Source organism: Gemmatirosa kalamazoonensis (assembly GCF_000522985.1).
Lineage (GTDB): Bacteria > Gemmatimonadota > Gemmatimonadetes > Gemmatimonadales > Gemmatimonadaceae > Gemmatirosa > Gemmatirosa kalamazoonensis.
On the sequence record NZ_CP007129.1, the window covers coordinates 963,207 to 1,078,549 of the forward strand.

The following is a 115,343-nucleotide window of genomic DNA, read 5'->3' on the forward strand; positions in this document are numbered from 1 at the left end:
CGCCGTAATGCTTCAGGATCGTCGCCAGATCGCCGTCGGTCGCGTCGAGCGCCTTCGTGAGGAAGTGCTCGATCTCGACGTCGTAGTGCGTGCGCGACAGGCACAGCCCGGCCGCGGACTCGACGCACCCGCGCGTCGCGGGGTTCAGCTTCCCGATGAGGGATCGCAGGTTCACCGACATGACGGCTCCGACGTGACGGGGGGAGAAGGGAATGGTGTTAGGCGGTCGGCATCACGAATTCCGCATCTCGTATCGCGTGGCTGTGCACCCGTCCAGCTTCGCAATACGCAATACGGACTGGTTTCTGCTCTTCAGCACAATCGGAGGACGGTGTCGTCCGGATCGCGCGGGAGGGTCCGGGTGGCGAGCCAGCTCCCGCGGCCGAGCGGGCCGGGCGCGGGGCCGGTGGCAGGCACGCCGAGCACGCTGGGCGGCACCGCGTCGCGCGACAGCACGAGCTGCGCGTCCACCCCAACCTGCTCGTCGGCGTAGAGGCGCGCCAGCGCGCACAGCGCCCCGTGCTCCTCGCCCCCCGGCAGCAGCGCGTCGAACTGCGCGCGCGTCAGGGGGCCGAGGCGAAGTCGCACGCGCGCCTGTGGGTCCCACGCTTCGTCGCCGAGCACGCCGAGCCCGAGCCGCCCCGCCTCGCCGTCGGCGCCCACGGTGCACTGGCCGGTCGCGTCCACGCGCCGCCACTCGCCCACGAACTGGTCGACCGACGCCGGCACGTCGAAGTAGTCGCCGACGAGCCGCGCCAGCCCGTCGGCCGGCCGCGAGCGCACGGCGAGGATCCCGGCGTAGTAGGCGAGCGCCTCGTCGCGCACCGGCAGCCGCTCGCGGTGCCCCGGCGTGCCGACGCCCACGAGGTCCAGCAGGTGCGCGAGCAGCCGGTCCTCGCGCGCGCCCCCCGACTCGGCGGCGATCGTGAAGCGGCTCCGCTCCCACGCGCGGTAGAACAGCGACAGCACGCGGTGGTGGAACAGATCCAGGAAGTCGCGCAGCGCCGTGTCCTTCGTGCGCGCGCGCGCCGCCGCGTACTCCGTGTACACGTGCGGCAGCACCCCCTGCGGCCCCGTGAGGCCGAGGAAGTTCACCGTCATGCGCGCCGGCACGTGGCGCTCGGTGCGATCGGCGGGCGGCTTCGCGCCGTCCTCGTCGCCGAACGTCAGCGCGTGGATCTCGCTCGGCGGGAACGCGAGCGACGGATGCACCACGAATCGCACGACCTCGTCGGCCGGATCCGCCCACTCGCCGACCGGCGCGCGCCCGGGCCGCAGCCGGCCTAACAGCCGCACCGCCTGGAAGAACGCGAACGACGTCGGCTCGTCGCGCAGCACGCGCTCGAGCGCCGCGGCCGCCGAGCGGGAGTCGGAACTCGAGACTCGGGACTCGGGACTCGTGGGCTGATAGCTCCCGAGTCCCGCGTCCCGCGTCTCGAGTCCCGACTCGCGCGCTTCCACGCTCATACGAGCGCCCGCACCCCCGCCCGCGGCGCCCACTGCCGCACCACGCGCTTGCGCTGCCGCGACCGCACGACCACCTGCGTGAAGCTGTTCATCGTCGCCTGCAGCGCGAGGAACCGCTCCAGCACGCTCGCGAACAGGAACATGCCGCCGCCCGGAAACTGCTCCTCGTCGAAGTGCAGCTCGACGCGCCGCCCGCGCGCGAACGCGAGTCCCTGATCGCTCACCACGCGCGCGAACGCGGGCTCGCTGCGCACCCCCACGAGCCCGAGGATCTGCTGCCGGGCGGCCTCCGAGTCGCCCACGTTGTGCAGGCGCAGCAGCTCGCGCAGCGCTTCCAGGCCACTGCCGTTCTCGTTGTCGACGAGCGAGAGGTGGTTCAGCGACAGCGTGGAGACGAGACGCCACAGCAGCGGCTTGCCGAGCGCGGGCTGGCGCACCGGCGTCGGCTTCACGAGGCACAGCACCCGGCGCACCGGCCCGCCCTGCGTCAGCTCGAAGTCGCCGCGCTCGTCGACGCCGAACGGCAGGCGGCTCGGCAGGTCGCCGTTGAAGCACGTGAGCCGCGGCGACGCCACCTGCGCGTCGGGGGCGCGCAGCGCGCCGCTGAGGTCCGCGAACGACAGGAACACGTCCGTGCCGCGGTCGGTGCGCCACCCGCTCGGCCGCCGCACCGACTGCCACACGACGCGCCCGGCCGACGTCGAGCGGCCGCTGCGGAACGCGTACATCGGCTCGATCGGCACCGGCTCCTTCTCGCCCGGTCGGATCCCCACGATGCTGTCCACCGACCAGGTCTCGATCTCCAGCCGGCGGCGCGCGTCGGGCACGACGAGGTATTCGGGCTGCCGCTCGGTGAGCAGGATCGGCTCCCCCGACTGCGAGAACAGGTTCACCACGGGCGTGCAGCCGAGGCGGAGCGCGCGCGCCGAGAGGCCGAGCGACAGCAGCTCGCGCCGCTCCGCCCGCTCGAACGGGGAGACGACGAAGAACAGCTCCGCGCGCGGCCCGGCGCCTAACGACTGGAGCGCCGCCGCGACGCCGACCACGTCGACGAACTGGAACTTCTGCGGGAAGACGAACAGCTCCTGGAGCAGCGTGTACGCGCGCAGCGCGCGGCGCGGGTACGGCAGCATCGTCTCGTGCTCGTCGAACCCCACCGGTCGCACGGCGTCGCCGCTCCCGCCCAGCACCACCGGCGCGCGCGTCGGCTGATCGGGATCGCGCACGACCACCGACGTGCAGTTGTTGAGCAGCAGCTCGTAGAGCGCATCGGCCACGCTCGGGTCGCTCGCGAGGTGCAGCCGCAGCGGGCCGAGGCCTTCGACGGCGGGGCCGCCCTCCGTCTCCGGCGGCGCGACCGTGAGCTCTCCGAGGCGCATCCCCTCGAACGCGCGGAGCTCCACGCGCACCGCGCCCACCGCATCGCCGACGCGCGCGCCGCGCCCCACGCGGTCGGCCGTCGTCCACTCCGCCGCGGCGATCGTCGCCGGCCACAGCGTGGTGTCGTAGCACGTGCGGAAGCGGCACGGCATCCCCTGCACGGGGCGCGACCGCAGCTCGCTGCCGCGCGCCACGCGCAGCCCCTGCGGCAGCTGGCCGAGCATCGGGTCGAGCTCCAGCTCCGCGATCGCCATCGACGGCACCGGACGCACGTGCTGCGGGTGGAGCACGTCGAGCAGCGTCTCCGACACCTCGGGGAGATCCTCGTCGAGGCGGAGCTGCACGCGCGCGGCGAGGAACGCGAACCCCTCGAGCAGGCGCTCGACGTGGGGGTCCTCGCACTTCGTGGGCTCCAATTGCAGCCGCGACGCGACCTTCGGGTAGTGGGCGGCGAACTCCGCGCCGAGGCGGCGGAGGTAGGTCAGCTCCTGATTGTAGAACCTCAGCAGATCGTCCTGCACGGTGCTCCTTTCGCGTGGTCTCCGTTGTCCCGCTGCGTCACGCGCCCGGCGTGGTGCCGGCGTCGCCCTCCACCGCGTACTGACCCCGCGCCACCTCGAGCACCGTATCGAACACCACGTGCTCCGGACCCGGGTCCATGCGCAGGATCGCCTCGACCTGGAAGCGCACCATCGGCGTCGACAGCACGTCGACGTCGCCGATGCGCACGACGGGCGACTCCAGCCGCGGCTCGAACCGCTCCAGCGCGTTCTGGATCAGGTCGCGCAGCATCGTGCGCCCCTGGGGCGTGTTCACCGCGATGCCCGTCACGTCCGGCAGCCCGAACTCGTGCACGGACTCGAGCAGCTCGCGATACGACTCGGGCACCACCACGGTCGAGCGGCGCGTGTTCAGCAGCCACTCGATGTCGGCCTGCACCGCGTCGCGGAACGCCTGCGCGGAGTCCTTCGGCGTCGTCGTCGGGTCGCGCGGCGACTTCGGCTCCGCGTCCGTGAGGCGATCGATGAGCGACGGCTGCACCATGCGCTCGATCTCCGTGCGGCCGGCGCGCGGCCGCACGAACTCGCCCGTGGCGCCGCCCGGGCCCATGCGGCCGCCGACCGGAAAGCCGGTCGTGACGCCGCCGGTCCGGCGACGCGGATGCTCGGAGGGGCGCTCGAGCATCGTTAGGCGCCCGCCTGGAGCCCGAGCGCCTGCATCGGATCCAGGCGGCAGATCCGCAGGTACAGATCGCTGCGCGGCTTCCCGGACTCGCCCGCGCGATCCATCACGCGGCAGAGGAGCGCCATCGGCTGTGCGACGAGCGAGCCCGACTCCCACTCGTCGAGCTTCCGCTCGTTGATGTCCTCGATGAGCTTGTCGAGGATCGGCCGCGCGACCGCGTCGAGCCCCGCCTCCACCATGATGTAGGCGATCTGCGTCTGCCGGACGAATCGGCCGCGCGGCGAGCGCGTGCGCGCGAGCTCCGCGGCGAGCACCTCGATCGCCTGGCTCGGGCGGTTCTGCGCCAGCTCGGCGCGCGCGAGCGAGAACGCGTCCGGGGTGCCTAACGCGCGGCCGTCGGCGCGGCGGCGCCCGTTCGGCGTCGCGCGGGCGCGCGCGAGCCCACCGGTGGCCGACGTCGCGTCGTCCTGCGCGAGCGCCTCGGCGAGCGTGGCGGCGCGCGGGTCCTCCGGCTCCTCGGCGGCGTCGCTGGTCGTCTCGGTGTCGTCCGCGACCAGCCCCTCGGCCGCGAGCCACTCGCGGGTCTCCGGATTCGCCGTCGGCGTGTCGTCCATGAGCGTCATCTCCGGCAGCCGCGGCAAGGCGGCGAGGAGCGCGCGCAGCTCGCTCCGCACGGCCGCCGCGACGGCGTCGTACGAGCTCCCGAGCCGGGCGCACGCGGTGAGCGTGTAGCGTTGCAGGTCGAGCCACCCGCGCCCCTGCGGCGACGCCATGAGCGCCTCGCCCTGCTCGAGGAGCTCCGGCCAGTTGCCGTCGAGCAGCAGCCCCTTGAGCTTCGCGCGGGCCGCCGTCGCCGGGGCCTCGAGCAGCTTCGGGTCGAGCTGGCCACCCCCCTCGGGGGCCGCGCGCAGCTCGCCCCAGCGCAGCCCGCGCAGCATGAGGAACGGCGCGGGGCTCGTCGGCATCTGCTTCCGGAGATAGCGCGCCGAGACGGCGATGCGCGTCGTCGCGTCGACGACGCTGATCGGCTCCGGCGGCAGCGACCCGTCCCCGGCCCAACCGGCCGGCGGCGCGTACGCCCCCACGTCGCCGGGGGCGACCTCCGGGATCTCCTCGATCGGATCCGGGTCGGCGGCGAGCTTCTCGGCGAGGATCGGCGTCGTGAGGCGCTGCACGTCCTCGAGCGCCTTGCGCAGCGCGTTGAAGCCGGGCGCGTCACGCCCGAACCGCGCGTCGGCGGCCTTGTCCAGCCCGTCGAGCGCCGCGAGCGCCGCGTTGATGTCGGCGACGAGCGGCTTGTAGAACGCCTTCGTCGCGCCGTCGATCGCCTTGCGCACGACCTCGGGCGGCTTCTTGCCCTGATCGAGCGCCTCGGCGCGCTTGGCCCGCTTCTCCTTGTCCTTCTCGGTCTCCCGCTCCAGCGGGATGTCCTGCGACGCCTGCTCGTCGAGGAACGAGACGTCGTCCGGCGCGATCGGCGTCTGGCGCACCAGGATGCCGAAGTCCGGTCCACCGACCACCGCGAGCGGGCCGGCGCGCACGCCGAGGTCGTCCGGCTCGTCGGGGTCGAGCGCCGGGTAGAGCCCGTCCCAGTACTGCTCCAGCAGCCCCTTCAGCAGCGACAGTCCCGTGGAGAGTCCGCCGAACCCCTCGCGCTTCAGCAGCGCCTCGGTGAGCCACGCCGCGAGCTGGAGGTCCTTCGTCTCCTTGGCGAGGAGCTGCGACGAGAGCGAGATGACCTGCGGCCAGTCGGCGATCTTGCGCTCGGTGGCGAGACCGCCGTCGCTCGGGAGGAACGGGTCCTCCTTCCGGGCCTTCTCGATCTTGTCGTAGCGCTCGTCCGAGTAGCGAAGGTCCTTCCCGGTCGGGCTGTCGCCCGGGATCGGGGCGAGCAGCGTGGCGAGAAGCTCGGCGTTGGGGGGCATCGGATGCGGCAGAGGGGAAACGCAGAGAGACACGAACGGCGCGGGCGGGGCGGGACCTGCTCGCCCCGGAGCCCGCGCCGTAGCGGGTCGAGCGTCGGCGCGACGCGCCCGCCGGTCAGGCCACCGGCTCGGGCGTGGGCGTGAGGGTGATGTCGCGAATCTGGAGGAGCGGCACGTGCTCGCCGTCGATCCGCCAGACCTTCTGGCCGACCGGAGCGAAGCCGCCGTCGTCCGGCAGCTCGTCCCAGTCGGTCGCCCGGCCGAGGCGGATCTCGGGGTCGGTGTGGCGCCACGCGCCGGCGGTCAGCGCCGGCAGCAGCACCTCGCCGAGCTCCAGGTCACGCACCGACGCGTTCGTCGCGATGCGCGCCGGAAGCCAGCGCACGTCGCGCAGCCGCGTCGGGGCCTCGATCCGCACCGAGGCGACGTGGGCGAACGGGATCCAGAGATACCGTCCGCCCGCGATCACCTCGAGGCGGGCGCCGATGCGCGGGTCGGCGTCCTCGATCTCGAGGAACGGCTGGCCGTCCCGCGTGCCCGCCACCGGCCCGGGCGCCGGCGTGCTCGGGTAGTCGCCGGTGGCGAACATGTGCTCGCGCACCCGCTCCGCCTCGATGGCGGAGCGATACAGCAGCGTCCCCATCTCGGCCTTCGCGCCGGCGCGGGCGAGGACATCGAGCTGCTTCTCGGCGCGGTCGTACTGCCCGGCGAGGGCGAGCAGCTCGAACAGGAAGACGCGCCGCTGGGCGTCGGTCGGGTTGTCCCGAAGCTCGGCGCCCAGCGTCTCGATGGCCGCGTCCAACCGCCCAGCAGCGTACAGCTCACGTGCGGAGGGCATCGGCTCGTCTCCGAAGGAAGATCAGGATCAGGTGGTGACCTTCGTGAGGTCCCAGCTGGCCTGGCCGGCCTTCTTCATCGCGCCCTTGTCGTCCTGCGCGTAGTACGTGATCTCGACCTTGCCGAAGGCGAAGGAGACCGACTCGGTCGGCGAGTCGTCGCCGCCGCTGGAGCCCGACCACTGGATCGACTCGACCATGACGTCGGTGAAGACGTAGGTCAGGAAGATCTGCTGGCCCGCGGTGCCGCCGGCCTTGCGCATCGTGACCGTGGCCGTGTCGTAGTGCTGACCGCTCGCGCAGGCGTTGAACAGCGGCGCCGACGACGTCTCGGTCTTCTTCATGATGTTGAACGACGAGATCGAGACCTTGCCGCCGGAGAGGCCCGTCGCGCCCGAGCCGACCGTCACCGGGTTCGAGGCGCCCCACGAGAACGAGTAGACCTCGATCTGACCCTCGTAGCCCGTCGCCGTCGACTCGCCCTTGAGGTCGGGACCTTCGATCTTGAGGAAGGTATCGAATGCCATGGTAGTACGCCTCTCGCGGTGTGGAGGTGTGGAGGGGGGAGTGGATCCGGGTTCGCCCCGGCTTTCCGTTAGGCGGTGCCGCTCGGTCGTTGAGTGCCGGTCGGTCCGTCCTGTCGTGCCTTACGCGTCGGGCGGCGAAACCCGATCACGGCCGTCACAGCGCCGTCATCCAGGCGTCACCGCCCCCCCGCGTCGTCGTTAGGCAGCCGGCGGCGGCAGCTCGGCGACGAGCCGCATCGACACGGCCAGCTCGTCGAGCTGGAAGTGCGGCTTGAGGAACGCGACCGCGCGATACACGCCCGGCTTGCCGGGCACCTCGACCACGTCCACACGCGCCTCGCTCAGCGGGTACTTCGCCTTGATGCCCGCCGGCGCGTCGGGGAGCGCGATGTAGTTCTGGATCCAGCGGTTCAGGAAGTCCTGGATGAGCACCCGGGACGTGAAGCCGCCGATCTTGTCGCGCATCATGACCTTCAGGTAGTGCGCGAAGCGCGACGTCGCGAAGATGTACGGCAGCTGGGCCGAGAGCCGCGCGCTCGCCGTCGCATTGGGCTTGTCGTAGACCTTCGGCTTCTGGCACGACTGCACGCTGAAGAAGGCCGCGTTCGGCGTCCCCTTCTGGTGCACGAGCGGCGCGAAGCCGAGGTCCGCGAGCTCCTTCTCGCGGCGGTCGGTGATCTGCACCTCCGTCGGGCACTTCATCACGATCTCGCCCGCTTCGGTGCGGAAGTTGTGCACCGGCAGCCCCTCCACGAGACCGCCACTCTCCACGCCGCGGATGGAGGCGCACCACCCGTACATCGCGAACGCCTTGTTGATGTTCGCGGCCATCGCGTAGGCGGCGTTCCCCCACAGGTACTTGTCGTGCTCCGTGCCGTCGACGCGCTCCTCGTAGTTGAACGCCTCGATCGGCACCGTCGCGCTCCCGTACGGCTCACGCACCAGGATGCGCGGGCCGGTCAGCGCCACGTAGCGCGAGTCCTCCGTCTCCCGGAACGCCTTCCACTTCGCGTACTCGGTGCTGTCGAAGATCTTCGCGAGATCGCGCGGCTGGTCGAGCTGCGAGTAGCTCTCCAGGTTGAACATGGTCGACGAGGCCGCGCTGATGAACGGCGCGTGCGCCGCCGCGGCGACGTTGGAGATCTTCTCCAGGAGCGCCATGTCCTGGCCGGTCTTGTCGAAGAAGTAGTCGCCGACGAGCGCGCCGAACGGCGTGCCGCCGAAGACGCCGTACTCCTCCTCGTAGACCTTCTTGAACAGCGCGCTCTGGTCGAACTCCGATGCCCGCTCGAGATCCTTCAGCAGATCCTTCTTCGAGACGTTGAGGATCTTGATCTTCAGCATCGTGCCCGTCTCGCTCTGCCCGAGCAGATACTTCAGGCCCCGCCACGACGCCTCGAGCTTCTGGAACTCGGGATGGTGCAGGACCTCGTTCAGCTGCAGCGACAGCAGGTGATCGATCTGCGCGATGCGGGCGTTGATCATCGCCTCGGTGTCGCGCGCGATGGTCATCTGCCCCTCGAGGACCTCGGCGACGAAGCGCTTCACGAGGTCCTTGCCGCGCTCCTTCGTCTGCGCGTCGCGGCCGAGCTTCCCCTGCTCGACGATCTGGTCGAGGAGACCGAGCGACTCGGTGTCCGCGGTGTAGCTCGCCGCCTGGGCGTTCGCCTGGGTCTCAGCCATTGGTGTTGCCCTCCAGCCCGAGCTCCGTGCGGAGCTTGGCCATCTTGTCCGCGTCGCCCAGCGTGGCCTGCAGCACCTCGTCGAGCTTCTCGTTCGTCTGCAGGTTCGCCCGCAGGTTCGCGAGCTCGCCGCGCAGCTCGAGGAGCTTGTTCAGCGCCGGCACCTGCTTCGCGACGGCGTCCGGCGAGAAGTCGTCGAGGCTGCGGAAGTTGAGGTCCACCTTGAGGTTCGGCGCGTCCGACTCCTCGCTCAGCTTGTTCTCCACCGAGAACGCGAGGTGCGGCTTCATGCTCGCCAGCACGTCGTCGAAGTTGTCCGGCGTCACCTCGACGAACTTCCGCTCCTTCAGCTTCGGCAGCGGCTCCGTGGCGTGTCCGGTGAAGTCGCCGAGGACACCCATGAGGAACGGGAGCTCCTTCATCTCGATGGCGCCGCCGGTCTCCACCTCGTACGAGATCTGGATGCGCGGCGGGCGGACGCGTTCGAGCTTCTTCTGGGTGCTTTCAGGCATGTCGATCCCCTGCAGCGTGGAGCGGTGGAGTAAGGAGAGGTGCGCGCCGGTGGCGGCGTGGCTCTGGGGGGCGTAGGGGCCCGGGCGAGGTCCACCCGTTCGATCGTCGGCGACGTCATGCGCCGCCAAATGATTATTTTGGAGGCCATATCGTGCACCTCGCATTCGAGGATGTCAAGCAGATGTGTCTTCCCCGTGACACATCCGAACGCCCGTGCCGCTCGCACGCCCGGCGCGGCGCGGAACTGGCACTCGACGCCGGCCGGGGACCTTCCTGGATCCGCGCCGCGTCCCGATGCGCCATTCCACACTTCCGCTCGCTCGGCTCGCCGCGACACGGTGGATGTCCACCGCCGCGGACCTGCGCGCGGTCGCCGCGTTCGCCGGCGCGCCCCATCGGGTCCTCGCGCCGATCACCACGCCGTCGCTCGTGGCGCAGCTCACGACGCGTCTCGCCACGCCGGCGCCGCTCGCCGAGCTGCTCGGCGCCCTCGGCGGGCGGTTCGTCGTCACGAACCCGTGCGCGACGGCGCGGCTGCCCAGCCCCATCGGCCCGCTCGTCCGCTCCGCGCTCCGCCGCGTGCTGTTCGAGGACGGCGCCGCCGAGCGACTCGGCGACCCGTCGTTCGTCGGGCCGCGCGGCCTAACGCTCGGCGACGCGCGCGACGCGGCCGACGCGCGACGCCTCCGCGCGCTGCTCGCCGCGCTCGACGACGGCGCGCGCGCCGCCCTCGCGCCGGGACGCGCCGCGTGGACCGCGGTGGCGCTGTACGAGCCGCGCACCCTCGCGGTGAGCATCCCCGACCTGCCCGCGGCCCCCGTCGCGCCGTCGCCGCGCCCGATCGCCGCCACGCCGCGCTACCGCCTGGTGCTCGTCGTCGGCCGCGGCGCGCACCCCACCGACTGGGCGGCGCTCGACGAGGCGGCATGTGCGGCAACCGCCGCCGCGTGGCCGTTCGGGGAGGAGCCGCTCCCCTGGTTCGTCGTGCGCGTCCTCGTCTCCGACGCCACCGCGGCGGCGGGCATGGACGCGTCGTCGCTCGCCCAGTGGGCCGCGCTCACCGGCCGCGCCGGTCCGACGAGCCGCGACCGGTACTGGTTCCCCGAGACGTGGGAGCGGTTCCGCGAGCCGCAGCGCTCCGTCGGGCACGTGACGCCGGCCGTCGTCGCGCGCTCGCGCCGCGGCACGCCCTCCGGCCCGCCCGCGCACGCGTCGTACGAGGGCGACCCGTACGCGGAGGCCGTGGGCAACGCGGCATACGCGCTCAACCCGGCGGCCGAGCGCGGCGTGACGGTGCCCCCGGGCTACTGCCTGGTGGACTGCGCAGGGACGCTGGAGGTGGCGGTCGTGACGGCGTAATCCGCAACACGGATTACGCATTACGTTGTACGCCATGGCCTCCCTCCACCCGGTGCTCTGGACGAAGGGCACGCTCCTGACGCCGCAGCACCTGCAGGCGCAGGACCGCTACCTCGACGAGCTGCTGCGCCTCCAGCTCGGCGCGTTCACGTTCTGCCCGTGGGGCTTCTCGCGACTCGAGTTCGACCGCGAGGCGCTCGCCGGCGGCACCGTCGTGCTGCGCGCGGCGACGGGGCGCTTCCCGGACGGGCTGATGTTCGACGCGCCGGCGAGCGATCCGCCGCCGCCCCCACGCGCGCTCGACGTCGCGTGGGCGCAGGACCAGCGCGCGCTGCTCGTGTCGCTCGGCGTGCCGGAGTACCGGCCGGGCGCGCGCAACGTCGCGGTGCGCGAGGCGTTAGGCACCGGCGCCGCCGCGACGGCGCGGTGGCGCGCCGAGGAGCTGCTGACGCGCGACGAGACGACGGGGATGGCGGAGCGGCCGATCCAGGTCGCGCGCCCCAATCTGCGGCTGCTGTTCGCCGGCGAGACGGCCGAGGGCTACACGGCGATGCCGGTCGCGCGGCTGCTCCGCTCCCCGGCGGGCGAGGTCACGCTCGATCCGTCGTTCGTGCCGCCGCTGCTCGACGTCTCGGCGAGTCCCGCGCTCACCGGCATCGCGCGCCGCGTCGTGGAGCGCGTGGCGGCGAAGGCGAGCGCGCTCGGCGGCGCGCGTCGGCAGCGGAGCCTGGGGCTCGCCGACTTCTCGGTCACCGACGTGGCGGCGTTCTGGCTGCTGTACACGCTGAACACGCACCTGCCGGTGCTGCGCCATCTGCAGGAGGTGCGCGGCGGGCATCCGTCGGATCTGTGGGAGGCGATGCTCGCGCTCACCGGCGCGCTGACGACGTTCGCGCCGACGCCGCCGCCGCTGCCGACGTACGACCACGCGCGACTCGGCGAGAGCTTCGCGGCGCTCGAGGCGCGGCTGCTCGAGCTGCTGGAGACGGCGGTGCCGGAGACCGCGGTGTCGCTGCCCCTGCGGCCGGTGCGGCCGAGCGTGCAGGCCGTGGCGCTCGAGCAGGAGAAGTGGCTCAGCGCGCCGCAGTGGTACCTCGCGGTGCGCTCGCCGCTGCGACAGGCGGACGTCGTGCCGCGCGTGCTGCACGGCTGCAAGGTGGGATCGGCGGACGTCGTGGACACGCTGATCCGACAGGCGCTGCCGGGGCTCGAGCTGGCGCACGTCGCGCAGCCGCCGGGGGGCGTGCCGGTGAAGCTCGACTTCCTGTACTTCGCGATACGCCGCGCGGGGCCGGCATGGGACGCCGTGGCGCGGGCGCGCAACCTCGCGGTGTACGTGCCGACGGAGCTCGGCGAGGCGCGGTTCGAGCTGGTGATCGTGCTGCGTTAGGCACGCGCAACTGCTTCAACTGCAGAGGACGCAGAGGACGCAGAGGAAACCCTTTTGAGTTGAACCACAGAGGACACCGAGGACACGGAGGAAACCACTTCAAGAGAGTTGGTTTCCTCTGTGTTCTCCGTGTCCTCTGTGGTTCAAAAGCAGTTGCCGTTCTCTGCGTCCTCTGCGGTTGAAGCAGCTCAATTCATGGCATCACCCTCCCGACCGCGCGGGCCAGCTCGGCGCGCGCGAGCATGACGCCGACTTCGGCCTGCAGCACCTGCGACTCGGCCTGGGAGCGGTTCGCCGTGGCTTCACGGGTCGCGGCGACGAGCGCCATGCCCGCGCCGCTCTCGCTCGACGCGATGCGCGCCGCGTCGGTGCGGGCCTCGAGAGCGGCGCGCGCGGCGTCGAGTCCCTCTTCCGCGCGCTGCGCCTTGCGGTACGCGCGGGCCACGTCGGTCGCGATGCGGTCGCGCACGCGGCGCACGTTCTCCGTCGCGCGCGCGGCCTGCGCCGTGCGCTCCTGCGTCGTGGCGCGGCGGCGGCCGAAGTCGAAGCCGGTGAAGCTCGCCTTCACGCCGACGACCCTGTTGTTGTGCGGCAGGAACGCGACCGCGTCCTGATAGCTCTGCGACGCGGTGAGCGTCACCTCCGGCAGGTAGTCGGCGCGGGCGATCGCGACGCCGCGGCGCGCCTGCTCCACCTGCGCTTCGGCGGCGATGACCTCGCCGTTCTCGGCGAGCGCGCGCGCCGTGAGCTCGGCGAGCGCGGGGAGGGACGCGCGATCCGCGCTCGCGAACCGCGGCGTCTCCAGCTCCAGCGGCGTGTCGAGCGGGAGGCCGAGCGTCTCGACGAGCTGCTGGGCGAGATCCTCCGCCTGGTCGACGAGCTGACCGCGCTCATACTCCGCCTGCCGCAGCGACGCCCGGGCACCGGCCGCGCGCGCGGGGAGCGACAGCCCGACCTGCACCGCGTGCGTCGCGTCGTCGAGCTGCGCGGCGCGCGCGGCGAGGCTCGCGTCGGCGGCGGCGAGCTGCCCGCGCGCGACGACGAGGCCGAGGTAGAGCCGCTGCACGCTGAGCGCGACGTCGGCCGCGATGCGCGCGCGGTCGCCCTCGGCCTCGCGCTCGCGCGCACCGGCGAGCTTCTCCGACTGCCGCACCTTCACGAGCTGCGTCAGCGGCTGCGCGACCGTGGACGTCATGTAGAACGTGCGCGCGCCGCCCTGCTCGATCACGCCCGTGGTGCTCGGGATCGGCTGACCGGTGCCGTCGCGTCCGAGCACGCCGGCCGGGATCTCGATCGACGAGTGCCCGTTGCCGTGCAGGTACGTCGCCTCGGTGGACAGCCGCGGGAACCAGTCGGCGCGCGCGGCCCGCCGCGCGGCCTGCATCTCCCGCACGTGCGCGTCGGCCATGCGCGCCGCCGTCCCGCTGCGGAGCGCGAGCGCGATCGCCTCGTCGAGCGTCAGATGCTTCGGCGCCGGCAACGTCGCCGATGCCGACGATGCCGACGACGCAGCTTCCTGCGCGCGCGCGGTCGGCGCGAACAGCAGCGCCACGGCCGTCGCGGCGGCGCCGGCGAGCGGGCGCGCCGGCACCGCGCCACTCGCGCCTAACGCGCGGCGCTCGGCGCGGCGCTCCACGAGCACGTAGAGCACCGGCACGACGACGAGCGTGAACACCATCGAGCAGATGAGCCCCACCGCGAGCACGCTCGCGAGCGGCGACCACATCGTGGAGCCGGACACGATCATCGGGAGCACGCCGACGGCGGCGGCCATGGTCGTGAGGAAGATCGGACGCAGCCGGCGCCGCCCGGCGTCGAGCGCGGCCTCCTCCAGCGACTCGCCGTGCGCGCGCCGCTCGTTGATGCAGTCCACGAGGATGATGGCGTTCCGCACCACCACGCCGGTGAGCGCGATCATGCCCAGCTGCGCGGTGAAGCCGAACGGGTTGCGCGTGACGAGGAGCCCGAGCACGCTGCCGAACAGCGACAGCGGGATCGACACCATGATGAGCAGCGCGAACTTCGTCTGCCGGAACTGGAACAGCAGGATGAGAAAGATGCCGCCGAGCCCCGCGAGCAGCGCGCCGACCATCTGCGCGGCGCTCTCGTTCGACGCCTCGATCTCACCGCCGTACGACACCTCGATCCCCTTCGGGAGCGCGAGGGCGGCGACCTGCGGCTGCACCTTCGCGAGCACCTCGGACGGCAGCACGCCGTACGTGGTGTACGCGCCGAGCGTGATGGTGCGCATGCCGTTGCGGCGCACGACGCGGCTCGGCTGCCACTCGGCGCGCACGTCGGCGATCTGCCGCACCGGCACCCGCACGCCGGTGGTGGACGAGCGCACGTACGTCGACAGCACGTCGTCGAACCGCGCCGTCTCGCGCTCGTCGAGCCGCGCGACGATGTCGATCTTCCGCCGTCCCTCCCAGAACGTGCTCACCGGCTCGCCCTCGAAGCCGGTCGCGAGCTGGCGCGCGACGTCGGACTCGGTGAAGCCGAGCCGCGTGGCGATGTCCTCGCGCAGGTCGACGGCGAGGCCGTAGCTCGCCTCGCGCCAGTCGGAGACGACGTACTGCGTGTGCGGCGTCATCTCGAGGATGCGCTGCACGCTGTCGCCCCACGCGCGCAGCGCGTGCAGGTCGTCGCCCGTGAGGCGCACCTCGATCGGCGACGGGAAGCTCGCGCCCTGCTGCAGCTCCTTGAGCTGGACGCGTGCCTCCGGCGCGGCCGCGGTGAGCCGCGCGCGCAGCGACTGCACGAGCGCGGGCGTCTCCTCGGCGCTCGTCGTGTTGACGACGAACTGGCCGTAGTTCGCGGTGGTGGCCTCGGGGTTCACGTTGTAGTAGAAGCGCGGCGAGCCCGCGCCGACGAACGCGGCGTACGTGCGCACGTCCTTGATGCGCGCGAGCTCGCGCTCGAGCTTCCGCATCGTGGCATCGGTCGCCTCGATGCGCGCGCCCTCGGGGAGCCACACGTCGATCACGAACTGGTCGCGCTCGGCGAACGGGAAGTAGCGCTGCGGGATGCGGCCGAGCAGCACGACCGCGACGACGACGCTCGCGGCGCCGACCGCGACGGTGGTCCAGCGGCGGGGCATCGCCCACGCCATCACGCGCTCGTAGCCGGCCTGCATGGCGTCGAGTGGATTGAACCACACGGGACTGGGGACTCGGGACTGGGAACTGGGGACTCGGGGCTGCGGACTCCCGAGTCCCGAGTCCCGAGTCCCCAGTCCCGGCCTCAGCCCCGTCTTGATGAACGCGAGGCAGAGCACGGGCGTGAGCAGCATGGCGACGGCGTACGACGAGAGCAGCGCGACCGTGACGGTGATCGGCAGCGGGCGCATGAACTCGCCCGTCGTGCCGGGGAGCAGGATGGCGAGCGGGAGGAACGACGCGACGATGGTGAGCGTCGCGGCGAGCACCGGCACGGCGAGATCCGACGCGCACTTCCACGCCGCCTCCGACCGCGCCACGCCGTGATCGAGCTGCTCGACGTAGTTGTCGGCGATGACGATCGCGTCGTCCACGACCATGCCCAACGCCACCACGAGCCCGGCGAACGAGATCTGGTGCAGCTCCACGCCGATCGCCGACAGCACGGCGAGCGTGACGGCCACGGTGACCGGGATGGCGACGGCCGCGATCGCGGCGACGCGGAACGGCAGCAGCAGAATCGTCACGAGCACGACCGACACGATCGCGATGCTGAACTCACGCCCGAAGTCGACGACGCGCTCCTGCACCATCGACGGCTGATCGGCGATGAGGTCGATCGCGATGTCGGGGGGCAGCGTGGCGCGCAGGTCGCCGATGGTGTGGCGGATCGCCTCCCCGAACTCGACGACGTTCTTCCCTTCCTGCATCTCGATCGACATGAGCACGGCGTCGCCGCCGTTCACGCGCACGAGGAACTCCGGATCCTCGAAGCGGCGCTCGACGTTCGCGAAGTCGCCGAGCCGCACCGGCTGGCCGAACGGACCCGTGCCGACGAGCATGTGGCGAAGATCCTGCTCGGTGGAGAACAGCCCGGTGGGGCGCATGGCGACGCGCGAGCCCTCGGCCTTCACGGCGCCGCCTTCCACGACGCCGTTGCGCTGCTGCAGCGTGTTGATCACGCTCGCCGCGGTTACGCCGTACTGCGCGAGCCGGCCGGCCGACGCCGTGATCTGGAGCTGCTCGCGCTGCTCGCCGTAGCGCCGGATCTTCGAGACCTCCGGGATCGTGCGCAGATGGTCCTCGATGCGATCGAGGAAGTCGGTGAGCTCGCGCGACGTGTAGCGGTCGCCGCGCACGGCGAGCAGCACGGCGACGACGTCGCCGAAGTTGGAGTTGACGATCGGGCCCTGGACGCCCGGCGGGAGCTCGCGCTGCCGCAGCTCGTTCATGTCGTGACGGAGCTGCGCCCAGAACTGCTCGGGGTTCTGCACCGACTCCTCGAGCGCGACGTTCACGACGACGCCGCCGGCGCGCGAGGTGGAGTACGTCTTCGCCTTCCGCACCTCGGCGTACTGGAAGAGCTTCTGCTCGATGCGCCGGGTGACCTGCGCCTCGACCTGCTCGGCGGTCGCGCCGGGGTAGCTCGCGAGCACGAGGCCCGAGCGGATGGTGATCTTGGGATCTTCACGCCGCGGCATCTCGAGCAGCGCGTGGATGCCGAGCATGGTGACGAAGGCGATGAGCACCAGCACGACCTGCCGGTGGCGCAACGCCGCGCGAATCGGATTCATGAGCCCTCCTGGCGCGTGGCGCGCACCTTCATGCCGTCCCGGATGTCGTGCTGCCCGCCGACGACGACGAGGTCGCCCTCGCGCAGGCCGCTGAGGATCTCGACGGAGAGACCGCGCGGCGCGCCGATCTCGACGCGGCGCGCGTGGACCGTGGCCGACGCGCCGTCGAGCACGAAGGCCAGCGTGGCACCCTCGGCGTCGCGCACGATGGCGCCGCCGGGGATGGTGAGCGCGCGCACGCGCGTGCTGCCGGCGATGCGCGCCTCGGCCACCATGCCGACGCGAAGCGCGCGGTCGGCGTTAGGCAGCGTGATCTTCGTCGTGTACGTGCGCGTCGTCGGGTCGGCCGTGACGCCGACGAGCGTCACGCGCCCCGTCAGCTCGCGCCCACCGAGCGCGGGCACGGTGACCGTCGCCCGCTGGCCGACCCGCACCGACCCGACGTCGGCCTCGGGGATGCCGACGCGCAGCTCCATCGGATCGAGCTGCGCGATCGTGAACACCGGGACGCCCGGCGCCGCGGTCTCGCCCGGGTCGATCGCGCGCCGCGCGACGACGCCGGAGATCGGCGAGTACAGCCGCGCGTCGCGGAGCTGCTTCTGCGCCTGCGCGACGTTCACGACCGCCGTCTGCTCGGCGGCCGTCGCCTTCTCGAGATCGTTCGGCGCGAGGCTGCCGGACGCGTGCAGCGCGCGCAGCCGGACCAGCTCCTCGGCGTTGCGCTGGAGCGAGATGCGGGCGCGCTCGAGCGAGAGCTTCGTGTCCGTGGAGTCCACGGCGGCGACGAGCGCGCCCTCGCGGATCTCGGCTCCCTCGTCGGTGACGACGGCGGTGACCTTGCCCGGGATCTGAAAGGCGATGTCGATGGTGCGCGTCGCCTCCAGGATCCCGCTGGCGGGAATGGCGCTCGTCTCGTCGACGGCGCGAACGGGCTGGACCTCCACGGCGCGCAGCGGCGCGGACTGCGGCGCGCGTGTGTCGCGCGCGTCGGCGCTGCTGCAGGCGGAGCCGCCGCATGCGGCGAGGGCGACGGCGGCGAGCAAGCGATGGACGTTAGGCATGGTCGGAGGAGTCGTCGGTGGAAGGAGCGGGAGTCGGAGCGAGCGACTGAATCAGCGTCTCGATCGTCGCCGCGGCCGCGCGGTCGCGGTCCGGGCCGGTGAGACCGGCGTAGATGCCGGGGTAGGCGAACCACAGCGCGTGCGCGGCGAGCGTGGCGACGATCGTCCGCGCCGCGGCGCGGACGTCGACGGGGCGCAGCTCGCCGCGTACGACGCCGCGCTCGATGAGCCGCTCGAGCGCGTGCACCTGCCGCTCGAGCGCCTCGACCGCGTGCAGCGTGGCGAGCTCCGGAAAGCGCGGCAGCTCGGCCACGACGAGCCGCAGGATCGCGACGAGCTCCGGACGCTCCATCGAGCGCCAGTAGCGGCGCGCGACCGCGCGCACCGCGTCGGCCACCGTCGCGCCGGCGAGCACGTTCGTCGACTCGTCGTCGGTCGCGGTGAGGCTCGCGAGCATCAGCGAGCGGACGGTCTCGCGGAACAGCTCGTCCTTCGACGAGAAGTGCAGCTGCAGCGTGGACGTCGAGACGTGCGCGCGCCGCGCGATGTCGGCGAGCGTGGTATCGGTGTAGCCGCGCGCGCCGAACGTCTCGATGGCGGCGGCGATGATGCGGCTCGCGCGGGCGTCGTCGGGCAGCGGGTCGCCGAGCGTGCGCGGAGAGAAGGTGTCGGTCACGGGTGTGGGACGAGGTGTGGTGAGGGTCGCCCCACCCGGAGGCAACGCCAGGACCACGCTCCACCACCCCCGGCACACGCGAGCGAACGCGTTGCGCCCGCGCGACTTGGCTCGCGTCGACCGCGCCCCGCGGAGGGACGTGCCGCTCTTGTGGGATCGCGAAATGTCGCAAGATTGGCATATCTCGCAGTCGAGGAGCGACGCACGTGGAGACGACCGCGCCCGCACGCTCGCAGCTGGAGATGCTGCGTCGCGTGACCCGCAGCATGGCCACGACGCACGATCTCTCCACGATCCTCCGCTCGATCGCGACCGCGCTCGTGGAGCACGGCGGAGCGTCAGTGGCGCGCGTGTTCCTCTATCTCGCCGACGACGAGTGCGAGATCTGCCGCGCCGGCCGCCCCGCCGAAGCCGTGCCCGCCGACGGCGAGCGCGGGCTCCACCTCTCCGCGAGCGCCGGCATCCTGGGCACGCGTTACGACGGCCACGATCATTACATCCCGCTGTCGTTCCCGAACCCGCTCTCCACCGTGGCGCGCGAGCGGCTGCCGTTCCTCACGGGGGATCTCATCGGGGAGGGCCGCACCGACGTGACACCGGAGATCCTCGCGCGCTACCACGAGTACGGCATCGTCTCGGCCGGCGCGTGCCCGCTCGACTTCCGCGGCGAGCTGCTCGGCGTCATCGGCATGCTGAGCCGGCGGCGGTTCGACCCGAAGGAGTTCGCGCTGCTCGGCATCTTCGCCGACCAGGCCGCGCTCGCGATCAAGAGCGCGCGCATGTTCACCGAGGTGGAGCGCTACCGCGACCGGCTGCAGGAGGAGAACGCGTATCTCCAGGAGGAGATCCGCGCGGAGCACGGCTTCGAGCAGATCGTGGGCGAGAGTCCTGCCCTGCGCGCGGTGCTGCGCAAGGTGAAGCAGGTGGCGCCGGTCGAGACCACGGTGCTGCTCACCGGCGAGACCGGCGTGGGCAAGGAGCTCGTCGCGCGCGCGATCCACGCGCTCAGCCCACGCGCGTCGCGCGCGCTCGTGAAGGTGAACTGCGGCGCGATCAGCCCGTCGCTCGTCGAGAGCGAGCTGTTCGGCCACGAGCGCGGCGCGTTCACCGGCGCGCTGCAGCGTCGCATCGGCCGGTTCGAGCTGGCCGACAAGGGGACGCTGTTCCTCGACGAGTGCGGCGAGCTGCCGGCCGACACGCAGGTGAAGCTGCTGCGCGTGCTGCAGGAGGGAGAGCTGGAGCGCGTCGGCGGCACGCGCCCGATCACCGTGGACGTGCGGCTCATCGCGGCGACGAACCGCGACCTGGAGCACGAGGTCGACGAGAGACGCTTCCGCGCGGATCTCTTCTACCGGCTGAACGTCTTCCCCGTCCGCATCCCGCCGCTCCGCGAGCGACGCGCCGACATCGCGCCGCTCGTGCGGTACTTCCTCGCGCACTTCCGACGCCGACTCGGCAAGCCGCTGCGCGGCGTGACGAAGGAAGGGATGGAGCTGCTGGAGCGCTACGACTGGCCGGGGAACATCCGCGAGCTGCAGAACGTGGTCGAGCGCGCGTGCGTGCTCGCGACGGGACCGATGGTCGACGTCGCCGACGCGCTGGGCGGCGCGAGCGCCGACGCGTCCACCGTGGAGGCGCCGATCGCGACGCTCGACGAGCACGAGCGGCAGCAGATCCGCCGCGCGCTCGCCGCCACGCACGGACGCGTGCACGGACGCGACGGCGCCGCCGCGCTGCTCGGCATCAACGCCAGCACGCTGCGGTCGCGCATGCAGAAGCACGGCCTGTCCGCGCGAGGCGTCTCATGACGACGCCGGAGCTGCACATCGGGATCCCGTCGGCGTACACGCCGAGCGTCACGCTCGACGCGCCGTTCGACGTGCTGCGGGCGATCACGCGCCGCCTGGCGACGACGGACGACCTCGGGTCGGTGCTGCAGTCGATCACGCAGGCGCTCGTCCAGCGCGCGGACGCCGCGGTCGCGCGCGTGTTCCTGCTCATGGGCGACGACGAGTGCGAGTACTGCCGCCGCCGCATCGAGGCGGGCGAGCAGACGCGGAGCACCGAGCGCGCGCTGCACCTCGTCTTGTCGGCCGAGGTCATCGACGACGCCGGCGCGTTCCACCGCATCCCGGTGGACTCGCTGTTCCCGGTCGCGGTGGCACTGCGCCTCGGGGAGCCGAGCCTCGTCGACGACTGGCGGGAGCTGCCGCCGGGGATGCTCGACCCGCGCGTGACGCGGATCTGGCGCCGGCACGGGATCGTCGGCCTCGCCGCGTACCCGCTCGCCGTGCGTGGGGAATCGTTAGGCGCGATCGGCTACGTCGCGCGCCGCGCGATCACGCGCACGGAGTACGAGGTGCTCGGCGTGTTCGCCGACCAGGCGGCGATGGCGATCAAGGGGGCGTTCCTGTTCCGCGAGCTGGAGCGCCACCGCGACCGGCTGCAGGCGGAGAACGCGTACCTGCAGGACGAGCTGCGCGCGGACCTGGTGGACGTGGGCGGCTTCGACCACATCGTCGGCGAGAGCCCCGCGCTACGCGCCGTGCTGCGCCGCGTGCGCCAGGTCGCGTCGGTGGAGACGACGGTGCTCATCACCGGCGAGACGGGCACGGGCAAGGAGCTCGTCGCGCGCGCGATCCACGAGCGCAGCGCGCGTGCGTCGCGGCCGCTGATCAAGATCAACTGCGGCGCGATCCCGCAGGGCGTCGTGGAGTCGGAACTGTTCGGCCACGAGAAGGGCGCGTTCACCGGCGCGCTGCAGCGCCGCGTCGGCCGGTTCGAGCTCGCGGACAAGGGCTCGCTGTTCATGGACGAAGTCGGCGAGCTGCCGCTCGACACGCAGGTGAAGCTCCTGCGCGTGCTGCAGGAGCGCGAGTTCGAGCGCGTCGGCAGCGCGACGCCGATCGCGGTGGACGTGCGCCTCGTCGCGGCGACGAACCGCGACCTGGAGAGGGAGGTGGCGGAGGGCCGCTTCCGCGCGGACCTGTACTACCGGCTGAACGTGTTCCCGATCCGCATCCCGCCGCTGCGCGAGCGGCCGAGCGACATCCCGCTGCTCGTGCGCCACTTCCTCGCGCACTTCCAGCGCAAGCTCGCGAAGCCGCTGCGCGCGATGGATCCGGCGAGCATGGAGCAGCTCCAGCGCTATCCGTGGCCGGGCAACATCCGCGAGCTGCAGAACGTGCTGGAGCGCGCCTGCGTGCTCGCGACGGAGCCGGTGGTGAAGCTCGCCGAACCGCTGCGCATGCCGGCGAGCCGCGTGTCGAAGACGGGCGCCGACACCGCGCCGATCACGACGCTCGACGAGAGCGAGCGCGCGCACATCCGCCGCGCCCTCGCCGCGGCGAACGGCCGCGTGCACGGGCCGGCCGGGGCAGCGGTGCTGCTCGGCGTGAATCCCAGCACCCTGCGGTCGCGCATGCAGAAGCTGGGGATCGGGCGGGGCTCACCTTCTTGAACCACGGAGGACACGGAGGACACAGAGGAAACCAACAAGAAGTGGTTCTCCTCCGTGTCCTCCGTGTCCTCTGTGGTTCAACTCAAGAGGGCAGTCCTCTGCGGCCCTCCGCGGCCCTCTGCGGTTCAAGGTCGTGCCCTCGCCGCGACATCTCGCGACGCCGCGACATCTCGCGGCCGATCGCCATGCTCCGCGCACCACCGCGATCCGCTCGAGCGGCGCGCATCCCCGCGATGCACAATGGCTTGCGCCGCGCCGTGCGGCGCCGCCGGGCGATGGTCCCCGCGTTGCTCTCGTGTCCGGGACGTGCCTAACACGACCCGAACCGAGGACCGCATCATGCGCTACATCGAACGCGCCGCCGCGCGCGTCGCGTATTCCACCACCGGGGCCGGACCGGCCGTGCTGCTCGTGCAGGGCGTCGGCATCGTCGGCGAGGGGTGGCGGCCGCAGATCGACGGGCTGGCCGGCCATCATCAGGTGATCGCCTTCGACAACCGCGGCATCGGCGCGAGCACGCTCGGCCGCGGCCCGCTCACGATCGACGCGCTGGCCGCCGACGCGCTCGCGATCCTCGACGCCGAGGGGATCGAGCGCTGCCACGTCGTCGGACACTCCATGGGCGGGTTGATCGCGCAGGCGATCGCGCTCGCCCAGCCCGCGCGCGTCGCGAGCCTCACGCTGATGTGCACCTTCCCCGACGGGCCGAGCGGCGCGCGGCTCACGCCGTCGACGCTCGTCGCATCGCTGCGCACGCGGATCGGCACGCGCCGCATGCGGCGCCAGGCCTTCCTCGAGCTGGTGATGCCCGCGTCGCTGCTGCGCGCGACCGACCGCGACGCGCTCGCGGCGAGCCTCGCGCCGCTGTTCGGCCGCGACCTGGCCGAGCAGCCGCCGATCGTCATGCGACAGCTACGGGCGATGACGCGCTTCGACGTGCGCGACCGACTCGGCGAGCTCGCCGCGGTCCCGACGCTCGTCGCCAGCGCGGCGGAGGATCGCATCGCGCCGCCCGTGCGCGGACGTGCGCTCACCGCTTCGATCCCCGGCGCGCGCTACGTCGAGTTCTCCAATGCGGGCCACGGCCTGCCGATCCAGTACCCGCACGCGGTGAACCTGCTCCTCGCCGAGCACTTCGCGGGCGCCGACGCGCTGCCTAACGATCCCGCCGGCTACTGGTACGCGGGGGCGCGCCGCTGTATCGTCACGGCACGCCCATGATGAACGCGGCGGCCGCGGCGGCGTGCAGCGCGGTGGTGTCGAACACGGGGAGCGGCGAGTCGTCCGCGCCGATCAGCAGCGTGATCTCCGTGCAGCCGAGCACCACCGCCTCCGCGCCCGCCGCGCGCAGCCGATCGATGACGTCGACGTACGCGGCGCGCGAGCTCGGCTCGATGCGGCCGAGCACGAGCTCCTCGTAGATGACGCGATGCACGAGCGCGCGGTCGGCGGCATCCGGGACCACGACGTCGACGCCGGCGCGCTCGGCGGCGCGCTCGCGCCAGAACGGGAGCTCCATCGTGTAGCGCGTGCCGATGAGTCCCGCGCGCCGCACGCCCGCGCGCGCGAGCGCGGCGGCGGTGACGTCGACGATGTGGAGCAGCGGCACGGACACCGCCGCCTCGACCGCCGGCGCGACGTGATGCATCGTGTTCGCGCAGAGCACGATCGCCTCCGCGCCCGCGCGCTCGAGCCCCGCCGCCGCGTCGGCGAGCACCGCGCCCGCGCGCGCCCAGTCGCCGGCGACCTGCAGCTCGGCGATGCCGGTGAAGTCGAAGCTGTGCAGCAGCAGTGGCGCGGAGTGAAGGCCGCCACACCGCTCCGCGACGATGCGGTTGAGGAGTCGATAGTACTCGGCGGTCGACTCCCAGCTCATGCCGCCGATCAGCCCGAGGTAGCGCATGGTCCCCTCCGGAATTCGTGCGTCTCTGCGAAGATGAGAGAGGATGACGTCCGCCGTCGGAAGGGGCAACGTCGGAACCACGCGCCGCCTCTCCGCATCGCCCTCGCCTAACGCGTCGCCCGACGGACCCGAGCCACGACCTTCCATGCGCAGACTCCAGCTCTTCGAGATCGGCGAGCTGTCGGGCTGCCCGCGCGCCATTCGCGACGGACTCACCGACTATCTCGCGTTCATGATCGTCCGCGGCCGCGCGTACGCCGCCGCCGCACCGCTCCTCGCCCGCGCGTTCGGCGACGGCCGCACACCGGTGCCCATCGTGGACCTCGCGTCCGGCGCGGGCGGGCCGTGGCGGGCGCTCGCGCCCGCGATGGAGGAGCTCGAGGTGCCGGTGCGCGTGCGGCTCACCGACCTGCACCCGAACGTGCGCGCGTACGAGCGGCTGGCCGCGGAGAGCGGCGGCGTCATCACCGGCACGCCGACACCGGTGTCGGCCGACGCGGTGCCGCAGACGCTCGCCGGCGTGCGCACGATGTTCTCCGCGTTCCACCACTTCGCGCCCGCGGACGCGCGCCGAGTGCTCGCTGACGCGGCCACGGGCCGCGCGCCGATCGCGATCTTCGAGGCGACGCGCCGCGATGCGCGCGCGATCCTGCTCACGTGCCTGACGCCGCTGTTCGTGCTGCTCGCGACGCCGTTCATCCGGCCGTTCCGATGGTCGCGGCTGTTCTGGACCTACGTCGTACCCGCGATCCCGCTCCTCGTCCTGTTCGACGGCATCGTGTCGTGCCTCCGCACCTACACGCCGGACGAGCTGCGCTCGCTCGCGGCCGAGACCGGCGCCGACGGCTACCACTGGGAAGCGGGCGAGGTGGGCGACGGGCCCATCCCGGTCACGTACCTGCTCGGCGCGCCGCGTTAGGCGCCTGTCGTTCGACCGCAGAGGGCCGCAGAGAAGTGCCTCTTTGAGTTGAACCACAGAGGACACGGAGAACCCGGAGGAGAACCACTTCTCGTTGGTTTCCTGCGTGTCCTCCGTGTCCTCCGTGGTAAAAAAGCAGTTGAAGCAGGTGCCGTTCTCTGAGGCCCTCTGCGGCCCTCTGCGGTTCATGAAGTGAACGCCCTCGCGACATCTCGCGACATCTCGCGACGTCGCGGCATGTCGCGACGCGGGCCGCTACGAGACGGACCGCCACGGTGCCGCGCCCGGCCCCGCATCTCGCTCGGCCGCAACGCGTTAGCGCCCCATGCGCGGGCCGATCCACGCGTGGTCCCGGCGTTGCCCTCCCATGACGGTGCACGAACCCACCGACCTCTCCGTCCGGATCACCGCCATGCCCACTCGCACACGCATCGCGCTCGCCGCCGTCGTCCTGTCGACGGTCGGCGCGCTCACCACCTGGCGCATCGTCGCGGCCGCGCCGCGCGACACGTCCATCGTCGCTTCCGGCACCGTCGAGGCGACGCAGGCCGACCTCGGATTCCAGCTCGCCGGCCGCCTCGCCGTCGTCGCGCCGCGCGAGGGCGACCACGTCGCCGCGGGCGCCGAGCTGGCGTCCCTCGAGCGCGACGAGCTGCTCGCGCAGCGCGACGCGGCGCGCGCGCAGGTCGCCGCCGCGCAGGCGCAGCTCCGCGAGCTCACCGCCGGCGCGCGGCGCGAGGAGCTCGCGCACGCGCGTGCCGCGCTCGCCGTCGCCACGGAGTCGCGCGACGCCGCGAGCCGCGACGTCGAGCGGCTGCGTCCGCTGGCCGAGCAGTCGCTCGTCAGCCGGCAGGCGTTCGACCACCAGCGCACGGCGTTAGGCATCGCCGAGGGCGAGGTGGACAAGGCCGAGGAGGAGCTGCGACTGCTCGAGAACGGCCCGCGGACCGAGCGCATCGAGGCGCAGCGCGCCGCGCTCGCGCAGGCCACCGCGACCACCGAGCGCGCCGACGCGCTGCTCGCGCAGACCACGCTCCGCGCACCGTTCGCCGGCACCGTCACGGTGCGGCACCGCGAGCCCGGCGAGGTCATGTCGCCCGGCCTGCCCGTGCTCACGCTCCGCGACCTCGGCGACCGCTGGGTGCGCATCTACGTGCCCGGCGACGAGGTCGGGCGCCTGCACGTGGGCCAGCGCGCGGCGATCACCGCCGACGGCTACGCCGACCGCCGCTACGACGGCGTCGTGTCGTACGTCGCGAGCGTGGCCGAGTTTACGCCACGCAACGTGCAGACGACGAAGGACCGCGTGCAGCTCGTCTACGAGGTGCGTGTCCGCGTCACCGGCGATCCGCGCATCGACCTGAAGCCCGGCCTCCCCGCCGACGTGCGGTTCGCCGCGGAGCGGTGACGACCATGCATCCCCTCGATCACTCGTGCGCCGTGATCGTCGATGGGCTGACGCGCCGCTTCGGCGAGCACGTGGCACTCGACGCCCTGTCGTTCCGCGTCGCGGCGGGGGAGCTGTTCGGCCTCGTCGGCCCCGACGGCGCGGGCAAGACGACGACGCTGCGCGTGCTCGCCGGCGTGCTCCGCCCCACGACGGGCGATGCGATCGTCGCCGGCGCGAGCGTGGCGCGCGATCCCGAGGGGGTCAAGCACCGCATCGCGTACATGTCGCAGCGCTTCGGCCTGTACGGCGATCTCACCGTGCGCGAGAACATCGACTTCTACGCGGACCTGTTCGGCGTGCCGCGGCGCGCGCGTCCGGCGCGGCTCGAGCGGCTGTACGGGTTCTCGCACCTCGGCCCGTTCGAGAAGCGGCTCGCCGCGAACCTCTCCGGCGGCATGAAGCAGAAGCTGTCGCTCTGTTGCGCGCTGATCCACGAGCCGGAGGTGCTGCTGCTCGACGAGCCGACGTTCGGCGTCGATCCGATCTCGCGGCGCGAGCTGTGGCTCGTCGTGCACGAGATGGTCGCCGGCGGCATGACGGCGATCGTGTCGACGTCGTACCTCGACGAGGCGGAGCGGTTCGACCGCGTCGCCCTGCTGCACCACGGCCGCATCGCCGCGCTCGACGCGCCTGCCGCGCTGCAGGCGCGCGCGCGCCACGGCGGCGACGCCGAGCCCTCACTGGAGCAGGTCTTCATCGACCTGGTGACCACCGACGATGTCCACTGACCTCCATACACAGGACCCGGCCATCGCGGTCGAGGATCTCACGCGGCGCTACGGCGCGTTCACCGCCGTCGACGCGGTGAGCTTCGCCGTCGCGCGCGGCGAGGTGTTCGGCTTCCTCGGGCCCAACGGCGCGGGCAAGACGACGACGATCAAGATGCTCACCGGCCTCGTGCGCCCGACGTCGGGGCGCGGCACGGTCGCGGGGCTCGACGTCACGCGCGACGGCGCGCGCATCAAGCACGTCATCGGCTACATGTCGCAGCTCTTCTCGCTCTATCACGATCTCACCGTCGACGAGAACATCGAGTTCGCCGGCGGGCTGCACGGCGTGACCGGAGCGCGCCTCGCCGCGCGCCGCGACTGGGTGCTGGCGATGGCCGGCCTCGAGGCCGAGCGGCGACGTCCGACCGGGGAGCTGCCGTTAGGCTGGAAGCAGCGCCTCGCCCTCGGCTGCGCGGTGCTGCACGAGCCGCGTGTGCTGTTCCTCGACGAGCCGACGTCCGGCGTCGATCCCCTCGCGCGGCGCGCGTTCTGGGACGTGATCCGCGAGCTCGCCGCGGCCGGCACGACGGTGCTCGTCAGCACGCACTACATGGAGGAGGCCGAGTACTGCGGCCGCCTCGCGCTCATGAACCGCGGCCGGCTCGTCGCGTTGGGCACGCCCGCGGGGCTGCGCGACGCGATGCCGGAGCCGGTGCTCCGCGTCGCCGTGAGCGATGCGCCGCGCGCCGTCGCCGCGCTCGCCGGCGCGGAGGGCGTGCTGGAGGCGAGCCTGTTCGGTCGCGTGCTGCGCGTGGTGGCCGCCGACGCCGTGTCCGCGACGCGCGCCATCCGCACGCGGCTCGAGGGCGCCGGAATCGTCTGCCATGGCGTCGAGCGTGTGCCGTCGTCGCTCGAGGACGTGTTCGTCTCGCGCGTGCGCAGCGCGGGGGGAGCGGTGATCTCATGAGCCCCGCCGCCACGCGTCTCCTCGCCGTCGCGCGCAAGGAGGTCATCCAGCTCCGGCGCGACCCGCGCAGCCTCGGCCTCGCGTTCCTCCTGCCGCTGCTGCTGCTCGTGCTGTTCGCGTACGCCATCACGACCGACGTCACCGACATCCGCGCCGCGGTGGTGGACCACAGCCGCTCGCCGGAGAGCCGCGCGCTCGTCGCGGCGTTCGCGCGGTCGGGCTACTTCTCCGTCACCGAGACGCCGGCGACCGACCGCGACGCGAACACGCTCGTCGAGCGCGGCGCGGTGCGCGTGGCGCTCGTCATCCCCGAGCGGTACGCGCCCGATCTCGCGGCGCACCGCGGCGCGCCCGTGGAGCTGCTGCTCGACGGCAGCGACGCGAAGACCGCGACGACCGCGCGCGGCTACGCGGACGCCATCGTGCGCAGCCACTCGGCGCGGCTGTCGGTCTCCGGCAGGCCGGCGCTCCGCGCCGAGTCGCGCGTGTGGTACAACGAGACGCTCGACAGCAAGACGATGATCGTGCCGGGGCTCATCGGCGTCATCATGTCGATCATCGCGGCGATGCTGACGTCGCTCACCGTGGCGCGCGAGTGGGAGCGCGGCACGATGGAGCAGCTCGCGGCGACGCCGGTCGGCCGCGGCGAGGTGATCCTCGGCAAGCTGCTGCCGTACCTCGTCATCGGCCTCGTCGACGTGCTCGTGGCGCTCGCCGTCGGCGTGTACGGCTTCGGCGTGCCGTTCCGCGGCAGCGTGCCGCTGTTCCTCCTCGCGTCGACGATCTTCCTGCTCGGCGTGCTGGGGCTCGGGATCATGCTGTCGTGCAAGCTGCGCACGCAGCTGCTCGCGACGCAGGCGGCGATCTTCGCCACGTACATGCCGGCGCTGCTGCTCTCCGGCTTCATGTTCACGATCGACAACATGCCCGCGCCGCTCCGGCTCGCGTCGCGCGTGGTCGCCGCGCGCTACTTCGTCGAGCTGACGCGCGGGATCTTCCTCAAGGCCAGCGGCGTCGACGTGCTCTGGCCCTCCCTCGTCGGCCTCGCGCTGTACGCGGCGGCCACCATCGCCCTGAGCGTGCGATCGTTCAGGAAGGAGCTCGCATGACGCACGCCTCGACACGCTTCTCCTGGGTGCGCCTGTGGCACATGGTGCGCAAGGAGCTGAAGCAGATGGTCCGCGACCCGAAGGCGCGGCCGATCCTGTTCGTCGTGCCGGTCGTGCAGATGATCCTGCTCGGCTACGCGGCGACGACCGACGTGCGGAGCATCCGCTTCGTCGTCGCGGACCACGATCGCACGACGGAATCGCGCGCCCTCGTCGACGCGTACCGCACGAGCGGCTACTTCGATGTGGTGGTGCGCACCGAGCGCGCGGTCGAGCTGTCCGCGGCGCTCGAGCGCGGCGTGGCGACGGTGGGGCTCACCGTTCCGCCGGGCTTCGCGCGCGACCTGCGCGGCGGCCGCGCGCCGGCGGTGCAGGTGGTCGTCGACGGCTCCGATGCGAGCCTCGCCACGGTCGCGCAGTCGTACGCCACGCAGGTCGCGCTGCAGTTCGGCGCGCGCGCCGTGCGGGGACCTGCGGCGGCACCGGTGGAGCTGCGCGCGCGCGCGCGTGGTACAACCCCGGCCTGGAGAGCCGCTACTTCAACGTGCCCGCGGTGATGGGTGTGCTGTTGATGCTGATCTGCCTCCTACTCACGTCGCTCGCCGTCGTGCGCGAGCGCGAGATCGGCACGCTCGACCAGCTCCTCGTCAGCCCGATCACGCCGACGGAGCTGATCATCGGCAAGACGATCCCCGTGCTCGGCGTCGGCGTGCTCCACCTGCTCATCGCGATCGGCATCGCGCTGTTCCACTTCGGGGTGCCGCTGCGCGGCTCGTTCGCGGCGCTGTTCCTCGCCACGGTGCTGTACGTGCTCGCGGGACTCGCGCTCGGGCTGCTCATCTCGACGGTGTCGCGCACGCAGCAGGAAGCGTTCATGCTGCTGATCCTCTTCTTCCTGCCGGCGGTGGTGCTCTCCGGCTTCCTGTCGCCGATCGACACCATGCCGGCGGCGTTCCGCTGGCTCACGGTCGTGAACCCGCTGCGCTGGTTCCTCGAGATCGTGCGCGGCGTGTTCCTGAAGGGGCTCGGCGTGCGCGAGCTGTGGGTGCACTACGCGACGCTCGCGACGATGGCGAGCGGGATGCTGTGGCTCGCGATGCGGAGGTTCGCGCGGGCGATCGCGTGAAGCACGACATTGAACCGCAGAGGACGCAGAGGGCCGCAGAGGAGAACCAATTGGTGTTGGTCTCCTCTGCGGCCCTCTGCGTCCTCTGCGGTTCAGACTGACAGCGACGGTCCTCACCTGGCGCGAGACGCTCGTGTGACGCGCGCGTGACGCGGGGGTGGAACGTGCGCGTCGGTGTTGCTGTTCCCCGCGAGCCACGGAGGATGCGATGCACCCGAACGAAGTCAGCGGGCAGATCGTGGACGCCGCGATGAAGGTCCATTCGGCGCTCGGCCCGGGTCTCCTGGAGAGCGCCTACGAAGCGTGCCTCGCGCACGAGCTGCGGAAGCGAGGCCTTCCGTCCTCGTGCAGCATCCGCTGCCGGTGATCTACGACGGCATCCGCATCGACGTCGGCTATCGCGTCGACATGTTCGTCGAGGACACCGTGGTCGTCGACCTCAAAGCCGTCGCCAAGACCGCCCCTGTGCACGAGGCACAGCTGCTCACCTATCTGAAGCTGAGCGACCGGCACGTCGGGCTGCTCATCAACTTCCACGTGCTGCACTTGCGCGACGGGATCACGCGGCTCGTCAACGAGCTGTAAGACTCTTTGATCGAACCGCAGAGGACGCAGAGGGCCGCAGAGGAACGCCAACGAGAGAGTTGGTTTCCTCTGCGTCCTCTGCGTCCTCTGCGGTTCAGTGTTGCTCGCGCCATTCCGCGACGTCGCGACATTCCGCGACCGCGACGCGACGGCAACCCCCGGCTCGTGTTCGAGCACGACACACCAAGCCGTTGTCACGCATCGCCTTACGCGCGCAATGCACGCGCCCTCGCGAATGGTCCTCGCGTTGCCTTTCCCAGCGAGCGGTCGGACGCGCACCCGCGCCGAGTCGAACCGGACTTCCCTCCCCGCTCATGTCCATCCACGCTACCTCCCGCCACTTCCGTCGCGTCGCACCCGTCGCGGCGTTGATCGCTTCGCTGTCTCCCACCCGCGCGCGCGCGCAGGAGCCGTCGGCGGGGCATCTCACGCTCGGCGGCGCGGCGCGTCTCGCGGCGCTGCGCAGCGCGGCGAGCGCCGGTGCCGCGGCGCGCTCGGCGCAGGCCGACGCGCGCACGTCGCAGCGCCGCGCCGAGCTGCTGCCGACGCTGTCGACGAGCGCGCAGCTCGGCGCGCGCACGACGAACTCCGCGTCGCTCGGCATCGACTTCCCGACATCGGCCGGTAACGCGCCCGCGTTCGATCCGCGCGGTGAGCTGATCGGACCGGTGCACGACATGGATCTCCGCGCACGCATCGCGCAGCGCGTCGTCGACGTGCCGGCCATGCTGCGTTGGCGCGCGGCCGCCGCCGATGCCGACGCCGCACGCCGCACCGTCGCCGCCACCGCCGACCAGGCCGCGGAGCGCGGCGCCGCGGCGTACGTCGAGGTGCAGCGCGCCGAGGCCCGCATCGCCGCGCACCTCGCGGACTCCGCGCTCGCCGCGGAGCTGCTCGACATGGCGCGGCAGCAGCTCGCCGCCGGCGTCGCCGTGTCGCTCGACGTCACGCGCGCCGAGTCGCAGCTCGCCGATGCGCGCGCGCGGCTCATCACGACGCGCGGCCAGCACGAGCGCGCGCTGCTCACGCTGCGGCGCGAGCTGGCGCTCGACGCCAGCGCCCCGTTAGGCATCGCCGACACCCTCGCGGCGCCGCCGGTCGTCGAGCCCGCGCGGAGCGGCGACGACGCCGTGCGCGAGGCGCTCGCCGCGCGTGCCGACGTGCGGGCCGCCGTCGCGTCGCAGGACGGGGCGCACCTCCAGGCGCGCGCCGCGCTCGCCGAGCACCTTCCCACCGTGCAGCTGTTCGCCGACCACGGCGCGACCGGCCGCGGCACCGATCGGCTGCTCGGCACCTACGCGTACGGCGTGCAGGTCTCGCTCCCGTTGTTCGACGGGCTGCGCGCCGAGTCGCGCGCGGCCGAGGAGCGCGCGCGCGAGCGCGAGGCCGAGACGCAGCTTCAGGACGCGCGGCGCCAGGTCGAGACCGAGGTGCGCGGCGCGCTCGTCGACATCGCCACCGCGCGCGAGGCCGTCGCCGCCGCCGACGTGCGGCTCCGACTCGCCGAGCAGGAGGTGGCGCAGGCGCGGGAACGGTTCCGCGCGGGCGTCAGCGGCAACGCCGACGTCATCTCGGCTTCGATGTCGCTCGACGGCGCGCGCGATCTCGTGATCGATGCTCGCGCCGCGTACCAGCGCGCGCGCGTCGCGCTCGCCGCTGCACGCGGCGACGCCGCGACGCTGCCCTGATTCCGACACACCGCCTAACGAGAGGGATACTCCGATGATGCTCCCCACCGCCCTGCTCGAGCGCCTCGACCGCCTGGTCGTGCGCCGCACGCTCCACGCAATCGACCGCGGCACGCGGCCCGTCGAGCGCACCATCGAGTCGATCGACTTCCTCGCCACCGCGGGCGCCGAGGCGCTCGTGATGCACCTGCCGCACGCGGAGCTGATGCGCGCCGCGGAGGCCGACCTCCACTCCTCACTCGCGTGGCTCGCGGAGCGCGCCATCATCCCATGTCCGCTCACCTGATCGCGGGCGCGCTCGTCGCGCTGCTCCGGGCCCCCGCGCTGCCGGCGCTGCCCGCGGACGCGGCGCCCGTGCCGTTCGTCGTCGGCGAGGAGCTGACGTACCGGGCGTCGTTCGGCGGCATCCGCGCCGGCACCGCGCGCATGCGCGTCGAGGGCGTCGACACCGTGCGCGGCAAGCTCGCGTACCACCTCGTGTTCACGCTCGACGGCGGCATCCCGTTCTTCCGCGTGCACGATCGCTACGACAGCTGGGTCGACGTGCGCACGCTCTCGTCGCTCCGCTACCGCAAGGTCGTGTCCGAGGGCCGCTACAAGCGCTCGACGACGTACGAGATCTACCCCGAGCTGGCGCGCTACCGGCAGGACGACGACTCGCTGCGCGCGAGCGTCTCCGAGCCGCTCGACGACGGCTCGTTCATCTACGCCGTGCGCGTCGCCGGCGTGCGCGTCGGCGAGACGCGGCGCGACGAGCGCTACTTCCTCCCCGATCGCAACCCGGTGGTGCTGACCGGGCTGCGCCAGGACACCGTCACCGTGGACGCCGGCACGTTCCCCGCCGTCGTCGTGCGCCCATCCATCCGCACGAACGGGATCTTCTCCGAGCAGGGTGATGCGCAGGTCTGGTTCAGCGACGACGCGCGCCGCTACCCGGTGCTCGTGAAGACCAGGTTCTCGAAGTTCTCCGTGACGCTGACGCTCCAGTCGGCGACCGACCGCTCCGCCTAACCGCGTGTCTCCCGTGTCCATTCCCCGTGTCGTCATCATCGGCGGCGGCTTCGCCGGCAGTGCGTGCGCGAAGGCGCTGCGCGAGCGGCTGCCGTCCGACGCCTGCGAGATCGTTCTGTTCGACCGCGAGAACCACATGGTGTTCCACCCACTGCTGCCGGAGGTGATCGGCGCGTCGCTCGCCGCCGACGCGGTGGCGACGCCGCTCCGGCAGATGCTCCCCGGCGTGCGCTGTCGCACCGAGGAAGTCGTCGACGTCGATCTCGACGGGCGCGCCGTGATCTACACCGCGCACGACGGCGCGACGGGGCGCATGCCGTTCGACCACGTCGTCATCGCCTGCGGTCGGCGCGTGAGCCTCGGCATCATCCCCGGCATGTCCGACCACGCGTTCCCGCTGAAGACCGTGGGCGACGCGACCGCGCTGCGCAGCCACGTCATGCAGCAGCTCGAGCGCGCCGACGCGTGCGACGACGAGGCGCGGCGCCGCTGGTACCTCACGTTCCTCGTCGTCGGCGGAGGGTTCAGCGGCGTGGAAGCCGCCGGCGAGATCAACGACCTGGTGCGGTCCAGCATCCGGTTCTTCCCCGGCATCCGCGACGAGGACGTGCGCGTCACGCTCGTGCACGCGCGCGACGAGATCCTCCCCGAGGTGAGCCCGCCGCTGCGTGCGTTCGCCGCGAAGCGCATGCGCGAGGCCGGCATCGAGCTCCTGCTGAACGCCGCCGTCGCCGCCGCGACGCCCGAGGGCGTGTGGCTCGCCGAGGGACACGCGCTGCGCGGCGGCACCGTCGTGTGCACCGTCGGCACGAGCGCGGCGTCGTTCGTCGAGCGCATCGACGCGCCGAAGGACCGCGGCGTGCTGCTCACCGATGCCGACATGCGGCTCCAGGGTCATGACCACGCGTGGGCGCTCGGCGACTGCGCGCGCGTCGTCAACGCGCTCGACGGCAAGCCCTCGCCGCCGACGGCGCAGTTCGCGCTGCGGCAGGGGCGGCGACTCGGCGAGAACATCGCGCAGGCGCTGCGCGGCCGCCCCACGGCGCCGTTCGCGTTCAAGCCGCTGGGCCAGCTCTGCTCCATCGGGGGCCACACCGCGGTCGCCGAGGTGTTCGGCGTGCGCATCGGCGGCACGCTCGCGTGGCTGCTGTGGCGCTGCGTGTACGCGGCGAAGCTCGCGACGTGGTCCAAGCGCGTGCGCGTGGCGATCGACTGGCTGCTCCAGGCCGTCTTCCCGCGCGACCTCGTGCATCTCAAGACGACGACCACGCAGCGCGTCTCGCGCGCTTGCTACCAGCCGGGCGAGTTCGTCTTCCGCCGCGGCGACCCGGCGACCGACTTCTACGTCATCGAGCGCGGCGAGGTGGAGATCCTCGACGGCGACGTGGTGCGCGCGACGCTCGGCCCGGGCGACTTCTTCGGCGAGATGGCGCTGCTCGAGTCGCGGCCGCGCGGCGCCTCCGTCCGCGCGCGCACCGTGTTGGAGCTCGACGTCGTCGGCCGCGACGTCTTCACGCGCATGTCGAGCGCGCTCGGACCGCTGCGCGACCTCGTCGCCGACGCGGTGCGGCGGCGGCGCATCGACGTGTGGAACCGACTGCCGGCGGCGCACGCCGCGCTCGCCGCCGTCCCGCTGTCGACGTTCGTCGAGCCGCGCGATGCCGCGCCGCTGCGCCCGCACGACACGCTCGCCGACGCGATCCGTCGCTTCGCCGACGCGCGCGCGGAGCTGTGCACCGTCCTCGACGAGCAGGAGCACCTCGTGGGCGTCGTGCGCCGTCCCGACCTGCTGCGCGCCGTCGAGCGGCTCGTCGCGATGCCGGGCACCGCGCCCGCCGATGTACCCGTGCGCGACTTCATGGCCGCCGAGCCGGTGACCGTCGCGCGCGACGCGTCGCCGCTCGCGCTCGCGACGACGCTGCGCGAGCACGCGCTCACGTCGGTGCCCGTCGTCACGAGCCGCGAGGCGCCGCGCGTCGAGGGACTCGTGCGCGCGGAGTCGCTGTTCGCGTGGCTGCTCGACCACGCGCCGGCGCCCGCCCGTTAGGCGCCGGTCACGGCCACCAGCGCACCCGCACGCCGGGCGGGAACGCGGTCGCCACGCCGGGCGTCACGCCGCGTCCCGACACGCTCAGCTCGCGCAGCCTCGGCAGCCGCGCGAGCGCCGCGACGCCCGCGTCGGTGAGCCCGTGGCACGTGTCGAACGTGACGCGCTCGAGCGAGTCCATGCCGGAGAGCAGCGCCGGCGTGCGGTCGGTGATCGTGGTGTAGCTGTTGAAGTAGTACGTCAGGTTCGGCAGCCGCGCGACGTGCTCCGTCGCCGCGTCCGTCGTGTCGCGGCAGTACATGAGAACGAGCGACTCCAGCCGCTCGCACCGCGCGACGTGCCGGTACCCGGCATCCGGCACGTCCATCGGCATGAGCTCGCGCAGCGCGGGGAAGTCGGGGAGCGCCGCGACGCCGGCATCGTCGACGTTGAGGCAGCTCACCGACAGCCCGCGCAGCGACGGGATGTTCGCGAGCGCCGCGAAGCCGCGCCGCCGCAGGTTGTGGCAGCGGCGCCCCCAGATGTACTCGATCGAACGCGACGCGCTCAGTGCGACGAAGCCGTCGTCCCCCGCGCTCGTGTCCTGCACGCCGAGGAAGCGCAGCCGCGGCATCGCGGCGATCGCCGGCATCCAGTCGTCCTTCGCGTCGACGCCGAGCCATCCGAGGTTCGGCAGATCCACGAGCGGGTCCATCGCCGCCGCCGTGATGGCGAGCCGCGCGTCGTCGACGTTGAGCCCGAACAGCCCGTCGAGCCCGCGCAGCCGGCCCATCCCCGCGTCGGTGAACGGGCCGCGGAGCGCGAGGTGGTTCGGCGACGAGTCGTAGCTCACGAGCGCGAGCCGCACCTCGCCGCCGAGCCACGTCTTGAACGCCGGGATCTCGTGCAGCACCGGGATCCCCGCATCGGTCACCAGCTCGCCCGTCCGGAGCGTGCGCAGCGCGTCCATGCCGGCGAGCGCATGCAGCGCGCCGTCGCCGGTGCGCGTTCCGCCGAGGTTCACCTCGCGCAGCGCGCGGCAGTGCGCGAGCTGCGCCGCGCCGGCATCGGTGACGCGCGTCCACGCGAACGAGATCGACTCCAGCGCCGGCAGATCGCGCAGCACCGGCAGGCCGCGGTCGGTGACCGCCGTGCCCGAGAGATCGAGGTGCGTCAGACCCGGCAGCCGCGCGAGGTGGCGAACCCCCTCGTCGGTGAGCGCCTGCGAGCCGCCGAGTGCTAACGACGTCAGGCCTGGGATCCGGGCGACGTGGGCGAGCACCTCGTCGGTCATCTGCCCCTCCGCCACGAGCCGCGCCTCCGGGTGCTCGGCCAGTGCGCGCAGCACCGTGTCCCACTCGCGCGCGACGGCGAGCGTCGCTGGGTCCTCGCCGTCGCCGCGCACCACGCGCACGGGCCGCGTGGCGACGAGCGTCTGCGGCGACACCGTCGACGCGAACGCCGCGAGCTGCGCCCAGCTCGTGAAGCCGTGCTCTCGCGCCACGAGCCAGCGCGCGTCGTCGACCGTGATCTCCACGTCGCCGTCGGGCTCCGACGGACGCTTGCCGAGGTCGAGCTGCACGTAGCGGCGCATCGCCGGCCACGCGCGCCGGTGCCACGTGTGGCGGTAGAGCCGCTCCATCGCCTCGGGCGTGCCCGTGCGGTACGCGTCGAGCAGCGCGTCGGCCGCCGCCTCGTACTGCGCGAGCGGGCGTGCCGCCTCCATCGCTGCCTCCGACGACGCCTTCAGCGCGGTCCAGCCGTCGAAGCCCCGCTCGCGCGCCAGCGCGTGCTGCACGTCGCGGAGTGATGGGGACGCCGGTGCGTTAGGCACCGCGCGGTCGAGTCGGGCGCGCGCTTCGGGGTCGGCTCGGCGGAGCGCGGTGAGCCAGCGCTTCGCTTCCTTGCGGAGGCTCTCGAGGCCGCGGCGGGGCTGGTCGGACATGACACCTTCCTCCATGTCGCCCGGAGTCCGCTGAGCACGGGCAGGAAGAAGGGTGTGGCGGCGTGCCGTACCCGACTCGAGTGGGTGGGAGGATTCCCTTGCCGCGGACAGGAGGCGCCCCAGCGCGCGCTGCCCACACGCTGGCGCGCGTCGCGGCCGGCGTCAAGCCGCCCCCTCCTCGAGCAGCTTCACCAGCGCGTGCAGCGTCGCGTTCACCGGCGTCGGCACGCCTAACGCCGCGCCACGCGCCGCGACGTGGCCGTTGAGCGCGTCGATCTCGGTGCGCTTCCCGCGCGCCACGTCCTGCGCCGTCGACGACGTCGCGTCGGGCATGCCGTCGGCGAGGCGCAGCGCAGCATCCACCAGGTCGACGTCGGGGAGCCGCACGCCGTCCGCCTGCGCGACCGCGACGAGCTCGGTCACCGCCGCGCGCATCACCGCGCGCGTCCCCTCGTACGCCGTGATGCGCGCGTAGCGGGCACGGGTCAGCGCCGAGATCGCGTTGTACGCGCAGTTCATCGCCAGCTTCGCCCACAGCTCGCCGATCACGTTGTCCGACACGCGGCACGGCACGTCGGCGCGCGCGAACAGCGCCGCGAGGTCGCGCGCGCGTGGCGACTCGCCGATCACGAGATCGCCGCGGCCGGTGTGGCGAACGCGTCCCGGCCCCGTCATCGCGGCGGCGACGTACACGACCACCGGCAGCGCCGCGATCCCCGCAGCGGCGCGCATGCGGTCCACGTTGTCCACGCCGTTCTGCAGACTGAGCACGACCGCGCCGTCGCGGAGGTGCCGGGCGAGCGCGCGCGCCGCGTCCTCGGTGTCGCTCGTCTTCACGCACACCAGCACCACGTCGCACGCGCCGAGCACCGCGACGTCGTCGGTCGCCGCGGCGACGCGCACGCGCTCCGGCACGCCGCCGCGCTCCAGCATCAGCCCCTCGGCGGCGATGACGTCGACGTGCGCCGGACGGCCGACGAGCACCACGGGCGCGCCCGCGCGCGCGAGCATGCCGCCGTAGTAGCACCCCACCGCGCCGGCGCCGAGCACGCCGACGCGCGGCCACGGGTCGTCAGGCATAGCACTCGATGTGCGTTCGGGTCTCGGAGATTCTGCTGCGCTGTCTTGTCGAACCGCAGAGGACGCAGAGGGCCGCAGAGGACTGCAATTGTTGTCCTCTGCGGCCCTCTGCGTCCTCTGCGGTTCAATCGTCCATCACCGCGGAGAACACCGAGTCACCCGACCGGCGCGATCTGGTACTGCTCGAGCTTCCCGTCCGGCGTCTCGAACGTCCACACGCGGAGCACGCGGCCCGGGAACGTCGCGCGGTACGAGCGCAGCGTCATGCCGCCGCGCAGCGACTGTCCGGTCTGCACGAACGCCGTCGGCGTGCCTAACGGCGCGAGCCCGGCCGCGAAGTCGGCCAGCGCCTGGGCGCTGAAGTACGCGTTCGCGTCCGGCGTGAACAGCGAGCGGTCGATCGTCCCCTTCTGCAGTCCGGCGAAGATCGCCCGTGCCCGCTCGGCGCGCCCCTGCGTCAGCGCGTCCTCGGTCGTGAACAGGAGCGACGCCACGCCCTGCGCGATCGTGCCGGCGGCCGACGTCGCGTCCTGGTTCGTGAGCACGACCACCGCCGCGCTGTCGTCGGGGAAGACGATGTTCTGCGCGACGAACCCCGCGACCTCGCCGCCGTGCGAGATCGCGCGGTGTCCCGCGGTCGTGCCGACGTCGACGCCGAGGCCGTAGCCCGAGCTCACGCCGCTCGCGAGCAGCACGTCGCGCTCGAGCTCCCGGTACGACTCGGGGCGCAGCAGCCGCTGCTCGATCACCGAGCGGTCCCACGCCGCGAGGTCGCGCGCCGTCATCGCCAGCTCGCCGGCGCCCCACATCCAGCCCGCGCCCGTCGGGATCGCGGGACGCAGCGGGCCGAGCCCGTACCGGAGATACCCCTGCGGCTCGACCGCCGACGGGCCGCGCGTGTCGAAGTCCACGGCGGCGATGCCTAACGGATCGAGAAGGCGCGTCTTCACGAACTGCCAGAACGGGACGCCGCTCGCCTTCTCCACCGCGAGCGCGGCGATCACGAAGTTCGTGTTGCTGTACTGCCACCGCGTCCCCGGCTCGAAGTCGAGCGGGCGCTTCGCCCACCGCGCAAGGATCGCGTCGGCCGAGACCGGCCGCTGCATCTCCGGCGGCACGTAGTCCTGCGGCCAGAAGTCCTGATAGCCCGACGTGTGCGACAGGAGCTGGCGGATCGTCACGTCGCGGCCGCGCGTGAGCCCGGGCACCCACCGCTCCACCGGGTCGTCGAGCCGGAGCTTCCCCTCCTCCTGCAGCAGCAGCACGGCGGCGGCCGTGAACTGCTTGCTGATCGACCCGATCCCGTAGCGCATCGCCGGCGTGGCGGGCGTCCGCGGGTCGAGCCGCGCGAGCCCGTACGCCTGCGCGTACACGATGCTGTCGTGCCGCACCACGGCGACCGAGGCACTGGGCACGCCCGTCGCCGCGAGCACGCGCGTCGCGATGGAGTCGACGCGCGCCGGGAGCGGGTCCGCGTGCTGCGCGCCGAGCGCACCCGGCAGCACGACGAGGAGAGCCGTTAGGCGGGAGAGTCTGTGCATCTGTCCGACAGGATGAACGAGGATGGGCCGTGACGATGGACAGGATGCTCGTGCCATTCTTTCAGACAGGATGAACAGGAGGGACAGGATGAGAACCAACAACAACGGCAGTGCTCTTGTCGTTGGTTTTCATCCTGTCCCTCCTGTTCATCCTGTCGAAACGAGGAGCAGAAGGTCCCGTCCATCCTGTCACCGCGCGGGACGCCGCGCGCTCGGGAAGTCGACGATGTGCTCCCACTCGCTCGCGTCGGAGCGCGCGACCACGGCCACCACCGGCTCCGTGTCGCTGAGGTTCAGCACCTCGTGCGGCACACCCGGCTCGATGAAGATGAAGTCGCCGGCCGAGTTCTCCACCGCGTGCTCGAGCGACGGGCCGTACTCGTGCCGCACGCGTCCCTGCAGGATGTAGAGCATCACCTCGAAGTCCACGTGGATGTGCGCGTACGCCACGCCGCCCGGCGGGATCGTCGCCACGTTCATCGAGAGCCGCGACGCGTTCACGTTCTTCGCCGACAGCCCGGTCTTGTACCGGATGCCGTTCCACCCGCGCGTCGTCTCGCTCGCGCGCAGCACGGCGATGCCGTGCACGCCCTCGATCGCCGCGGCCAGATCCGTCCGTTCCGTCATGATCGTCGCTCCCGCTGTGGACCGGCCTACGGCTTCGGGGCCGGTGCGCTCGGCACCGTCGGCGCGGCGGGCGCCTTCGGCGCCGGCACGTTGGGCACGCCGCCCGGGAGCTCGCCCTTCGTCGCCTCCGGCGGCTTCGGGCGCAGCACGAAGTAGAGCACCACCGCCAGCGTCGCGAGCAGCACGAGGTTGAGCAGGATGATGAGCGCCAGCGGCACCGAGCGCTTCGGCGGCGGCGGCGCGGGGCGCGCCGGCGCCGAGGCCTTCGGCGGCGGGGGCGGCGGCGTCATCGACTGCCGGATCATCTGCGTGTACGGGCTCGACCCCGCCCCGCCGCCCGGCGCGTGCGCCGGCGTCGGGCCCGCGCCGAACGACGGCGGCGGCAGCGGCGGCAGCGGCGGCAGGTCCGCGAACCCGCCGCCCGCCGGCGCCCCGCCGCCGAACGGCGGGAATCCACCGTTCGGCGTGCTCGGCACGTTGGGCACCTGTGGCGGCGCGGCGCCCGGCGGCGGGAACGGCGACGCGAACGGCGACGGCCCGGAGCTGCCCGGCCCGACCGACGGCGGCGCGCTCTGGAACGGGTTCATCGGCGCGCCCGACGCGTCGAAGCCCACCGGCACCTGTGGCGGGGGTGGCGGCGCCGCGGTCAACGGAGGCAGCGGCGGGAGCGGGGGCAGCGACGACGGCGCCGGCATGGCGGACCCGGGCGGCGTCGACGGCATCGCGCTCGGCGCAGCGGCCAGGTCGAACGGGTTCGGCGGCGTCGCCGGCTCCGGCGGCGGCACGAACGGCGACGACGGCGCCGGTCCCGCGGGCGTCGACAGCGCCCCGAACACCTTCGTGAACTCGCCCGGCACGAGCGTCGGCGGCCCCGACGCGGGCGGCCCCGACGCGGGCGGCGCCGACGCCGGCGCCGGAGGCGGGGGTGGCGCCGGTGCGGGTGCCGATGGCGTCTCCGTCGGCATCGACGCCGCGCCGAACAGCCGCGTGAACTCCCCCGGCGTCTTCGCCGGCGGCGGTGCCGCGGGCGACGCCGGGCGTGGCGGCGCGGGCATCGGCGACGCATCGGCGACCGACAGCTCCGCGGTCGTCGTGATCGACGGCGGCGGCGCGGCGGGCGGCGGCGGCGCGAGCGGCGCGGCGGCCGCGGGCGCCGCGGAGGTCCCCTGCTGGAACATGCGCGTGAACTCGCCTGGCTCGCGCGCCGGCGCGGCCGGCGCGGCGGGCGCCGGCGCCCCGGGCGCGGCCGTCGGAGCGTTAGGCGCCGCGGCGCTGGGCGGTGCGTTAGGCGCGGCGTTAGGCGCGGCGTTAGGCGCGGCGTTAGGCGCGGCGTTAGGCGTTGCGTTAGGCGCCGCCTCCGGCTCGGCGTCGGGCACCATGCGCGCTTCCGAGCGGAACTTCCCGGCGGTCACGATGAGCCGCGTCGGCTCGTTCGGCCCCGCCACCTCGCCCATCCCGCCGACGTCGAACGCCACCGTCGACGTGTGGGCTGCCCCGGGCGCGCCCGCCGCGCGTGGCGCGGGCGGCGTGGGCGGCGCGGGTGCCGGCGGAGGCGGCGGTGCCGGTCGCTCGGGCGCGGGCGGCGGCGCCGCAGCGGCCGCCTCGGCGCCTCGCGCCGCGAGCCACTTCGGGAACGACGTCATCCCCGGCAGGAAGTCGGTCACCACCGCGTACCCCGCGGGGAGGATCGCCGTCTCCAGGATCCGCGTCTGGTCCGGCTGCGACAGCCGGGCCATCTGCGCGCGCAGCCGCTCCACGTCGTCCGGGCCGGCGTCGTCCAGCAGGTGGACCATCACCACCCGGCCGGTCGTGGTCTCCTGCGCGTTGTGGGTGCGCACCCCGTCGTCCACGGCGACGCACTTGAGGAGGCGGTACCGCGAGTGGAAGTCGTCGCTGGTCATCGGCGGGCGGCGGGGTCGGCGCGTCGCCCGCTCGCGAGTCAGGTTGCGCAGGCGGCGGCGACGGACGTCTATTGTTCACCGCGTGTCGTGCGGACGCAATCGCGCCCCACCCGCCCCGGCTCCGCTCCCTCTCGCATGCGCTCACCGTCGCGCCCTCCCACCCGGGTCGTCTGGGAGGAGGGGATGTTCCTCGCGCCGCAGCACTTCCAGGCCCAGCGCCGCCATTTCGAGGAAGGGCTCGCCCTCGCCCTCGACACGCTGTTCGCGTTCGCGCACGGCGTGAGCGCCGCCGCGCTCGATGCCGACGCCCTCGCGAACGGCACCCTCGCGCTGGACCACGCGCGTGGCGTCCTCCCCGACGGCACCCCGTTCCTCATCCCCGAGGCGGACCCCGCGCCGCCTCCCGAGCCGCTCGCCGAACGCTTCTCGCCGACGCGCGACGCGCACGTCGTCCATCTCGCGATCCCGGCGTGGCGCGGCGACGGCGCGAACGTCACCGACCCGTCGGCCGGGCCGGACTTCGACGCCCCGCCGAACGGCCACGACGCGCGCTACGTCGCCGTCGCCGCGCCGGTGCGCGACGAGACGACCGGGCTCGACTCCGCCCCCGTGCGCTTCGCCGCGAAGAACCTCCGCCTGCTGCTCGACGAGGAGCTCGCCCCCGACGACGTCTCGCTCCCGCTCGCGCGCGTGCGCCGCGACGGCGCCGGCCGCTTCGTGCTCGACCCCGACTTCGTGCCGCCGTGTCTCCAGATCGGCGCCAGCGAGCGGCTCCTCGGGCTCCTGCGCGGCGTCGTCGGCATGCTCGAGGCGAAGGGCGCCACGCTCGCCGCGACGCTCGCCGCGACGACCGCGACGGCCGCCCCCGCGCCTAACGCCACCGGGGGCCCCGCGGCGTACGTCGGCAACGAGATCGCGACGCGGTGGCTGCTGCACGCCGTGCGGTCGGCGGAGGCGCCGCTGCGGCACCTCCTCGCCACGCGGCGCGCGCACCCCGAGCAGCTCTGGTTCGAGCTGTCCCGCCTCGCCGGCGCGCTGTGCACGTTCTCGCTCACCACCGAGCCGCGCGACCTGCCGCTCTACACGCACGACGACCTCGGCGCCTGCTTCGGCGCGCTCGAGCGCCACCTGCGCGAGCACCTCGACGTCGTCGTCGCGGCGCGCGCCGTCGTCGTGCCGCTCACGCGTCGCACCGACGTGCTGTACGTCGGCACCATCTCCGACCCGCGCTGCTACGAGCCCGGCGCGCGCTGGTTCCTCGGCGTCCGCTCGTCGGTCGGCGCGGCGGAGACGATCGCGCGCGTGCCGCAGCTCACGAAGGTGTGCGCGAGCAAGTTCGTCCTCGAGCTCGTGCGCCGCGCGTTCCCCGGCCTCACCGTCGACCACGTCCCCGCGCCTCCGCCGGGCCTCGCCCCGCGCGGTGAGCTCGCGTACTTCGAGATCACCCTCGGCGGCCCCTGCGCGCAGGGCCTGCGCGACTCGCACGAGATGGGCGTCTACGTCCCGGCCGGGCTGCCCGACGCGGTGCTCGAGGTCGCGGTCCTGACGCCGAACTGACAGGGCAGGAGGGCAGGAGGGCAGGAGGGCAGGAGCTATTCGCGCAGCTTGACGAGCATCGCGCCGAGCATCCGGCGAATCTGGTCGGCGCAGTCGCGGGCGTCGGCGAGTTGGGGCGGCTGAGCGTAGCGCAGCATCTCGCACGCGTCGACGAGCGTCTCGACCTCGGCCAGCGACCCGCGCGCCATCGACAGGTGATTCAGGTACTCGGCGCGGTGGATGCGCGAGTGTCCCTCCGCGATGTTCGACGGCACCGACACCGCCGCCCGCCGCAGCTGCGCCGCCACCCCGAACCGCTCCTCGCCCGGCAGCCGCCGCGCGACGTCGTACGAGTGCTTCAGCAACTCCATCGCGCGCTGCCACACGACGAGCTCGCGGTGGTGCGTCAGTCTGCTCATTCATGCTCCCGTGGGTGACGCCGTACCCTGGCGCCCCACCGTCACGCGACCGTCACGCCCGAGGAGCGAGGGCAGAAGGGCAGGAGCGCAGGAGCGCAGAAGATCTTCGGATTCTCCCGCCCTCCCACCCTCCTGCCCTCCTGCCCTCTCTGTTCGCTCTGTCCCGTTCCCTGCGCCCGCACTACCTTGGGCGCCTGCTCAGATGTTCTCCGTCGTCCCCGCCGTGGCTTCACCGATGACGAGTTCCGTCCCTCCCGCCGTTCCCGCCCCGGTCCTCCCTGCCGTCGGCACCGGGCGCCTCGCGCTCGCGCTCCAGGAAGCGCTCACCGCCGTCGCGCGCCTCCGCGCCGACCGCCAGCCCGTCACTGACGCTGCCGGCTTTCGCGCCCACATGCTCCACCTCCTCGGCCGCGCCGAGGCGGAGGCGCGGAGCGCGGGCTACGAGGCGGCCGACGTGCGCATGGCCGTCTTCGCCGTCGTCGCCCTGCTCGACGAGTCGGCGCTGAACGCCCGCCAGCCCGCGCTCGCCGACTGGGCGCGCCGCCCGCTGCAGGAGGAGCTGTTCGGCGTCCACATGGCCGGCGAGTGGATCTTCCAGAACGTCGAGCAGCTGCTCGCCCGCCCCGACACGCCGGCCCTCGCCGACCTGCTCGAGATCCACCAGCTCGTCTTCCTCCTCGGCTTCAAGGGCCGCTACGGCGCCGCCGACCCCGCCGCGCTCCACGCGTACACGTCGCGCGTCGCCGACCGCGTGGGACGGCTGCGCGGCGTCCCCGGCGACCTCGCGCCGTCGTGGCGCCCCGGCGCCGATGCGGTCCTCGGCCGCGATCGCTGGATCCGACCGCTCGCCCTCGGCGTCGCCGCGAGCCTGCTGCTCGCCGTCGCGCTGTGGGGCGTCGGTGCCGTGTCGCTGCGCGGCGACACCGCGGAGCTCCGATCGTTGGGCGGCCCCATCTCCGCCACCGCCCCCGCCAGCGCGCCCACTCGTTAGGCACCCTCCCGAGTCCCGGCAGCAGTCCCAATGGCCCGCAGCAACTCCACGCGCTGGATCGCCGCGCTCGTCGCGCTCGTCGTCTTCATCGTCCTCGCCTGGCTCCTCGGCCGGATGATGACGCTCACCGACAGCGAGCGGCTGACGCTCCGCATCGTCCTCGTCGTCCTCGGCGTCGTCACCGCCGCGGCGCTCGCCTGGTTCCTCCGACCACAGACGCCGGCGGCGCCGAAGAAGGAGAAGGATGACGAGCTGGTCGCCGTCGACGCCGCGCGCGCCCGCATGCCGCGCGGCGCGTTCGACGCGAAGCCGCTCGTCCTCGTCGTCGGCACCGAGGGCAACTGCAAGACGACCGTCGTCACGCGCGCGGAGCTCGACCCGGAGCTGCTCGCCGGCGAGTCGCTCGGTGGCGACGCGCCCCCCGCACCGACCACGGCGGCCAACCTCTGGCTCGTGAAGGACGCCGTGCTCGCCGAGGCGGGCGGGCCGGTGTTCTCCGACGAGGGACGCTGGAAGGGATTCGTGCGCGCGCTGCGCCCGCCGCGCCTCCGCGCCGCGTTAGGCAGGGGCGCGCCCCCGCCGCGCAGCGCGGTCGTGTGCGTGAGCTGCGACCTGTTCTACTCCGGGGGTGCCGGCGAGCAGCTCGACGCGCTCGCCGCCCTCGGCCGCCAGCGCCTCGCCGACGCCGCGCGCGAGCTCGGCGTCGCGCTCCCCGTCTACGTGCTGTTCACGAAGGCCGACCGCATCCCGCACTTCGAGGAGTGGTCGGCGCCGTTCACGCGCGACGAGGTCCGCCCGCCGTTAGGCGCCGCGCTGCCGCTCGCCGGCGACGGAGCCGACGCCGCCGGCGCCTACGCCGAGCGCCTCGTGCCGCGCGTGGAGGCGGCGTTCGCGGAGATCGTCGGCTCGCTCGCCGGCCGTCGGCTCGACCTCCTCGGCCGCGAGACCGTCCCCGAGCGCCGACTCGGTGCGTACGAGGTGCCGCGCGAGATCGGCAAGCTCGCCCCCGCGGCGACGCGCTTCCTCGTGGAGCTCTGCCGCCCGCTGCAGCTCGGCGTCAGCCCGAAGCTGCGCGGCTTCTACTTCGTCGGCGTGCGCCCCGTCGTCGTCACCGATGCCGGCGCCGCGGCGCCCGTCGCCGCAGCCGCGCCGGCGGCCGGTGCCGCGGGCGGGCGCGCCACCGTCGCGTTCGCGCGCCCGAACATCGGTGGTGCGCTGGGCGCCGTCCCCGGCGCGTACACGCCGGCGACGACCCGACGCGTGCCGCAGTGGACGTTCCTCGACCGCTTCTTCCCCGACGTCGTCTTCGGCGATCCGGTGCCGGCGGTGCTCGCCGGCGGCGGCACGCGCGTCGCCGGCCTGCGCCGCACGCTGCTCGGCGCGGGCATCGGGGTCGGCCTCGTGCTGTCGTTGGGCGTGCTCGTGTCGTGGCTCGGCAACCGCAGCCTCGCGCGGCGCACCATCGCCGCGGCGCGCGCCGTCGAGGCGCTGCCGGTCGTCTCCGCGCCGGCCGGCACCATCGTGCTCCCCGCTCCCGAGGCGCTGCGCCGGCTCGACGACCTGCGCGTGGTGCTCGACGAGATCCGCGGCTACGAGACGACCCACGTGCCGCTGCACCTCCGCTGGGGCCTGTGGCGCGGCGACGCGCTGTTCGACCGCGGGCGTCAGGTGTGGGTCACCGGCTATCGCCGCCAGCTCCACGACGTCGCGTGGGCCGCGCTCGTCGACTCGCTCCGTGCGCTGCCCAGCACGCCGCGCCCGGCCGAGGAGTACGGGCGCGATTACGGCTGGCTGAAGGCGTACCTCGAGCTGACGAACGAGAACAAGCGCGCCACCTCCGTCGACCTCGCGCCCGTGCTGCTGTCCTCGTGGCAGCGCGGCCAGCAGACCGACGCCGACATCACCGCGCTCGCGCGTCGCCAGTTCGAGTTCTTCTCCGGCGAGGTCGCGCGCGACAATCCGCTGCCGCAGGCCGCGGACGCGGAGCTCGTCAAGGAGCTGCGCGCGTTCCTCAGCGGCTTCCAGGGCGAGCAGCGCATCTACCAGTTCATGCTCGCCGAGGCGAACAAGGCGGCGAAGCCCGCGCGGCTCGTCGACGTCGCGCCGAACGCGGCGGGCGTCGTGAGCGCGCCGGAGGTGCCGGGCGCGTTCACCGCCGCGGGGTGGAAGGCGATGCAGGACGCCTTCCGCAACTCGGACCGCTTCTTCCAGGGCGAGCGGTGGGTCGTCGGCGACGTCGGCGCGGTGCCGGACCAGGACCGCGCGCGCCTCGTCGCCGATCTGCGCACGAAGTATCACGCCGACTACGCGCAGCAGTGGCGCAACTACCTCGGCGCGGTGTCGGTCACGCGCCCGAGCTCCGCGGCCGACGCGGTGACGCGGCTCAACACGTTGGGCGGCGGCCAGTCGCCGCTGCTCGGCGCGCTCGCGCTCGCGGCGCGCAACACCGGCGCGCGCGTCACCGACTCCGCGCTCGCCGCCGGCTTCCAGCCGGTGCACGCGATCACGCCGCCCGACACGCTCGACAAGTTCGTCACCGATGGGAACAAGCCGTACTCCGACGGGCTGATCGCGTTGGGCACCTCGGTCGACGCGGTGGCGAAGGCCGCACCGGTGACCGATACGGCGAGCGCCGACGTGAAGCGGCAGGCCGCCACCCAGGCGCTTCAGAAGGCCAGCGACGCGAAGACCGCGGCGCTCCAGCTGGCCGCGAAGTTCAACGCCGATCCCGCCGCGGCGCAGATCGCGCCCCCGGTGCGCGCGCTGCTCACCGCGCCCATCGACGCCACCGACGCGCTGCTGCGCGGCGTCTCCACGCTCCGCTTCACCGCCGCCGCGCCGCCGAAGAAGCCGGCCGCCGCGCCGGCGGGCCCGCCGGTCGGCGGCGGCGCGTCCAACGCGGCCGACCTCGCGAAGAAGATCAACGACCGCGCCGCGCTGCTCTGCCAGCAGCTCTCGCCGGTGCTCGCGAAGTTCCCGTTCAACTCCGAGGCGACCACCGAGGCGACGACGAAGGAGGTTACCGAGATGTTCGCGCCCGGCGCCGGCGCGCTGTGGGTGTTCCAGCAGGAGCGCCTCGGCGGGCTGCTCGAGAAGCAGGGCGACAAGTGGGCGCCCGTGCCTAACGACCAGCAGATCGCGCTGTCGCAGGGCTTCGTGGACTTCTTCAACCGCGCGGCGCGCGTCTCGGCCGGGCTGTTCGCGGGTGGCGCGGACCCGAAGGTCGTCGTACGCGTGCACGCCATCTCCACCCCCGACGCGCCGCAGATCTGGTTCCGTCAGGGGGCGCAGGAAGCGCGCTTCGTGAAGAACACCGCGCCCGCGCAGTTCGTCTGGCCGTCGGCCACCGGCCGCGACGCGGCGATCACCGCGACGGTCGTGCGCGCGCGCCGCCCCGACACCAAGAAGACCGTCGCCCGCGCCGCCGGCGACTGGGCGCTGTTCCGCCTCGTCGCGCAGGCCACGAAGTCCGAGGGCGCGCACGCCGAGTGGAACGACAAGGACGTCGGCACCATCGCCGTCGACTTCGAGTACGAGAGCGGCATTCCCGTGCTCGGCCGGAATGCGCTCGGCATGGCGTGCGTCGCCCAGGTGACGAAGTAGGCTCGCCCGGCCCGACGGAGCGCGACGCGGCGACCGCCCGCTGGGGGGTGGTCGCCGCCGTCGTCTTCCTGCTCCTGCTGCACGCCGCGCTCGCGTGGCGGCTGCGCACGCTGTCGCTCGTCCCGACCCCGGACGCGGCGACGTATCTCGCGGTGAGCCGCTCGGTGCGCGCGCTCGGCTACCGGTCGGTGTATCAGTTGGGCGCGCCGCGGCACGTGCTCTACCCGCCCGGGTGGCCGACCGTGCTCGCCCTCCTCTCGCTCGTCGCCGGCGAGCGGCTCGACGTCGTCGTCGCGCTCGAGGTCGCGCTCTCCACCGCGACGCTCGCGCTGCTGTTCGACGTCGTGCGGCGCGCGTGGTCGCCGACCGTCGCGCTGCTCGTGCTCGCGGCATGCGCGGTGAACCCGCTGCTGCTCGAGTACGCGGGCGTCGCGCTGAGCGAGGTGCCGTTCATGTTCCTCACGACGCTGTGCGTGTGGGCGGCGCAGCGCGCGCGCGCGCAGCCGCGCTACGCGCCCCTCGCCGGCGCCGCCGCGGTCGCGGCGATGCTCGTGCGCAGCGCGGGCGTCGCCGTCGTCGCCGCGCTCGTCGTGCTCTGGCTCGTCGAGCGGCGCCGGCGCGCGGCGATCGGGCTCGTCGCGGTGGGCGGCGCGTGCGCGACGCTGTGGGTCGCGTGGGTGCTGAGTGCGCCGGCCCCCGCGCGCCAGGCGAGCTACGCGGCCGATCTGCAGCGCGGCTACGCGCGACCCGCCGGCGTCGCGGCGGTCGCGGCCCCGTCGTTGCCGGCGCGCGTGCTCGCCCGCGTGCCGCGCAACGCTGCCGACTACGCGCGCCAGCTGCCTGACGCGCTCGCGTTTCCGCGACGCGTCAATGGCTGGACGCGCCACGTCCCGGTCCAGCTGCTCGTCCTGGCGCTCGCCGTCGCCGCGCTCGCGGCGTTGTTCCGCCGGTGGGCCGCCGCGGCGCTCGTCGTCGCGTGCTACGCGGCGGTGCTGCTGGTGTGGCCGTGGGCGCTGCCGCGCTTCCTCGTGCCGGCGCTTCCGTTAGGCATGGTGGCGTTCGTCGGCGGCGCGTGGGCGCTCGGTGCACGCCTCGGACGGTGGCGGTGGATTCCCGCTGCCGCGGCCGCGGCGCTCGTCGTCGTCACGGCCGCGCGCGCCGACGCCCGCGCCGTGCGCGCGTCCGCGGCGTGCGACCGCGCCCAGCCGCTCGGCGCGCCGGCATGCCACACGCCGCTCACGTTCGCGGTGCTCGGCGCGCTGCGCTGGGTCGCCGACAGCACGCCGCGCGACGCGGTCGTCGGCGCGCGCTCGGGCGCGCTTGTGAGCTGGTACGCGCACCGGCGCACGGTCCCGCTCCGCGACGCGGTCGCCGCGGCGGACGACGCGCCGGCGTACGTGGTCGTCTGGCGGCGCGGCGGCGCGCGGCGCCCCGTGCTCGACGACGCCACGCCGGCGACGTGCGCGCGCCTCGGGCTCGCGCGCGCGTGGGGGAGCGACGTGCAGCTGTTCCGCGTGCTGCCTAACGGTGTCGCCGCCTCCGACTCCGCGGCGTGCCGGCTGCTCCCCGGCCCCGGCGAGTAGCGCTCGGCGCGCTCAGCCGCCGCACTGCTGCTGCAGCGGCCCCTCCTCGCGCACCGAGATCGCCCGACGCTGCTGCGGCGAGCGCGCGAGCCGCTTCGCCTGGCGGATCGCGTCGCACGCGCCGCGCATGTCGTCGGTCAGCACGAGCGCGTCGGAGAGCTTGATGCTCGCCCACGTGCTGTCGTCGGCGGTCGTGAGGCTCGTCATCAGACCGCGAATCACCGGCACCGCCTGACGCGCCGCGCGCTCCGCCTGGTCCGCGCCGATCCCCTGCGTGAGGTCGTACGACTGCGCGATGCTGTCGATCGCCAGCCGCGCCGCGGAGTTCTGTGCGCTGCGTACCGGCGCGCGCTCGGGGACCGGGGCGGGATCGGCGCCGCGCGGCGGCCGCTGGCCCGCATCGGGGCGCGGCGCGTCGGGGCGCGGCGCGACGCTGTCGTGCTTCACGACCGCCACGGGCGTGGCGTCGACCTTCGGCGGCGTCGAGTCGTGCCGCGCCGAGTCGGCCTTCACGACCGGGGCCGAGTCGGACTTCGTCGCCGACGAGTCCACCACCGCGGTGGCCGGCTTGTGCATGAGCATCACCCCCGCCGCGGTGCCGCCCAGCAGCGCGACGGCGAGTACGCCGCCGACGATCAGCCCGCGTCGCCTCGAGTCGCTCGCCGTCGTGGGCGTCGGCGTGGGCGGCGTGTACGCCGGCGCGGCCGACGTGCCTAACGCCCCGGCCGGCGGCGCGTAGCTGCCGACGGCGGGCGCCACGCCGGCGAGCGTCGCCGCCGAGACGTCGGCGCCGTTAGGCACCGTGGGCGTCGGCACCGCCTCCGTCGCCCATCCCGGGCGCGGCGCGCGCCCGCCCGCTTCCTCCTCCTGCCACGCCTCGATCGCCGCGCCCAACGCGCGCGCGAACGCGCCGGCGCTCGCCGGACGGTCCGCCGGGTCGCGCGACAGCGCCTGGTCGAGCACCGACTGCACCTGGCGCGGCCACCGCACCGACGGGCGCACCGCCGTCAGCGGCCGCGGCGGCGTCACGAGCCGCGCCGCCATGCCGTGGTCCGGCGTGTTCGTCGCGAACGGCAGCTCCGCCGTGAGACACTGGTACGCCACCAGCGCCAGCGCGTAGATGTCGCTCCGCGCGTCGAGCGAGCCGCCCAGCAGCTGCTCCGGGCTCATGAACTCCGGCGTGCCCACCACGAAGCCCGTCTTCGTCAACGCCGTCCCACCGGACTCGCCGAACGCCTTCGCGATCCCGAAGTCGACGACCTTCACGCGCTCCTCGACGGTGCCGTCGCCGTCGGTGTCGCCGTCGGCGATCACCATCACGTTGTCCGGCTTGAGGTCGCGGTGCACGATCCCCATCCGGTGTGCCGCGTCGAGCCCCTCGGCGATCTGCCGCGTCACGGCCGCGGCGCGGGCCGGCGCCATCGGGCCGCCCTCGGTCAGGATCTTCTTCAGCGTCTGCCCCGGCACGTACTCCATGGCCAGGTACACCACGCCGTTGTCCGTCTCGCCGAAGTCGTAGACGCGCGCCACACGGTCGTGGTCGATGCGGCTCGCGTTCGCCGCCTCGCGGTTGAACCGCGCCACCGCCGACGCGTCCTGCAGCATCTCCTTGCGCAGCACCTTGATCGCCGCCTGCTGCGGCAGCCGCACGTGCCGCGCGAGGTATACCGTCCCCATCCCCCCCTCGCCGAGGACGTCCGTCACGAGGTAGCGGTCCGCGATCACGCTCCCGACGAGGTCCTCGCGCAGGTCGGCGGAGCGCAGCGTCGTGCCGTCGGCGGGGCAGAACACGAGCGCGTCGGCGTACGTGACGCCGCAGACGGAGCAGATCTTCGACATGTGCGGAGGGGCGGCTCGACGGGGGACGACGGCAGCGGGACGACGGGATCGGATGCGTGCGGCGTTCGCGTACGGTACGGCGGGATCGCTATTGACGCGATCGCGCGAGCGGCACGAGGTTGTGGGTGCCGTCCGCTTCCTTCCTCGAGAGGTTTCGCATGTCCTTCCGTACCGCCGTGCGCGACGCGCGCCTCGCGGCCATGTCCGTGGCCACGCTCACCCTCGCCGCGTCCGCAGGCGCCCAGCAGCCGGTCGTCAAGGATGTCGGGGCGAGCGACGCCCGCCCGACCGTGGCCGTGCTCTACTTCACGAATGGCGCGCTGTTGTCGAACGCGGACTACGCCCCGCTGAGCAAGGGCATGGCGGAGATGCTCATCACCGAGCTCTCCCGGAACCCCGGCGTCCGTGTCGTCGAGCGCGACCGGCTCCAGCAGCTGCTGGCCGAGCAGAATCTGGGGAGCGGCGACCGGGTGGACAAGGAGACCGCGGTCAGGCTCGGGAAGATCCTCGGCGCGCACCATCTCCTCATGGGGTCGTTCGTCATCGACCCGAAGCAGAACATGCGCATCGACGTCCGCTCCGTGAACACCGAGACGTCGCAGGTCGAGTACGTCGAGTCGATCGACGGCAAGGCCGAGCGCATGCTCTCGATGGTCGGGGAGCTCGGCGAGAAGGTGAATGCGGGGCTCAAGCTGCCCGCGATCCCGGTGCGCGTCCCCGGCACGTCAGGATCGAACGCCGGCATCGCGTCCAACGTCGCGCGCGTCACCTCGAAGGTCGACCAGCTCCGCGCCGCGATGATGATGAGCAACGCGCTCGAGCAGCAGGACCGCGGCAACGTCCAGGGCGCCATCGCGCTGTACAAGCAGGCGATCGACACCTACCCGGACTTCGAGCGCGCGAAGGTCCTCCTCGCCTCGCTCGAGAACGGCCAGAAGCGCCAGACGCCCTGAGCGTCCGGCGCCTCGTCTCGGTCACCGCTTCCGGAACTGCGCGGTGACCGAGGTCGCCTGGCTCATCGTCACGGTGCACGTCAGCGCGCTCCCCGTGCACGCGCCCGACCAGTTGAACGAGGTGGTCGTCGGCCCCGGCACCGCGGTGAGCGTCACGACCGTCCCCACGGGATAGTCCGCCGGCGGGCACGCGCCGCCGCCCGCCGCGCAGTTGATCCCCGCCGGCGACGACGTCACCGTGCCGCTCCCCTGGACGCCGACCATCGTCAGCGTGAGCGTCGTGGTGAACGTCGCCGTCACGCTCTGCGGGGCGCCCATCGACAGCGTGCACGTCGGAGCCGTTCCGCTCGACGCGCACGCGCCGCCCCAACCGGCGAACGTCGCCCCCGCCGGCCCGGTCACCGTCAGCGTGACCTGCGTGCCGATCGGGAAGCTCGCACCGCACGCCCCCGGGCAGTTGATGCCATTCGGGCCCGTCACCGTCACGCCAGCGCCGAACACGTTCAACGACAGCCCGACGTTCCCGCCGCCGGTGCTCGTGAACGTCGCCGTGACGCTCTTCGCGGCGTCCATGGTGACGACGCATGCACCGGTGCCCGAGCACGCGCCCGACCAGCCGGTGAACGTGCTGCCGCTCCCGGGGGTTGCCGTGAGCGTCACGCTCGTGGCGGGCGCGAAGCTGGCGGTGCACGCCCCCGGGCAGTCGATGCCGCTCGGCGACGAGCCGACCGCGCCCGAGCCGGTGCCGGCGAAGCTCACGTCGAGCGTGAGCGGCTGCACCACGATGCTGAACAGCGCGGTGACGCTCTTCGGCCCGTCCATCGTGATCGTGCACGTCGGCGACGTGCCGCTCCCCACGCACGCGCCGTCCCACCCGCCGAAGGTCACGTTCTGCCCGCCCGGGAGCGCCGTCAGCGTCACGACCGTGCCCGGCGCGTAGCTCGACGTGCACGAGCCGGGGCAGTCGATGCTGCCCGGCGACGACGACACCGCGCCGGTGCCCGTGCCCGCGATCGTGACGCCGAGCGGGAACGTCGTCACGATGCGGCTGAAGCTCGCCGTCACGCTCTTCACCGCGTCCATCGTCACCGCGCACGTGGGCGCCGTGCCGCTGCACGCGCCGCCCCACCCGCCGAACGTGCTCCCCTGGCTCGCCGCCGCGGTGAGCGTCACGACCGTGCCGGCGCCGAGGGTCGTCGAGCACGTGCCGGGGCACGAGATGCCGACCGGGCTCGTCACCGTGCCGTCTCCCGTCCCGCCGGTGCTCACCGACAGCGCGAACGTCGGCACCGTCGGCAGCGTGAACTGCACCGACACCGACGTCCCCGCGGTCAACGTCACCGTGCAGTTCTGGCCGGTGGTGCCGGCGCACGCGCCGCCCCATCCGCCGAACGTGCTCCCCGCGCTGGGCGTCGCCGTCAGCACGACGGTCGTGCCCGACGGGAAGGAGCCCGAGCACGAGCTCCCGGCGATGCCGATGCCGCACACGATGCCCGCGGGGCGCGACGTCACCGTTCCCGCTCCCGTCGTGCCGAGCGCGGCGCGGATCGTCACGCCGAGCGGCGTCGGGGCGAACGACGCCGTCACCACCGCGTCGGCGAGCGGGGCGATCGTGCACGTCGGGCCGGTGGCGGTGCAGCCGTTCCACGCGATGAAGTCGCTGCCCGCCGCCGGCGTCGCGGTGAGCGCCACGTCGTCGCCCGCCGGCACCGAGATGGTGCACGTCGTGACGTCGGGGCTCGTCGGGCTCACCGGGCCGGTCAGCGCGCACGCGGGGGCGCCGTTCGCGGTCACGGTCCCCGCGCCGCCCGTCGCCGCGCGCTGCAGGTTCAGCGTCAGCGTCACCACGCGCTGCGTGAACACCGCGCCGACGGCGCTGATCTGGTTCACGTTCACGCGGCACGCGCCCGTTCCGCTGCACAGCCCCGTCCAGCCCGCGAAGATGCTCGTCGGGTTCGCCGTCGCGGTGAGCGTCACGATCGTGCCGAACGGCACCGTGGCGCCGCACGCGCCGGCCGGCGGCACGCCGCGCGCGAGCGTGCACGTCGCGACGGGCGTCGAGCTGCCCGGCGTCGCGAGCGCGATCGTGCCGCCCCCGTTGCCCGTGAGCAGGATCGACACGCCGAGCGGCGCCGAGAAGTCCGCGCCGACGACCGCGTCGACGTCGAGCCCCACGTCGCAGATCGGCTCCGACGTCCCCTCGCACACCCCCGTCCATCCGACGAACGCGTCGGGCGCGGTGGCGACCGCCGTGAGCCGGATCTTCGTGCCTTCCACGTACGACGCGCCGCACGCGTCGCCCGTCTTGCACTCGATGCCTAACGGCGCGCTCTTCACGATGCCCGCCCCGGTGCCGCGCACGCCGACGGCGAGCTTGCGCACCGCCGCGAACTGCACCGACACGGCGCGCGGCGTCGACGCGTCGAGCACGCACGTCGTCGCGGCGCCCACCGAGGCACACGCGTCGCCCCAGCCGGCGAACTGCGTCGTCCCGGCGTCCGGCGTCGCGGTGAGCGTCACCTGCGCGTCGCCCGGGAACGTGAACGCGCATCCGCCCTGCCCTTCCTGTCCGCTCGGCGCCGGCTGCGCCTGTCCGTTCAGCACGCGGCAGTCGATCCCCGCCGGCGACGAGCGCACCGTTCCCGAGCCGTGCCCACCGCCCACCGTCACCGCGAACGGCGACGGCCGCGGCGCGACCGCGAGATCGAGCCCGCCGCTCGCCGCGCCGAACGACGCCGTGACGCGCGCGCGCCCCGCCGTCAGCGCCGTCACCATGCCCGTCGCCGGGTCGACGCGCGCCACGGAAGGCGCGTCGCTCTGCCAAGTGACCGTGCGACCCGTCACCGTCTGCCCCGTCGTCGACACGATCGCTGCGTTCAGCGCGAGTGTGTTCCCGAGCTCCAACCGCAGCCGCGTCCCCGCCGGCGGCGCCGCGCCGTCGGCCGGCGTCACCGTCACGGTGGCGACCTCGAACAGCTGCACCGGATCGGGCACCGTCGACGTCGCCCCCGCCTGCAGGCGGAGCGGCCCCACCGTCTGCGCGTCGACTTCGCGGTCGTCGGCGAGCAGCGTGAGGTTCAGCGTCACGACGCACGCCGACCCGGCGCTCTCGCGCTGCGGGTCGGCGAGGCACGGCGCGAGGTCGATCGAGAGCGGCACCTGCTGCGTCGCGACGTCGCCGAGCGAGAGCGTCTGCGGCCCGCCTAACGTCACGCTCGTGCCGTCGGCGCGCCGATAGGTCGCCTGCACGCGCAGCCGCACCACCGCCGCGCTCCCGCGCGCGAACGACGGCAGCTGCGCGGTGAGCCCGATCCGCGCCGGTGTCTGCGCGTCGGGATCCCGGCGCCCGGGGCTCAGCGCGTCGTCCAGCCGCCCGCAGCCGACGGCGAGGACGGCCGACAGCGCGGCGAGCGCGGTCCGCACGGTGAAAGCGTTAGGCACGCGCATCAGAAGCGGGAGAGGATCGTGAGGCCGAGCGAGCCGCCGGCCACCGTGGCCGAGCCGCCCGGGCGGTCCGCTGCCGCGGAGCGCACGTGCCCGGTCTGCACGCGCGCGAACGGTTGCACCGTCACGCCGCCGATGCGGCGCGCGACGCCGGCCGTGAGCCCCGCGCCCGTCGTCGACGCCGTGAGCAGCGCGTCGTCGAACCCGAGACCGCTCTGGTAGCGGCCGTCGACCGCGAGCAGCACGTCGGTGCGCGCCGTCACCGGGATCGACGTGCGCACACCGCCGTCGAGGTACTCGCCGCTCGAGCCGCTCACCGACACGCCGTCGCGCGCGAAGCTCGAGCGCCACCGGCTCGACACCCACAGCACCGCCTCGCGCACGCGCGGCGCCGCGAGGTGCAGCTGCGCGTCCGCGCTGATCACGGGGCCGAGGCGCACGCGCGCCGCCGACGGGGTGGTCGGCACGGGCTGCCCGGACGTCGGCGCGACGACGCCCGCGCGCAGCCGGTCGGACCCGAAGAAGTCGCCCGCCACGCTGAGGCTGAGCCGCTCGCGCCCGACGAGACCGTCGGCGCCGATCGAGACGCGCGTCACGCCGCCCGGCCGGAAGTCCGCCCCCTCCGCGCCGACGGCGAGCGAGCGGATCGGCTGATAGCTGTCGTGCAGCTCGTACGACAGGCCGCCGGCGATCGCCCAGCGGCCGGCGCGCCGCGCGGAGAGCACGCCCACCGTGCCGCTCGCCCCCGCGCCGACCGGCGGCGCGCTGAGGCCGAGCGCCGGCGCGGCGAGCACGCGCACCGCCGTGAGCTGCTCGGCGTCGAGCTTCGCGCGGCCGGTCGGCGCGTTCGCGCCTAACGTGACGATGAGCGCGTCACCCGCCACGCGGCCGGTCGCGCGCAGGCGCACGTCGCTCGTCCCGGCGAGCGTCGCCGTGCGGCTGCCCGGCTTGCGCGGGTCGGCCGGGTCGAACGTCACCGTGCCGTACGCGTACACCGACGTCACATCCACCGTCCACGCGCTGCCGAGCGGCACGGCGAGCGTGACCGGCACCGTGAGCTGGTAGGCGCGGCGCACGCGCAGCGAGTCCTCACCCCCGAACGCGCCCTGGAACAGCCCGCCCCCGCCGAACGTCATCGCCTCCGCGGTGACCCCGGCGCCGAACGCGCGGAGCCCCACGAGCCGGTCCTGCGCCCGGGCAGACGAGGCGGCCGCGCCGAGCAGCGCGACGGTGCCGAACGAGAAGCGGCGCGCGCTCATGGGCGGTTCACCGTGATCACCACCGTCGCGGTTGACGTGGCGAACGTCGGGTCCGTGGTGCGCGACGTCGCGCCCGTGGTCGCCGTGGTGATGAAGTCGAGCGGGCGGTTCAGTCGGTCGATCGTCACCCCGATCGCCGCGTCGACCGCGCGGATCCCCGGCACGAGCACCGGGCTCGCGACTCCCGACTCCGAGACGCGGCGCACCTCGCCCGCGCGCACGCGTGCGTCCGTGAACCCGGGCGCCTCGCGCGCCGCGCGCCGGAACTCCGACTCCGCGCCGCGCAGGTCGCCGAGGTACTGCAGCCGCACGCCGCGTCCATAGGAGAGCAGCGCGGTCAGGTTCGCCGTCGGACGCGATTCCACCGCCGCGCGCTCGTCCGGCGCCAGCGTGATGCCGAGCGCGTCGAACAGTCGGAGCGCGAGCGCCTTCTCCGCCTCCAGCACGTCCGTGAGCTGCGCCGTCGCGTCCACCGCGTCGGCGAGCGTCCCCTGCGCGACGTCCGCGAGCTGCACGCCGAGCCGCAGGTCGCGTCCCGCCGGCAGCGCCGTGAGGCGTCCCATGACCAGCCGCCGCGCCTGGATCAGCCGCCCGACCCGCGGCGCCGACGACGAGTCGACCCGGCCGGCCGAGACGAGATCGAGCTCGCGCAGCACGTCGCCGAGCCGCGCCCGCTCCACCACCGTCACGCGCCGGCTGCGCGCGAGATCCGTCGTCAGGAGATCGGCGAGCGCGAACGCGAGCGGCGACAGCGTTCCGCCAGGCGACGAGTCGGTGAGCGCGAACGGCGGAACGCCGATCGTGCGCGCGCCCGCGCGTCCCGCGGACGAGTCCACCGCGACGGCGCCGGTGGCGGGGTCGATGACCGGCGCGCGCGTCGGCACCGGGGGTCCGGCGGGCGGCGAGCCGGCGCCGGAAGCACACGCGCCCGAGAGCAGCGTGGCGATCGCGCACACCAGACGGCGGCGCGGGGGGAAAACGCTCAGGAGCGGCATCTTGCGGGGGCGGCCGCGGCAGCACGCCACGGCGGGGGGGACGCCGCGACGGCGGCGAGGCAGCGCGAAGATGGGGTTCGAACGAGTCGACCGTCAAGCAAAACCGCTGCTGCGTCTTCCCCCCTGCCGTGCTCGGTTCAGGGCCCGACGACGAGCCGGGGTCGACCGTCCGGACCCACCTCGAGCCGGGCCGCGACGCCGGCGCCGATCTCGAACGACGCCCCCGGCGCGACCGTGAGCGTCGCCCCGCCGATCACGACCTGCACCCCGTCGTCCGTCGATCGGGCGGCGGGCGGCGTGGTGATGTCGCTCGCATGCCGCGCGTCTGTCGGTACACGCACCGGCTCGGGTGCCGGCTCGGGCAACGTCTCGCCGACCCACTGCCGCCCCAGCGCGCGCGGCGTGAGCCGGTAGCGCGCCGTCGTTCCCACGTCGCCGTCGGCCGTCAGCAGGTCCGCGGCGACGAGCCGGCGGAGCGCTATCCGCACCTGCTTCTGCTGATAGCCGGTGCGCGACACCAGGTCGCGCCGCGGCACCGCGGCGATGCCGTCGAGCGGCACGATCAGCTCCGCGAGCGTGCGCATGACGAGCAGCGCGGCCGGCTCCGCGCCACACCGCGCGACGACCGTCTCCCACGCCACGCCGAGCGCCGCCGGGTGCTCGGCGAACACCTCGGCCGCGAGGCGAGCCACGCGAACGCTCCGGCGGCCGCGCGTCTCCTCGTGCACCGACGCCACCCCGGCGTCGACGAGCGCCTGCAGGACGAGACGCTGGCGCGCTGCGTCGCCGGCGCCCTTCGGCAGCGCGACCGCGTCGAGTGGCACCGCGATCTCCCACGGCTCGTCGCGGCCGTATCGTTCGTCCGCCGCGAGGGCCGCGAACCAGCACACCAGCCACGCCCGCGCCCACCGCGCCGTCTCCGCGGGGAGCGGCCCGTCGAGGCGCGCCGCCACCAGTCGATCGTCGAGGAGCAACGGCTCCCGTCGGATCGCCCGCAGCGCGGGACGGGCGCGCTCCGCGCTCACCTCAGACCTCGCGACCCAGGAGAGGGAGCACCACCGCACACGGCTCCGCCGCTCGCCGGACAGAGCACGCGGCGACCACGATCACGGAGCCGAAAAGACGGCGAGGGAGCGCCAGCACACACGCGGCGAACCTAACGCCGCCCGACAGGGCCCGGCAAGGACGATTCCCCGACCCGACGTCGACCGAAGCGTGTATCCATCGCATTCACAGGGAGTTGCACGACTTCGACCGGCGCTGGACCGGGGGCGCCGCGAGGAGACTGGGATCGACCGCGGTGCCGGCACCGGTGTCCTCGACGACTGCACTCAGGGCACATCCGGGGCCTCGACACGGCGATACCGCTGGCTTGGGCGGACCGCACCATGTGTGTTGGCGCTCCCTCGGTGGGGCGACGGCTTCGGTGTCCGGACGACGCCCCCTGCGTGCGCGCGGGGCGCGTCGGCGCATGTGCACGGCGTGTAGGCGGTCGTGTGCGGGGGCGCTCCCTGGAGACGCTCCCGCGGTGTGGAGAAGCGCCGGATCTTCCCGTGCGACAACGGGTTGGACCGATGGACGCGCGGGCGGCACCGGCGCCCGCCTTGGTAGGGTGATGGGTTGGTGGTCGTGTGATTCTCTCTCAGAACCATCTCCCACCCGTTGCATCGGCTTCGTGGCCGTCGAGGACACCGGTATCCTGCGGCGGAGGCCAGGAGAGGGCCCCGCTTGTAGTGCCCCGGCACCGCCCCTACGTTCGCGTGTCCGCAGATCCGACGTACCTCGCCGCTCGGGGGCATGGCGCAGTCATCTTCTCTGGTTCGGCGGTCCGACGACCGGCTCCTGCTCGCGCAGCAGGGCGTGTCGACGCTACCGAGCCCGATCGCGCTCCAGCTGTTGGACATCCCGTTCGTGCTCCCGGTGCAGAAGCAGCCGCCGCGCGAGAACGGGCGGCTGCCGGAAGGGATGTGGCGGCTGGAGTACGAGCTGATCGGGGCGGATCGGACGCGATACCGCGTCCGCGTGACGGGCGACCCCGAGCTCGGCCTCCCGTTCGGGCGCGACGCCGACGTGCTGCTCGCGCTGTTCCGGCTGCTGGACGAGGAGCGCGACGTCCACGATCTCGCCACCGGCACGTTCCGGCAGCCGAGCTTCCAGATGATCTGCCGCGCGCTCGGACTCGGCGCCACGGGACCGCTCGTGCGCCGCATCCGCGACGCGCTCCGCCGACTTTCCCACGTCCGGATCGAGAGCCGCGTGCTCGTCGACCGCGCCGAGGCGGCGGCGCGGCTGCTCGCGCAGGACGGGAGCGCCACCCCCGCCGCGCCGACGGCGAGCACCGTCCGCCGCCACGAGGTGGAGGAGACCCGCTGGCTGCTGGAGTACCGCACCGAGGAGCGCACCGTGGAGTCGCGCGGCGACGCGCCGATCGACGACGTCACCGACGGCAGCGGGGAGCGCGTCGAGCGCACGCTCTGGATTCACGAGCTGCGACTGAACCCGTTCTGGGTCGGTCAGGCGATCTCGGGATGGGCCGGCTGGATCGACGTCGAGCGGCATGCGGACCTGAAGAGCATCACCGCGCGGCGGCTCTACCAGCTCTGCGCCGCGCACGCCGCCCGGCACGTGCGCATCCCGTGGGCGCTCCCCGAGCACGACCTGCGCACCGCGTGCATGCTCACGCTCGACGGGAAGAAGCCGACCCGCGTGCGGCAGATGCTGAGCGAGGCCGCCGCGGAGCTCGTCGAGGCCGGCGTCCTCGCCGACCACGCGTGGCGCGGCGCGCCCCGCCGCGGCCCGATGACGCTCGAGCTGACCCCGGGGCCGCTGCTCCAGCTCAGCGGCCTGCTACGCGGCATCGGTCTCACCGACCCGCCCGACGTCCGCGTGCAGTACGCCCTGCTCCGCGCGTTCGGCGTCACCGCGCCACGGGCCCGCGCGCTGATCGCCGAGAAGCCGGGGCAGGTGGCGGAGGTGCTGCTGCGCGCCTGTCACCTGCGCGCGACGGACCCCGGCGCCGTGTCGAAGTCGTGGGCGGGGTGGATCATCCACCACGTCGAGCACGACACCAGCTTCGCCGGCGAGGTCGCGTTCCATGAATGGCGCCGCACCGCGCTCGCCCGGCTCGACGGGCAGACGGATGCCCGCCCGGCCGCCCCGTCCGCGGGGCCCTCCGCGCGTGAGCGGGCCGTATCGGTGAGCGGGCCCGCGCCGGCTCCCGCGCCCACACCAGTCGCGCGTCCGGCGGCCGATCCCGACGCGGACGCGAGGTGGCAGCGTGTGCTGGCCGTGGTGCGGCCGCAGCTCTCGATGCTCGACTACTTCGGGGTGGAGGACGCCGTCGCCGTGGGCGGCGACGAGGGCACGCTCGTGCTCGCGGTCACGAACGACATCGCGGCGCGTGCCCTCCACCGTGCGCTCCCCCGGCTGACGACGGTACTCGGCGCCCACGATGGCGGGCCGACGGAGATCCGCGTCGTTCTCTCGACCCCAGCGGCCTGACGGCCCCGTGTGGCCTCTGCTGGCCCGTTAGTGACGCCCGAGTGCCCCTAGCCTGGCGTTGACGCGGGTGAGCTGCGTCTCCAGGTGGGTCCGGAGCAGCTCGGCGTCGCCGGCGGCCAGCGTTTCGACCGGAGCGTTCACCTCGATGAGGAAGCCGCCGCCGCGCCGCGGGCGCAGCACGCAGACCGGGCGGTCGTGCACGGCGCCGGCCGGCGCGTCGTCGAGGCCGAGCAGGCGCCGTAGCGCGGTCAGGCGCCGCGCGTCGTCGGCCTCGCTCGCGAGCCGCTCCAGGTCGCGGTAGGCCGCCCGGGCGAGCCGCTCCTCCACCGGCGCGGGGTCGCCACCCCCGGCGCGCGCCAGCAGCTCGGGAGAGAGCGACCGTCGGATGCGGAGCAGCATGTTCACCTTGCCGTGGCTCCAGCCCATGACCGCGCCGAGCGTCCGCACGTTGTCGCGGTACCCGTCGGCCCGGCGCCGCTCCTGGACCTCGGTGACGAGGGCCGCCTCCTGCCAGGTCGTGAAGTTCTCGCGGTGGAGGTTCCCCCGCAGCACCGTGGCCGCCGCGGCCGCGTTCGACATCGGTCCGCGATCGATGCCCGGTACGGTGTCCAGGCCCGCCAGCCGGGCGGCAGCGAGCCGCCGGTGTCCCGACAGACACTCGAGCCTGCCGTCACCGAGCGGCCGGACCTCGACGGGCACTCGGAGCCCGTGCTCCGCCACGTCGTAGGCGAGCTCGGCCAACCGGGCCGCCTCGGCCGTGAGGCGCATGAAGAGCGGTGCGCCATCGGGACTCACGAGCGCGTCGAGGGATCCGGCCCGCGCGACCGCCTCGCGGACGCTCGTGACGGCGGCGGCGGACGGACGGCCCTTTGGCTGGAACGGCGAAGGGTGGATCGCATCGAGCGGCATCTCGCGCACCTCGAGGCGCGATGCCTCGGCGGCCGCAGAGGCCGCGGACGAGGTGGGGGGGGCGGCGGGCGCCTCGTCCGCGGAGGCGCGCGGTGCGCGGGCACGCTTCGGCGCGGGCGGCTCGCTGCCGGCGACATCGGCGGCTGCGGGCGCCACATTCGCTTCCACGGTGGTCGTCTCGCCGGCCGGGCTCCGGCTCGGAGCGCCCGCCGCCGGAGCGGCCTCCGTCGGGTCCTCGGCCGCCGGGCCTTCGATCGCGTCCATGGTGTGCGGGTCGGGCAGCTGCTCCGTCGCGAGCGCCTGGGTCGCGGACATCAGCAGCTCGGCTCGGCTCGGCTTCACCTTCCCGGTCGCCGGCGCGGTGCCCTTGTTCGGTCGGAGGGCCATGGTCAGCGCTCTGCGGTGGCGGGAACGGCGCTCCCGAACAGCTCCTCGACGAGCGCGAAGATCGCTTTCGCGGCCTTCGACCGCTTGGCATACATCGTCACCGGCTGTCCGGCGACCACGCACTCGGCCGCCTTCCCATCGAGCGGCACGACGACGTCGGAGACGTGCCCCTCGTGCTGCTGGCGCATGGTGAGGAGCATGGTGTTGTTCAGGAGGACGCTGCGGTGGATCGTCGGGACGAGGACGTACGGCAGCCCGCGGCGCGACACGTACGCGACGAGCTCGTTGAGCGACTGGAACGAGCCCGGGTCGGTCTTGATGGCGCCGAGGAGCATGACGTCCGGGCGGGCGAAGACGACGCGGTGCGCGGCGTCGGTGAGCGCCGGGGCCATGTCGAGGACGAGGACGCGGTCGTCCCGGCCGTCGAGCGCGCGCTCCAGGTGGCGGGCGAGCTGCTGGTCGGTGGCGTGGGCGAGCGTCCGGCCGCCGCGGTAGAACGGCAGGCCGTGGGTGTCGACGGGTGGGTCGTTGAGCGGGTCGGCGGCGGGCGGGAGCTTCGCGTAGCCGGTGAGGCCGGCCTGGGGGTCGAGGTCGACGAGGGCGACGTCGGCGGCGGGGTCGAGTCGGCGGAGGGCGTCGGCGACGGCGAACGCGAGGGTGGTCTTACCGGTACCGCCGCGGCCGGCGGCGACGGCCAATATTCTGATCTGCGACATTACGGGGCCGAGTCGTCGGCGGTGTTGCGGGTCGTGGTGGGATCGACGCCGCTGAAGTTCGAAACTAAAAAGGTGCAGAACGCGCTGCCAAGCGTCGCCGCGGCCGGAAACCTCCGCTCGGCTCGGAAGCCCGTCTCGGCGTCGCGCGTCGATCTGGCCCGGCCGCTCCGAAGCATGCCACACACCGTCTCACGAACGTCACACAGCAACGACCCGTACCGCGCGGTCGCCCTCGCTCCGGATCGCACCGTCACTCGGCGGCGGCATGCGCCGGCGCTGCGTCCCGTGACGGTGTCCAACGTTGGACGGTACCGGCTCGAGCGTCGCACCGCCGGATTGATCGCACGATGATGCTGCGGCGCGGCAGGAAGGCAATCCGGTCCCCCGTTCATCGTCCGCCGGGCCGGTTGTCCAACGTTGGACGAGCGCGATCGACTGCCAGGGGCATGCAGTCCCAGGACCGGTGGTCGGCGTCGCCGGGTGGTCCACGTCGGGCCCGCCCACGACCGCTTGCAAGGTGTCGAGCGCCTGGCCCGCAGCGCTCGGTCGGCCGTCCAGCGCGATCTCGGGACGGTCCGGACGGGTCCGGACGGTCCAGGCTCAATGGTGGCGCGCCGGTGCCTCGCGCACCGCGGCACCGTCCGGACGCCATCGTGACCGGTCGCGTGGCGGAAGTGCGGGGCGCCGAAGCGAAGCGGCTGGCCCGGGCGACCCCCCCCATGGCGCATCGCCGTGGGTCCATGGCGCGTGGGCCAGCGGCGTCCGCGCGTGTCCGCCAGCGCCTGTCCGCCAGCGTACGGCGTGCGCGCGGTGGCTCGCACTCGGATTGGGGGGAAGGACTCACCACGAAGCGCTCGCCGACGTGGCGAGTCATTGCTGCGTGTTTCGTCCTGGCCGGAGAGCGGCCCACGACTGCGACCGCACGTGCGAGCCCGGCGCCGCCATCCAACGTTGGACAGCCCACGAGCGTCTGACGGCCGGACGCCGCGGTGCGCGCTGTGATTCACTCCTGGGCCGCGCGTCGCTGGCGCGCCCTCGTGCGCGGCAAGAAAAACCGCCGGCACCGCGACGGCACGAGGGCGCCGGGCGCCTCGAGGGGTGGGAGGCGTTACACGCGCCGCGGACCGCGCCGCGACGATGCATCGCCTTGTGCCACCGGCACTTGCGTGGCTCGCCAACCGGTCGGTGCTGCTTACCCGGTAAAGCGAGCGGCACCTGGTGCGTTCCGACGGAGCGCGCTCAGAGAAACCGGTGCATCACGTACAGGTCCACGTATCCGTGCACCGCGTGCCGGAAGCCCGCCGGAATGGTGCCCACCACGACGAAGCCGAGCCGGCGCCAGAGCGCGACGGCGCGGTCGTTCGTGCTCACGACGGCGTTGAACTGCATCGCGCGGAAGCCCGCCGATCGCGCCGCGTCGAGCGAGTGCACGCCCATCGCCCAGCCGATCCCGCGGCCGAACGCGCCCGGCCGCACCATGTAGCCGGCGTTCGCTACGTGGGCGCCAAGGCCGGGCTGGTTCGGCTTCAGGACGTAGGTGCCGACCACGTCGGCGCCGTCCACCGCGACGAACGTCGACACGCCGGGGCCCATCCACAGCCGACGCGCGTCCGCCTCCGAGCTGTCGGGCGCGTAGGTGTACGTGTCGCCGCGCGACACGACCGCGTGGAAGATCGACCAGATCGCCGGCCAGTCCCCGTCCGTCGCTGGACGAATCAGAATTCCGGCGTCCGACATGGCGCGAACCTCCCGACGGAGCAGCCAGACCGATTCGCGATCCAGAGATCGGTCAGTCGCGCAGGTCCGCCTCGAGCGCGTCCGCGACCGAGTCGTCGGCGAGCGACGCGAGCGATGCGAACGATGCAGCCACGGGCGCGCTGGCCGACGCGCTCACCGTCAGGCGCGGCCGCGACACGGTGAGCCGCCCGACACGGGACGACGCGCCGGCCACCGCGACCGAGCCCACCGCGGGCGAGGCGCTCTCCTGTCGCGCCGCGAGCAGGGTCGCCGCCTCGCGGCTCGCCTCGGCCAGCTTCCGCTCCAGGATCGCGAGCACCGCGAGCGCGTGCTGCTCGGACGGCCCAGTGACCGAGACGGTCGGCTTCAGCTGCGACGCGGCGAGCGACCGCTGCAGCGACCGGATCCCCTGGCCGACGGGTACGCGCTCGGCGTCGCGCGCAGCGGCCGAGCGCGCGGCGCGCTGCTGCACGCTCCGCTGCACCCCGGCGAGATAGCGCAGGTGCGCCTCCGCGAAGCCGATCGGGTCGCGCGCGAACCACGCCGCGTCCCACCCCCAGGCGACGCCGATCGCGCGCCCGGCGCCCGTCGCGTGCGCGACGCGGCCCGTGCCGTCGCGCCGGCCCTTCCGGTTCTTCCGGCCGTCCAGATTGTGGCTCGAGAACCCGCCGAGCGCGGTGCGGAGCTGATGCCGGATGCCGACGACGTCGGCATCCTCGCGCACGATGCGTTGCGCGAGCTTCCACGTGATGCGCGGCGACCGGAGGGCGGCGATCTCGCTCGGCTCCATGCCGGCGATGGCGCGGCCGAGGCGCAGCGCGATGCTCACGTACCCCTGGCTCTTCCGACGCTTGCGCGCGATGCGCGCGGCCGAGAGGCCCTCGTCGGCGAGCGCGACGTAATCGAGCGCCCGATCCACGATGTGCGTGCGCCGGCCGTCGCGCTTCGGCGGTTCGGCGAGATCGTCGTCACACGCCGCCAGGGTGACCGGCGGCAGCACGGAAGACGCGGGCGCGGACACGGCGGAAGGAGAGAAGTGCGTGGACGTTCGGGACGGCAGCGGGAGGGAGGCTGCCGCGTGGTCTCGTGCGACACAGGAAACACGTCGCAACGCGACCCAAAACGCAATACCCGATCGACGGCCGCCGGGTCGAATGACGCGGCGGACGAACCGTTGGGTGCTATGCGCCCCTACGGGTCCGTCCGCCGTCCGAATCGACTGTCGTCGTTCCGCAGCAGGGACGACGATGTGTGGCGGACGTAACACACCGTCGAGATCGCGCCCGTCAGGCCGATGAAACGATGGCCTCGATCTCGCGCCGCTCGTCGTCGCTGAGCCGCCAGCCGGCGGCGGCCGCGTTCGCGCGCACCTGCTCGGGACGCGTGGCGCCGGCGATCACGGATGCGACGGTCGGGTGCGTGAGCAGCCACGACACCGCGAGCTCGAGGAGCGAGTGGCCGCGCGACTCGGCGAACGCGATCAGCCGCTCGACGACGTCGAGGTTGTGGGGGCTCAGCAGGTCGGCGTAGCGGCCGCCGCTCAGCCGCGTGCCCTGCGGCACGTCGCGCCCGCGGCGGTACTTGCCCGTCAGCAGGCCGTTCGCGAGCGGATAGTACGGCAGGAACGCCACGCCGAGCTCGGCGCAGGCGTCGAGCACCTCCTGCTCGGGCTCGCGGTGGAACAGGCTGTACTCGTTCTGCACGCTCACGAAGCGCACTCCAGCCTGCGCCGCCGCGCGCTCGGCGTCGCGGAGCTGCTCGGCCGAGAAGTTGGAGCAGCCGATCTCGCGCACGGCGCCGGCGTCGACGAGCTCGCGCAGCGCGCCGAGCGTCTCGTCGATCGGCACCGACGGGTCGGGCTGGTGCATCTGATAGAGGTCGATGCGCAGGACGCCGAGCCGGCGGAGGCTGGCCACGGCGGCGCGGCGGACGGTCTCGGGGCGGCCGCCGGCGAGGGGGCCGGCGCTCTTGTGGCCGAACTTCGTGGCGATCACGGCGCGGTCCCGACGGCCGCGGAGCGCGCGGCCGAGGAACGTCTCGCTGTCGCCCTTCGCGTAGATGTCCGCGGTGTCGAAGAACGTCACGCCGGCGTCGAGCGCGGCGTCGACGACGGCGCGCGTGCCCGCCTCGTCGACCTTGTTGCCGAAGTTGTTGCAGCCGACGCCGACGATCGAGACGTCGAGCGAGCCGATGCGGCGGGTATCCATGTCGTTAGGCACTCACGCGATGAGGACCGACTGCGCTCCGTCGATGAAGACTTCCGTGCCGGTGACGTGGCGCGACGCGTCGCCGGCGAGGAACAGCATGAGCTCCGCGACGTCGTCGGCGGAGCCCTTCCGGCCATCGGTGAGCGGGATCTCGCCGGCCGGGGCTCGGCGCGTTCTTCACGTGCATGCACGTCGCGAGCTCCTGGATGTACGTCCACGCGGCCGGCTCTGGCACAGTATGTCACAGCCCCTCCTAGGTCCCTAGCACGCTTGGCATGGCGGCTCGCCCACGCCCGCGCGTCTGGCTGACGGTCCGCCGCTCAATCGGCGACCTGCCGAGTCGTCCGGCGCACGGCACGCGCCGCGGACGCCACCGCCGCGGACGCCGCCGCCGTGGGCGTCATGTACGTCGCGCCGATCGCCTGGTCCGCGTAGAGGGCCACGTCGGCGCGTGCGAGAGTGTCGTCGAGCGCTTCGGCCAGCGACTGCCTGGGGTCGATCTCGGTCCCGTGCTCGCGAAGCCGTTCACGCCCGAGCGCCTGCTCGGCGCGATGCGGGCGTCGTTCGCCGGCGCGGCCTGACACGGCCGCGCGCCGCAGTTTGCGTCGCACGAGTCCTCAGCGGCCAAGCCGGCCGACCAGCCAGCCGATGGCCGCCCCCCCGACCGCCCCGAGGACGAGGATGGGCGCGTACGCCTTGGTGATCACCGCGTCGGCCGCGCTCAGCAGCACGCCGACGGCGAGGCCGATTCCCCAGGCTGGGAGGCGCAGTGCATCGACCTGCGGCGCCCCGACGACGGCGCCGATGACGACGCCGATGGCGAGGCGGTTGAGGAACGCGCCGAGCAGGGCCGCCCGCTTGTCGGGGAACTGGAGGCGGACCATCGAGGCGGCGGAGAGCGCCCCGTAGACGAGGCCGGCCAGCAGGCCGAGCGAGAGGCGGGACATGACGGGGGAGGCGGTGGGGAGGCCGTATCGTTCATCGACCGGCCGGAGGCCACAAGACCCACTCAACCACCGAACGTCCGCGCACGTTCCACGGGCACACGGCCCGGGAGACGTCGCGGCTCACCGCTCAACCGCGCAGCAGCGACTGCGCCCCGTCGATGAACACCTCGGTGCCGGTGATGTGTCGCGACGCGTCGGACGCGAGGAAGAGCATGAGCTCCGCGACGTCCTCCGACGACCCCTTTCGACCGTCGGTGAGCGGGATCTCCCCGGCCGGGAACTCCACCGGCTCCTGCGCCGATTCGAGGTCGCGCTTCTCGGTGCTCTCCTCGATCTCGGTGGTGATCCCGCCCGGGCAGACGACGTTCACGCGGATGCGGTGCTTCGCCAGCTCGAGCGCGAGCATCTTCCCGAGAGCGACCTGACCGGCCTTCGATGTCGAGTACGCCGTCGCGCCGGTGTTGCTGAAGACGCGCGTGCCGTTGATCGACGCGGTGACGATGACGGAGCCGCCGCCGGCGCGCTTGAGGTGCGGCACGGCGTACTTGATGGTGAGGAACGTGCCGAGGAGGTTGATGCGCAGCGTGGACTCGAACTCCTCGGGCGCGAGCTCGTCGATCGGCGCCCACACGCCGTTCACGCCCGCGTTCGCGACGACGACATCGAGCCGTCCCCACGCGGCCACGGTGTCGTCGATCGCGCGCCGCACCGCGTCGGCGTCGGCGACATCGGCGGGCGCGACCCGGGCCTCGCCGCCGGCGTCGCGTATGCGCTTCGCGACCGTCTCCAACTCGTCGGCGGAGCGGCTCACGAGCGCGACGCGCGCACCGGCCCGCGCGAGACGGCGCGCGGTCGCCTCGCCGATGCCAGAGCTGGCGCCGGTCACCAGGGCAACGCGATCCAGTAGAGAGGTGTCAGGCATGAGTCGCTAGGCGGGTTCAGGGGCGTTGTTGCACGACGCGGGCGATGCGGCGCGGTCGATGAAGCGCGATGCTGCGCTCGCGGCGTCTCACTGCGCCGTACTGCGCCGTACTGCGCCGTTCAGCGGTGTGAGCGTCGTTCGCGCCCCATCGCGCCGTATCGGCAGCGCAGTACCGCCCGCGCCGTAGCAGTTTCATTCAGTCCTTGTATGGGTCGAACTCGTCCGGCCCGGCCATGACGACGACGAGCGGGCGGAGGCGGTGCAGCACCTCGATCGTGCCCTCCTGCGCGGCGAGCACCTCGGGAAGACGGCGGTAGACCTGCGGGCTCTCGTCGAGCCCACCGCCGCGGAGGATGACGCCCTTCGCGCGGAGCCACGCGTGCATCTCGTCGGGCGACACGCGGCCGGGCGTGATGACGCGGCCGGTGCGACGCTCGCGCTTGCCCGCGGCGGCGGTGCGCGACATGACGCGGCCGGCGCCGTGCACGGTGGAGTAGAGCGCCGCGCGCTGCGACTCGGCGACGTCGCCGACGGCGCCCAACGTCCCCTGCACGATCACGGCATCGTCGCCCATGGAGCCGCCGACGAAGCCCTTCTGGCCCGGGAACGCCGGGGTGGCGCCCTTGCGGATGACGACGAGGTCCTCGCCGTCGTGTCGTTCCATCCAGCCGAAGTTGTGGTGGTTGTGCACGAGCTCCACCTCGCCGGCGCCTAACAGTCGCACGACCTTGCGCGCGACCCACTCGCGACCGGCGTATGCGTAGCGCCCCGCGAGGTTCATGAGGTGCCAGTAGTCGTGGCCTAACGGAGACCTCAGCTCGAGCAGCACCTCGCGCTCGGGAGCGCGCTCGCCCCATTTCTTTCCCTGGCCCATGGCGATGAAGCTCGTCGCCACGGTGTAGCCGAAGCCGCGGCTGCCGAAGTGGACGCCGACCCACAACGTCCCCGACTCGTCGGCGAACAGATCCACGTAGTGGTTGCCACCGCCGACGGTGCCGAGCTGCTGCCGCGCCTTGTGCTTCAGCGCGCCGCGCTCCTTCGCGGGCACGGCGTCCCACGCGGGGTCGTCGAACAGCGGGTGATCGATGGGCGCGTCCTCGGCCCGATTCCGGCGGCCCATGCCGAAGTCGACCGACGCGGCGATGGCGTCGGCGACGGTCTCGAGGTGCGCGTGCACCTCGTCGGGGTCGCCGCCGAGGTCCGCGAGCGTGCGGTCGGTGCGGATGGCGGCGTTGCCGCACCCGATGTCCACGCCGACGCCGACCACGGACACCCGCTCGCGGTACGCCGCCACGCCGCCGATCGGCATCACATAACCGACGTGCCCGTCCGCCATGAGCGCGGCCCGATCGGCCCGGCTGGCGACATCGGCGATCTGGCGGAGCGTGGTGTCGTCGTGGGTGCCGAACGTCTTGATGGGCGGGGCGTCGGGGTGGGACACGGGGCGGAGTGTCTGAGCGGTGGACGGGTCGGAACCGTGGAGTCCCGGCAAACCGCGGTCCCATCCGCGACCGGCGGCGCGACCCACGGCCGGGCCCGTAAACATGCGGATCTTTCCGGCGTCCACCGGGTATCACTTCCCACACCGCCGCGCGAGCGGCTCAGCCCCGAAGGACACCGTGAAGTCTTCTCTCCGACTCTCCGCGGCGCTCGTCTCGTTGAGCGCGCTCGCGACGCTGGCCGCCTGCGGGCGGCAGAATCCGATGACGGACGACCTCCAGCACGACCTGGATCAGGCGAGCACGACGAGCGTCCAGCTCGCCCCGCGCGGCAAGGCGACGGCGGTGGTGTCGGCGATCGAGCTCGGCGAGTCGGCGGCGCCGAAGGCCGAGCTGCCGCAGACGAAGCCGGTGCGCCGGGCGCCGGAGCGCGCGAAGGCGCCGACCCCGAAGCCGGCTCCGGCCCGGCACGTCGCGGCGGTGTCGCCGACGCCCGCGCCGCAGCCGGTGGCCGAGGCGCCCTCGCAGGTCGCGGAGGCTCCGGCGCCCGCGCCCGAGCCGGCTCCGGTCGAGACGCCTGCGCCGACCACGTCCGCGCCGCAGCCCGTGCTGACGACGCCGGTGCCGTCGCCGACGCGCGCCCCGTCGCGCGCCCCGTCGCGCGCGCCGAGCCGTGGGGGGCATGGCGGCGGCTGGTGGAGCACGGCGGACGTGATCCGCAACGCGCCGTTCCCGGTCAATCCCTGAGACGCGGGCCGCTCGGGGCTCGACGGATCGCGCGGGTTCTCGACGACGAGGGCCCGCGCGATTCGTTCGTGGCGCGGGCGCCTAACGGAACCGTCATGTTGGGACCCCAAGTGACGCCGGTCACGGCCGGCCGTCGCGCGTGGCCCGAGGCTTGGAACGGAAGGACACTGCGGGGCATTCCGGGAAAGGTAGGGTCCCTGGAGGCGACCACGGTGCCGACGGGGTCAGATCACAACGCGGACGGCCGAGCAAGGTAGGAGCACGATTCCATGTCGACGAACAACGGATCGAAGCCGAGCGACGACGACCTGAAGGCGCGCCTGTCGCCGCTCCAGTATCAGGTCACGCAGCAGTGCGGCACGGAGCCGCCGTTCAGCAACGCGTACTGGAACAACCACGAGCCGGGCATCTACGTGGATCTCGTGTCGGGGGAGCCGCTGTTCTCCTCGCACGACAAGTTCGACTCGGGCACGGGGTGGCCGAGCTTCACGCGGCCGCTGGTGCCGGAGAACATCAGCACGCGCACCGACCGCTCGCACTTCATGACGCGGATCGAGGTGCGCTCGGCGCACGGCGACTCGCACCTCGGCCACGTGTTCGACGACGGGCCGGGGCCGACGGGGCTGCGGTTCTGCATGAACTCCGCGGCGCTGCGCTTCATCCCCGCGAGCCGGCTCGAGGAAGAGGGCTACGGCGAGTTCCGCACGTTGTTCGAGGGCGAGAAGGCCGAAAAGTAGCGGCTGCCCAACGGCTGACCGCGCAGGGGCGGCGCTCCGAGGTCGAGATCGACTCCGGAGCGCCGCCCCTCGACGTACCGCCCGTTAGGCGCGGCGGCGGCGGACGGCGCCGAGGACGAGCAGGCCGCCGGCGAGGAGTGCGAGCGACGCGGGCTCGGGGACGGCGCTGGTCGGCGTGATCGGCGTCTCGGGCACTTCTGGGGTGCCCGGTGTCCCGGGTGTCCCGGGTGTCCCGGGTGTCCCGGGTGTCCCCGGTGTGCCCGGAGTCCCTGGCGTGCCCGGGGTGCCCGGGGTGCCCGGGGTGCCCGGGGTGCCCGGAATGCCTGGAATGCCTGGCGTCCCCGGGATGCCTGGTGTCCCCGGGATGCCCGGCGTGCCGGGGATGCCCGGCGTGATCGGCGTTCCTGGGATCCCCGGCGTGCCAGGGACGCCAGGAGTGCCCGGAGTGCCAGGGGTGCCTGGAGTTTCCGGCGTCCCGGGAGTGCCGGGAGTGCCAGGAGTGCCAGGAGTGCCAGGAGTGCCAGGAGTGCCAGGAGTGCCAGGAGTGCCAGGAGTGCCAGGAGTGCCAGGAGTGCCAGGAGTGCCGGGGGTTCCTGGCGTGCCGGGTGTCCCGGGCGTGCCGGGTGTCTCCGGCGTACCGGGCGTCTCGGGCGTGCCTGGCGTGCCCGGAGTCCCGGGCGGGCTCGGGATCTCGGGGGTGCCAGGTGTCGTCGGCGTCGTCGGCGTCGTCGTGCCGATCGTGCCGCCCTCGATGCCACTGCCCTGCGTGCCGTTGCCCAGGACCGCCGCCGCGACGGCGCCGATGAGCAGGCCGCCGAACAGACCGCCGCGTCCGACCGACGGCGCGGCGAGCAGCGCGGGCGCCGGGATGGTGGGCGTGGGGAGCACCAGCTCGCCGAAGCCGGGCGTGATCATGAGTCCCGGGGCGACGACGGTGACCTCGCCGCACCGCTCCTTCACGATGCGCAGCGGACCCGGTTGGTCCTTCGCGATGCGCAGCCGCGGATCGCGCGCGGCGAGACGATACGCCTCGAGCTTCGCGTCGCCACGCGAGGTCGCGACGCGTCGCGGGCGGGCCGTGGCGACGCTCGCCGAGTCGGGACCGTGCGTGAACGGTCGCGCGATCGCGGAGTCTGTGGAGGTGCGCGGCACCGCGGTACACTGCGCGCGCCCGAGCTCCGGCACGACGGCCAGCGATACGACGCACAACGCGGCCAAGAGCTGCTTCTCGGACATCTGCTGCTTCACCCGGGGACACGGACGCTCGCTACGTCCCCGACAGTTACTCAAGTACGGTGCCAGCAGTGGCTGAGCCGCCTGAGTAGTCGAGCTCGTCCGCGCCGCGGCGACTGGCGCGTGACGTGCGACCCCCGGCAGCACAGACGATCTCCACTCAACGGGCGGGGGCCTAACGATCATGAGCAAGCTCCTACGCGGGCTCGCCGCGGGCTACGGTGCGAAGAAGCTCGGCGGCGGCTGCTTCAGCACGATCCTCATCTTCATCCTGCTCTGGTGGCTGCTCGGCCACTTCCGGTTGTTCCAGTGAGCCACCTCATGGAGTGAATGTCGGTGAGCGGATCGGACGTCACGTTCAGCGATCACTTCTCCGGCGTGGCGAGCACCTACGCGGAGTTCCGGCCGTCGCAGCCGGAGGCGCTCATCCAGTGGGTCGTGGGGCTCGCGCCGCGGCGCGACGTCGCGTGGGACTGCGCGACGGGGAGCGGACAGGCCGCGCGCGCGCTGGCCGAGCACTTCGCGCGCGTGATCGCGACCGACGCGAGCGACGCGCAGCTCGCGCACGCCGCATCGCACGAGCGCGTGACGTATCGCGTGGCGACGGCGGAGGCGAGCGGGATCGCCGCGGCCTCGGTGGATCTCGTCACGGTCGCGCAGGCGCTGCACTGGTTCGACCTCGACGCGTTCTATCGCGAGGTGCGCCGCGTGCGCGCGCCGGGCGGCGCGCTCGCCGTGTGGTCGTACATGTCGCCGCACGTCGACGACCCCGCGCTCGACGCGCTGCTGCAAGAGCACATGTACGGGCGGCTCGGTCCGTACTGGCCGCCCGAGCGCCGACTGATCGAGGAGGGGTACCGCACGATCGCGTTCCCGTTCGACGAGGTCGCGGCGCCGGCGTTCAACCTCGTGGCGCGATGGACGCTCGCGCAGCTCGCGGGCTACATGCGGAGCTGGTCGGCGACGGTGCGGTACGTGCGCGCGCACGGTCGCGATCCGATCGCCGACTTCGAGGCGGAGGCGCGCGCGGCGCTCGCGGACGGCGGCGAGGGAGCGCGCACCGTCACGTGGAGGTACGCGATCCGCGCGGGGTACTGAGGTGTTAGGCGCTCGATCCAACCGCGCCGCGCGCGGCGCGGGCGGTACGGCGCGGACGATACGGCGCGATGAAGCGCTCGTGACGCCAACGTCGCTCGACTGCGCGGTACGGCGCCGTTCAGCCATGCGAGCGTCGTTTGCGCTTCATCGCGCTTCACCGTCAGCGCAGTACCGCCACCGCCGTGCCCGGCGCGGTTGCACCCGGCGCGGTTGCACCCGTCAGCCCGGAACCCCGAGCCACTCCCTCGCCTCGTCGAGATCGAGGAAGACCCGGAACTCCTCCTCGGCGAGGTCGTTCAGGAGCTCGTACATGCGTCCGAGGCCGAACGCGGCCTGGCTGCCGACGACGATCGCCTGGCGCGTGCCGGGAGCGAACGGGTCGCGCGCGCGCAGCGTAGGGAAGATGTCGCGCGTGACGGCGATCTCGGTGACGCGGGTGAAGTCGTAGAGCTGCCGGAAGCCGGGGTCGAACGCGGGGTCGGCGCGGAGGACGTCCTGGTTGCCGAGCAGCTCGTCGTTCGTGACGCGTCCCCAGCCGCGGCTGAAGACGGTGCGTCGGTCCGCGTCGATCACGTAGTCGGCCGGCATCGCGAGACGGGAAACCCAGCGGATGGACGGCCGGCGCCGGCCGCTCAGCAACATCGGCGGGAGTGGGAGGGGCGGCAAGGCACGGGCGCGGCAGCATTGACAAACGGGCACGAATGCCGGAGCATTGCGTCCGAATCCCTGCAGCAGGCGCCGTCATCGTCGCACCTGTCCGAGCTCCCGCCGCGGTGCGCGGCAACCGCGAGCTCCGGGCAAGGCTCTGCGGGGGGCCACATGGACGCACCGGGCGCACGGCTCGCGTTCGAGGGTTTCGGCTTCCGCTACGCGATCGACCTCGACGCGCCGACGGAGTTCGCTCAGCTGCGGCAGCATCTGCTGCCCGGATCCGTCCCGGTGATCGGCGACGAACCCGCCGCTCGCTACGCCATCACGCGTGCGTGCGCGGAGCGCCGGTTCACACTGGCGTGCGACGGCGAGATCCTGCTCGCCGATTCGGCGCCGCCGGACGTGCTGCACGCGTTCCGGTCGCACGTGCGGCTGCGGATGGCGCTCGCCGCCGGACGCTGGGCGTTCGTGCACGCGGGGGTCGTCGGGTGGGGCGACCGCGTGGTCGTCGCGGTGGGGCGCAGCTTCAGTGGGAAGACGCGGCTGGTCGCCGCGCTGCTCCGGTGTGGCGCCACGTACTACTCCGACGAGTACGCGGCGGTCGACGAGCGCGGGCTCGTGCATCCGTTCCCGCAGCCGCTGTCGGTCCGGGCCGATGGCGAGCGTGTCGGAGCGCTGCGGGATCCCGAGGCGTTAGGCGCGGTCGTAGGGAGCGAGCCCCGACGGACGGCTCTGCTGGTCGACGTCCACCACGAGCCCGGCGCACGGTGGGACGTACGACCGCTCGCGAGCGTCGATGTGGTGCTGACGATGATCGCGCACACGGTCGCGGCCCAGGCGAGGCCCGGCCACTCGCTCGCGGTGCTCGCCCGCGCCGCTGCGGGGGCCCGGGGCATCATCGGCGTGCGCGGCGAAGCAGTGGACGCGGCCGAGGCGATCGTTCGCTTGCTGGAGGTCGGGTGACCATCAGACGGGAGGACGCCATGATACCGCTCGCGCGAACGCAGGAGCTGCACGTCGAACACGTCGACGCCGGATGCGTGGTGTACGACCTGCGCACCGACGCGGTGCACAGCCTCAACGCGGTGACGACGTTCGTGTGGGAGCACTGCACGGGATCGAGCACGGTGGACGCGATCGCGGCCGAGCTGGGGCGCGAGCTGGAGCGCGAGGACGGCGTGACGGAGCTGCGCGCGCTGGTGTGGCTGGCGATCGCGGAGCTGGAGCGCGCGCAGCTCATGGAGCGCGCCGTGCGCACGCCGATCGTTAGGCAGGTCGTCGACCCGATCTCGCGCCGCCGCGCGACGATGAAGATGGGGCGCGCGGCGCTGCTGCTGGGCGGCATCCTGCCCGCGGTGAAGTCGATCGTCGCGCCGACGCCGGCGGCGGCCGACTCGACGGGCGTGGTCACCGGGGCCTGCACGGATCTGCTGCGCGGCTGCGACATCAACACCTGCACCGGCACGTGCAAGCGGACGTTCGACTCGGCCGGAAACTTCATCGGCTGCGACTGCGTCTGACGCGACCGGAGGCGACATGCCGGAGCTCTACATCGTCGGCGCGGTGCTCGCGTACACGGGGCTGATCAAGGCGCTCGACACGCGTCAGGCCGCGAAGCTGGTGGTGTCGCACTTCGCCGTGCCGTGCCACCGGACGCGGCTCGTCACCGCGCTCGTGATCGGCGTCGAGTGCGCGCTCGGCGCGGCGCTGCTGCTCGGTGTCGTCCCACGAGTGACGATCCCGGCGGCGGCGCTGTTACTCGTCGGCGCGACCGCGCTGTCGCTGCGCGGTGCGCGCGAAGGACGCACGGAGAGCTGCGGCTGCTACGGCAGCGCGTTCGTGCCGACGTGGGTCAGCATCGGGCTGAATGCAGGCTACCTGCTGCTACTGGGCTCCGCATGGCGGCGTCTTCCCGCGACCGCGTCCACGCCGCTGTGGGCCGTGGGAATCGCCGCCACCATCGGTCTCGCATCGGGGCTGACGGGCTGGATCCGTGACCGTCGGCCCATCGTCGACACGGCGCCGCTGCGCGTGGGGAAGCGCTGGCGGCGCCGGTGGGCCCCGGAGGCGCCGGTCGCGCTGGAGCACGGCGACTACCTGATCGCGTTCGTCCGTCCGCGGTGCGCGCACTGCGCGACGTGGGTGCCGTTCCTCAACATCGAACATGCACGCGACGGATCCAGCCGCGTGATCGGCATTATCCCGGGGACCGCCGCGGACGTCGCGCAGTTCGTCGCCGAGCACCACGTCGCGTTCCCGGTGCTGCACATGAAGCCGCACGTGTTCGACCTGGTGACCGACGTGACGCCGACGGCCGTCGGGGTTCGCGACGGGCGCATCGTGGCGATGTGGCGCGGCGATCTTCCGGACTCACTGATCGAACAGGCGCGCACGTACTACACGGAGCTCTTCGACGCGTCGACGCCGACAGTCATGCGGGAGGCCGGCGCGGCGACGTGATGCCTAACGGGGCGGCGGCATCACGCGACGCCGTGCCAATCGCCAGAGGGGACGAAGCGGCCGAAGCAGGCGGTACGCGGTGGCGACGCCGGCGAAGACCCACGGCCGCCGCGGCCCGTCGACGTCCAGCCCGGCGCGCACGAGCGCGAGGCTGTACCACGCCCGATCGCGGATCCGCTCGCGCGAGTCCAGCAGGATGCGCCGCGCTGCGGCACCGACTGGTGCCGCGGCGTCGGCGACGAGCCGGGCGCGCACGTCGCCGGCCAGCCGCCGCGCCGCCGCGTCCCGCTCGATGAGCGACGCGATCGATGCCGGAACGGACGCGTCCAGGAGCTCGATCGCGAGCCGCAGTCCGACGTGGACGATGCGCGACGCGCCGAGCGCCGCGGCCCACCGCAGCATCGCGTCCCACGCGAGTGATTCGCGGCCGACGAGCTCCGCGACGTCGCACGTCCATCGGAGCTGGGACCAGCAGTGAGCGGTGGCATGCACGCAGACGATCGGCAGCAGCTGCTCCGGTGCGAGCGTGTCGACGCGGCCGTCGGCGATGGCGAGTGGGCGGACGTGTGGGAGCAGCTCGTCGGCGTCGAGCGGGAGCCGGAAGCTCTCGTGCGTGAAGCGGCGGTGAAGATCGACGCCGGGGCCCGGTGGCCGCACGAACGAGTGCTCGTTCTCCAGCCGCAGCCGCGAGCGAAAGCCGAGCGCGAGCAGCGCGCGCTTCGCCGCGAGATAGTCGGCCTCGCGCACGAGCAGGTCGAGGTCGTTGAACTCGCGCACGCCGACGTCGCCGTACGCGACGGCCGCCAGCGTCGGCCCCTTGTACGCGATCATCCGGATCCCATCCGCCCGCAGCGCGCCGGCGATCTCGAGGAGCGTCGCGGCCGCGGTCTCGTTCGCGCGCGCGACGGCGCGCGTGCGGGCGGCGAGCGACCGCAGCACGTCGCGCGGCACGCACGACCGGCAGACGGATCGCAGGCTGCGGCATACGAGCGGCGTGACCTTGTGCCGGCGCGCGAGCGCGTCGAGCGCCGCCCAATCGATCCCGGCGCGGGCCAGCCGCCGGACGTGCCGGGCGCCCGGTGGGTCGACGCGCGTCCGCGCGCAGCGGAGCAGCAGCTCGACCTCCGGGCTGGCGCCGGTCATCGCACCGCCTAACGGTCGACGAACGCCATCTGCCGCTCGTTGTAGCGCGGGCCGGCGATGCGCTTCGGCGCGAGCGCGGCGTCGAGCGCCGCCATGTCGCCGCCGGTCAGCGACACGTCCGCCGCGCCGACGTTCTCCTCGAGGCGCGCGCGGTGCTTGGTGCCGGGGATGGGGACGATGTCGTCGCCCTTGTGGAGCAGCCACGCGAGCGCGACCTGCGCGGGGGTGACGCCGAGGCCCGCGGCGACCTCGCGCACCGCGGCGGCGGCACGGACGTTCGCGTCGAAGTTCGCGCCCTGGTAGCGCGGGTCGCCGCGCCGGAAGTCGTCCTCGGGGTACTCCTCGGCGCGCCTAACGGCGCCGGTGAGGAAGCCGCGGCCGAGCGGCGCGAACGGCACGAGGCCGATGCCGAGGTCGCGAAGCACCGGGAGGATCTCGGGCTCGAGGTTGCGCTCCCACAGCGAGTACTCGCTCTGCAGCGCGCTGATGGGGTGCACGGCGTGCGCGCGTCGGATGGTCGCGGCGCCGGCCTCGGACAGGCCGAGGAAGCGCGCCTTCCCCTCGCGCACGAGGTCGGCCATGGTGCCGACGACGTCCTCGATCGGCACCTCGGGATCGACGCGGTGCTGGTAGAGCAGGTCGATGTGGTCGGTGCGGAGCCGCTGCAGCGAGCCCTCGACCGCCTCGCGGATGTGCGCGGGGCGGCTGTCGAGCCCCACGGGCTTCATGTCGAGCGCGGAGCCGGTGCCGGGGCCGATCTTCCAGCCGAACTTCGTGGCGATGACGACGCGGTCGCGCTTGCCCGCGATCGCGCGGCCGAGGAGCTCCTCGTTCGCGAACGGGCCGTAGACCTCCGCGGTGTCGAAGAAGTCGACGCCGAGGTCGATGGCCCGGTGGATCGTGGCGATCGATTCCTTCTCGTCGGCGGGCCCGTACGACTGGCTCATGCCCATGCAGCCGAGGCCGAGCGCGGAGACCTCGAGGCCGGGGGTGCCTAACGTTCGCTTCGACAGCATCATGACAGGAGGAACAGGAGCTGGGTGCCGTTCGTTTCGACAGGATGAACAGGACGGTCAGGATGAGAACCGACAACAACTGCTTCGTTGGTGGTTCTCATCCTGTCCGTCCTGTTCATCCTGTCCAGAAGAGTCAGTATCCGCCGCGCTTCAGCTCGAGCCCCGTCAATCGCCGCGCGCCGGGGTAGGGGACATCCTGTCCCTTGGCCGCGCGCCAGAGGATGCGGTTGAACGTGTCCTCGTCGGCCTGGTCCTCGAAGTCGAGCGCGAGGTGCGCGCTCGCGCGGGCGTCGGGGCCCATCGCGGTGTTGCGCTCGGTGAGCGGCACGGACGGCGTGAGCACGGTGTAGGGGCGCAGGTCCGGCTTGTCGGTCCACACGTCGCGCAGCGGCCGCCCATAGTGGTCGAACTGCGACATCGACGCGAGGCCGAGGATCTCCTCGATGGTGCGCAGGACGTCGGTCGTGTTCGCCCAGCGGTGGTGCACGCCGGGGCGCGCCCACGGCGAGACGATGAGCAGCGGCGAGCGGTGCGAGTCGACGTGGTCGGGGCCGTTCTGCGCGTCGTCCTCGAGCACGAACACCACGGTGCTGCGCCAGAACGGCGTGCGCGACAACGCCTCGATCATGCGGCCGAGCGCGAGGTCGTTGTCGGCCATGTAGGCGGCCGGCGTGGGGCTGCCGCGGCGGGCGCCGGCGGTGTGATCGTTAGGCAGGCGCACGATCTCGAGCGCGGGCATCTGCCCCTGGCGCACGAACTCCTGCAGCTCGGCGATCCACAGGTCCGCGCGGCGCTGGTCGGGGATCGTGAGATCGAAGCCGGGGAACGTGGCGTGGGTGTGGCGGGCGAGGAACGGCTTGTTCCCCTTGTAGCCGCTCGGCATCGGGCCGGCGCGGTCGGCGTCGTCGGGGACGACGAACTCGCCGTAGTTGCGGAACGCGATCCCCTTCTTCTCGGCCAGGTTCCACAGGTAGCCGCTCGCCGGCTCGGCGGCGTCGTCGTCGGGGACGCGGTTGCGGTTGGTCCCCTCGTAGTCGTACGTGCGGCCGCGGCCGGAGTAGTTCGACGGGACGGTCTTCTCGAGATAGTCGGTCGCGTACGCGGCCATGGACCAGTTGTGCCCATCGGGGCTCACCTCGGCGTTCACGAAGAACCGGTCGTAGATGCCGAAGCGCTCGGCGAGCGCGTGGTGGTTCGGCGACACGGAACGCGGGAAGTAGAGCAGCGACGTGTCACCGTCGGCCTGGGTCAGATCCCCGAGGACCTGGTCGTACGTGCGGTTCTCCTTCACGACGTAGACGACGTGCTCGATGCGCGGGTAGGAGCGCCGGGACTCGGCACTCGGGACTCGGGACTCGTCCCATCCGTTCGCGGCGACGACGCGGGCGGTGAGGCGCGCGAGCTCCGCCGCGTCGCCTAACGGCACGATCTGCACGGTGCCGCCGATCTGCCGGAGCGTGGTGTTGGCCGGAGAGCCCTGGTGCTCGCGGGAGAGGATCGGCTGCGGGCCGTCGGGGTTCGGCGCGGTGCCACGCCCCTTGCCGCTGGCGACGAGGAGCGCCTCGCGCGAGGCGAGCACGGCGCACGGGTACCAGCCGGTCGGGATGCGCCCGGCGAGGCGATCGGCGCCGGTGGCGTTAGGCACGTCGGCCGTGGCCGCGGCGAGGTCGAACACCGCGACGGCGTTCGCGTCGGCCTCGGCGACGTAGAGCCGCGCCCCGTCAGGCGCGAGCGCGAGCGCGTTAGGCGTGCTCCCCTCGCCGGGGCCCGACGGGGGCGGGTCCTGCAGCGTGGCGACGACGCGCCGCGCACGCGTGTCGACGACGGCCACGCGGTCGGTGCTGCCGGAGGCGACGAACAGCCGCGTGCCGCGCGCATTGAGGAGCAGCGCCGAGGGGTGGCGCGCCACCGCCAGGCGGCCGGCGTCGCGGAGCCCGCCCGCGTCGGGCGTGAACACGCTCACCGTGTTGCCGCCCCACGCCGAGACGTAGACCGTACCGTCGGGCGCCGCGGCGACCGCGTACGGATAGCGCTCGGTGGCGAGACGCTGCGTGACGCGCCCGCTCGCGACGTCCACCACGGCGAGCGAGTCGGCGAGGTTCTCGGCCACGTACAGCGTGCGGCCGTCGGGCGAGACGGCGACGCCGGCGGGGTAGCGCGTGCCGTTCGCGCGCGGCGCCTTCGTCGCGAGCACGAGGCTGTCGACGAGCGTCGCGCTTCGATCGGCCCACCGGTAGCGGTAGACGACGTCGCCGTTGCCGCCGGAGGCGTACAGCGTGCCGCCGTCGGGACTGAACGCGACGCCGACGAACGCCGCCGGCTGGTCGAGCGTCTGCACGACGGCGCCGGTCGCGCGGTCGACGACCTGCACGCCCTGCTGCCGCCAGCCGCCGAGCAGGAGGACGACGCGGTCGCCTTCCGGTGTGGGGACCATGCCGAGCGGCATGGGGCCGACGTCGACGACGGTGCCGGCGGGGTCGAGCCGCGCGCCGGTGGGCAGGCGGCGCGGGCCGGTGTCGACGGTGGCGGTGCTCTCGCGGGTGCTCGGTCGGCACGCGGCGACGAGGGCGATCGCGCAGAGTATCAGCGGAAGCGGGCGGGGCATCGGGAGTGGGGCGGCGGGTGCCCGTGATACATGCCTCGGGGGCAGGGTGGAGGCAACGTGGGTGGGAGGAAACGCGACGACGCCGTCGCGCGTAGGGCGACACTCTCTTCCAGGACGACGCCATGGACGTGCTCCGCGATCTCCGTCTCACCCTGCGTCAGCTCCGTCGCCAGCCGGGCTTCGTCGCGGTGTCGGTGTTCACGCTCGCGCTGGCGATCGCCGTGGGCACGTCGCTGTTCACCGCCGTGAACGGCTTCTTCTACCGTCCGCTGCCGGTGCCAGGGGGCGCGGAGCTCGTGTCGGTGTTCACGAGCAACTCGGGCGGCGAGGCGCGCGGGGGAAGCTCGTATCGCGACCTCGCCGACTTCGCGCGTGCGGCCGCTCCCGTCGCGCAGCTGACGAGCGAGGCCCGGCTCGAGGCGGCGGTCGGCAACGGCGAGAACGTCGCGCTGCTGAGCGGCGCGCTCGTGTCGTCCAACTACTTCGCGACGCTGCGCGTGACGCCGACGCTCGGCCGCTTTCCGGTCGACGCGCGCGACGACGAGCCGACGATCGTGCTCGGCTACGGTCTGTGGCGACGCGCGTTCGCGTCGGATCCGTCGGCGGTCGGCAGGGCGGTGCGCGTGAACGGCCAGTTCTTCCGCGTCGCGGCGGTCGCGCCGCGCGAGTTTCTCGGGACGATGCGCGAGTTCGTCGACGAGTTCTGGATCGACGCTCGATTCTCGCGGCTGCTGCTGCCGGGCGAGGACGTGCTGAACGGGCGCGGCAACCGGCGCTTCCACGTCGTGGCCCGTCTGCACGACGGCGCGTCGTTAGGCGCGCTGCAGGCGCGGCTCGGCATCGTCGCGGCGCGCCTGTACGCCGAGTACCCGGAGGAGTGGAGCGAGGACCCGGGCCGCGGCCGGCGCGTGACCGCGCAGCGCGAGCGCGACGCGCGGCTCGCCGGCGTGCCGGGGAGCGATCTGCTGCTCGTCGTCGGCGGTGTGACGGCGATGGGGCTCGGGCTGCTCGCGCTGGCGAGCGCGAACCTCGCGAGCCTGCAGATGGCGCGCGCCGCCGCGCGCCGCCGCGAGATCGCGACGCGCCTCGCGCTCGGCGCGGGACGTCGGCGCATCGTGCGTCAGCTGCTCACCGAGACCGCGGTCGTCGCGATCCCGGGCGGTGTGCTCGGGCTCGCGCTCGCGGCCACGGCGTCGGCGGTCGCGGTGCGCTACCGCCCCGCGGGGCTGCCCAACGTCGACCTCGCGCTCGACCTCAGGACGCTGCTGTTCGTGACGAGCGGCGTGCTGCTCGCGCTGCTCGTGTTCGGGCTCGTGCCGGCGCTGCAGAGTCTGCGCGGCGAGGTGCACGCGGACCTGAGGGGTCCCGAGGGCGTCGGCCGGCGCGGCATCCGCGTGGGCGGCATCCGCGGTGGCCTCATCGTCGCGCAGGTCGCGCTGTCGGTGACGTTCACCGCCGGATCGACGCTGATCGTGCTGGCGCTCGCGCGCTACGCCGGCGGTCGCCGCGTGGAGGCCACGCGCGTGCTCGTCGCGCCGATCACGCTGCTGCCGGGCGCGGGCGACTCGCTGCGCGCGGCCGCGCTCGTACGTGACATCGTGGCGCAGCTCGACGAGATGCCCGGCATCGAGGCGGCGAGCGCGGCGCGATACGTCCCGAACATGGGCGAGCGAATGACCGTCCAGGTGACGCAGCAGGCCGCGGATCGCACGAACGCGGCGCGGTCGGTCGACGCGAACGCGATCCGTCCACGGTACTTCGAGGTGATCGGACTGCGACTGCTGCGCGGCCGCGACTTCGACGCGCGCGACATGAGCGTGGGAGCGGCGCCCGTCGCGATCGTGAGCAGCGTGCTGGCCGAGCGACTGTGGCCGGGCGCGGATCCGATCGGCCGAGTGCTGCGCATGAACGAGGACGGGCACATGGTCGAGATCATCGGCCTGGTCGACGAGCAGCGGTCGGCGACGACCACGAAGCCCGGCGAGGGATTGCTGTACCTGCCGATGACGGGCGGCGAGGGCCGACTCGTGCTGCACCTGCGCGTGAGCGGCGGCGGAGCGGCGGAGGCGCTCGCGCCCTCGGTGGCGCGGGCGCTGCGCGCGTACAACGCGGGCGCGGTCGCGTCGGACGTCGAGCCGCTGGCGGACTACATGAACCGCGCGCTGATCCCGCAGCGCGTCGCGGCACGCGCGTCGGGCGTGCTCGCGCTGCTGCAGCTCGCGCTCGCCGTCACCGGGTTGTCGGGACTGGTCGCCTACGTGACCGCGCAGCGTCGTCGCGAGATCGGCATCCGCTCGGCGCTCGGCGCCGGACGCCCGAGCATCCTCGCGCTCGTGCTGCGACAGGGCGTTCGCCTGACGCTGATCGGCGGCGCGATCGGGATGGCGCTCAGCATCGCGGTGGGACAGGTCGTCGCGACGACGCTGCCGGTGAACGCGGCGATCCAGCTCGTCGCGCCGGCCGCGGCGGCGGCGTGCTTCGCGCTCGTCGCCGTCGCCGCGATGCTGTGGCTCGCGCGGCGCGCGCTCGGCGTCGCACCGGCGACGGCGCTGCGCGTGGAATGACCTGGGTCGATCGACCCAAGCGCCTCGTGGCGGGGATCACGATCCTGTCCCCGTGTCGCGGCGTCCGATCACTCGGGTGATGGAAAGGGGCGCGCGGCCGCGTACGTAGTCACGAGCCCACGCGACGGTTAGGCGGTGTCTTCCGCGCCGCGCCGGGCCGCACCCCGAGGATCGACCCATGCAAGCCCTGTCGACGGCGCGCCGGTGGCGCGCACTGACTGCAGTCGCGCTGGCCGCCGCGTCGGTCGCGATCACCGCGTGCGCCGATACCGTGACGGCGCCGCGCGTCGCGCACGCCCGGCCGGCGCTGGAGCTCTCGAACGACAGCACGCGCAGCGGCGCGCCGTCGCGCGAGTGGACCGTGATGGTGTTCATGGCGGCGGACAACAGCCTCGCCGTGCAGGGCGTCGGCGACATCGACGAGATGGAAGCCGCCGGCGTGTCGCCGGAGGTGCAGGTCGTGGTGCAGGCGGAGTTCAACCCGACCGAGTTCGCGCGCGCCGGCTGCGGGCAGCCGAGCTGCGCGCACCTGCCCAACTTCAACACGTTCCGATACGCCATCACCGGCGGCGCGCGCTCGGTCACGGGCCCCGACGGTCAGGTGACCGACATCGGCGACCGCAACATGACCGATCCGGCGCAGATCGCTGAGTTCGTGCGGTGGGCGAAGGACCGCTATCCCGCGAAGCACTACGCGCTCGTGCTGTGGAACCACGGCGGCGGCTACGCGGGGCTGCTCGAGGATCTCACGACCGCGGGCTCGCACCTGATGTCGATCGGCGAGCTGCCGGCCGCGCTGTCGGGCGTGGGCGCGATCGACGTGCTCGACTTCGACATGTGCCTGATGGCCGGCTACGAGACGCTGACCGAGGTCGCGCCGTTCGCGCGCTACGTGGTGTTCTCGGAGGAGACGGAGCCCGGCGAGGGCGATCCGTACACCGGCATGCTCACCGCGCTGCGCGCGCATCCGACCGCCGACGGGCGCGCGGTGGCGGGGATGTTCGTGGACGAGTGGGCGAAGTTCTACGAGAAGCACCGCGCGTCGACGACGAAGTCGGCGTACGACATGGCGGGCTTCGCGCAGTTCACGTCGGCGCTCGACGCGGCGGCGGACCGCCTCACCGCGGCCGTGGGCGACGCCGACGGCAACGCCGCGGTGCACAACGCGGCCGAGCAGGCGCAGCGGTTCGACATCAAGCCGCTCGCCGACATCGGCACGTTCGTGGACGCGCTGCGCGAGCGCGCGGCGGATCCGTCGCTCGCCAGCACGTTGGGCGCGCTGCGCGAGTCGCTCGCGAGCCCCGCGTTCCTCGTGCGCAACACGGCGCGCAAGGGCTCCGCGTCGAACGCGCGGGACGTGTCGCGCGCGACGGGGCTGCACGCGCTGCTGCCGAGCGGCGGCACCGACGACGCGCTCCCGGACGGCGGCCCGCTGAGCTTCGCCGAGTACCGCAAGCTGCTGCCCGAGCGTGCGTGGACGCGGTTCCTCACGGCGTACCTGGAGGGCGGCACGGGCGCGCCGACGACGGCGGCGCTCGACCAGGGCGAGCAGCGGTTCGAGAGCTACGTCGTCTGGGACACGTCGAGCACGTCGCACGGCGTCGACATCGACATGTGGATCCTGGAGCCCGACGGCGGCCTGTACATCCCGTTCCTCGGCACGGTGTCGCCGAACGGGCACCTGACGCCGGACTCGTACGACGGCGGCGTGTCGTACGAGGGCTATCTGACGAACCGGTTCGTGCTGCGCGGCCGCTACTACGTGCTCGCGAACCTGTACGCGGACCCGGCCGACGTGCGACCGCGCTACGACGTGCAGTACCGGTTCGACCAGCAGCGCGAGTTCTCGTCGCTGTACTCGCCGCGCTTCCCGCGCCTGTCGCTGCAGCGCTCGTGGCTCGACGACGAGGACCTCACGTTCGAGAAGCTGGAGGCCGGCGCGTACACGGACCTGCAGATCGCGGCGTGGGTCGACCTCGGCATGGAGAGCAACTCGCTCGCGGCGACCCGCACGTTGAACGCGCCCGACGCGGCGATGCGCGGCGCGTTGCGTGGCGCGGTGCGGCTCACCGCGCCGCAGCTGCAGACGGTGCGGCGCAACCTGATGGCGCGGAGCGCGATGCGGAACGCGGCGCGGATGCGCTCACCGAACGCCGCGCCGGCACGCGCGCTGGGGCTGCGGCCACTCGCGGAGCCCTGACGAGCGTGGAGCGTGGAGCGTGGAGCGTGGGGCGGACGTCGCTCCACGCTCCACGCTCCACGTTCCACGCTCCACGCTCCCCACTCGCTTCAGGGAGTGACGCTGCCGAAGTAGACCTCGAGGTTCGTCGGGAGCGCGCCGTAGGTCCGGCCGGGGCCCGTCCACGTCATGCCCGCGGTCGTCGGGAGCGAGACGATGCCGTCGTAGTCGCCGATGAACGGGCGGATGCCGGCCCCGTCGGGGACGCCGTACTGCGACGGATCCCAGCCCGACTTCGTGACGCGCTGCGTCGCCCACGTCGCGCCGCCGTCGCTGCTGGTGAGGTACGTGACGTCGAACAGGGTGTTGCGCGTCCAGCTCCGGTCGTTGGCCATGAGGTCGATGCGGCCGGAGCCCGGCTCGATGCTCATCTCGACGTTGATCCGGTCACCGGCGCCGGGCGCGACGACCTGCGGCGCGGTCCACCGCGTGAGGTCGGACACGCTCGCCGACGTGAGGAGGATCTGCGCGCGGCCGCCGACGATGTCGGTGTAGGCGACGTACAGGCGCCGGCGCGTCGGATCGAACGCGGGGGCCGGGTACGAGCCGGGTCCGCGGAACTGACTGCCCGAGATGTTGAAGCAGTACGGTGGGAAGAGACACACCGGGTTCTCGAACGTGCCGAAGCGGACCGGCGCGCTCCACGTCGCGCCGCGGTCGGTGGACTGGCTGACGAACATCGCCGTGCCCTTGCCGCCCTGCACCGAGTTGTCGAACGTGAGATACGCGACGCCGGTGCGCGGGTCGGTGACGATGCGCTGGTCCTGGTCGCTGCGCACGGAGCCGCTCGTCACCTTCACGGGCGTGGAGAACGACCGTCCGCCGTCGACCGACGTCGCGACGTACACGGGCGACCGCGAGCCGTAGCCGTTGAACTGCGCCCACGTGACGTAGATGGTCCCGTCCGTCGCGACGTGGATCGCCTCGTGATCGGGGAACTGGCCGGTGGATCCGCGCGCGTGGCCGTCGCCGTTGAACGCGCTGACGAGCGTGAGCGGCTGCGCGCCGCCGGTCGTCCACGTGCGGCCGCCGTCGGTGGAGCGGCTGAGGAGGAGTGCGACGCCGTACGGCGGCGTCCCCTGGTACCCGAAGCACGCGAAGTACGCCGTGCCGTCCGGCCCGAACGCGACCGCGGGGTCGCCGCCGTAGTCGTAGAGGCCCGTGCCGGCGACGAACGGATCGTTCGTGTACTTCGTGATGCCCGGCACGAACCCGTTAGGCAGCGTGCGCGTCCAGCTCCGGCCGCCGTCGAACGTCGCGTTCACGCCGCAGCCGTCGTTGTAGTTCCAGTCGTTGTTGCCGGTGATCATGTTCGCCGGATCGAGCGGGTTCACGGCGAGCGGCGTCTCGTTCTGCGCCGTGGTGTCGTTCGACACGTCGACGACGAACGAGGGGCCGCCGCCGCCCGCGGCGTAGCTCGGCGCGGCGGGCGCGCGAGGGACGGAGGGGTCGTCGATGCCGAGCGCGCAGGCACCGAGCGAGACGCAGAGACCGAGGGTGCCGAGCTGCTGGATGCGTCGCGCGAGCGGGGGGTGCGACGTCATGAGGCTTTCTCCGGGAAAGAGGCAGTGGCAGCGACCGGGAGGCGTGCTGACTTACGTCGCGGTGTACGCCGAGGCAAGGCGCGGCGCCGTGATGGACAGCCGGTACGGCCGCCCGTAGCTTCGCGCGATGGCTCGCCGCGCGCCGCTCATCCCGCTCCTCGTCGCGCTCGCGAGCGCGTGCGGCGCGCGGGCACCGCGCGAGACGCTCCGGCTGTATCCGCCGGACGCGACGGCGCGGCTCGACCCGAACGGGTTCCTGCTGAACCCGCGGTGGCTCGGCACGGCGCCCGGCGAGGTGCCTAACATCGAGCAGCGCTGCCGGTTCCGCGTCGCCACGGCGCACCTCGAGCGCCGCACGCCGGTCGTCACGCGCGACGGCTGCCTGTCGGAGGACGAGCGACGCGTGGTGACGCTGAACGAGGCGGCGCCGACGCTGGTGCTCGGCGCGGTCTGCGTCACTGGCGGCAAGACGGGGAACGTGCGCGGGCACGTGAACTGGTTTCCCGTCACGGCGACGGGGCTGCTGCGGTGGGACTCGTACTCGCCGTCGGCGGTGACCGACCAGGACGTGACGCTCCGCTTCCTGACGCGGGCGCCCAACGCGGTGGCGCACGCGAACGAGCCGTTCGGCGCCGGCGACGACCCGTCGCCCGGCGACACGGCGCGCGCCTACCACATCGAGTTCTACAACCGCGAGACGCTCGAGCGGCTCCCCGACGCCGCGCACGGGTTCTGGCGCACGCTGAAGTCGGCGATGCTGTCGCGCGACGCGGCGCGCGCGCTGCTGAAGGACCGCGTCGCCACCGTCACCGGCGTGTTCGGCGTGGACGGCGTGCACGGCTTCCAGTCGGAGCTGCACCCGGTGTTCGCGATATCGGTGCTCGCTGGCGTGGAGCGCAGCGCGGACCGCGTGACGGAGCAGTGGGCGGTGATGGTGCGCAACCTCGGCAGCGAGGGCGATTGCAGCAGCGGCACGCTGCCGCTCGTCACGTCGCCGCCGACGGACACGGTGCAGGACTTCGTCGTCGACCTCGGCGCGATCGCCGGCGCGGAGCGGCCGGACGTGCGGCTCCGCGACGCGTGGACGTCGGACGCGCGCTTCGTGCCGCGCGCCGAAGTCGTGGCGGAGGCGAGCGGAGCCTGGCGTGTGTACGTCCACGTCAGGCACCCGCGCCCGCGGCCCGCGGAGCCGGACTACCTGTTCCTCGGCACGATCGAAGTGGAGCGCGCGGCGCAGCCTAACGAGATGCCGGCGGCGCGGCTCGCGTCGTGGCTGCCGCCCGCGGACGCGCGGCCGCCGGTGCAGCTCCCATCGACCGGCGCGATGACGCGGCTCGTGGCGCCCGAGGGAGGGCCGCCGCCCGCGGTGCCGCTCGCGGCGACGGCGATCACCGGCAGCCCGGGCGCCACCGCGCTCGTGCGGCAGCGCCCCGTGTACCTCGCACCGATCCCCGCGCAGTCGATCGTCGACGACGCGGCGACGCACGCGCCACCCACGATCGCGCGCGCCGAGCGGACGCCGGGGTGGCCGCTCTTCGACTCGGTGCTCGTGGGCTGCGTCACGGAAGGGCGGCGCGACCCGATGTGTCGGTCGGGCGAGCGCATCACGTTAGGCGCGACGTACTCGGACGACGGCGGGCTGCGGCCGTTCGCCGCGCTCTACCTGTTCCCGCACCGGCGCGTGTACGAGCAGGAGAACTCGTTCCTGCAGATGTTCCTTCACGTGCTCGGCTACCGCTTCGACGTGCGGCGCGACCGGTACGTGCCGTTCGTGCGGCGCGACAGCGCGGTGATCTACGAGGCGCCGCGCGATGGCTGGTCGCTCCGTGCGTCGCCGTTCGTCTCGCCGAACACCGTGCGGCTCGGCGACCACGTGGTGCTGATGCCGTACTCCATCGCGAACGTCGGCGTCTCGACGCTCGGCTGGCGGCGCACGCAGCTCGCGGGCGGGCTCGGCGGCGGCCTGCACGCGCAGCTCTGGTACACCGACGTGCTCGCGGAGGCGCAGCGGCTGTCGCGCGCGGGGCACTACGGGAGCCAGTGGACGCTGTCGCTCGCCGCGCTCGCGCCGATCCCCGGGCCGTGGGGGCGCCGGTGAGGCCACGCCGCATCGCGTGGCTCGTCGCGGCATGCGTCGCGTGCATCGCGTCGGCGTGCTCGCATACCACGCCGCTGCTGCGGGCGCTCGCGCCGCTCGGCTGCGAGCTGTCGGAGACGTGCAACGCGGCGGCGCCGGTGGTGGTGCCGGCGTATCGGTTAGGCACCGCGACGTGGCATCCGGGACGGCTCGTCGCCGGCGCAGCGCGCGTGGACATCACGCCGCCGGTGGGCTTCCCGACGGGCGGGCACGGGCCGGCGGGCGGCTTCGCGCGCGCGTACTGGACCCGCCTCCACGCGCGCGCGTTCTTCTTCGCCGATGCCGACGGACGCCCGCTGATCCTGGTGTCGTGCGATCTGTTCGCGGTGCCCGGCGGGCTCGCCGCGGCGGTGAGCCGCGCGGTCGCCGAGCGATGGGCGGACTCGGGGCTCGTCGTCCCGCCCGAAGCGGTCGTCATCGCGGCGACGCACACGCATCAGGGGCCGGGGAACTTCCTCACCGCGGCGATCTACAACCAGTTCGCCGCGACGTACCAGGGGTTCGACGCGGCGCTGTTCGACTTCCTCGTCGGCCGCGTCACGCTCGCCGTCGACTCGGCGATCGCCGACGCGCGGCACGGCGGCGCCGCGACGCTCGTGCGCCAGTCGGCGCGGCTGCCGGACACGCTGCTGCTCAACCGCTCGCCGGAGACGTTCCTCGCGAACTGGAACGCGCAGGCGCTGCTCGACCGGCTCGAGCCGCGCGAGGTGAAGTGCGCGCCGACGATCGAGCGTGGCGAGGCGCTCGCGACGGGATGGACGCTGCCCGGCTGTCCGCGACGGCGCGCCGCGGATCCGACGGCGACGGTGCTCTCGGTGGAGCGCGCCGGCCGGCGCGTCGCGTCGCTCGTGTTCGTCGCCGTGCATCCGACGGTGCTGGACCACGGCGCTCCGCTCTACAGCAGCGACTTCCTCGGCCAGGCCGTGTCGACGATGGAGCGACGCGGCGGCGAGATCGTCGGCGTGTTCAACGGCGCCGAGGGCGACGTCGTGCCGAGCCGCGGCGCGCGCGACATGCGCGAGGTGCGGCGGGTGGCGGACGCGATGACGACGGCGCTCGACGCGGTGCGCGCCGCGCCGCGGGACACGATCGTCGTGGCGTCGATCGACGCGCGGCGCGCGCTGCTCGTGCCGGGCGCCGACTACGGCGGCGCGCTCCGGCTGCCGGCCGACGCGGTCGTCGGCGTGCCGGCGTTAGGCGGGGCGGAGGACGACCGCCAGGTGCTGCACGCGCTCGGCTGGCACGAGGGCGTGATCCGCGTGCCGCGCGAGGGACAGGGGCTGAAGCAGCCGGCGCTCGATGCGGACCTCGTGCCGCTCCGGCTCACCCCGTTGTTCGCGCCGCGGTGGAAGTTCCCGGCCGAGCTCCCGGTGACGCTCGCGCGGCTCGGCACGCTGCGCATCGCCGCGGTGCCGTTGGAGATGAGCACCGCGCTCGGCCTCGCGCTCCGCGACAGCCTCGGTGGCGGGCCGCTCGAGCTGGTGGGCCTCGCGAACGAGTACGCGTCGTACACCGCGACGGCCGACGAGTACGCGCGCCAGGACTACATGGGCGCGTCGACGCTGTGGGGCGCGGGCGAGGGGGGGGCGCTGATCGCCGCGCTGCGGTGCCTAACGGGCGCGCCGATGGTCGACTGCGCGCGGCTCGTGCGTGCCGACCCGACGGTCGTGCCGGCGCGCACGTATCGCCCGGGCAAGAAGCCGGACGCGTCGGCGGGCGCGAATCGCGTCGGCGCGTCGTGGGTGGGCGACTCGCTGCCCGCCCCGGACGACGGCTTCGCCGACGTGCTGCGCGACGTGCGCGGCGCGCCGGCGCGCGCGCTGCCGTACTTCGAGTGGACGGAGACGGTCGCGGTGCGCGACGAGTTCGACGCGGCGGCGGCGCGGCGCGTGGAGATCCTGGAGCAGCGCGGCGACGGCTGGGTGGTGCGCACCACGCCGCGCGGCACCCCCGACGACGACGGCGACGCGGGCGTGCTCACCGTGCTGCGCCAGGGGCGGACCGCGTCGGCGGACGCGGGCGACGCGCACCGCTGGGCGGCGATCTGGCTCGCGCCGGCGCTGGAGGACGCGCTGCCGGCGGGGACCTACAAGTTCCGCGTCACCGTGCAGCACGCGGGCACGACGGTGGTCCACGAGTCGTGCCCGTTCCGGGTGCGGTGGCCCGCCGCGCGGCGCGAGCAGGCGCGCACGAACTGCGCCTAACGGTCCGGCCGGAGCGCCGCGCGGTCCGCCGATCGTGCAGATTACGGCGGACGTGATCCACGACACGACGGAGGAGGGACATGCGAGCGATTCGGGTGCACGCGCCGGGCGAGGCGGAGGCGATGCGGCTGGAGGAGGCGGCGGATCCCACGCCCGGCCCCGGCGAGGCGGTCGTGCGGTTGGAAGCGATCGGCGTGAACTTCATCGACGTCTACCGCCGCAAGGGGCTCTACCCGCAGCCGCTGCCGTTCACGCCGGGGAGCGAGGGGGCCGGAACCGTCGTCGCCGTGGCGCCCGACGTGACGACGGTGCGCGTCGGCGACCGCGTGGCGTCGGAGTCGCTGGTCGGCGCGTACGCGGAGCTGGCGGCGGCCCCCGCGGCGCGGCTCGTCGCGCTGCCTCACGGCGTCGACACGCGCACGGGTGCCGCGGTGATGCTGCAGGGGCTCACCGCGCACTATCTCGCGACGTCGACGTACCCGCTGCAGCCGGGGGACGCGTGCCTCGTGCACGCGGGCGCGGGCGGCGTCGGATTGTTGCTCTGCCAGATCGCGTCGCGGCGGGGCGCGCGCGTGATCGCGACGGTGTCGACGGCGGAGAAGGAGGCGCTCGCCCGCGCGGCGGGGGCGCACGACGTGATCCGCTACACGGAGCAGGACTTCGTGGCGGAAGTGAAGCGGCGCACCGGCGGCGCGGGCGTGCCGGTGGTGTACGACTCCGTCGGCCGCACGACGTTCGACGGGAGCCTCGACTGCCTGGCGCGGCGCGGGATGCTCGTGCTGTTCGGCCAGTCGAGCGGGCCCGTGCCCCCGGTGGATCCGCAGATCCTGAACCGCAAGGGCTCGCTGTTCCTCACGCGTCCCACGCTCGCCCACTACACCGCGACGCGTGACGAGCTCGTGGCGCGCGCCGACGAGCTGTTAGGCTGGGTGGCCGATGGATCGCTCGACGTGCGCGTGGGCGCGACGTTCCCGCTCGCCGACGCCGCGGACGCGCACCGCGCGCTCGAGGGGCGCGCGACGACGGGCAAGGTGCTGCTCATTCCCTGACGGAGGCTGCTCCATGGACGTCGTGAACCTCGAGGCGAAGCTGGCCACGTTCGCCGAGCACTTCCAGCCGCGCACGGTGGGCGAGTTCAACGGCCACGACCTGATGGTCGCGAAGCTCCAGGGCCCGTTCCGGTGGCACGCGCACGACGACACCGACGACTTCTTCCTCGTGCTGAAGGGGCGGCTGACGATCGAGCTGCGCGACCGGACCGTGTCGTTAGGCCCCGGCGAGCTGTTCGTCGTGCCGCGCGGCGTGGAGCACCGGCCAGTGGCGGAGGAGGAGGTGCACCTGCTGCTCATCGAGCGCACGGGAACGCCGAACACCGGCGACCCGGCGACGGCGGCGCCGCGGCGGGTGATCTAGGTGACGGCAGCTCTCACGCGGAGACGCGGAGCACGCGGAGAACACCGAGAGATTTTGATCGTCTCCGCGTCCTCCGCGGCTCCGCGTGAGCCGATCCTCTACCGTGCCGCCTCCGGATCCGGCAGCTCGGCCGGCGCGAGCGCGCCGATGCCGCGGCGGTCGCCGGTGATGGCGCGGCGGTGGTAGTCGAGCTGGCCGAGATGGTAGGCGAGGTGCGACGCGAGGTGGATGATGTAGTCGCGCGTGAGCACGTCGTGCCCCGCGACGCGCTCCGGGTACACGGCGTCGAGCCAGTCGTTCGGCAGCGCGGCGAGCGTGCGATCCACCGCCTCGGTGGCGGCGTCGATCTCGGCCAGCAGCTCGGCGCGCGGCACGTCGCGGCGCGAGAACTCGGCGTCGCGGTCGCGCACGTAGCCCGAGTTGCCGAGGACCGCGCCGATGTAGTGCTGCAGGTTGCCGGCGATGTGGAGCACGAGCGTGCCGCCGGCGTTCGGCAGCCCCGCGGGAACCTGCCACAGGCTCGCCTCGTCGGGGTACGCCTCCACCGAGCGGCGCACGGCGCCGAGCTCGCGATGGAGCACGGTCTGAAGCGTGGAGCAGAGCACGGAATCACTCCGGGTGCGGTGTCTCCCCGGAATCTAGCGGGATGCGACAGCCCGGTCCTTGCATCGGGCCCGCGGGCATGATCGAGGACCTCTGGTACAAGAACGCCGTCATCTACAGCCTCTCGCTCGAGGCGTTCATGGACGGCAACGGCGACGGCTGCGGCGACTTCGAGGGGCTCACCCGCCGCCTCGACTATCTCGAGTCGCTCGGCGTCAGCGCGCTGTGGCTCGGCCCGTTCCAGCCGTCGCCGTGGCGCGACAACGGCTACGACATCAGCGACTTCTACGGCGTCGATCCGCGCTTCGGCTCGAGCGGCGACTTCGTGGAGTTCATGCAGCACGCGCACGGCCGCGGCATCCGCGTGCTCATCGATCTCGTCGTGAACCACACGTCGGATCGACACCAGTGGTTCCAGGAGGCGCGCCGGGATCCCGCGTCGAAGCACCGGAGCTGGTACGTGTGGTCGAAGACGCGGCCGAAGAACTGGAACAAGGGGATGGTGTTCCCCGGCGTGCAGACCAGCACGTGGACGAAGGACGCGGAGGCGGGTGCGTACTACTACCACCGCTTCTACGACTTCCAGCCGGACCTGAACATGGACGACCCCGACGTGCGCACGGAGGTGCGGCGCATCATGGGGTACTGGCTGCAGCTCGGCGTCTCCGGCTTCCGGGTGGACGCGGTGCCGTTCGTGATCGAGGGATCGCCGGGCCCGTCGGGGCGTACGCCGCCGCTGCACTTCGAGTATCTCGCGCAGATGCGCTCGTTCCTCGAGTGGCGCACCGCGGGCGCGATCATGCTCGGCGAGGCGAACGTGCTGCCGCCGGAGAACAAGAAGTACTTCGGGGCGCACGGCGACGGCATCCACATGATGTTCAACTTCTTCGTCAACCAGCACCTGTTCTACGCGCTCGCGTCGGGGGACGCGCGGCCGCTGGCGAAGGCGCTGCTGGCGACGAAGGCGCTGCCGCCGAGCGCGCAGTGGGCGCATTTCCTCCGCAACCACGACGAGCTGGACCTCGGCCGCCTAACGGACGAGCAGCGCGCGAAGGTCATGGAGCGGTTCGGGCCGACGCCGGAGATGCAGTTGTACGATCGCGGCATCCGCCGCCGGCTCGCGTCGATGGTGGGCGAGCGGAGCCAGCTCGAGCTCGCGTACAGCGTGCTGTTCGCGCTGCCCGGCACGCCGGTGCTGCGCTACGGCGACGAGATCGGCATGGGCGAGGACCTGAAGCTGAAGGAGCGCGACGCCGTGCGCACGCCGATGCAGTGGTCGGCCGAGGCGCACGGCGGCTTCTCGACGGCGGAGCGGTGCGTGAAGCCGGTGCTGTCCGACGGCCCGTACGGCTTCCGCCACCTGAACGTCGAGTCGCAGCGGCGCGACCCGAACTCGATGCTGAACTGGACCGTGCGCATGATCCGCCTGCGCAAGGAGTGTCCCGAGATCGGCTGGGGCACGTGGCGCGTGCTGCCGACGCGCGCGCCGGAGGTGCTCGCGCTCTGCTACTCGTGGCGCGGCAACACCGTCGTCACGGTGCACAACTTCAGCGGCGGCCCGCGCGAGGTGCGCTTCTCGCTCGACGGCGTGGAGGGCGGCGACCGGCTGTCGAACCTCATGGTGAACGACGAGCAGCACGCCGACGCGGGCGGCGTGCACCGCGTGGCGCTGGAGGCGTTCGGGTACAAGTGGTACCGCGCGGGAGGGCTCGGCTACGCGCTGAAGGCGCGGCGGGACAGTGGGGCGGGCGTGGCGTGGTGACGCCGTAGCGCACCGGTGGCATCTTTCGGGAGTTCCCGCACGCTGGAGGTCCCGATGCCGCGCCGGATCATCGTCCTCGTCATGCTGCTCGCGCTCGGCCTCGTCGGCGGGAGCGTGTACGCGAGCGCGCGCGGACGCACGCGCCAGCCGCCCCCGGCGAAGCACAATACGCCGCACGACATGCCGCACGCCGCCGCGGGCGGTCACGCGTCGCACGAGATGCACACCGCCGCGTTCGACTGGGGCGCGGCGAGCGACCGCGACCTCGACGTCGCCGCGATCTTCCTCACCGCGCGCCGTGCCGGCGTGCGTCCCGCGCTCGACTCGCTGCGCACGGCCGCGGCCCGCGACTCGAACCTCGCGCTCATGGGCCACGTCGTCGCGCACGCGCTCGGCCGCTTCGCCGTCGCGCGCGCGCACGACGACCCGAAGGTGTTCGCGCTGTGCACGCCGGAGTTCGAGGCGGGGTGCTGGCACGGCGTGATGGAGGGCTACTTCACGTCGCCGCGCGCCGCGTCCGACTCCGCCGTCGCGCGCCCCGCGCTCGACGCGCTCTGCCCGTCCATCGTCGCCGCGGGGCGCGCGCGGCTGCCGCTGCTCGAGTGCGCGCACGGCATGGGGCACGGCCTCACCGCACGGGCCCGCAACGACATCACGCGCGCGCTCGCGGGGTGCGACGCGCTGTCGGCGCCGGACATGCGCGGCGAGTGCCACGACGGGGTGTTCATGGAGATCGCGGTGCGCGCGACCGAGCCGCGCGCGGGCACGAACGACGCCACGTTCCTGCGCAAGGCCGACCCGCGCTTCCCGTGCGACAGCGTTGCCGCCGCCTACCAGCCGTCGTGCTGGGAGTACCAGCCGATCATGGTGGACGAGCTGACGCACGACGTGTCGCGCACGGCGAAGTTCTGCGCCGAAGCGCCGGAACCGTCGATGGCCGCGTGCCACCACGGGCTCGGCAAGCAGAGCACCGGCTGGTTCGGCGACGAGGCGTCGGTGATCACCGTCTGCCGCATGGGCGTCGCGCGGCACCTCGGTGCGTGCCTCGCCGGCGCCGCGGAGAGCTACATCGACGAGACGTGGACACCGGGGCGCGCGCTCGGCCTGTGCCGCGCGGCGCCGGCCGACGCGAAGGACGCGTGCTACGCGATGGTCGGCGCGCGCATGGCGCTGATCCACGACGCGGCGGCGACGGCGCGCGACTGTGCCGCGGCGGAGCCCGCGTACGTGGACGTCTGTCGACGCGGGCCGGAGCGCCGCTGAACGTCCAGCGCGCTCACTGCGGCGGCGCTCCCCGGCCGAACACGATCAGCGCGAGCGGGTGCGAGATCTCCCGGTAGTCCTTCAGCGCGGACCCGGGGAGCCACGCGAACTGCTCGTCCTGCACGGCCTGCAGGATGGTGAAGTAGTCGTACGTGAACAGGCCGTGCAGCCGGAGCTCGATGCTCGCCCCGTCGTCGTCGTTCGCCATCAGCGCCGCGACGCGGTCGTCCTCCGGCGTGCCGGCGTAGGTGTAGATCTTCAGCGGATACGGACCGCTCTCGCCCACCCACACGCGCGCGAGCGCCACGTGGTCGCCGCCGTTCGTGAGCGCGCGCAGGTACTCCTTGCCGATGTGCGCGTCGACGATGACGAAGTTGCCGCAGCGGCCGGCGTCGGTCTTCGCGCCCTCTTCCAGGAACTCGTAGCGCACCGCGCTCGTCGAGCCGCGCTGGCGCACGAACAGCTTCCGCTCCTCCAGGCACGCCACCGCCGACGCGTCGGAGATGTGGCGCATGCCCGGGAAGGCGTGGATCAGGGGCAGCAGATCGACGTGCTGCGCGCCGCACGTGAGCCCGATCGCCGGGTGCAGCTCGAGGACGTGATCGGGATTCGAGCCGCCGGTGGTGCCGCCGGAGCTGTGCTCGCTGAAGATCCGCGGGAAGCCCGTGACGTCGCACTGCTTGTGCGTGACGTGCTGGTTGAAGTAGTCGATCCACGCCGCGGCGATCGGTCCCGTCTGCGCGATCTGCGGCACTCGGCGCTTGCAGACGTTCGGCGGCTCGACGACGATGCCGGCCGGGTTCGCGAGCACGCCGTGGCCGAGCGGCCGCGCCGCGACATGCAGCTCGCAGTCCTGGTCGAGCGGATGGACGCCGGAGTGCTCGCCCATCGCGAGCGTCACCGTCCAGCGCGCGCCGACCGTACGATCGTTAGGCCCGGACGTCGCGAGCGAGTCGAGGAACGCGCGCCGCAGCGAGAACGTGACGTCCGACGGCACCGGGTCCGTCGGCTGCGCCCGGCCGCGGGTCGCGGTGGCGAGGGCGGCGAGCAGCACGACGGCGTGGCGGCCTGCCAGCATGGAGGTGTCTCCCAGCGTGCCCGGGGGAGAGCACGCATCTGGTGGCGCGCGCGTCCGTGACGGCGTCGTCGACCGGCCGGGCGGCGCGCCGAACGTGTGGCACCACTGTGGCACTGTCAAGCAATGCCGTCGCCGCCTCGCTGGCGGCCACAGTGTGGGGCGCGACAGATTGTCTGCGCCCGCAGTTCATCCCACGCTTACCGGAGAATGGCGATGCCGCCACGAAACGAGCGTATTGCCGCCATGGTTCGTGGCGAGCTCGCGAAGAACCCGAACGTCGGCAACGACGCGCTGCTGGAGAAGGCGCGCGCGATCGACCCGAAGGTGCGCCGACTGTCCCCGCGCCAGTTCCACGCGACGTACCGGCTGCCCGCGCTGCGCGCAGGTGCGCCCAAGAAGGCGGAATCGAAGCCGGCGGAATCGAGAAGGCCGGAATCGGGCGCGCCGGACGGTACTGCGGACGCGGGTGCGGCGGCACCTCGTCCCTCCGCCGCACCCGCGTCCGCAGCACCGGCTTCCGCAGCACCCGCTTCCGCCTCCAAGGCCCTCGCCCGTCCGCACGCCCCCGAGCGCGAGGCCGTGCGCGCGATCCTGCAGACCGTGGCGCGCGAGGCGTTGGGCACCGAGGACCGTGCGTCGTTCGTGCGGCTGCTCGACAGTCTCGACGAGCGCGCGGCGACGATCCTCTCGATCTTCGGCCGCACCTGATGCGGCGACTGCTGTACGTGGCGCTCGGCGCGCTGCTCGCGTCGAGCGCCGGCGCGCAGCCCGCCATCACCCGCGCGGAGCTCGAGCGCATCGAGCGGCCGCGCGTGCTCGCGGCGGCGCAGCGCTGGCTCGACGAGCCGCCCGTCACGATCACCGCCTACCGCGCGGCACGGAGCGCGGGCGGGGTGCACGACTTCTACTCCGAGGGCGACTACTGGTGGCCCGACCCGGCGCATCCCGACGGGCCGTACGTCCGCCGCGACGGCGAGACGAACCCCGACAACTTCGTCGCCCACCGCGACGCGATGCGCCGCCTGAGCCAGATCGTGCCCGCGCTCGTCGCCGCGTACGAGCTGACGCGCGACGCGCGATACGCCAACCGCGCCGCCGAGCACCTGCGCGCGTGGTTCGTGGCCGAGAGCACGCGCATGAACCCGAACCTGCTCTACGGCCAGGCGATCAAGGGCGTCGCGACGGGGCGCGGCATCGGCATCATCGACACGATCCACCTGGTCGAGGTGGCGCAGGCGGTCCGCGAGCTGGAACGGTTAGGCGCGATCGACGCCGCGACGCTCGACGGCACGAAGGCGTGGTTCCGCGACTACCTGACGTGGATCACCACGCACCCGTACGGCATCGCGGAGCGCGACAACGGCAACAACCACAGTGCCGCGTGGGCGCTGCAGGTAGCGGAGTTCGCGCGGCTCGTCGGCGACTCGGCGCGCGTGGACGAAGCGCGTCGGCTGTTCGAGACGAAGCTGATCCCCGACCAGATGGCCCCCGACGGATCGTTCCCGAAGGAGCTCGCGCGCACGAAGCCGTACGGCTACTCGCTGTTCCAGCTCGACGTGATGGGAACGCTCGCCGAGGTGCTCGGCCCCGCCGAGTGGACGTTCACGACGCCCGACGGGCGCGGGATGCGGAAGGCGCTCGCGTACATGGCGCCGTACATCGAGGACAAGCAGATCTGGCCGAAGCCGCCCGACGTGCAGTACCACGATCAGTGGCCGGTGCGGCAGCCGTCGCTCCTGTTCGGCGGCCGCGCGCTCGCCGAGCCGCGCTACGTCGCACTCTGGCGCACGCTCGATCCGGATCCCAACGTGGACGAGATCGTGCGGAACTACCCGATCAGGCAGCCGTTGCTCTGGGTGCACTGAGACAGGATGGACGGGATGCCGGTGCTCTTCTTTTCGACAGGATGAACAGGACGGACAGGATGCAAACCAACACCAAAGGCAACGCTGCTGGTGTTGGTTCGCATCCTGTCCGTCCTGTTCATCCTGTCCAAACGAACGGCACGGCTTCCTGATCATCCCGTCGCCATCCTGTGGGTCCTGTCCCATGGACACGTACGACTACGACCTCGCGGTGATCGGCAGCGGCCCGGCGGGACAGAAGGGGGCCATCGCCGCGGCGAAGCTCGGCAAGCACGTCGTCATCGTCGACCGACAGGAGATGACGGGCGGCGTGTGCCTGCAGACGGGCACCATCCCCAGCAAGACCGTGCGCGAGGCGATCCTCTATCTCAGCGGCTTCCGCCAGCGCACGTTCTACGGCAAGGACTACGTCGTCAGCGAGCGGATCTCGGCGCGCGATCTCGCGCACCGCGTGCAGGCCGTGGTCGGGCGCGAGCTGGAGGTCATCCGCAACCAGCTCCGGCGCAACGGCGTCGCGACGCTTCCCGGCACCGTACGCTTCGTCGACCCGCACACGCTCGAGGTCACGTCGGCGACGAACACGACGACGCGCCTCACCGCGGAGCACGTGCTCATCGCGTGCGGCACGCGCGCCGCGCGCAGCCCCGACATCCCGCTCGACGGCGTGCGCATCTTCGACGCCGACCAGCTCCCGAACGTGCCCGAGCTGCCGCGCGACCTCATCGTCGTCGGCGCGGGCGTGATCGGACTGGAGTACGCGTCGATGCTCACGGCGCTCGACATCAAGGTCACGATCATCGACCAGCGTCCGACGCTGCTCGACTTCGTGGACCGCGAGCTGATCGAGGGGCTGTGCTATCACATGCGGCGGCGCGGCGCCACGCTGCGGCTCGGCGAGACCGTCGCATCGGTGGGGATCGACGCGCGCGGGCGCGTAGAGGCGGTGCTGGAGAGCGGCAAGCGCGTGCACGGCCACGCGCTGCTCTATGCCGTGGGCCGTCAGGCGAACAGCGACCTGCTCGACCTCGGCGCCGCGGGGCTCCAGGCCGACTCGCGCGGACGCATCGTCGTCAACGAGTGCTTCCAGACGGCGGTGCCGCACATCTACGCGGCGGGCGACGTCATCGGCTTCCCGTCGCTCGCCGCGTCGAGCGCGGAGCAGGGCCGGCTGGCGAGCGCGCACATGTTCGGCGCGCCGCGCAAGCCGGTCGCGCCGGAGCTGCTGCCGTACGGCATCTACTCGGTGCCCGAGATCTCGATGGTGGGGCGCACCGAGCAGCAGCTCACCGACGCGCGCATCCCCTACGAGGTCGGCGTCGCGAAGTACGAGGAGCTCGCGAAGGGGCAGATCCTCGGCGACGAGACGGGGATGCTGAAGCTGCTGTTCGACCCCGACTCGCTCCTGCTGTTAGGCGCACACGCGATCGGCGAGGGCGCGACGGAGCTGATCCACATCGGCCAGGCGGTGCTCGCGCTCGGCGGCACGATCGAGTACTTCCGCGACACGGTGTTCAACTACCCGACGCTCGCCGAGGCGTACAAGGTCGCGGCGCTGGCCGGCATCAACCGGCTGTGAAGGGGGCGTAACATCGACGGTCGCTCTTCCGTAGGGTATGGCACGCCACGACATTGGACCGCAGTCACCGACCCGGAGCGTACCCGTGGGCCTCGGCAGCTTCTTCCGCAAGCAGTTCATCGACGTCATCCAGTGGACCGAGGACGAGCAGGGCGTGCTCTCCTACCGGTATCCGATGGCGGACATGGAGATCCAGAACGGCGCGCAGCTCACCGTGCGCGAGTCGCAGGTCGCCGTGTTCGTGAACGAGGGGCGCGTCGCCGACGTGTTCGGGCCGGGGCGCTACACGCTGAACACGAGCACGCTGCCGCTGCTCACGAACCTCATGAACTGGGACAAGCTGTTCCAGTCGCCGTTCAAGTCCGACGTGTACTTCTTCTCCACGCGCGTGCAGACGGCGCAGCGGTGGGGCACGCAGAACCCGGTCACCGTCCGCGACAAGGACTTCGGGATGGTGCGGCTGCGCGCGTTCGGCATGTACAGCTGGAACGTCGAGAACCCGGTCACGCTCATGCAGCAGGTGAGCGGCACGCGCGAGATCTACCGCGCGGCCGACCTCGAGCCGCACCTGCGCAACCTCGTCGTGTCGCGCATGTCGGAGGCGTTCGCCGGGAGCGGCACGCCGTTCCTCGACATGGCGGCGAACACCGGCGTCGCCGCCGAGGCGATCGCGGCGAAGCTGCGCCCCGCGTTCGCCGAGCTGGGGCTCGCGCTCGCGTCGTTCACGGTGGAGAACCTGTCGCTCCCCGACGAGCTGCAGAAGCGGCTCGACGAGCGCATCGCCATGAACATGGTCGGCAACCTCGGCGACTACGCGCGCTTTCAGGCCGCGCAGTCGATCCCGATCGCGGCGGCGAACGAGGGCGGCGTCGCGGGACTCGGCGCGAGCCTCGGCGCCGGCGCGATCATCGGGCAGTCGATGGCGCAGGCGATGTCGGGACCCGGGACTCGGGACTCGGGACCCGGGACTCCGCAGCCCCCAGTCCCGAGTCCCGAGTCCCCAGTCCCGAGTGCCGACACGAAGTTCTGCATCAACTGCGGAAAGTCGATCGCGCGCGCCGCGAAGTTCTGCTCCGAGTGCGGCGGGAAGCAGGAGTGAGCGCCGGCGAGGAATGGGTCGTCGAGGCGTTCGGCTGCGACGCCGCGCGCCTCGCCGACCCGTCCGCGCTCGGCGCGCTCGTCGACGACCTCGTCGCAGCGCTCGCCCTCCGCCCGGTGGCGCCCGCGCTGTGGCACGCGTTCCCCGCGCCGGGCGGCGTGACGGGGCTCGTGCTGCTCGCCGAGTCGCATCTCGCGCTGCACACGTTCCCCGAGCACGGGTCGATCTGCGTGAACCTGTTCTGCTGCGTGCCGCGCCCGGCGTGGGACTGGACGATGGGGCTCGCGCGGCACCTCGCGGCGGCCGACGTGCGCGTGCGCCGCCTCGACCGCCGCTACGCGCCGGCCGCCGTTCCGTTAGGCGCGTGACGGGACGCACCGCCACCTGCCCGAACTGCGGCGCGGCGATCGTCTTCCTCTGGTCCGGCGCGGTCCAGACGACGTGCGCGTACTGCCGCTCGGTGCTCGTGCGCCACGACGTGGAGCTCGAGAAGGTCGGGGTGGCGGGCGACGTGCCGCTCGACAGCTCGCCGGTGCAGCGCGGCTCCGCGGGCACGTGGCGCGGACACAACTTCACCGTCGTCGGGCGCATCGTCTACGAGTACGAGCGCGGCGGCTGGAACGAGTGGCACCTCCGCTTCGACGACGGCCGCAGCGGGTGGCTCTCCGACGCGCAGCTCGAGTGGGCGGTCACCGAGCTCGTGACGCCGACCCCCGAGCTGCCGCGCGACTTCCAGTTCGCCCCCGGCAGCACGCTCGACGTCGCCGGCGACCGGTTCACCGTCACCACCGTGACGGCCGCGCGCTACGTGACGGTGGAGGGCGAGCTGCCGTTCGAGTACTGGGACAAGGGGCGCGTGAACTTCGTCGACCTGCGCACGCCGACGGCGCGCTTCGCGACGATCGACTACAGCGAGACGCCGCCGCTCGTCTTCGTCGGCGAGTTCGTCGAGTTCGACGCGCTCCGGCTGCAGGGGCTGCGGGAGTTCGAGGGATGGCCGCTCCCGCGGTGAGCGCCGGCGCCGTGCGCGCCGTGAGCTGCCCGAGCTGCGGCGCGGCGATCGAGCTGCGCGGCCTCGCGTGGACGCAGAGCGTCGCGTGCGGGCACTGCGGCGCGGTGCTCGACGCGCGCGACCCGAACCTGCGCATCCTCCAGCGCGCACACGAGCGCATGACGGTCGAGCCGCTCATCCCGTTGGGCACGCGCGGCGAATGGCGCGGCGCGCCGTACGAGGTGATCGGCTTCCAGCAGCGCACCATCAGCGTCGACGGCGACGACTACTCGTGGCGGGAGTACCTGCTGTTCAACCCGTACCGCGGCTTCCGCTACCTCACCGAGTACGACGGGCACTGGAACGACGTCGTGCCGCTCCTCGGCATCCCGCTCGCGTACGGCACGGGCGCGCGTTCGTCGGCGAGCTACGGCGGGCAGTCGTTCCGCCTGTTCCAGACGGCGCGCGCCCGCACGACGTTCATCGCCGGCGAGTTCCCGTGGCAGGTGCGCGCCGGCGACAGCGAGGAGGTGCGCGACTACGTGGCCCCGCCGCGGGTGCTGAGCGCCGAGGGCACGCAGCACGAGACGACGTGGTCGCTCGGCAGCTACGTCGATGGGCCGGCGGTGTGGAAGGCGTTCGCGCTCCCCGGCCGACCGCCGCAGCCGTTAGGCATCTACGCCAACCAGCCGTCGCCGTACGCGGGCGGCGTGGGCTCGTGGTGGCGCACGTTCGGCCTGCTCGCGCTGCTCTGCCTCGTCGGACTGCTCGGCCGCGCGCTGACGGCGCGGCGCGCGCGGGTGTACGAGGGCCGCTACGAGCTCGCGCCGCCGAGCACGTTCGCGCGCGCGGTGAACGCCGACTCGACGGTCACCGGCACGCCGCTCGTCACGCCGCGCTTCACGATCCCCGGCGCCACCGGCAACGTCGTCGTGGAGACCGACGCCGACGTGAGCCAGGAGTGGATGTACCTGCAGTACACGCTCGTCGACGAGACGACGGGGCAGGCGTGGCCGTTCGGCCGCGAGGTCGCGTACTACTCGGGCTCCGACGCCGACGGCACGTGGTCGGAGGGACGTCGGCGCGACCGCGTGACGCTCGGCCCCGTGCCGGGCGGCCAGTACGTGCTGCGCGTCGAGCCGATCGGACAGCCGCGTCCCGGACACCCGATCACGTACACGCTGCGCGTCACGCGCGACGTGCCCCGCGTGTGGCCGTTCGCCGTCGTGCTGCTCGCGCTGCTCGTGCCGCCGGTGGTGGGCACGTACCGCGCGGCGAGCTTCGAGACGCGGCGGTGGGCGGAGAGCGACGCCGGGTCGAAGCTGGCGTCCGTGATCCAGGACGCGACGGACACATGAGCCGCCATCCCATCTACTTCGTGTTGGGCCTCCTGCTCATCGCCGGCGCGTTCGCCGCCGACCTGCGGGGCTGGACGCTCGCCGGCGCGACGGAGCGGCGCGGCGGCGCTCCGCGCTCGGTGCGCGAGAACCCCGGCGCGTACCGATCGGTCTATCGCAGCTCCGCGCGCTTCCGCCACGGCAAATAGCCCACCCGCCATGACTCCCGACCTCCTGCCCAACGCCGTCGCCGCGCTCCTGTTCGCGGTGCTCGGCATCGTGATCTTCGTGCTGGCGTTCGTGATCATCGATCGGCTGACGCCGGGCGATCTGTGGCGCGACCTGCTGCAGGAACGGAACTCGGCGCTCGCGATCGTGATGGCCGGCATCGCGATCGGGCTGTCGATCATCATCGCCGCCGCAATCCATTGAGCGCTCTCCACGCTCCACGCTCCGCGCTCCACGCTCGGCCCGTTCGCGGCACCGAGCGAGCGTGGAGCGTGGAGCGTGGAGCGTAGAGGAGCCGTCCGTGGCCGTCGCGCTGTTCGTCACCGTCCTCCTCATCGCCGCCTGCGGGCTCGTCTACGAGCTCGTGGCCGGCGCGCTCGCCAGCTATCTGCTCGGCGACAGCGTGACGCAGTTCTCGACGGTGATCGGGACCTATCTGTTCGCGATGGGCATCGGGAGCTGGCTGTCGCGGTTCGTGGGGCGCGGCATCGCGGCGCGGTTCGTGACCATCGAGCTGCTCGTCGCGCTCGTCGGCGGGTTCAGCTCCACGCTGCTCTTTCTCGCGTTCGCGTACACCGAGGCGTTCCGGCTCACGCTCTACCTGCTCGTCGGCGTCGTCGGCGTGCTCGTCGGGCTCGAGGTGCCGCTGCTCATGCGCATCCTGCGCGACCGCTACGACTTCCGCGACGTCGTCTCCAACGTCCTCACGTTCGACTACCTCGGCGCGTTGGGCGCCTCGCTGCTGTTCCCGCTCGTGCTCGTGCCGCGGCTGGGGCTCGTGCGCGCGGCGCTGCTGTTCGGCGTCGTGAACGCGCTCGTCGCGCTGTGGAGCACGTGGCTGTTCCGCGACCGGCTGGGCGCGCGCCGCTCGCTGTGGGGCGCGGGAGCGCTCGTGCTCGTCGCGCTGTCGCTCGGCATGTGGCGCGCCGGCCGCATCACCGCGCTGGCCGAGTCGAACATGTACGCGGACGACGTCATCCTCGCGCGCGACACGCGCTACCAGCGCATCGTGCTCACGGCGTGGAAGGACGACCTGCGGCTGTTCCTGAACGGCCACCTGCAGTTCTCGTCGCGCGACGAGTACCGCTACCACGAGGCGCTCGTCCACCCGGGGCTCGCCGCGCTCCCCGGCGCGCGCCGCGTCCTCGTGCTCGGCGGCGGCGACGGGCTCGCGGTGCGCGAGATCCTCCGCTACCCGGGCGTGCACGACGTCGTGCTCGTGGACCTCGACCCGGAGATGACGCGGCTGTTCTCGACGCACCCGCGCCTCGTCGCGCTGAACGGAGGCTCGCTGCGCGACCCGCGCGTGCACGTGGTGAACGACGACGCGTTCGTGTGGCTCGCCGCGCACCGCGACCTCTTTGATTTCGTCGTCGTCGACTTCCCCGATCCGTCGAACTACGCGGTGGGGAAGCTGTACACCGTCGCGTTCTATCAGCTCCTCGCACGGCACCTGAGCCGCGACGGCCTCGCGGTCGTGCAGAGCACCTCGCCGCTGTTCGCGCGCAAGTCGTACTGGAGCATCGTCGCGACGCTGCGCGAGGCGGGCCTCGCGACGCACCCGTACCACCTCTACGTGCCGTCGTTCGGCGAGTGGGGCTTCGTGCTCGCCGCCGCGCGCTCGGCGCCGTACACGTTTCCCGACGGGCTGCCGGCGGGGCTGCGCTACCTCACGCCGCGCGAGGTGCCGCAGCTGTTCACGTTCGCGACCGACATGCTGCCGGTGCCCGCGCGCGTGAACCGGCTGAACGATCAGGCCCTCGTGCGCTACTACGACGAGGAGTGGAGCCGGATCGACCGGTGAACGGCGATCCGGTGAGGCGCGGTCCGGCGCGCCGTCTCAGGACTCCACGTGAAAGCCACCCTCCTCGCGTTTGGTACGCGGATCGACGAATCCGTGAATCCGCCGATCCGCGCACCAAACTCACGGGGCCGTGAATGACGAGGAAACGCGTTCGGTGAGTGAGGACTCGATCGGCCGCCGCACGTTCATCGCGGGCGCGTTAGGCGCCGCGGCGCTCGTCGGCCTGTCGTGCAAGAGTGGGCGGCCTCTTGCCGGGTCCCTCGTCGACGACGGGCATGCCGCGGGGCATCTGATTCGCGACGGCGGCGCGGCCCCACCCGTCCGACGGCGCGAGCGGCGGTCGATCGTCATCGTCGGCGGCGGCGTGGCGGGGCTCTCCGCGGCATGGTGGCTCGCGAAGCACGGCGTGACGGACTTCGTGCTCCTCGAGCTGCTCTCGCGCCCCGGCGGCAACGCGCGCTGGGGGGAGAACGCGGTGAGCGCGTATCCGTGGGGCGCGCACTACGTCCCCGTGCCCGGTCCGCACGCGACGCTCGTGCGCGAGCTGTTCGCCGAGATGGGGCTGTTGAGTGCCGACGGGTCGTGGAGCGAGCGCGATCTCTGCTTCGCGCCGAAGGAGCGCGCGTTCGTGCACGGGCGGTGGCGCGAGGGGCTCGTCGAGGCGCTCGCGATGGACGCGGACGGCGAGCGCGAGCTGCGCCGCTTCGACGCCGTCGTCGACGAGCTGCGCGCGAGCGGCGCGTTCACCATCCCGCTCGCGCTCGGCGCCGCCGATCACGACGTCGCGCGCTCGCCGCTCGACACGCTCACGGCCGAGGCGTGGCTCGCGCGCGAGGGGTTCCGCTCCGAGGCGCTGCGCTGGTACGTGGACTACGCGTGCCGCGACGACTTCGGCACCCGCGCGCGCGACGCGTCGGCGTGGGCCGCGCTGCACTACTTCGCCGCGCGCGAGGCGGACGATCCGGGGCCGCTCACCTGGCCGGAGGGGAACGGTCGCCTCGTGCGGCATCTGTTAGGCAGGGTCGAGGCGCACGTCGTGGCCGACGCACCCGTCGGACGTGTCGAGCGCGCCGGGACACGCATGCGCGTGGTCGCGGCGGCCACCGAGTGGACGTGCGACGCCGTGATCTGGGCCGCGCCGACGTTCCTCGCGCGGTACGTGGTGGAGGGCGCGCCGGCGGCGTCGTGGCGCTACGCGCCGTGGCTCGTGGCGAACCTCACGCTCGACCGCCGGCCGCGCGCCGCGGACGACGATGCGCCCGAGGCGTGGGACAACGTCATCGTCGACTCGCCCGGGCTCGGCTACGTCGTGGCCACCCATCAGGCGCTGCGCGCGACGCCCGAGCCGCGCACGGTGTGGACGTACTACCGCGCGCTCGCCGACGGCGATCCGGCAGCGGAGCGGCGCCGGCTGCTCGCGATGGACTGGCGCGCGTGCGCGGAGCTCGCGCTCGCCGACCTCGAGCGCGCGCACCCCGACCTGCGCGAGTGCGTCTCGCGCGTCGACGTCATGCGGCACGGGCACGCCATGCCGCGCCCCGAGCCCGGCTTTCTCGCGCGGCGCGCCGAGTGGTGGGCGCCGGCGCGCGGCGCGCGGGTGTTCTACGCGAACTCCGACGTCAGCGGGCTGTCGCTGTTCGAGGAGGCACAGTATCGCGGCGTCCGTGCCGCGGAGCACGCGATGGCCCTCGTCACGTAGGCGCCGCCGCTGGCGTTGCACCGGTCCCGGAGAGATCGTCCTTCGAAGAGGGCCGCGGACGCGCGGCGTTGGCGCGGGACGACCCAGGACCGGACATGAGCAGCGGCGGCAGCGGCGGCAGCGGCGGGAGCAGCACGGAGCACGGCGAGCGGGGAGCGGCGACCGACTGGGCCCGGGTGCTCGCCGACGCGACGCTCGAGGGCGTGGTGATCCACGAGCGCGGCCACGTGCAGTTCGTCAACGCGGCGATCGCGCGCATGCTCCGCAGCACGCCGGAGGCACTCGTCGGCCGCCCGGTCCTCGACTTCGCCGCGCCGGACGATCGCCCGCGCGTCGCGGCGCACATGGCCGCGCAGTCCGAGCACCCGTTGATCGGCACCGCGCTGCGCGCCGACGGCACCACGTTCCCGTGCGAGCTCCGCGGCCGCACGATGACCGCCGACGGCCGCACGGTGCGCGTGGTGCTCGTGCGCGACGTCTCCGAGCGGCTCGCCATGGAGGCCGAGCTGCGGCGCCGCGAGCGCGCGCTCGCCGCCGTCACCGAGCACTCGCCGGACGTCATCACGCGCTACGACCGTGAGCATCGCGTGCGGTTCATGAGCCGTGCGGTGGAACAGGCCACCGGCGTGCCGGCCGCGTGGTTCGTCGGCAAGACGCTGCGCGAGTGGGGCTTCCCGGAGGCGCTCATCACGCCGTGGGAGACGATCAACGACCGCGTGTTCGCCACCGGCTGCGCGGAGGAGACCGAGTTCGACTTCACCGGTCCCGACGGCGTCCAGCGGCACTATCACACGCGCGTGGTGCCGGAGTACAACGACGCGGGCGAGGTGGAGCACGTGCTCACCACCACGCGTGACCTCACGGCGCTGAAGCGTGCGGAGTCGGCGGCGCGCGACGCGTACGGCACGATGCGCGGGCTGCTCGACCAGTCCATCACCGGCGTCTACGTGATCCAGGACGGCCGCTTCGCGTACGCGAACACGCGGCTCGCCGAGACCTTCGGGTACGAGCGGTCGGAGGAGCTGCTCGCGCTGCCCGGCATCGACGTGCTCGTGCACCCCGACGACCGCGCCGTCGTGATGGGCAACATCCGGCGGCGGATCCGGCGCGGCCGCGGCACCGCGCACTACGCGTTCCGCGGCCTGCGCCGCGACGGCCGGGTGGTGCACGTCGAGGTGCACGGCAGCGCCGCGCCGTACAAGGGCGGGCCGGCGGTCGTCGGCGTGCTGCTCGACGTGAGCGAGCGGCTCGCGCTCGAGGAGCAGCTGCGGCAGACGCAGAAGATGGAGGCGTTGGGCCAGCTCGCCGGCGGCGTCGCGCACGACTTCAACAACATCCTCGCCGCGATCGCGGGCTACGCGCAGCTCGTGCACGACGATCTCCCCGCCGATGCGCCGCTGCGCGACGACGTCGCGGAGATCCTCGCCGCGGCCACGCGCGGCGTCGGCGTGACGAAGCAGCTCCTCGCGTTCAGCCGCCGGCAGGCGCTCGAGGTGGCGGAGGTCGATCTCGCCGCGATCGCGCGCGCGCTCGGCGCGATGCTACGGCAGCTGCTCTCGCCGGCGATCGAGCTCCGGCTGCCGGACGCGCACGTGTCGGCGCCGGTGCGCGCGACGGCGCCGCAGCTCGAGCAGATCGTGATGAACCTCGCCGTGAACGCGCGCGACGCGATGGCCGGCCGCGGCGTGCTCACGCTCGGCGTGCGCATCGCGGCGGGGCCCGACGGGATCGAGCGCGCCGTGCTCGAGGTGCGCGACACCGGCCACGGCATGTCGCCCGACGTGCGGGCGCGCGCGTTCGAGCCGTTCTTCACGACGAAGCGCCACGACCAGGGCACGGGACTCGGCCTCGCGACGGTCTACGGCCTCGTGCGGCAGTTCGGCGGCGAGATCCACATCGAGTCCGTGGAGGGGCGCGGGACGACGGTGACCGTGTCGTTCCCGCTCGTCCAGCGTGCGCCGCGCGCGGCAGAGCCGGCGCCGGCGCGGCCGTGCCCGGCCGCGCGCAAGCGTGTGCTCCTCGTGGAGGACGAGGCCCCCATCCGCGCGGTGACGCGTCGCATGCTCGAGCGCGCGGGCTACGCGGTGCGGGAGGCGCCTAACGGTGCGGCGGCGCTGGAGGCGCTGCGGGGCGGCGCGGCGATCGACGTGCTGCTCACCGACGCGGCGATGCCGGAGCTCGGCGGCGTGGAGCTCGCCCGCGAGGTGGCCGTGCTGCGTCCCGGGCTGCCGGTGGTGCTCATGTCCGGCTACGCGGAGCTGTCCGGCGCGTCGGTGAACGGCGACGGGAGCGTGACCGACGTGACCGGCTGCCGGGGGTTCGTGGAGAAGCCGTTCACGGCCGAGCGGCTGCTCGCGCACCTGGCCGCCGCGCTGGAGTCGGGCAAGGAGTGACGGGCCGCTCTTGACGCGCCGCGCGGCGCGTCGCATCTCTCTTTCCAGAGTCTCCATCCAGATTCTGAAAGGAGCCATGGCCGCACCGCTGCCGGTCGTGAAGGGAGTCCTCGACATGCTCGTGCTGCGCGCCCTGTCGTGGGGGCCGATGCACGGCTTCGAGATCGTCGCCTGGCTCGAGCGCGAGTCGGGCGGGAGCCTCCCGGTGGAGGACTCCGCGCTGTACCAGGCGCTGTACCGCATGGAGGAGCGGGGCCTCGTCGCCGCCGACTGGGGCACGACGGAGAACAACCGCCGCGCGCGCTACTACAAGGTCACGCGCGCCGGCGCCGCGCAGCTCCGCACCGAGACCGCGCGGTGGCTCGACTACGCCGGCGCCGTCACGCGCATCCTCACGCAGGCGCCGAGCGCGTCGTGAGCCTCATCCGCCCCCGCGTGAGGCGGCTGTTCCGCCTCGCCGTCCGCCGCCCCGCGCTCCGCGAGCGCGACGTCGACGACGAGATCCGGCTGCACATCGACCTCCGCGCCGAGCAGCTCGTGCGCGAGGGGTGGTCACCCGAGGCGGCGCGCGTCGAGGCAGAGCGCCGCTTCGCCGCGCTGCTCGACGACGCCCGCGGACGGCTCCTCGAGGCCGCGCGCCACCGGGACACGCGCATGGGCTGGGGCGACCGACTGGAGAGCGTGCGGCACGACCTCGCGTTCGCGCTGCGGCAGCTCCGTGCCGCGCGCGCCGTCACCGCGGCGGCCGTGCTCACCATCGCGTTAGGCATCGGCGCGAACGCGACGATGTTCGGCATCGTGGACCGGCTGCTGCTGCGGCCACCGCCGCACGTCGCCGACGCCGCGCGCGTGGCGCGGCTCTACCTCGAGCGCGGCCGCGGTGCGTTCAACAACTGGGTCGACCCGTCCGTCGGCTACCCGACGTACCGCGCGGTGCGCGACGATGCCCGCGGCTTCGCCGCCGTCGCGGCCTACTTCCCGAGCCGGTTCGTCGTCGGCGAGGGGGCGCAGGCGCGGCAGCTCCGCACCACCGAGGTCACGGGCAACTTCTTCGCGATGCTCGGCACGCGCGCGCAGGTCGGCCGCCTGCTCGGTCCCGACGACGACCGCGTCCCCTCCGGCTCGCGCGTCGTCGTGCTCGGCGACGGCTACTGGCGCCGCGTGTTCGGCGGCGATCCGGCGGCGGTCGGGCGATCGCTCGTCGTCGAGGGACAGCGCTACGTCGTCGTCGGCGTCGCGCCGCGCGGCTTCACCGGCGTCGACCTCGAGCCGGTCGATCTCTTCCTGCCGCTGTCGGCGACGTCGTGGCACATGCGCGGCCACGACTGGGCGGAGCAGCGCAACATGGCGTGGATCCGCATGGTCGGGCGGCTGCGTGCGGGCGTCACGCGCACCGACGCCGCGCGCGACGTCACCGCCGCGCTGCGCCGAGCGGTCACCGACACGAACAGCTTCGACTACCACGCGCGCGCGCTCGCCACCGGGCTCTCCGACGTGCGCGGCCTGAACGAGAGCGGTCGACGCACGAGCGGCGCCGTCGCCGCGTGGCTCACCGGCGTCGCCGCGGTGGTGCTGCTCATCGCCTGCGCGAACGTGGCGAACCTGCTGCTCGCGCGCGCCGTGCGCCGCCGCCGCGAGATCGCCGTGCGCACCGCGCTGGGCGCGGGACGGTGGCGCCTCGCGCGG

Annotated in this window: 93 protein-coding genes and 1 pseudogene (2 of these 94 cut by a window edge); 52 read left to right on the top strand and 42 right to left on the bottom strand. The window is 73.2% G+C overall.

Going from position 1 to position 115,343, the window contains the following annotated elements; genetic code table 11:
* The 9 genes from tssH to tssB all read right to left on the bottom strand — a co-directional run.
* On the bottom strand, positions 1 to 181 hold the start of the coding sequence (gene tssH, locus J421_RS27390) for a type VI secretion system ATPase TssH (RefSeq protein WP_025414311.1). The gene continues 2,591 nt to the left of window position 1, outside the view; the window shows 181 of its 2,772 coding nt (coding positions 1-181); it begins with the start codon at positions 179 to 181; its stop codon lies off the left edge, out of view.
* A 131-nt stretch (positions 182 to 312) separates the two neighbouring features.
* Complete coding sequence (gene tssG / locus J421_RS27395; RefSeq protein WP_148306577.1) at positions 313 to 1,467, bottom strand: type VI secretion system baseplate subunit TssG; 1,155 nt, start codon at positions 1,465 to 1,467, stop codon at positions 313 to 315.
* A complete protein-coding gene (gene tssF / locus J421_RS27400; protein ID WP_025414313.1) occupies positions 1,464 to 3,368 on the bottom strand; it encodes a type VI secretion system baseplate subunit TssF in 1,905 nt (634 codons plus the stop codon). Before tssF ends, tssG begins: the two co-directional genes overlap by 4 nt.
* A gap of 37 nt (positions 3,369 to 3,405) precedes the next feature.
* Complete coding sequence (gene tssE, locus J421_RS27405; protein ID WP_025414314.1) at positions 3,406 to 4,032, bottom strand: type VI secretion system baseplate subunit TssE; 627 nt, start codon at positions 4,030 to 4,032, stop codon at positions 3,406 to 3,408.
* A gap of 2 nt (positions 4,033 to 4,034) precedes the next feature.
* Entirely contained in the window at positions 4,035 to 5,957 is a 1,923-nt protein-coding gene (gene tssA / locus J421_RS27410) for a type VI secretion system protein TssA (protein WP_025414315.1), read from the bottom strand.
* A 115-nt stretch (positions 5,958 to 6,072) separates the two neighbouring features.
* Positions 6,073 to 6,795, bottom strand: a complete 723-nt coding sequence (locus J421_RS27415) for a type VI secretion system accessory protein TagJ (protein WP_025414316.1) — start codon at positions 6,793 to 6,795, stop codon at positions 6,073 to 6,075.
* A gap of 27 nt (positions 6,796 to 6,822) precedes the next feature.
* On the bottom strand, positions 6,823 to 7,320 hold the full coding sequence (locus tag J421_RS27420) for an Hcp family type VI secretion system effector (RefSeq protein ID WP_025414317.1): 498 nt from the start codon (positions 7,318 to 7,320) through the stop codon (positions 6,823 to 6,825).
* 198 nt (positions 7,321 to 7,518) lie between these two features.
* Positions 7,519 to 9,003, bottom strand: coding sequence for a type VI secretion system contractile sheath large subunit (gene tssC, locus J421_RS27425; RefSeq protein ID WP_025414318.1), 1,485 nt, complete (start codon positions 9,001 to 9,003; stop codon positions 7,519 to 7,521).
* Positions 8,996 to 9,514, bottom strand: coding sequence for a type VI secretion system contractile sheath small subunit (gene tssB, locus J421_RS27430; RefSeq protein WP_025414319.1), 519 nt, complete (start codon positions 9,512 to 9,514; stop codon positions 8,996 to 8,998). The genes tssC and tssB overlap by 8 nt, the downstream gene beginning before the upstream one ends.
* A gap of 343 nt (positions 9,515 to 9,857) precedes the next feature.
* Here tssB and J421_RS27435 point away from each other — a divergent pair, with 343 nt between their 5' ends.
* Positions 9,858 to 10,874, top strand: a complete 1,017-nt coding sequence (locus J421_RS27435; protein ID WP_025414320.1) for a hypothetical protein — start codon at positions 9,858 to 9,860, stop codon at positions 10,872 to 10,874.
* 34 nt (positions 10,875 to 10,908) lie between these two features.
* Positions 10,909 to 12,264, top strand: coding sequence for a type VI secretion system baseplate subunit TssK (gene tssK, locus J421_RS27440; RefSeq protein ID WP_025414321.1), 1,356 nt, complete (start codon positions 10,909 to 10,911; stop codon positions 12,262 to 12,264).
* A gap of 193 nt (positions 12,265 to 12,457) precedes the next feature.
* On the opposite strand, the gene J421_RS27445 is transcribed toward tssK (J421_RS27440), so the two are convergent.
* From J421_RS27445 to J421_RS27455, 3 genes are read right to left on the bottom strand one after another with little or no spacing between them, the layout of a single operon-like run.
* Positions 12,458 to 16,996, bottom strand: a complete 4,539-nt coding sequence (locus J421_RS27445; protein ID WP_025414322.1) for an efflux RND transporter permease subunit — start codon at positions 16,994 to 16,996, stop codon at positions 12,458 to 12,460.
* Complete coding sequence (locus J421_RS27450) at positions 16,993 to 18,057, bottom strand: efflux RND transporter periplasmic adaptor subunit (RefSeq protein WP_025414323.1); 1,065 nt, start codon at positions 18,055 to 18,057, stop codon at positions 16,993 to 16,995. Before J421_RS27450 ends, J421_RS27445 begins: the two co-directional genes overlap by 4 nt.
* Positions 18,050 to 18,733, bottom strand: coding sequence for a TetR/AcrR family transcriptional regulator (locus J421_RS27455; protein ID WP_025414324.1), 684 nt, complete (start codon positions 18,731 to 18,733; stop codon positions 18,050 to 18,052). The genes J421_RS27450 and J421_RS27455 overlap by 8 nt, the downstream gene beginning before the upstream one ends.
* Before the next feature lie 206 nt (positions 18,734 to 18,939).
* On the opposite strand from J421_RS27455, the gene J421_RS27460 reads away from it, so the two are divergent.
* The 3 genes from J421_RS27460 (at position 18,940) to J421_RS27470 (ending at position 23,414) form a co-directional block, all read left to right on the top strand.
* The gene (locus J421_RS27460; protein ID WP_025414325.1) at positions 18,940 to 20,541 is read left to right on the top strand and encodes a sigma-54-dependent Fis family transcriptional regulator; all 1,602 of its coding nucleotides are present in this window, start codon (positions 18,940 to 18,942) and stop codon (positions 20,539 to 20,541) included.
* The gene (locus tag J421_RS27465; RefSeq protein ID WP_025414326.1) at positions 20,538 to 22,193 is read left to right on the top strand and encodes a sigma 54-interacting transcriptional regulator; all 1,656 of its coding nucleotides are present in this window, start codon (positions 20,538 to 20,540) and stop codon (positions 22,191 to 22,193) included. The genes J421_RS27460 and J421_RS27465 overlap by 4 nt, the downstream gene beginning before the upstream one ends.
* 339 nt (positions 22,194 to 22,532) lie before the next feature.
* A complete protein-coding gene (locus J421_RS27470) occupies positions 22,533 to 23,414 on the top strand; it encodes an alpha/beta fold hydrolase (RefSeq protein ID WP_025414327.1) in 882 nt (293 codons plus the stop codon).
* Here J421_RS27470 and J421_RS27475 read toward each other — a convergent pair.
* Entirely contained in the window at positions 23,398 to 24,096 is a 699-nt protein-coding gene (locus tag J421_RS27475; protein WP_025414328.1) for an aspartate/glutamate racemase family protein, read from the bottom strand. The genes J421_RS27470 and J421_RS27475 overlap by 17 nt on opposite strands.
* A 145-nt stretch (positions 24,097 to 24,241) precedes the next feature.
* Between J421_RS27475 and J421_RS27480 the strand changes: the two genes are divergently transcribed.
* The 12 genes and pseudogenes from J421_RS27480 to J421_RS27530 all read left to right on the top strand — a co-directional run bounded on the left by J421_RS27480 (position 24,242) and on the right by J421_RS27530 (position 35,708).
* Positions 24,242 to 25,015, top strand: coding sequence for a hypothetical protein (locus tag J421_RS27480; RefSeq protein ID WP_025414329.1), 774 nt, complete (start codon positions 24,242 to 24,244; stop codon positions 25,013 to 25,015).
* A 412-nt stretch (positions 25,016 to 25,427) separates the two neighbouring features.
* Complete coding sequence (locus tag J421_RS27485) at positions 25,428 to 26,423, top strand: HlyD family secretion protein (RefSeq protein ID WP_158508930.1); 996 nt, start codon at positions 25,428 to 25,430, stop codon at positions 26,421 to 26,423.
* Between the two features lie 5 nt (positions 26,424 to 26,428).
* The gene (locus J421_RS27490; protein WP_025414331.1) at positions 26,429 to 27,193 is read left to right on the top strand and encodes an ABC transporter ATP-binding protein; all 765 of its coding nucleotides are present in this window, start codon (positions 26,429 to 26,431) and stop codon (positions 27,191 to 27,193) included.
* Positions 27,183 to 28,142: an ABC transporter ATP-binding protein gene (locus J421_RS27495; protein WP_025414332.1), complete on the top strand. Its 960-nt coding sequence runs from the start codon at positions 27,183 to 27,185 to the stop codon at positions 28,140 to 28,142. Before J421_RS27490 ends, J421_RS27495 begins: the two co-directional genes overlap by 11 nt.
* Positions 28,139 to 29,251 (top strand): ABC transporter permease, encoded by a 1,113-nt coding sequence (locus J421_RS27500; RefSeq protein ID WP_025414333.1) that lies wholly within the window; start codon positions 28,139 to 28,141, stop codon positions 29,249 to 29,251. The genes J421_RS27495 and J421_RS27500 overlap by 4 nt, the downstream gene beginning before the upstream one ends.
* Positions 29,248 to 29,808, top strand: coding sequence for an ABC transporter permease (locus J421_RS34420; protein WP_148306578.1), 561 nt, complete (start codon positions 29,248 to 29,250; stop codon positions 29,806 to 29,808). The genes J421_RS27500 and J421_RS34420 overlap by 4 nt, the downstream gene beginning before the upstream one ends.
* Positions 29,809 to 29,822: 14 nt before the next feature.
* Complete coding sequence (locus J421_RS34425; RefSeq protein ID WP_343123363.1) at positions 29,823 to 30,377, top strand: ABC transporter permease; 555 nt, start codon at positions 29,823 to 29,825, stop codon at positions 30,375 to 30,377.
* A gap of 250 nt (positions 30,378 to 30,627) precedes the next feature.
* Positions 30,628 to 30,962: pseudogene (locus J421_RS27510) on the top strand (GxxExxY protein).
* 314 nt (positions 30,963 to 31,276) lie between these two features.
* Complete coding sequence (locus J421_RS27515) at positions 31,277 to 32,650, top strand: TolC family protein (RefSeq protein ID WP_104023347.1); 1,374 nt, start codon at positions 31,277 to 31,279, stop codon at positions 32,648 to 32,650.
* 34 nt (positions 32,651 to 32,684) lie between these two features.
* Positions 32,685 to 32,936 (top strand): hypothetical protein, encoded by a 252-nt coding sequence (locus J421_RS27520; protein WP_025414335.1) that lies wholly within the window; start codon positions 32,685 to 32,687, stop codon positions 32,934 to 32,936.
* On the top strand, positions 32,921 to 33,661 hold the full coding sequence (locus tag J421_RS27525) for a DUF3108 domain-containing protein (protein WP_025414336.1): 741 nt from the start codon (positions 32,921 to 32,923) through the stop codon (positions 33,659 to 33,661). Before J421_RS27520 ends, J421_RS27525 begins: the two co-directional genes overlap by 16 nt.
* A gap of 13 nt (positions 33,662 to 33,674) precedes the next feature.
* On the top strand, positions 33,675 to 35,708 hold the full coding sequence (locus J421_RS27530) for an FAD-dependent oxidoreductase (RefSeq protein WP_025414337.1): 2,034 nt from the start codon (positions 33,675 to 33,677) through the stop codon (positions 35,706 to 35,708).
* A 7-nt stretch (positions 35,709 to 35,715) separates the two neighbouring features.
* Here the strand turns inward: J421_RS27530 and J421_RS27535 are convergent, their stop codons facing one another.
* The 5 genes from J421_RS27535 to J421_RS27555 form a co-directional block, all read right to left on the bottom strand.
* Positions 35,716 to 37,632, bottom strand: coding sequence for a leucine-rich repeat domain-containing protein (locus tag J421_RS27535; protein ID WP_025414338.1), 1,917 nt, complete (start codon positions 37,630 to 37,632; stop codon positions 35,716 to 35,718).
* A gap of 162 nt (positions 37,633 to 37,794) precedes the next feature.
* Complete coding sequence (locus tag J421_RS27540) at positions 37,795 to 38,712, bottom strand: ketopantoate reductase family protein (RefSeq protein ID WP_025414339.1); 918 nt, start codon at positions 38,710 to 38,712, stop codon at positions 37,795 to 37,797.
* 155 nt (positions 38,713 to 38,867) lie between these two features.
* Entirely contained in the window at positions 38,868 to 40,253 is a 1,386-nt protein-coding gene (locus J421_RS27545; protein ID WP_104023349.1) for a serine hydrolase domain-containing protein, read from the bottom strand.
* Positions 40,254 to 40,442: 189 nt separating this feature from the next.
* A complete protein-coding gene (locus J421_RS27550) occupies positions 40,443 to 40,880 on the bottom strand; it encodes a cupin domain-containing protein (protein WP_025414341.1) in 438 nt (145 codons plus the stop codon).
* Between the two features lie 26 nt (positions 40,881 to 40,906).
* A complete protein-coding gene (locus J421_RS27555; RefSeq protein ID WP_025414342.1) occupies positions 40,907 to 42,781 on the bottom strand; it encodes a protein kinase family protein in 1,875 nt (624 codons plus the stop codon).
* A 135-nt stretch (positions 42,782 to 42,916) separates the two neighbouring features.
* Between J421_RS27555 and tssK (J421_RS27560) the strand changes: the two genes are divergently transcribed.
* The gene (gene tssK, locus J421_RS27560) at positions 42,917 to 44,338 is read left to right on the top strand and encodes a type VI secretion system baseplate subunit TssK (RefSeq protein WP_104023350.1); all 1,422 of its coding nucleotides are present in this window, start codon (positions 42,917 to 42,919) and stop codon (positions 44,336 to 44,338) included.
* A gap of 35 nt (positions 44,339 to 44,373) precedes the next feature.
* On the opposite strand, the gene J421_RS27565 is transcribed toward tssK (J421_RS27560), so the two are convergent.
* Entirely contained in the window at positions 44,374 to 44,736 is a 363-nt protein-coding gene (locus tag J421_RS27565; protein ID WP_104023351.1) for a four helix bundle protein, read from the bottom strand.
* A 235-nt stretch (positions 44,737 to 44,971) separates the two neighbouring features.
* On the opposite strand from J421_RS27565, the gene J421_RS27570 reads away from it, so the two are divergent.
* From J421_RS27570 to J421_RS27580, 3 genes are read left to right on the top strand one after another with little or no spacing between them, the layout of a single operon-like run.
* Positions 44,972 to 45,727 carry a DotU family type IV/VI secretion system protein gene (locus J421_RS27570; RefSeq protein WP_025414345.1) on the top strand — a complete coding sequence of 252 codons (756 nt, stop codon included), beginning with the start codon at positions 44,972 to 44,974 and terminating at the stop codon, positions 45,725 to 45,727.
* A gap of 30 nt (positions 45,728 to 45,757) precedes the next feature.
* Positions 45,758 to 49,330, top strand: a complete 3,573-nt coding sequence (locus J421_RS27575) for an ImcF-related family protein (RefSeq protein ID WP_025414346.1) — start codon at positions 45,758 to 45,760, stop codon at positions 49,328 to 49,330.
* Between the two features lie 47 nt (positions 49,331 to 49,377).
* Positions 49,378 to 50,913 (top strand): glycosyltransferase family 39 protein, encoded by a 1,536-nt coding sequence (locus J421_RS27580; RefSeq protein WP_025414347.1) that lies wholly within the window; start codon positions 49,378 to 49,380, stop codon positions 50,911 to 50,913.
* Positions 50,914 to 50,925: 12 nt separating this feature from the next.
* Here the strand turns inward: J421_RS27580 and J421_RS27585 are convergent, their stop codons facing one another.
* Complete coding sequence (locus tag J421_RS27585; RefSeq protein WP_104023354.1) at positions 50,926 to 52,752, bottom strand: serine/threonine-protein kinase; 1,827 nt, start codon at positions 52,750 to 52,752, stop codon at positions 50,926 to 50,928.
* Positions 52,753 to 52,910: 158 nt separating this feature from the next.
* Between J421_RS27585 and J421_RS27590 the strand changes: the two genes are divergently transcribed.
* Positions 52,911 to 53,705 (top strand): CsgG/HfaB family protein, encoded by a 795-nt coding sequence (locus J421_RS27590; protein WP_025414349.1) that lies wholly within the window; start codon positions 52,911 to 52,913, stop codon positions 53,703 to 53,705.
* Positions 53,706 to 53,726: 21 nt separating this feature from the next.
* Here J421_RS27590 and J421_RS33185 read toward each other — a convergent pair whose 3' ends face one another.
* The 4 genes from J421_RS33185 to J421_RS27620 form a co-directional block, all read right to left on the bottom strand.
* Entirely contained in the window at positions 53,727 to 57,146 is a 3,420-nt protein-coding gene (locus J421_RS33185; protein ID WP_158508932.1) for an InlB B-repeat-containing protein, read from the bottom strand.
* Between the two features lie 5 nt (positions 57,147 to 57,151).
* On the bottom strand, positions 57,152 to 58,408 hold the full coding sequence (locus J421_RS27610) for a hypothetical protein (protein WP_025414351.1): 1,257 nt from the start codon (positions 58,406 to 58,408) through the stop codon (positions 57,152 to 57,154).
* A complete protein-coding gene (locus J421_RS27615) occupies positions 58,405 to 59,364 on the bottom strand; it encodes a CsgG/HfaB family protein (protein WP_025414352.1) in 960 nt (319 codons plus the stop codon). The genes J421_RS27610 and J421_RS27615 overlap by 4 nt, the downstream gene beginning before the upstream one ends.
* 176 nt (positions 59,365 to 59,540) lie before the next feature.
* Entirely contained in the window at positions 59,541 to 60,428 is an 888-nt protein-coding gene (locus tag J421_RS27620; protein WP_025414353.1) for a hypothetical protein, read from the bottom strand.
* Positions 60,429 to 61,200: 772 nt separating this feature from the next.
* On the opposite strand from J421_RS27620, the gene J421_RS27625 reads away from it, so the two are divergent.
* On the top strand, positions 61,201 to 62,904 hold the full coding sequence (locus J421_RS27625) for a replication initiation protein (RefSeq protein WP_025414354.1): 1,704 nt from the start codon (positions 61,201 to 61,203) through the stop codon (positions 62,902 to 62,904).
* A gap of 27 nt (positions 62,905 to 62,931) precedes the next feature.
* Here the strand turns inward: J421_RS27625 and J421_RS27630 are convergent, their stop codons facing one another.
* The 10 genes from J421_RS27630 to J421_RS27670 all read right to left on the bottom strand — a co-directional run bounded on the left by J421_RS27630 (position 62,932) and on the right by J421_RS27670 (position 72,170).
* On the bottom strand, positions 62,932 to 64,200 hold the full coding sequence (locus tag J421_RS27630; protein WP_025414355.1) for a ParB/RepB/Spo0J family partition protein: 1,269 nt from the start codon (positions 64,198 to 64,200) through the stop codon (positions 62,932 to 62,934).
* Between the two features lie 2 nt (positions 64,201 to 64,202).
* Entirely contained in the window at positions 64,203 to 64,916 is a 714-nt protein-coding gene (locus tag J421_RS27635; RefSeq protein ID WP_104023356.1) for a ParA family protein, read from the bottom strand.
* A 1,239-nt stretch (positions 64,917 to 66,155) separates the two neighbouring features.
* Positions 66,156 to 66,653, bottom strand: a complete 498-nt coding sequence (locus J421_RS27640) for a GNAT family N-acetyltransferase (RefSeq protein ID WP_025414357.1) — start codon at positions 66,651 to 66,653, stop codon at positions 66,156 to 66,158.
* Positions 66,654 to 66,705: 52 nt separating this feature from the next.
* A complete protein-coding gene (locus J421_RS27645) occupies positions 66,706 to 67,674 on the bottom strand; it encodes a hypothetical protein (protein WP_025414358.1) in 969 nt (322 codons plus the stop codon).
* A gap of 265 nt (positions 67,675 to 67,939) precedes the next feature.
* Positions 67,940 to 68,860 carry an aldo/keto reductase gene (locus J421_RS27650; protein WP_025414359.1) on the bottom strand — a complete coding sequence of 307 codons (921 nt, stop codon included), beginning with the start codon at positions 68,858 to 68,860 and terminating at the stop codon, positions 67,940 to 67,942.
* A gap of 12 nt (positions 68,861 to 68,872) precedes the next feature.
* On the bottom strand, positions 68,873 to 68,959 hold the full coding sequence (locus tag J421_RS34855; RefSeq protein ID WP_425485859.1) for a hypothetical protein: 87 nt from the start codon (positions 68,957 to 68,959) through the stop codon (positions 68,873 to 68,875).
* A 221-nt stretch (positions 68,960 to 69,180) separates the two neighbouring features.
* Positions 69,181 to 69,471 (bottom strand): hypothetical protein, encoded by a 291-nt coding sequence (locus J421_RS27655; protein ID WP_148306580.1) that lies wholly within the window; start codon positions 69,469 to 69,471, stop codon positions 69,181 to 69,183.
* 6 nt (positions 69,472 to 69,477) lie between these two features.
* On the bottom strand, positions 69,478 to 69,807 hold the full coding sequence (locus J421_RS27660) for a hypothetical protein (RefSeq protein WP_025414361.1): 330 nt from the start codon (positions 69,805 to 69,807) through the stop codon (positions 69,478 to 69,480).
* Positions 69,808 to 69,934: 127 nt separating this feature from the next.
* Entirely contained in the window at positions 69,935 to 70,729 is a 795-nt protein-coding gene (locus J421_RS27665) for an SDR family oxidoreductase (protein ID WP_025414362.1), read from the bottom strand.
* A 196-nt stretch (positions 70,730 to 70,925) separates the two neighbouring features.
* On the bottom strand, positions 70,926 to 72,170 hold the full coding sequence (locus tag J421_RS27670) for an RtcB family protein (protein ID WP_025414363.1): 1,245 nt from the start codon (positions 72,168 to 72,170) through the stop codon (positions 70,926 to 70,928).
* A 178-nt stretch (positions 72,171 to 72,348) separates the two neighbouring features.
* Here J421_RS27670 and J421_RS32385 point away from each other — a divergent pair, with 178 nt between their 5' ends.
* Together J421_RS32385 and msrB are read left to right on the top strand one after the other, a co-directional pair.
* A complete protein-coding gene (locus J421_RS32385) occupies positions 72,349 to 72,915 on the top strand; it encodes a hypothetical protein (protein WP_148306581.1) in 567 nt (188 codons plus the stop codon).
* Positions 72,916 to 73,184: 269 nt separating this feature from the next.
* A complete protein-coding gene (gene msrB / locus J421_RS27680) occupies positions 73,185 to 73,652 on the top strand; it encodes a peptide-methionine (R)-S-oxide reductase MsrB (protein WP_025414365.1) in 468 nt (155 codons plus the stop codon).
* Between the two features lie 84 nt (positions 73,653 to 73,736).
* Here msrB and J421_RS33760 read toward each other — a convergent pair whose 3' ends face one another.
* On the bottom strand, positions 73,737 to 73,847 hold the full coding sequence (locus J421_RS33760) for a PEP-CTERM sorting domain-containing protein (protein WP_201773175.1): 111 nt from the start codon (positions 73,845 to 73,847) through the stop codon (positions 73,737 to 73,739).
* A 1,222-nt stretch (positions 73,848 to 75,069) separates the two neighbouring features.
* Here J421_RS33760 and J421_RS34430 point away from each other — a divergent pair.
* The gene (locus J421_RS34430; RefSeq protein ID WP_025414367.1) at positions 75,070 to 75,198 is read left to right on the top strand and encodes a hypothetical protein; all 129 of its coding nucleotides are present in this window, start codon (positions 75,070 to 75,072) and stop codon (positions 75,196 to 75,198) included.
* A 23-nt stretch (positions 75,199 to 75,221) separates the two neighbouring features.
* On the top strand, positions 75,222 to 75,983 hold the full coding sequence (locus J421_RS27690) for a class I SAM-dependent methyltransferase (RefSeq protein WP_025414368.1): 762 nt from the start codon (positions 75,222 to 75,224) through the stop codon (positions 75,981 to 75,983).
* A 219-nt stretch (positions 75,984 to 76,202) separates the two neighbouring features.
* Here the strand turns inward: J421_RS27690 and J421_RS27695 are convergent, their stop codons facing one another.
* Entirely contained in the window at positions 76,203 to 76,625 is a 423-nt protein-coding gene (locus J421_RS27695) for a hypothetical protein (protein WP_158508934.1), read from the bottom strand.
* Positions 76,626 to 76,802: 177 nt separating this feature from the next.
* Between J421_RS27695 and J421_RS33190 the strand changes: the two genes are divergently transcribed.
* From J421_RS33190 to J421_RS27710, 3 genes are read left to right on the top strand one after another with little or no spacing between them, the layout of a single operon-like run.
* On the top strand, positions 76,803 to 77,597 hold the full coding sequence (locus tag J421_RS33190) for a hypothetical protein (RefSeq protein ID WP_025414370.1): 795 nt from the start codon (positions 76,803 to 76,805) through the stop codon (positions 77,595 to 77,597).
* Positions 77,598 to 77,617: 20 nt separating this feature from the next.
* Positions 77,618 to 78,154, top strand: coding sequence for a PqqD family protein (locus tag J421_RS33195; protein WP_025414371.1), 537 nt, complete (start codon positions 77,618 to 77,620; stop codon positions 78,152 to 78,154).
* Positions 78,155 to 78,170: 16 nt separating this feature from the next.
* Positions 78,171 to 79,094, top strand: coding sequence for a MauE/DoxX family redox-associated membrane protein (locus tag J421_RS27710; protein WP_025414372.1), 924 nt, complete (start codon positions 78,171 to 78,173; stop codon positions 79,092 to 79,094).
* Between the two features lie 3 nt (positions 79,095 to 79,097).
* Here the strand turns inward: J421_RS27710 and J421_RS27715 are convergent, their stop codons facing one another.
* The 3 genes from J421_RS27715 to J421_RS27725 form a co-directional block, all read right to left on the bottom strand.
* Positions 79,098 to 80,237: a nucleotidyltransferase domain-containing protein gene (locus tag J421_RS27715; RefSeq protein ID WP_025414373.1), complete on the bottom strand. Its 1,140-nt coding sequence runs from the start codon at positions 80,235 to 80,237 to the stop codon at positions 79,098 to 79,100.
* Between the two features lie 8 nt (positions 80,238 to 80,245).
* Complete coding sequence (locus J421_RS27720) at positions 80,246 to 81,256, bottom strand: aldo/keto reductase (protein WP_025414374.1); 1,011 nt, start codon at positions 81,254 to 81,256, stop codon at positions 80,246 to 80,248.
* Between the two features lie 130 nt (positions 81,257 to 81,386).
* Complete coding sequence (locus J421_RS27725) at positions 81,387 to 83,858, bottom strand: bifunctional YncE family protein/alkaline phosphatase family protein (RefSeq protein WP_025414375.1); 2,472 nt, start codon at positions 83,856 to 83,858, stop codon at positions 81,387 to 81,389.
* A 122-nt stretch (positions 83,859 to 83,980) separates the two neighbouring features.
* Between J421_RS27725 and J421_RS27730 the strand changes: the two genes are divergently transcribed.
* Positions 83,981 to 86,422 carry an ABC transporter permease gene (locus J421_RS27730; RefSeq protein ID WP_025414376.1) on the top strand — a complete coding sequence of 814 codons (2,442 nt, stop codon included), beginning with the start codon at positions 83,981 to 83,983 and terminating at the stop codon, positions 86,420 to 86,422.
* Positions 86,423 to 86,600: 178 nt separating this feature from the next.
* Positions 86,601 to 88,622, top strand: a complete 2,022-nt coding sequence (locus J421_RS27735; protein WP_025414377.1) for a clostripain-related cysteine peptidase — start codon at positions 86,601 to 86,603, stop codon at positions 88,620 to 88,622.
* A gap of 89 nt (positions 88,623 to 88,711) precedes the next feature.
* On the opposite strand, the gene J421_RS27740 is transcribed toward J421_RS27735, so the two are convergent.
* Positions 88,712 to 90,205, bottom strand: coding sequence for a sialidase family protein (locus J421_RS27740; RefSeq protein WP_025414378.1), 1,494 nt, complete (start codon positions 90,203 to 90,205; stop codon positions 88,712 to 88,714).
* A 127-nt stretch (positions 90,206 to 90,332) separates the two neighbouring features.
* Here J421_RS27740 and J421_RS33200 point away from each other — a divergent pair, with 127 nt between their 5' ends.
* The 4 genes from J421_RS33200 (at position 90,333) to J421_RS27765 (ending at position 95,959) form a co-directional block, all read left to right on the top strand.
* Positions 90,333 to 92,303 (top strand): hypothetical protein, encoded by a 1,971-nt coding sequence (locus J421_RS33200; RefSeq protein WP_025414379.1) that lies wholly within the window; start codon positions 90,333 to 90,335, stop codon positions 92,301 to 92,303.
* Entirely contained in the window at positions 92,300 to 94,546 is a 2,247-nt protein-coding gene (locus J421_RS27755; RefSeq protein WP_158508936.1) for a neutral/alkaline non-lysosomal ceramidase N-terminal domain-containing protein, read from the top strand. The genes J421_RS33200 and J421_RS27755 overlap by 4 nt, the downstream gene beginning before the upstream one ends.
* 80 nt (positions 94,547 to 94,626) lie before the next feature.
* The gene (locus J421_RS27760) at positions 94,627 to 95,595 is read left to right on the top strand and encodes a quinone oxidoreductase family protein (RefSeq protein ID WP_025414381.1); all 969 of its coding nucleotides are present in this window, start codon (positions 94,627 to 94,629) and stop codon (positions 95,593 to 95,595) included.
* Positions 95,596 to 95,608: 13 nt separating this feature from the next.
* Positions 95,609 to 95,959 (top strand): cupin domain-containing protein, encoded by a 351-nt coding sequence (locus J421_RS27765; protein ID WP_025414382.1) that lies wholly within the window; start codon positions 95,609 to 95,611, stop codon positions 95,957 to 95,959.
* 98 nt (positions 95,960 to 96,057) lie between these two features.
* Here J421_RS27765 and J421_RS27770 read toward each other — a convergent pair whose 3' ends face one another.
* Positions 96,058 to 96,540, bottom strand: coding sequence for a DinB family protein (locus J421_RS27770; protein WP_236646351.1), 483 nt, complete (start codon positions 96,538 to 96,540; stop codon positions 96,058 to 96,060).
* A 101-nt stretch (positions 96,541 to 96,641) separates the two neighbouring features.
* On the opposite strand from J421_RS27770, the gene J421_RS27775 reads away from it, so the two are divergent.
* Positions 96,642 to 98,324, top strand: coding sequence for an alpha-amylase family protein (locus J421_RS27775; RefSeq protein WP_025414384.1), 1,683 nt, complete (start codon positions 96,642 to 96,644; stop codon positions 98,322 to 98,324).
* Positions 98,325 to 98,378: 54 nt separating this feature from the next.
* Positions 98,379 to 99,587 (top strand): hypothetical protein, encoded by a 1,209-nt coding sequence (locus J421_RS27780; RefSeq protein ID WP_025414385.1) that lies wholly within the window; start codon positions 98,379 to 98,381, stop codon positions 99,585 to 99,587.
* Positions 99,588 to 99,600: 13 nt separating this feature from the next.
* On the opposite strand, the gene J421_RS27785 is transcribed toward J421_RS27780, so the two are convergent.
* Positions 99,601 to 100,665 (bottom strand): hypothetical protein, encoded by a 1,065-nt coding sequence (locus J421_RS27785; protein ID WP_025414386.1) that lies wholly within the window; start codon positions 100,663 to 100,665, stop codon positions 99,601 to 99,603.
* 207 nt (positions 100,666 to 100,872) lie between these two features.
* Between J421_RS27785 and J421_RS27790 the strand changes: the two genes are divergently transcribed.
* From J421_RS27790 to J421_RS27855, 14 genes are all read left to right on the top strand, one after another.
* Positions 100,873 to 101,373, top strand: coding sequence for a hypothetical protein (locus tag J421_RS27790; protein ID WP_148306583.1), 501 nt, complete (start codon positions 100,873 to 100,875; stop codon positions 101,371 to 101,373).
* On the top strand, positions 101,373 to 102,530 hold the full coding sequence (locus tag J421_RS27795) for an alginate lyase family protein (protein ID WP_025414388.1): 1,158 nt from the start codon (positions 101,373 to 101,375) through the stop codon (positions 102,528 to 102,530). The genes J421_RS27790 and J421_RS27795 overlap by 1 nt, the downstream gene beginning before the upstream one ends.
* Positions 102,531 to 102,714: 184 nt before the next feature.
* Entirely contained in the window at positions 102,715 to 104,106 is a 1,392-nt protein-coding gene (gene sthA / locus J421_RS27800; protein WP_025414389.1) for a Si-specific NAD(P)(+) transhydrogenase, read from the top strand.
* Between the two features lie 85 nt (positions 104,107 to 104,191).
* Entirely contained in the window at positions 104,192 to 105,205 is a 1,014-nt protein-coding gene (locus J421_RS27805) for an SPFH domain-containing protein (protein ID WP_025414390.1), read from the top strand.
* Complete coding sequence (speD, locus tag J421_RS27810; RefSeq protein WP_025414391.1) at positions 105,202 to 105,573, top strand: S-adenosylmethionine decarboxylase; 372 nt, start codon at positions 105,202 to 105,204, stop codon at positions 105,571 to 105,573. The genes J421_RS27805 and speD overlap by 4 nt, the downstream gene beginning before the upstream one ends.
* Complete coding sequence (locus J421_RS27815) at positions 105,570 to 106,217, top strand: DUF4178 domain-containing protein (RefSeq protein ID WP_025414392.1); 648 nt, start codon at positions 105,570 to 105,572, stop codon at positions 106,215 to 106,217. Before speD ends, J421_RS27815 begins: the two co-directional genes overlap by 4 nt.
* Complete coding sequence (locus tag J421_RS27820; RefSeq protein WP_025414393.1) at positions 106,199 to 107,554, top strand: DUF4178 domain-containing protein; 1,356 nt, start codon at positions 106,199 to 106,201, stop codon at positions 107,552 to 107,554. The genes J421_RS27815 and J421_RS27820 overlap by 19 nt, the downstream gene beginning before the upstream one ends.
* Positions 107,551 to 107,742, top strand: a complete 192-nt coding sequence (locus J421_RS27825) for a hypothetical protein (protein ID WP_025414394.1) — start codon at positions 107,551 to 107,553, stop codon at positions 107,740 to 107,742. Before J421_RS27820 ends, J421_RS27825 begins: the two co-directional genes overlap by 4 nt.
* A gap of 10 nt (positions 107,743 to 107,752) precedes the next feature.
* Positions 107,753 to 107,965 (top strand): DUF350 domain-containing protein, encoded by a 213-nt coding sequence (locus J421_RS27830; RefSeq protein ID WP_025414395.1) that lies wholly within the window; start codon positions 107,753 to 107,755, stop codon positions 107,963 to 107,965.
* Between the two features lie 61 nt (positions 107,966 to 108,026).
* Positions 108,027 to 109,565, top strand: coding sequence for a polyamine aminopropyltransferase (locus J421_RS27835; RefSeq protein ID WP_104023363.1), 1,539 nt, complete (start codon positions 108,027 to 108,029; stop codon positions 109,563 to 109,565).
* Between the two features lie 154 nt (positions 109,566 to 109,719).
* Entirely contained in the window at positions 109,720 to 111,264 is a 1,545-nt protein-coding gene (locus J421_RS27840) for an NAD(P)-binding protein (RefSeq protein WP_025414397.1), read from the top strand.
* 95 nt (positions 111,265 to 111,359) lie between these two features.
* Positions 111,360 to 113,657 carry a PAS domain S-box protein gene (locus J421_RS27845; RefSeq protein WP_025414398.1) on the top strand — a complete coding sequence of 766 codons (2,298 nt, stop codon included), beginning with the start codon at positions 111,360 to 111,362 and terminating at the stop codon, positions 113,655 to 113,657.
* Between the two features lie 76 nt (positions 113,658 to 113,733).
* Positions 113,734 to 114,075 carry a PadR family transcriptional regulator gene (locus J421_RS27850; RefSeq protein ID WP_025414399.1) on the top strand — a complete coding sequence of 114 codons (342 nt, stop codon included), beginning with the start codon at positions 113,734 to 113,736 and terminating at the stop codon, positions 114,073 to 114,075.
* Positions 114,072 to 115,343, top strand: the 5' end (the start) of a protein-coding gene (locus J421_RS27855) for an ABC transporter permease (protein ID WP_025414400.1). The gene runs 1,449 nt beyond the window's last position; 1,272 of the gene's 2,721 nt are visible here — the first part of the coding sequence; it begins with the start codon at positions 114,072 to 114,074; the stop codon falls past the right edge of the window. Before J421_RS27850 ends, J421_RS27855 begins: the two co-directional genes overlap by 4 nt.

Excerpts from the sequence above, each read along its gene's own strand:
- J421_RS27570 (WP_025414345.1), top strand. The coding sequence starts at position 44,972 with ATGACGAGTTCCGTCCCTCCCGCCGTTCCCGCCCCGGTCCTCCCTGCC.
- J421_RS27725 (WP_025414375.1), bottom strand. The coding sequence starts at position 83,858 with ATGCCCCGCCCGCTTCCGCTGATACTCTGCGCGATCGCCCTCGTCGCC.
- J421_RS27420 (WP_025414317.1), bottom strand. The coding sequence starts at position 7,320 with ATGGCATTCGATACCTTCCTCAAGATCGAAGGTCCCGACCTCAAGGGC.
- J421_RS33200 (WP_025414379.1), top strand. The coding sequence starts at position 90,333 with ATGGCTCGCCGCGCGCCGCTCATCCCGCTCCTCGTCGCGCTCGCGAGC.
- J421_RS27640 (WP_025414357.1), bottom strand. The coding sequence starts at position 66,653 with ATGTCGGACGCCGGAATTCTGATTCGTCCAGCGACGGACGGGGACTGG.
- tssK (WP_104023350.1), top strand. The coding sequence starts at position 42,917 with ATGCGCTCACCGTCGCGCCCTCCCACCCGGGTCGTCTGGGAGGAGGGG.
- J421_RS27480 (WP_025414329.1), top strand. The coding sequence starts at position 24,242 with ATGCGCAGACTCCAGCTCTTCGAGATCGGCGAGCTGTCGGGCTGCCCG.
- J421_RS27760 (WP_025414381.1), top strand. The coding sequence starts at position 94,627 with ATGCGAGCGATTCGGGTGCACGCGCCGGGCGAGGCGGAGGCGATGCGG.
- J421_RS27535 (WP_025414338.1), bottom strand. The coding sequence starts at position 37,632 with ATGTCCGACCAGCCCCGCCGCGGCCTCGAGAGCCTCCGCAAGGAAGCG.
- J421_RS34425 (WP_343123363.1), top strand. The coding sequence starts at position 29,823 with ATGCTGATCTGCCTCCTACTCACGTCGCTCGCCGTCGTGCGCGAGCGC.
- J421_RS27820 (WP_025414393.1), top strand. The coding sequence starts at position 106,199 with ATGGCCGCTCCCGCGGTGAGCGCCGGCGCCGTGCGCGCCGTGAGCTGC.
- J421_RS27590 (WP_025414349.1), top strand. The coding sequence starts at position 52,911 with ATGTCCTTCCGTACCGCCGTGCGCGACGCGCGCCTCGCGGCCATGTCC.
- tssC (WP_025414318.1), bottom strand. The coding sequence starts at position 9,003 with ATGGCTGAGACCCAGGCGAACGCCCAGGCGGCGAGCTACACCGCGGAC.
- J421_RS27665 (WP_025414362.1), bottom strand. The coding sequence starts at position 70,729 with ATGCCTGACACCTCTCTACTGGATCGCGTTGCCCTGGTGACCGGCGCC.
- msrB (WP_025414365.1), top strand. The coding sequence starts at position 73,185 with ATGTCGACGAACAACGGATCGAAGCCGAGCGACGACGACCTGAAGGCG.
- J421_RS27515 (WP_104023347.1), top strand. The coding sequence starts at position 31,277 with ATGTCCATCCACGCTACCTCCCGCCACTTCCGTCGCGTCGCACCCGTC.
- J421_RS27550 (WP_025414341.1), bottom strand. The coding sequence starts at position 40,880 with ATGACGGAACGGACGGATCTGGCCGCGGCGATCGAGGGCGTGCACGGC.
- J421_RS27830 (WP_025414395.1), top strand. The coding sequence starts at position 107,753 with ATGACTCCCGACCTCCTGCCCAACGCCGTCGCCGCGCTCCTGTTCGCG.
- J421_RS27730 (WP_025414376.1), top strand. The coding sequence starts at position 83,981 with ATGGACGTGCTCCGCGATCTCCGTCTCACCCTGCGTCAGCTCCGTCGC.
- J421_RS27610 (WP_025414351.1), bottom strand. The coding sequence starts at position 58,408 with ATGAGCGCGCGCCGCTTCTCGTTCGGCACCGTCGCGCTGCTCGGCGCG.
- J421_RS27625 (WP_025414354.1), top strand. The coding sequence starts at position 61,201 with ATGGCGCAGTCATCTTCTCTGGTTCGGCGGTCCGACGACCGGCTCCTG.
- J421_RS27715 (WP_025414373.1), bottom strand. The coding sequence starts at position 80,237 with ATGACCGGCGCCAGCCCGGAGGTCGAGCTGCTGCTCCGCTGCGCGCGG.
- J421_RS27845 (WP_025414398.1), top strand. The coding sequence starts at position 111,360 with ATGAGCAGCGGCGGCAGCGGCGGCAGCGGCGGGAGCAGCACGGAGCAC.
- J421_RS27520 (WP_025414335.1), top strand. The coding sequence starts at position 32,685 with ATGATGCTCCCCACCGCCCTGCTCGAGCGCCTCGACCGCCTGGTCGTG.
- J421_RS33195 (WP_025414371.1), top strand. The coding sequence starts at position 77,618 with ATGATACCGCTCGCGCGAACGCAGGAGCTGCACGTCGAACACGTCGAC.
- J421_RS34855 (WP_425485859.1), bottom strand. The coding sequence starts at position 68,959 with ATGCTGTTCCTCGCCGGCGACGCGTCGCGCCACGTCACCGGCACGGAA.
- J421_RS34420 (WP_148306578.1), top strand. The coding sequence starts at position 29,248 with ATGACGCACGCCTCGACACGCTTCTCCTGGGTGCGCCTGTGGCACATG.
- sthA (WP_025414389.1), top strand. The coding sequence starts at position 102,715 with ATGGACACGTACGACTACGACCTCGCGGTGATCGGCAGCGGCCCGGCG.
- J421_RS27740 (WP_025414378.1), bottom strand. The coding sequence starts at position 90,205 with ATGACGTCGCACCCCCCGCTCGCGCGACGCATCCAGCAGCTCGGCACC.
- J421_RS27545 (WP_104023349.1), bottom strand. The coding sequence starts at position 40,253 with ATGCACAGACTCTCCCGCCTAACGGCTCTCCTCGTCGTGCTGCCGGGT.
- J421_RS27660 (WP_025414361.1), bottom strand. The coding sequence starts at position 69,807 with ATGTCCCGCCTCTCGCTCGGCCTGCTGGCCGGCCTCGTCTACGGGGCG.
- J421_RS27540 (WP_025414339.1), bottom strand. The coding sequence starts at position 38,712 with ATGCCTGACGACCCGTGGCCGCGCGTCGGCGTGCTCGGCGCCGGCGCG.
- J421_RS27635 (WP_104023356.1), bottom strand. The coding sequence starts at position 64,916 with ATGTCGCAGATCAGAATATTGGCCGTCGCCGCCGGCCGCGGCGGTACC.
- J421_RS27565 (WP_104023351.1), bottom strand. The coding sequence starts at position 44,736 with ATGAGCAGACTGACGCACCACCGCGAGCTCGTCGTGTGGCAGCGCGCG.
- J421_RS27795 (WP_025414388.1), top strand. The coding sequence starts at position 101,373 with ATGCGGCGACTGCTGTACGTGGCGCTCGGCGCGCTGCTCGCGTCGAGC.
- J421_RS27575 (WP_025414346.1), top strand. The coding sequence starts at position 45,758 with ATGGCCCGCAGCAACTCCACGCGCTGGATCGCCGCGCTCGTCGCGCTC.
- J421_RS27785 (WP_025414386.1), bottom strand. The coding sequence starts at position 100,665 with ATGCTGGCAGGCCGCCACGCCGTCGTGCTGCTCGCCGCCCTCGCCACC.
- J421_RS27525 (WP_025414336.1), top strand. The coding sequence starts at position 32,921 with ATGTCCGCTCACCTGATCGCGGGCGCGCTCGTCGCGCTGCTCCGGGCC.
- J421_RS27475 (WP_025414328.1), bottom strand. The coding sequence starts at position 24,096 with ATGCGCTACCTCGGGCTGATCGGCGGCATGAGCTGGGAGTCGACCGCC.
- J421_RS27470 (WP_025414327.1), top strand. The coding sequence starts at position 22,533 with ATGCGCTACATCGAACGCGCCGCCGCGCGCGTCGCGTATTCCACCACC.
- J421_RS27765 (WP_025414382.1), top strand. The coding sequence starts at position 95,609 with ATGGACGTCGTGAACCTCGAGGCGAAGCTGGCCACGTTCGCCGAGCAC.
- tssK (WP_025414321.1), top strand. The coding sequence starts at position 10,909 with ATGGCCTCCCTCCACCCGGTGCTCTGGACGAAGGGCACGCTCCTGACG.
- J421_RS27850 (WP_025414399.1), top strand. The coding sequence starts at position 113,734 with ATGGCCGCACCGCTGCCGGTCGTGAAGGGAGTCCTCGACATGCTCGTG.
- J421_RS27445 (WP_025414322.1), bottom strand. The coding sequence starts at position 16,996 with ATGAATCCGATTCGCGCGGCGTTGCGCCACCGGCAGGTCGTGCTGGTG.
- tssB (WP_025414319.1), bottom strand. The coding sequence starts at position 9,514 with ATGCCTGAAAGCACCCAGAAGAAGCTCGAACGCGTCCGCCCGCCGCGC.
- J421_RS27465 (WP_025414326.1), top strand. The coding sequence starts at position 20,538 with ATGACGACGCCGGAGCTGCACATCGGGATCCCGTCGGCGTACACGCCG.
- J421_RS27500 (WP_025414333.1), top strand. The coding sequence starts at position 28,139 with ATGAGCCCCGCCGCCACGCGTCTCCTCGCCGTCGCGCGCAAGGAGGTC.
- J421_RS27435 (WP_025414320.1), top strand. The coding sequence starts at position 9,858 with ATGTCCACCGCCGCGGACCTGCGCGCGGTCGCCGCGTTCGCCGGCGCG.
- J421_RS27825 (WP_025414394.1), top strand. The coding sequence starts at position 107,551 with ATGAGCCGCCATCCCATCTACTTCGTGTTGGGCCTCCTGCTCATCGCC.
- J421_RS27775 (WP_025414384.1), top strand. The coding sequence starts at position 96,642 with ATGATCGAGGACCTCTGGTACAAGAACGCCGTCATCTACAGCCTCTCG.
- J421_RS27650 (WP_025414359.1), bottom strand. The coding sequence starts at position 68,860 with ATGGATACCCGCCGCATCGGCTCGCTCGACGTCTCGATCGTCGGCGTC.
- tssE (WP_025414314.1), bottom strand. The coding sequence starts at position 4,032 with ATGCTCGAGCGCCCCTCCGAGCATCCGCGTCGCCGGACCGGCGGCGTC.
- J421_RS27585 (WP_104023354.1), bottom strand. The coding sequence starts at position 52,752 with ATGTCGAAGATCTGCTCCGTCTGCGGCGTCACGTACGCCGACGCGCTC.
- tssA (WP_025414315.1), bottom strand. The coding sequence starts at position 5,957 with ATGCCCCCCAACGCCGAGCTTCTCGCCACGCTGCTCGCCCCGATCCCG.
- J421_RS27485 (WP_158508930.1), top strand. The coding sequence starts at position 25,428 with ATGCCCACTCGCACACGCATCGCGCTCGCCGCCGTCGTCCTGTCGACG.
- J421_RS27450 (WP_025414323.1), bottom strand. The coding sequence starts at position 18,057 with ATGCCTAACGTCCATCGCTTGCTCGCCGCCGTCGCCCTCGCCGCATGC.
- J421_RS27415 (WP_025414316.1), bottom strand. The coding sequence starts at position 6,795 with ATGCCCTCCGCACGTGAGCTGTACGCTGCTGGGCGGTTGGACGCGGCC.
- J421_RS27720 (WP_025414374.1), bottom strand. The coding sequence starts at position 81,256 with ATGATGCTGTCGAAGCGAACGTTAGGCACCCCCGGCCTCGAGGTCTCC.
- J421_RS33190 (WP_025414370.1), top strand. The coding sequence starts at position 76,803 with ATGGACGCACCGGGCGCACGGCTCGCGTTCGAGGGTTTCGGCTTCCGC.
- J421_RS27695 (WP_158508934.1), bottom strand. The coding sequence starts at position 76,625 with ATGTTGCTGAGCGGCCGGCGCCGGCCGTCCATCCGCTGGGTTTCCCGT.
- J421_RS34430 (WP_025414367.1), top strand. The coding sequence starts at position 75,070 with ATGAGCAAGCTCCTACGCGGGCTCGCCGCGGGCTACGGTGCGAAGAAG.
- J421_RS27735 (WP_025414377.1), top strand. The coding sequence starts at position 86,601 with ATGCAAGCCCTGTCGACGGCGCGCCGGTGGCGCGCACTGACTGCAGTC.
- J421_RS27790 (WP_148306583.1), top strand. The coding sequence starts at position 100,873 with ATGGCGATGCCGCCACGAAACGAGCGTATTGCCGCCATGGTTCGTGGC.
- J421_RS27495 (WP_025414332.1), top strand. The coding sequence starts at position 27,183 with ATGTCCACTGACCTCCATACACAGGACCCGGCCATCGCGGTCGAGGAT.
- J421_RS27490 (WP_025414331.1), top strand. The coding sequence starts at position 26,429 with ATGCATCCCCTCGATCACTCGTGCGCCGTGATCGTCGATGGGCTGACG.
- J421_RS27710 (WP_025414372.1), top strand. The coding sequence starts at position 78,171 with ATGCCGGAGCTCTACATCGTCGGCGCGGTGCTCGCGTACACGGGGCTG.
- tssG (WP_148306577.1), bottom strand. The coding sequence starts at position 1,467 with ATGAGCGTGGAAGCGCGCGAGTCGGGACTCGAGACGCGGGACGCGGGA.
- J421_RS27630 (WP_025414355.1), bottom strand. The coding sequence starts at position 64,200 with ATGGCCCTCCGACCGAACAAGGGCACCGCGCCGGCGACCGGGAAGGTG.
- J421_RS27555 (WP_025414342.1), bottom strand. The coding sequence starts at position 42,781 with ATGACCAGCGACGACTTCCACTCGCGGTACCGCCTCCTCAAGTGCGTC.
- J421_RS27780 (WP_025414385.1), top strand. The coding sequence starts at position 98,379 with ATGCCGCGCCGGATCATCGTCCTCGTCATGCTGCTCGCGCTCGGCCTC.